This window comes from Acinetobacter sp. MF4642 (assembly GCF_002018925.1).
Taxonomy (GTDB): domain Bacteria; phylum Pseudomonadota; class Gammaproteobacteria; order Pseudomonadales; family Moraxellaceae; genus Acinetobacter; species Acinetobacter johnsonii.
This window is the reverse complement of sequence record NZ_MVON01000003.1, coordinates 1-115,343: the sequence shown is the minus strand read 5'-3', so window position 1 is coordinate 115,343 and position 115,343 is coordinate 1. Positions and strand designations below refer to the sequence as shown.

General features: G+C 42.6%; 106 protein-coding genes. 60 read left to right on the top strand and 46 right to left on the bottom strand.

Annotation, left to right across the window (positions count from 1 at the left end; translation table 11 throughout):
- The first annotated feature begins 167 nt into the window (after positions 1-167).
- From MF4642_RS02755 to MF4642_RS02730, 6 genes are all read left to right on the top strand, one after another.
- Positions 168-1,157, top strand: coding sequence for a hypothetical protein (locus MF4642_RS02755; RefSeq protein WP_078425233.1), 990 nt, complete (start codon positions 168-170; stop codon positions 1,155-1,157).
- A 70-nt stretch (positions 1,158-1,227) separates the two neighbouring features.
- Positions 1,228-1,677, top strand: a complete 450-nt coding sequence (locus tag MF4642_RS02750) for an ammonium transporter (protein WP_004692510.1) — start codon at positions 1,228-1,230, stop codon at positions 1,675-1,677.
- Positions 1,678-1,713: 36 nt separating this feature from the next.
- Entirely contained in the window at positions 1,714-4,356 is a 2,643-nt protein-coding gene (topA, locus tag MF4642_RS02745) for a type I DNA topoisomerase (RefSeq protein ID WP_078425232.1), read from the top strand.
- 96 nt (positions 4,357-4,452) lie between these two features.
- Complete coding sequence (locus tag MF4642_RS02740; RefSeq protein WP_078425231.1) at positions 4,453-5,259, top strand: NYN domain-containing protein; 807 nt, start codon at positions 4,453-4,455, stop codon at positions 5,257-5,259.
- A gap of 1 nt (position 5,260) precedes the next feature.
- Positions 5,261-6,019: a hypothetical protein gene (locus tag MF4642_RS02735; protein WP_078425230.1), complete on the top strand. Its 759-nt coding sequence runs from the start codon at positions 5,261-5,263 to the stop codon at positions 6,017-6,019.
- Positions 6,020-6,138: 119 nt separating this feature from the next.
- Positions 6,139-6,708, top strand: coding sequence for an HdeD family acid-resistance protein (locus tag MF4642_RS02730; protein ID WP_004978978.1), 570 nt, complete (start codon positions 6,139-6,141; stop codon positions 6,706-6,708).
- Between the two features lie 86 nt (positions 6,709-6,794).
- Here the strand turns inward: MF4642_RS02730 and MF4642_RS02725 are convergent, their stop codons facing one another.
- Entirely contained in the window at positions 6,795-7,208 is a 414-nt protein-coding gene (locus tag MF4642_RS02725) for a carboxymuconolactone decarboxylase family protein (RefSeq protein WP_227518506.1), read from the bottom strand.
- A 337-nt stretch (positions 7,209-7,545) separates the two neighbouring features.
- Between MF4642_RS02725 and MF4642_RS02720 the strand changes: the two genes are divergently transcribed.
- From MF4642_RS02720 to MF4642_RS02695, 6 genes are all read left to right on the top strand, one after another.
- Complete coding sequence (locus MF4642_RS02720; RefSeq protein ID WP_171262488.1) at positions 7,546-8,706, top strand: glycerate kinase; 1,161 nt, start codon at positions 7,546-7,548, stop codon at positions 8,704-8,706.
- A gap of 149 nt (positions 8,707-8,855) precedes the next feature.
- The gene (locus MF4642_RS02715; RefSeq protein WP_078425228.1) at positions 8,856-10,844 is read left to right on the top strand and encodes an ATP-dependent helicase; all 1,989 of its coding nucleotides are present in this window, start codon (positions 8,856-8,858) and stop codon (positions 10,842-10,844) included.
- Between the two features lie 98 nt (positions 10,845-10,942).
- Positions 10,943-11,203: an RNA recognition motif domain-containing protein gene (locus tag MF4642_RS02710; protein ID WP_029574937.1), complete on the top strand. Its 261-nt coding sequence runs from the start codon at positions 10,943-10,945 to the stop codon at positions 11,201-11,203.
- 40 nt (positions 11,204-11,243) lie between these two features.
- Positions 11,244-11,606, top strand: coding sequence for an ASCH domain-containing protein (locus MF4642_RS02705; protein ID WP_227518505.1), 363 nt, complete (start codon positions 11,244-11,246; stop codon positions 11,604-11,606).
- A 75-nt stretch (positions 11,607-11,681) separates the two neighbouring features.
- The gene (locus MF4642_RS02700; protein ID WP_004978994.1) at positions 11,682-12,185 is read left to right on the top strand and encodes a DUF6586 family protein; all 504 of its coding nucleotides are present in this window, start codon (positions 11,682-11,684) and stop codon (positions 12,183-12,185) included.
- 105 nt (positions 12,186-12,290) lie between these two features.
- The gene (locus tag MF4642_RS02695; RefSeq protein WP_004692486.1) at positions 12,291-12,569 is read left to right on the top strand and encodes a hypothetical protein; all 279 of its coding nucleotides are present in this window, start codon (positions 12,291-12,293) and stop codon (positions 12,567-12,569) included.
- Between the two features lie 57 nt (positions 12,570-12,626).
- On the opposite strand, the gene MF4642_RS02690 is transcribed toward MF4642_RS02695, so the two are convergent.
- The 4 genes from MF4642_RS02690 to MF4642_RS02675 all read right to left on the bottom strand — a co-directional run bounded on the left by MF4642_RS02690 (position 12,627) and on the right by MF4642_RS02675 (position 16,499).
- Positions 12,627-14,342, bottom strand: a complete 1,716-nt coding sequence (locus tag MF4642_RS02690) for a cation:proton antiporter (RefSeq protein ID WP_005400844.1) — start codon at positions 14,340-14,342, stop codon at positions 12,627-12,629.
- 144 nt (positions 14,343-14,486) lie between these two features.
- Positions 14,487-14,642 (bottom strand): 50S ribosomal protein L33, encoded by a 156-nt coding sequence (gene rpmG / locus MF4642_RS02685; protein WP_003654787.1) that lies wholly within the window; start codon positions 14,640-14,642, stop codon positions 14,487-14,489.
- 12 nt (positions 14,643-14,654) lie between these two features.
- A complete protein-coding gene (gene rpmB, locus MF4642_RS02680) occupies positions 14,655-14,891 on the bottom strand; it encodes a 50S ribosomal protein L28 (protein WP_000048256.1) in 237 nt (78 codons plus the stop codon).
- 159 nt (positions 14,892-15,050) lie between these two features.
- Complete coding sequence (locus MF4642_RS02675; protein ID WP_078425226.1) at positions 15,051-16,499, bottom strand: coniferyl aldehyde dehydrogenase; 1,449 nt, start codon at positions 16,497-16,499, stop codon at positions 15,051-15,053.
- 116 nt (positions 16,500-16,615) lie between these two features.
- Here MF4642_RS02675 and MF4642_RS02670 point away from each other — a divergent pair, with 116 nt between their 5' ends.
- The 5 genes from MF4642_RS02670 to MF4642_RS02650 all read left to right on the top strand — a co-directional run bounded on the left by MF4642_RS02670 (position 16,616) and on the right by MF4642_RS02650 (position 20,285).
- The gene (locus MF4642_RS02670) at positions 16,616-17,317 is read left to right on the top strand and encodes a TetR/AcrR family transcriptional regulator (protein WP_005400842.1); all 702 of its coding nucleotides are present in this window, start codon (positions 16,616-16,618) and stop codon (positions 17,315-17,317) included.
- Positions 17,318-17,388: 71 nt separating this feature from the next.
- On the top strand, positions 17,389-18,255 hold the full coding sequence (gene purU, locus MF4642_RS02665; protein ID WP_004692478.1) for a formyltetrahydrofolate deformylase: 867 nt from the start codon (positions 17,389-17,391) through the stop codon (positions 18,253-18,255).
- Between the two features lie 215 nt (positions 18,256-18,470).
- Entirely contained in the window at positions 18,471-19,238 is a 768-nt protein-coding gene (locus tag MF4642_RS02660; RefSeq protein WP_078425225.1) for an energy transducer TonB, read from the top strand.
- Between the two features lie 19 nt (positions 19,239-19,257).
- Positions 19,258-19,881: a MotA/TolQ/ExbB proton channel family protein gene (locus tag MF4642_RS02655; RefSeq protein ID WP_078425224.1), complete on the top strand. Its 624-nt coding sequence runs from the start codon at positions 19,258-19,260 to the stop codon at positions 19,879-19,881.
- Positions 19,881-20,285 carry an ExbD/TolR family protein gene (locus MF4642_RS02650; RefSeq protein ID WP_058868889.1) on the top strand — a complete coding sequence of 135 codons (405 nt, stop codon included), beginning with the start codon at positions 19,881-19,883 and terminating at the stop codon, positions 20,283-20,285. Before MF4642_RS02655 ends, MF4642_RS02650 begins: the two co-directional genes overlap by 1 nt.
- A 56-nt stretch (positions 20,286-20,341) precedes the next feature.
- Here MF4642_RS02650 and msrA read toward each other — a convergent pair whose 3' ends face one another.
- From msrA to thyA, 5 genes are all read right to left on the bottom strand, one after another.
- Entirely contained in the window at positions 20,342-20,869 is a 528-nt protein-coding gene (gene msrA, locus MF4642_RS02645) for a peptide-methionine (S)-S-oxide reductase MsrA (protein WP_078425223.1), read from the bottom strand.
- 114 nt (positions 20,870-20,983) lie between these two features.
- Positions 20,984-21,442, bottom strand: coding sequence for an META domain-containing protein (locus MF4642_RS02640; RefSeq protein WP_078425222.1), 459 nt, complete (start codon positions 21,440-21,442; stop codon positions 20,984-20,986).
- 95 nt (positions 21,443-21,537) lie between these two features.
- On the bottom strand, positions 21,538-22,590 hold the full coding sequence (locus tag MF4642_RS02635; RefSeq protein WP_078425221.1) for a DUF4105 domain-containing protein: 1,053 nt from the start codon (positions 22,588-22,590) through the stop codon (positions 21,538-21,540).
- A gap of 26 nt (positions 22,591-22,616) precedes the next feature.
- Positions 22,617-23,129 carry a dihydrofolate reductase gene (locus MF4642_RS02630; RefSeq protein WP_078425220.1) on the bottom strand — a complete coding sequence of 171 codons (513 nt, stop codon included), beginning with the start codon at positions 23,127-23,129 and terminating at the stop codon, positions 22,617-22,619.
- Between the two features lie 116 nt (positions 23,130-23,245).
- Positions 23,246-24,088: a thymidylate synthase gene (gene thyA / locus MF4642_RS02625; RefSeq protein WP_078425219.1), complete on the bottom strand. Its 843-nt coding sequence runs from the start codon at positions 24,086-24,088 to the stop codon at positions 23,246-23,248.
- Between the two features lie 527 nt (positions 24,089-24,615).
- Here thyA and MF4642_RS02620 point away from each other — a divergent pair.
- Positions 24,616-25,125 (top strand): CHAP domain-containing protein, encoded by a 510-nt coding sequence (locus MF4642_RS02620; RefSeq protein ID WP_005400835.1) that lies wholly within the window; start codon positions 24,616-24,618, stop codon positions 25,123-25,125.
- Positions 25,126-25,164: 39 nt separating this feature from the next.
- Here the strand turns inward: MF4642_RS02620 and MF4642_RS02615 are convergent, their stop codons facing one another.
- The 3 genes from MF4642_RS02615 to lgt all read right to left on the bottom strand — a co-directional run bounded on the left by MF4642_RS02615 (position 25,165) and on the right by lgt (position 26,833).
- Positions 25,165-25,533 (bottom strand): hypothetical protein, encoded by a 369-nt coding sequence (locus MF4642_RS02615; RefSeq protein WP_078425218.1) that lies wholly within the window; start codon positions 25,531-25,533, stop codon positions 25,165-25,167.
- A gap of 3 nt (positions 25,534-25,536) precedes the next feature.
- The gene (locus MF4642_RS02610; RefSeq protein WP_078425217.1) at positions 25,537-25,920 is read right to left on the bottom strand and encodes an AzlD domain-containing protein; all 384 of its coding nucleotides are present in this window, start codon (positions 25,918-25,920) and stop codon (positions 25,537-25,539) included.
- A 100-nt stretch (positions 25,921-26,020) separates the two neighbouring features.
- Entirely contained in the window at positions 26,021-26,833 is an 813-nt protein-coding gene (gene lgt / locus MF4642_RS02605; protein WP_004692458.1) for a prolipoprotein diacylglyceryl transferase, read from the bottom strand.
- 93 nt (positions 26,834-26,926) lie between these two features.
- Between lgt and MF4642_RS02600 the strand changes: the two genes are divergently transcribed.
- Positions 26,927-27,709, top strand: a complete 783-nt coding sequence (locus MF4642_RS02600) for an NRDE family protein (protein WP_078425216.1) — start codon at positions 26,927-26,929, stop codon at positions 27,707-27,709.
- Between the two features lie 44 nt (positions 27,710-27,753).
- Here the strand turns inward: MF4642_RS02600 and MF4642_RS02595 are convergent, their stop codons facing one another.
- The 4 genes from MF4642_RS02595 to tatA all read right to left on the bottom strand — a co-directional run bounded on the left by MF4642_RS02595 (position 27,754) and on the right by tatA (position 31,652).
- Complete coding sequence (locus tag MF4642_RS02595; protein ID WP_078425215.1) at positions 27,754-30,006, bottom strand: PhoX family protein; 2,253 nt, start codon at positions 30,004-30,006, stop codon at positions 27,754-27,756.
- Positions 30,007-30,178: 172 nt separating this feature from the next.
- On the bottom strand, positions 30,179-30,958 hold the full coding sequence (gene tatC / locus MF4642_RS02590; RefSeq protein WP_078425214.1) for a twin-arginine translocase subunit TatC: 780 nt from the start codon (positions 30,956-30,958) through the stop codon (positions 30,179-30,181).
- Positions 30,955-31,413, bottom strand: a complete 459-nt coding sequence (tatB, locus tag MF4642_RS02585) for a Sec-independent protein translocase protein TatB (protein WP_078425213.1) — start codon at positions 31,411-31,413, stop codon at positions 30,955-30,957. Before tatB ends, tatC begins: the two co-directional genes overlap by 4 nt.
- Before the next feature lie 17 nt (positions 31,414-31,430).
- On the bottom strand, positions 31,431-31,652 hold the full coding sequence (gene tatA / locus MF4642_RS02580) for a Sec-independent protein translocase subunit TatA (protein ID WP_078425212.1): 222 nt from the start codon (positions 31,650-31,652) through the stop codon (positions 31,431-31,433).
- Positions 31,653-31,811: 159 nt separating this feature from the next.
- Here tatA and MF4642_RS02575 point away from each other — a divergent pair, with 159 nt between their 5' ends.
- On the top strand, positions 31,812-32,696 hold the full coding sequence (locus MF4642_RS02575) for a permease (RefSeq protein ID WP_078425211.1): 885 nt from the start codon (positions 31,812-31,814) through the stop codon (positions 32,694-32,696).
- Between the two features lie 121 nt (positions 32,697-32,817).
- Here MF4642_RS02575 and rdgB read toward each other — a convergent pair whose 3' ends face one another.
- The 10 genes from rdgB to MF4642_RS02525 form a co-directional block, all read right to left on the bottom strand.
- Positions 32,818-33,444: an RdgB/HAM1 family non-canonical purine NTP pyrophosphatase gene (gene rdgB / locus MF4642_RS02570; RefSeq protein ID WP_078425210.1), complete on the bottom strand. Its 627-nt coding sequence runs from the start codon at positions 33,442-33,444 to the stop codon at positions 32,818-32,820.
- A gap of 59 nt (positions 33,445-33,503) precedes the next feature.
- Positions 33,504-34,049, bottom strand: coding sequence for a hypothetical protein (locus tag MF4642_RS02565; protein ID WP_078425209.1), 546 nt, complete (start codon positions 34,047-34,049; stop codon positions 33,504-33,506).
- 132 nt (positions 34,050-34,181) lie between these two features.
- Complete coding sequence (locus MF4642_RS02560) at positions 34,182-34,772, bottom strand: tetratricopeptide repeat protein (RefSeq protein WP_004692440.1); 591 nt, start codon at positions 34,770-34,772, stop codon at positions 34,182-34,184.
- On the bottom strand, positions 34,769-35,362 hold the full coding sequence (gene metW / locus MF4642_RS02555) for a methionine biosynthesis protein MetW (RefSeq protein ID WP_078425208.1): 594 nt from the start codon (positions 35,360-35,362) through the stop codon (positions 34,769-34,771). Before metW ends, MF4642_RS02560 begins: the two co-directional genes overlap by 4 nt.
- The gene (metX, locus tag MF4642_RS02550) at positions 35,362-36,519 is read right to left on the bottom strand and encodes a homoserine O-succinyltransferase MetX (protein WP_078425207.1); all 1,158 of its coding nucleotides are present in this window, start codon (positions 36,517-36,519) and stop codon (positions 35,362-35,364) included. The genes metW and metX overlap by 1 nt, the downstream gene beginning before the upstream one ends.
- A gap of 101 nt (positions 36,520-36,620) precedes the next feature.
- The gene (gene leuA / locus MF4642_RS02545) at positions 36,621-38,318 is read right to left on the bottom strand and encodes a 2-isopropylmalate synthase (RefSeq protein WP_078425206.1); all 1,698 of its coding nucleotides are present in this window, start codon (positions 38,316-38,318) and stop codon (positions 36,621-36,623) included.
- Positions 38,319-38,677: 359 nt separating this feature from the next.
- Entirely contained in the window at positions 38,678-39,784 is a 1,107-nt protein-coding gene (locus MF4642_RS02540) for an alpha-hydroxy acid oxidase (protein ID WP_078425205.1), read from the bottom strand.
- A gap of 49 nt (positions 39,785-39,833) precedes the next feature.
- Entirely contained in the window at positions 39,834-40,517 is a 684-nt protein-coding gene (locus MF4642_RS02535; RefSeq protein ID WP_078425204.1) for a Fe2+-dependent dioxygenase, read from the bottom strand.
- 116 nt (positions 40,518-40,633) lie between these two features.
- Entirely contained in the window at positions 40,634-42,913 is a 2,280-nt protein-coding gene (locus MF4642_RS02530; protein ID WP_078425203.1) for a TonB-dependent receptor, read from the bottom strand.
- Positions 42,914-43,252: 339 nt separating this feature from the next.
- On the bottom strand, positions 43,253-45,448 hold the full coding sequence (locus tag MF4642_RS02525; RefSeq protein ID WP_078425202.1) for a TonB-dependent receptor domain-containing protein: 2,196 nt from the start codon (positions 45,446-45,448) through the stop codon (positions 43,253-43,255).
- A gap of 275 nt (positions 45,449-45,723) precedes the next feature.
- On the opposite strand from MF4642_RS02525, the gene tig reads away from it, so the two are divergent.
- From tig to MF4642_RS02505, 4 genes are all read left to right on the top strand, one after another.
- Positions 45,724-47,055, top strand: coding sequence for a trigger factor (gene tig, locus MF4642_RS02520; protein WP_078425201.1), 1,332 nt, complete (start codon positions 45,724-45,726; stop codon positions 47,053-47,055).
- A 192-nt stretch (positions 47,056-47,247) separates the two neighbouring features.
- Positions 47,248-47,853 carry an ATP-dependent Clp endopeptidase proteolytic subunit ClpP gene (gene clpP / locus MF4642_RS02515; RefSeq protein ID WP_004692427.1) on the top strand — a complete coding sequence of 202 codons (606 nt, stop codon included), beginning with the start codon at positions 47,248-47,250 and terminating at the stop codon, positions 47,851-47,853.
- 28 nt (positions 47,854-47,881) lie between these two features.
- On the top strand, positions 47,882-49,192 hold the full coding sequence (gene clpX / locus MF4642_RS02510) for an ATP-dependent protease ATP-binding subunit ClpX (RefSeq protein ID WP_078425200.1): 1,311 nt from the start codon (positions 47,882-47,884) through the stop codon (positions 49,190-49,192).
- A gap of 158 nt (positions 49,193-49,350) precedes the next feature.
- A complete protein-coding gene (locus MF4642_RS02505) occupies positions 49,351-50,067 on the top strand; it encodes a DUF2846 domain-containing protein (RefSeq protein WP_078425199.1) in 717 nt (238 codons plus the stop codon).
- Between the two features lie 5 nt (positions 50,068-50,072).
- On the opposite strand, the gene MF4642_RS17105 is transcribed toward MF4642_RS02505, so the two are convergent.
- From MF4642_RS17105 to MF4642_RS02495, 3 genes are all read right to left on the bottom strand, one after another.
- A complete protein-coding gene (locus MF4642_RS17105; protein ID WP_264754335.1) occupies positions 50,073-50,324 on the bottom strand; it encodes a DUF2059 domain-containing protein in 252 nt (83 codons plus the stop codon).
- Between the two features lie 126 nt (positions 50,325-50,450).
- Positions 50,451-50,621, bottom strand: coding sequence for a hypothetical protein (locus tag MF4642_RS17100; protein ID WP_227518500.1), 171 nt, complete (start codon positions 50,619-50,621; stop codon positions 50,451-50,453).
- 103 nt (positions 50,622-50,724) lie between these two features.
- Positions 50,725-52,251, bottom strand: coding sequence for a fumarate hydratase (locus tag MF4642_RS02495; protein ID WP_078425198.1), 1,527 nt, complete (start codon positions 52,249-52,251; stop codon positions 50,725-50,727).
- 657 nt (positions 52,252-52,908) lie between these two features.
- On the opposite strand from MF4642_RS02495, the gene MF4642_RS02490 reads away from it, so the two are divergent.
- Positions 52,909-53,214, top strand: coding sequence for a hypothetical protein (locus MF4642_RS02490; RefSeq protein ID WP_227518499.1), 306 nt, complete (start codon positions 52,909-52,911; stop codon positions 53,212-53,214).
- 22 nt (positions 53,215-53,236) lie between these two features.
- On the opposite strand, the gene MF4642_RS02485 is transcribed toward MF4642_RS02490, so the two are convergent.
- Complete coding sequence (locus MF4642_RS02485) at positions 53,237-54,106, bottom strand: helix-turn-helix transcriptional regulator (protein ID WP_078425281.1); 870 nt, start codon at positions 54,104-54,106, stop codon at positions 53,237-53,239.
- Between the two features lie 179 nt (positions 54,107-54,285).
- On the opposite strand from MF4642_RS02485, the gene MF4642_RS02480 reads away from it, so the two are divergent.
- Together MF4642_RS02480 and MF4642_RS02475 are read left to right on the top strand one after the other, a co-directional pair.
- A complete protein-coding gene (locus MF4642_RS02480; protein WP_078425196.1) occupies positions 54,286-55,191 on the top strand; it encodes a DMT family transporter in 906 nt (301 codons plus the stop codon).
- A gap of 109 nt (positions 55,192-55,300) precedes the next feature.
- The gene (locus MF4642_RS02475) at positions 55,301-55,810 is read left to right on the top strand and encodes a DinB family protein (protein WP_078425195.1); all 510 of its coding nucleotides are present in this window, start codon (positions 55,301-55,303) and stop codon (positions 55,808-55,810) included.
- 55 nt (positions 55,811-55,865) lie between these two features.
- Here the strand turns inward: MF4642_RS02475 and MF4642_RS02470 are convergent, their stop codons facing one another.
- From MF4642_RS02470 to MF4642_RS02455, 4 genes are all read right to left on the bottom strand, one after another.
- A complete protein-coding gene (locus MF4642_RS02470) occupies positions 55,866-56,876 on the bottom strand; it encodes a hypothetical protein (RefSeq protein WP_078425194.1) in 1,011 nt (336 codons plus the stop codon).
- Between the two features lie 203 nt (positions 56,877-57,079).
- Positions 57,080-59,221 carry a phosphate acetyltransferase gene (gene pta / locus MF4642_RS02465; RefSeq protein ID WP_058868917.1) on the bottom strand — a complete coding sequence of 714 codons (2,142 nt, stop codon included), beginning with the start codon at positions 59,219-59,221 and terminating at the stop codon, positions 57,080-57,082.
- Between the two features lie 55 nt (positions 59,222-59,276).
- Complete coding sequence (locus MF4642_RS02460; RefSeq protein WP_078425193.1) at positions 59,277-60,494, bottom strand: acetate/propionate family kinase; 1,218 nt, start codon at positions 60,492-60,494, stop codon at positions 59,277-59,279.
- A gap of 477 nt (positions 60,495-60,971) precedes the next feature.
- Entirely contained in the window at positions 60,972-62,237 is a 1,266-nt protein-coding gene (locus MF4642_RS02455) for a glutamate-5-semialdehyde dehydrogenase (RefSeq protein WP_078425192.1), read from the bottom strand.
- A gap of 306 nt (positions 62,238-62,543) precedes the next feature.
- Between MF4642_RS02455 and MF4642_RS02450 the strand changes: the two genes are divergently transcribed.
- Positions 62,544-63,875 carry an alpha/beta fold hydrolase gene (locus tag MF4642_RS02450; RefSeq protein ID WP_078425191.1) on the top strand — a complete coding sequence of 444 codons (1,332 nt, stop codon included), beginning with the start codon at positions 62,544-62,546 and terminating at the stop codon, positions 63,873-63,875.
- A gap of 58 nt (positions 63,876-63,933) precedes the next feature.
- Here MF4642_RS02450 and MF4642_RS02445 read toward each other — a convergent pair whose 3' ends face one another.
- Positions 63,934-64,809 carry a class I SAM-dependent methyltransferase gene (locus tag MF4642_RS02445; protein WP_078425190.1) on the bottom strand — a complete coding sequence of 292 codons (876 nt, stop codon included), beginning with the start codon at positions 64,807-64,809 and terminating at the stop codon, positions 63,934-63,936.
- A 158-nt stretch (positions 64,810-64,967) separates the two neighbouring features.
- Positions 64,968-65,984: a beta-N-acetylhexosaminidase gene (nagZ, locus tag MF4642_RS02440; RefSeq protein ID WP_078425189.1), complete on the bottom strand. Its 1,017-nt coding sequence runs from the start codon at positions 65,982-65,984 to the stop codon at positions 64,968-64,970.
- 241 nt (positions 65,985-66,225) lie between these two features.
- Between nagZ and MF4642_RS02435 the strand changes: the two genes are divergently transcribed.
- From MF4642_RS02435 to MF4642_RS02390, 10 genes are all read left to right on the top strand, one after another.
- Positions 66,226-68,421: a carboxy terminal-processing peptidase gene (locus tag MF4642_RS02435; protein WP_078425188.1), complete on the top strand. Its 2,196-nt coding sequence runs from the start codon at positions 66,226-66,228 to the stop codon at positions 68,419-68,421.
- A 265-nt stretch (positions 68,422-68,686) separates the two neighbouring features.
- Positions 68,687-70,765 (top strand): EAL domain-containing protein, encoded by a 2,079-nt coding sequence (locus MF4642_RS02430; protein WP_078425187.1) that lies wholly within the window; start codon positions 68,687-68,689, stop codon positions 70,763-70,765.
- Positions 70,766-70,933: 168 nt separating this feature from the next.
- The gene (locus MF4642_RS02425; protein ID WP_058868925.1) at positions 70,934-72,523 is read left to right on the top strand and encodes a peptide chain release factor 3; all 1,590 of its coding nucleotides are present in this window, start codon (positions 70,934-70,936) and stop codon (positions 72,521-72,523) included.
- Between the two features lie 90 nt (positions 72,524-72,613).
- Complete coding sequence (locus MF4642_RS02420; RefSeq protein WP_078425186.1) at positions 72,614-73,432, top strand: hypothetical protein; 819 nt, start codon at positions 72,614-72,616, stop codon at positions 73,430-73,432.
- 47 nt (positions 73,433-73,479) lie between these two features.
- Positions 73,480-74,430, top strand: coding sequence for an RsiV family protein (locus MF4642_RS02415; RefSeq protein ID WP_078425185.1), 951 nt, complete (start codon positions 73,480-73,482; stop codon positions 74,428-74,430).
- Positions 74,431-74,442: 12 nt separating this feature from the next.
- A complete protein-coding gene (locus MF4642_RS02410) occupies positions 74,443-75,258 on the top strand; it encodes a TatD family hydrolase (protein ID WP_162494658.1) in 816 nt (271 codons plus the stop codon).
- Positions 75,259-75,385: 127 nt separating this feature from the next.
- Positions 75,386-78,139, top strand: a complete 2,754-nt coding sequence (acnA, locus tag MF4642_RS02405; RefSeq protein WP_078425183.1) for an aconitate hydratase AcnA — start codon at positions 75,386-75,388, stop codon at positions 78,137-78,139.
- A gap of 114 nt (positions 78,140-78,253) precedes the next feature.
- Positions 78,254-79,021 carry a ThiF family adenylyltransferase gene (locus tag MF4642_RS02400; RefSeq protein WP_010325913.1) on the top strand — a complete coding sequence of 256 codons (768 nt, stop codon included), beginning with the start codon at positions 78,254-78,256 and terminating at the stop codon, positions 79,019-79,021.
- A 96-nt stretch (positions 79,022-79,117) separates the two neighbouring features.
- Positions 79,118-80,227 (top strand): DUF695 domain-containing protein, encoded by a 1,110-nt coding sequence (locus tag MF4642_RS02395; RefSeq protein WP_078425182.1) that lies wholly within the window; start codon positions 79,118-79,120, stop codon positions 80,225-80,227.
- 64 nt (positions 80,228-80,291) lie between these two features.
- On the top strand, positions 80,292-80,801 hold the full coding sequence (locus MF4642_RS02390) for a hypothetical protein (protein ID WP_078425181.1): 510 nt from the start codon (positions 80,292-80,294) through the stop codon (positions 80,799-80,801).
- A 62-nt stretch (positions 80,802-80,863) separates the two neighbouring features.
- On the opposite strand, the gene dusA is transcribed toward MF4642_RS02390, so the two are convergent.
- On the bottom strand, positions 80,864-81,886 hold the full coding sequence (gene dusA / locus MF4642_RS02385; protein WP_078425180.1) for a tRNA dihydrouridine(20/20a) synthase DusA: 1,023 nt from the start codon (positions 81,884-81,886) through the stop codon (positions 80,864-80,866).
- A gap of 539 nt (positions 81,887-82,425) precedes the next feature.
- On the opposite strand from dusA, the gene MF4642_RS02380 reads away from it, so the two are divergent.
- The gene (locus tag MF4642_RS02380) at positions 82,426-83,070 is read left to right on the top strand and encodes a HEPN domain-containing protein (protein WP_004692336.1); all 645 of its coding nucleotides are present in this window, start codon (positions 82,426-82,428) and stop codon (positions 83,068-83,070) included.
- Positions 83,071-83,132: 62 nt separating this feature from the next.
- Here the strand turns inward: MF4642_RS02380 and MF4642_RS02375 are convergent, their stop codons facing one another.
- Positions 83,133-84,323 (bottom strand): MFS transporter, encoded by a 1,191-nt coding sequence (locus tag MF4642_RS02375; protein ID WP_078425179.1) that lies wholly within the window; start codon positions 84,321-84,323, stop codon positions 83,133-83,135.
- A gap of 1,065 nt (positions 84,324-85,388) precedes the next feature.
- On the opposite strand from MF4642_RS02375, the gene MF4642_RS02370 reads away from it, so the two are divergent.
- The 6 genes from MF4642_RS02370 to MF4642_RS02345 all read left to right on the top strand — a co-directional run bounded on the left by MF4642_RS02370 (position 85,389) and on the right by MF4642_RS02345 (position 91,256).
- On the top strand, positions 85,389-86,516 hold the full coding sequence (locus MF4642_RS02370; protein WP_004979125.1) for an NAD(P) transhydrogenase subunit alpha: 1,128 nt from the start codon (positions 85,389-85,391) through the stop codon (positions 86,514-86,516).
- A gap of 11 nt (positions 86,517-86,527) precedes the next feature.
- Positions 86,528-86,851, top strand: a complete 324-nt coding sequence (locus MF4642_RS02365; protein ID WP_004692331.1) for a proton-translocating transhydrogenase family protein — start codon at positions 86,528-86,530, stop codon at positions 86,849-86,851.
- A gap of 3 nt (positions 86,852-86,854) precedes the next feature.
- Positions 86,855-88,309, top strand: a complete 1,455-nt coding sequence (locus MF4642_RS02360) for an NAD(P)(+) transhydrogenase (Re/Si-specific) subunit beta (protein WP_004692329.1) — start codon at positions 86,855-86,857, stop codon at positions 88,307-88,309.
- Between the two features lie 97 nt (positions 88,310-88,406).
- Positions 88,407-89,108, top strand: a complete 702-nt coding sequence (locus tag MF4642_RS02355) for an XAC2610-related protein (RefSeq protein ID WP_078425178.1) — start codon at positions 88,407-88,409, stop codon at positions 89,106-89,108.
- 185 nt (positions 89,109-89,293) lie between these two features.
- Positions 89,294-90,631, top strand: a complete 1,338-nt coding sequence (locus tag MF4642_RS02350; protein WP_078388734.1) for an ammonium transporter — start codon at positions 89,294-89,296, stop codon at positions 90,629-90,631.
- 16 nt (positions 90,632-90,647) lie between these two features.
- A complete protein-coding gene (locus MF4642_RS02345) occupies positions 90,648-91,256 on the top strand; it encodes a hypothetical protein (protein ID WP_078425177.1) in 609 nt (202 codons plus the stop codon).
- Between the two features lie 47 nt (positions 91,257-91,303).
- Here MF4642_RS02345 and rsfS read toward each other — a convergent pair whose 3' ends face one another.
- The 5 genes from rsfS to MF4642_RS02320 all read right to left on the bottom strand — a co-directional run bounded on the left by rsfS (position 91,304) and on the right by MF4642_RS02320 (position 97,219).
- The gene (gene rsfS / locus MF4642_RS02340; protein ID WP_004692321.1) at positions 91,304-91,708 is read right to left on the bottom strand and encodes a ribosome silencing factor; all 405 of its coding nucleotides are present in this window, start codon (positions 91,706-91,708) and stop codon (positions 91,304-91,306) included.
- A 75-nt stretch (positions 91,709-91,783) separates the two neighbouring features.
- Positions 91,784-92,578, bottom strand: coding sequence for a hydroxypyruvate isomerase family protein (locus tag MF4642_RS02335; protein ID WP_078425176.1), 795 nt, complete (start codon positions 92,576-92,578; stop codon positions 91,784-91,786).
- A 15-nt stretch (positions 92,579-92,593) separates the two neighbouring features.
- The gene (locus MF4642_RS02330; protein ID WP_078425175.1) at positions 92,594-93,469 is read right to left on the bottom strand and encodes an NAD(P)-dependent oxidoreductase; all 876 of its coding nucleotides are present in this window, start codon (positions 93,467-93,469) and stop codon (positions 92,594-92,596) included.
- Positions 93,470-93,503: 34 nt separating this feature from the next.
- Complete coding sequence (locus tag MF4642_RS02325) at positions 93,504-94,292, bottom strand: crotonase/enoyl-CoA hydratase family protein (protein ID WP_058868952.1); 789 nt, start codon at positions 94,290-94,292, stop codon at positions 93,504-93,506.
- Between the two features lie 113 nt (positions 94,293-94,405).
- Complete coding sequence (locus MF4642_RS02320) at positions 94,406-97,219, bottom strand: ATP-binding protein (RefSeq protein WP_078425174.1); 2,814 nt, start codon at positions 97,217-97,219, stop codon at positions 94,406-94,408.
- A 153-nt stretch (positions 97,220-97,372) separates the two neighbouring features.
- On the opposite strand from MF4642_RS02320, the gene cysM reads away from it, so the two are divergent.
- From cysM to MF4642_RS02300, 4 genes are read left to right on the top strand one after another with little or no spacing between them, the layout of a single operon-like run.
- A complete protein-coding gene (gene cysM, locus MF4642_RS02315) occupies positions 97,373-98,302 on the top strand; it encodes a cysteine synthase CysM (RefSeq protein ID WP_078425173.1) in 930 nt (309 codons plus the stop codon).
- A gap of 22 nt (positions 98,303-98,324) precedes the next feature.
- Complete coding sequence (locus MF4642_RS02310; RefSeq protein ID WP_004692313.1) at positions 98,325-99,146, top strand: 3'-5' exonuclease; 822 nt, start codon at positions 98,325-98,327, stop codon at positions 99,144-99,146.
- 6 nt (positions 99,147-99,152) lie between these two features.
- Complete coding sequence (gene rlmD, locus MF4642_RS02305) at positions 99,153-100,541, top strand: 23S rRNA (uracil(1939)-C(5))-methyltransferase RlmD (protein WP_078425172.1); 1,389 nt, start codon at positions 99,153-99,155, stop codon at positions 100,539-100,541.
- Between the two features lie 33 nt (positions 100,542-100,574).
- Positions 100,575-102,881 (top strand): RelA/SpoT family protein, encoded by a 2,307-nt coding sequence (locus MF4642_RS02300; RefSeq protein WP_004979149.1) that lies wholly within the window; start codon positions 100,575-100,577, stop codon positions 102,879-102,881.
- Between the two features lie 38 nt (positions 102,882-102,919).
- On the opposite strand, the gene MF4642_RS02295 is transcribed toward MF4642_RS02300, so the two are convergent.
- Positions 102,920-103,687, bottom strand: a complete 768-nt coding sequence (locus MF4642_RS02295; protein WP_078425171.1) for an SDR family oxidoreductase — start codon at positions 103,685-103,687, stop codon at positions 102,920-102,922.
- 118 nt (positions 103,688-103,805) lie between these two features.
- Between MF4642_RS02295 and mazG the strand changes: the two genes are divergently transcribed.
- From mazG to yjgA, 9 genes are all read left to right on the top strand, one after another.
- Entirely contained in the window at positions 103,806-104,567 is a 762-nt protein-coding gene (gene mazG, locus MF4642_RS02290; RefSeq protein WP_078425170.1) for a nucleoside triphosphate pyrophosphohydrolase, read from the top strand.
- Between the two features lie 18 nt (positions 104,568-104,585).
- Positions 104,586-104,984 (top strand): ComEA family DNA-binding protein, encoded by a 399-nt coding sequence (locus MF4642_RS02285; protein WP_078388726.1) that lies wholly within the window; start codon positions 104,586-104,588, stop codon positions 104,982-104,984.
- Positions 104,985-105,120: 136 nt separating this feature from the next.
- Positions 105,121-106,590, top strand: coding sequence for a polynucleotide adenylyltransferase PcnB (pcnB, locus tag MF4642_RS02280; protein WP_078425169.1), 1,470 nt, complete (start codon positions 105,121-105,123; stop codon positions 106,588-106,590).
- A complete protein-coding gene (gene folK / locus MF4642_RS02275; RefSeq protein WP_078425168.1) occupies positions 106,587-107,075 on the top strand; it encodes a 2-amino-4-hydroxy-6-hydroxymethyldihydropteridine diphosphokinase in 489 nt (162 codons plus the stop codon). Before pcnB ends, folK begins: the two co-directional genes overlap by 4 nt.
- Positions 107,076-107,111: 36 nt before the next feature.
- Positions 107,112-107,921: a 3-methyl-2-oxobutanoate hydroxymethyltransferase gene (panB, locus tag MF4642_RS02270; RefSeq protein WP_004692301.1), complete on the top strand. Its 810-nt coding sequence runs from the start codon at positions 107,112-107,114 to the stop codon at positions 107,919-107,921.
- 3 nt (positions 107,922-107,924) lie between these two features.
- Complete coding sequence (panC, locus tag MF4642_RS02265; RefSeq protein ID WP_004979164.1) at positions 107,925-108,767, top strand: pantoate--beta-alanine ligase; 843 nt, start codon at positions 107,925-107,927, stop codon at positions 108,765-108,767.
- A 26-nt stretch (positions 108,768-108,793) separates the two neighbouring features.
- Positions 108,794-109,645 carry an RNase adapter RapZ gene (gene rapZ, locus MF4642_RS02260; RefSeq protein ID WP_004692298.1) on the top strand — a complete coding sequence of 284 codons (852 nt, stop codon included), beginning with the start codon at positions 108,794-108,796 and terminating at the stop codon, positions 109,643-109,645.
- The gene (locus tag MF4642_RS02255) at positions 109,642-109,911 is read left to right on the top strand and encodes an HPr family phosphocarrier protein (RefSeq protein WP_010325935.1); all 270 of its coding nucleotides are present in this window, start codon (positions 109,642-109,644) and stop codon (positions 109,909-109,911) included. The genes rapZ and MF4642_RS02255 overlap by 4 nt, the downstream gene beginning before the upstream one ends.
- 2 nt (positions 109,912-109,913) lie before the next feature.
- The gene (gene yjgA, locus MF4642_RS02250; RefSeq protein ID WP_078388722.1) at positions 109,914-110,447 is read left to right on the top strand and encodes a ribosome biogenesis factor YjgA; all 534 of its coding nucleotides are present in this window, start codon (positions 109,914-109,916) and stop codon (positions 110,445-110,447) included.
- Between the two features lie 78 nt (positions 110,448-110,525).
- Here yjgA and MF4642_RS02245 read toward each other — a convergent pair whose 3' ends face one another.
- Positions 110,526-112,169, bottom strand: a complete 1,644-nt coding sequence (locus MF4642_RS02245; RefSeq protein WP_078425167.1) for an acyl-CoA synthetase — start codon at positions 112,167-112,169, stop codon at positions 110,526-110,528.
- A 509-nt stretch (positions 112,170-112,678) separates the two neighbouring features.
- Here MF4642_RS02245 and thrS point away from each other — a divergent pair.
- Positions 112,679-114,601, top strand: coding sequence for a threonine--tRNA ligase (thrS, locus tag MF4642_RS02240; protein WP_004692292.1), 1,923 nt, complete (start codon positions 112,679-112,681; stop codon positions 114,599-114,601).
- A gap of 5 nt (positions 114,602-114,606) precedes the next feature.
- Positions 114,607-115,158 carry a translation initiation factor IF-3 gene (infC, locus tag MF4642_RS02235; RefSeq protein ID WP_078425166.1) on the top strand — a complete coding sequence of 184 codons (552 nt, stop codon included), beginning with the start codon at positions 114,607-114,609 and terminating at the stop codon, positions 115,156-115,158.
- Positions 115,159-115,343: the final 185 nt, after the last annotated feature.

Sequence of the window (115,343 nt, the reverse complement as noted above, 5' to 3'; positions counted from 1 at the left end):
CTTGGTCCAAAAAAATCCTGTGATGTAGGGTGAAGATATTGCTGCGTCTTCTCTATTTTTTTATTTTACCCAACTCAAAGCCCCATTTGACTGACGAAATCATTTGACCTTTGATGTAGTTCCTACTCTAATACCCGCTTTCTGGTGCATCCCATAAAAACTGTCCTATGACTCAAAAAGTTGTTCTTCTTGACCTTGAAAATAATGTTCCGACTGCCAAATTGTTGCGCGAGATTGTGGAGCATTATCCGACTTTGTATTTGTTTCATTGCCAAGGTCAATTTGAGTATGCATTGCAAGATTTGACGGAACTGGCTGCTTGGATCAGTAGTGGTCAAGTGGTGATTTTAGACACGCCCAAAGCTGAGCAAAAAGAGTTCGAATACGCCGTGGTGGTGGGGCAGTTAATGGCTTTGCTAGAGCCAGAGACGCAGGTTGAAATTATCTCTGCGGTCAATACAGCAGAAATACTTTTGGACTTAATGCAATCTTCGGATATTCAGAGCAATTTGATCCTCATTCAGTCTGAAGCGTTACCCAGTCAACGTCATCTTCCCAGTTTAGACAGCATCAAAAATCAGCCTTATTTAAAAATGGTCAAAAAATATTGTGATGCTTTGGGGAAAATGTCAGGTAAGCCGAACACATTAGACGGTCTAAAAAATTCAATAAGTAATATTTTGCAACTCGTACCTGAAAAGACGCAGCGGGTAGTGGGGATGTTGATTAATCTCAAAATCATCAAACGCTATGATGAGCAGATTCGCTTTCGTAAAAAAGTGTTGAAGCAGTGGTTGGCACTGAATTTAGATGAACAAGACCCAATTACACAGCCGCAAAGCATGCAGCAAGCGCTACAGCAACTGCAAAAAGACAGTGTCGTAGATGTGCTTGAACCAACTGTAGATACGCAGTCTGCGCAACAAGAGTTGTTTAAAAACTTTGCACAGATTGACCCTGTACAGCTTGAGGTTGCACAAAAACTGCGCGAGTTAAAAACCAATAAACCCAAAGATATCTATGCACTCCGTGATTTGCTTGAGCAAATGTTTCCGAAGTCAGATGTGCGTATGTTGCTGAAAGAGTTACTCGATAAAGGCTATATTTACTGGAATGGACATGAAGTTCTATATAGTCATGAAATGTTCTTAAATTAATTTTATCGTTCAAACTTGCGTTTTATATTGTGCTTATGCAACTCTAATAAAGGAATAAAAAGGTTGTGCTATGGAAAATACTGGAATTTGGGTTGTCGGATTTATCATCTTATTCATCCTCGGCTCGATTTTTGGACTTCGTGTAAGTCCAAGAGAGAAAGCTTTGGGTGAAATGCGTGATAAAGCGCGCAAGATGGGTTTACACCCGCGGTTAGTCGCAGCACCTGACTGGACGAAAATACCGATGGCTTCGGAAAACCGTGCCAGCATGGTGGCGTACTACAGTGTACTGATTCCAGAAGCACGCCTACCTTTAATGCGCGCTCGCGTTGTTGATCAACAGCTTGAACTCATTACAGGTGATGACAAGTTTAAACATTTACCCATTGAATTAAAGGGTATTTATGCTATTGATATGCAAGCAAACTGCGTGGGACTCTATTGGGATGAGCATTCTGACTTAAGAGCAACCCAGTTAGATGCCATGAAAGCATATTTACAGTCTTTGGCTGAACTTTAATTTTACAGACCCATTGAAACAGGATTAACGGTTAATATGGCGAAAGCTCCTCGGTCCACATCCAAAAGTACTACAGCAGATTCTCCTGAGGCTGGGAAAAAGCGTGCTTTAGTGATTGTGGAGTCGCCTGCAAAAGCGAAAACAATCAATAAATATTTAGGCTCGAATTACATTGTGAAGTCGTCTGTGGGTCACGTGCGTGATTTACCTACAGGTGGTTCCAGTAAGACTGCAGAAAAGAAGCCAGCAACACGAACCAAACTGACCGATGCTCAGAAAGCTGAAAAAGCACAAAATGCACTGGTCAATCGTATGGGGGTTGATCCTGAGCATGACTGGAAAGCACATTATGAAGTGCTTCCAGGCAAAGAGCATGTGGTTGCTGAACTGAAAAAGCTTGCTTCGCAAGTTGACGAGGTCTATCTCGCAACGGACTTGGACCGTGAAGGGGAAGCGATTGCTTGGCATTTAAAAGAAGTGATTGGTGGGGATGACTCACGTTATCAACGTGTGGTGTTCAACGAAATTACCAAAAATGCCATCCAAGATGCATTCAAGCATCCAGCACGCCTTGATATCGATAAAGTTAATGCGCAACAAGCACGCCGCTTTTTAGACCGCGTCGTCGGCTTTATGATTTCGCCATTACTTTGGGAAAAAATTGCCCGTGGTTTATCGGCAGGTCGTGTTCAGTCTGTCGCAGTTAAACTGGTGGTTGAGCGTGAGCGTGAAATTCGTGCCTTTATTCCCGAAGAATACTGGCAAGTTTTTGCAGACACTAAGTCACAGACCGATGAGATTCGTTTAGAAGCCGTCAAACAAGCAGGTAAAGCCTTAAAGCTACGTAATAAAGCTGATACCGATGCTTTGCTGAAGCTCATTAAAGACGCAGATTACAAAGTTTCAGCACGTGAAGATAAACCGACGAAGGTTAATCCGAGCGCGCCGTATATCACCTCGACTTTACAACAAGCCGCCAGTACACGTTTGGGTTTCTCTGTGAAGAAAACCATGATGTTGGCGCAGCGTTTGTATGAAGCTGGTTTTATTACCTATATGCGTACCGACTCGACCTTTTTGAGTGACGATGCGGTGAATATGGTACGTCATCATATTGAGACCGAGTTTGGTACGAAGTATCTGCCTGCTAAGCCGAACCGCTATGGTAACAAAGCGGGTGCACAAGAAGCCCACGAAGCGATTCGTCCATCGAATGTGGCTTTAAAAGGCGATAGCTTAGTGGGTGTGGAACGTGATGCACAACGTTTGTATGATTTGATTTGGCGTCAATTCGTCGCGTGTCAAATGACACCAGCAGAATACTTGTCATCGACTATTTTAGTGGATGCCAACGGTGTTGAACTTAAAGCCAAAGGTCGCACCTTAGTCTTTGACGGTTTCACTAAAGTCCGTGGTCAAAACAAGTCAGACGATGATGTGTTATTGCCTGCGGTGAAAGTCGGTGAAATCCTGACGCTTGAAAAATTAGATCCATCGCAACACTTTACCAAGCCACCTGCACGCTTTACCGAAGCGTCACTGGTGAAAGAGCTTGAGAAGAAAGGCATTGGTCGTCCATCGACCTATGCGGCGATTATCTCGACCATTCAAGACCGTGGTTATGTCAAACTCGAGAACCGCCGTCTGTATGCAGAAAAAATGGGTGAAATTGTTACTGATCGTTTAGATGAAAGTTTCAATAACCTCATGAACTATGACTTTACCGCGGACTTAGAAGGTCAGCTCGATAAAGTGGCTGATGGTGAACGCAACTGGAAAGAGTTGCTCGACAGTTTCTATGGCGACTTTAAAAAGCGCCTGACCAATGCGCAAGGTGAAGGCGGTATGCGCCGCAACCAACCTGTAGAGGTTGAAGCCGTACACTGTAAAGAATGTGACCGCCCAATGCAGATTCGTACGGGAACCACAGGTGTCTTCTTAGGGTGCTCTGGCTATAACTTACCACCGAAAGAGCGTTGTAAAGGTACGTTGAACTTAACGCCTGTTGAATCACTTGCCGCACTTTCTGATGATGATGCAGCAGAAACAGCAGATTTGATGTCGAAAAAACGCTGTCCAATCTGTGAAACTGCGATGGACAGTTATGTGATTGATGGTGGTCGTAAGCTACATGTCTGTGGTAATAACCCTGATTGTGCTGGTTTTGAACTTGAAGAAGGTGAGTTCAAAATCAAAGGTTATGATGGCCCAACTATTCCATGTGATAAGTGTGATGGGGAAATGCAGCTGAAGACGGGTCGTTTTGGTCCTTATTTTGCTTGCTCAAGCTGTGATAACACACGTAAAGTCTTAAAAAGTGGTCAACCTGCACCTCCGCGTGTAGACCCGATTAAGATGGAACATTTACGTTCAACTAAGCATGATGACTTTTTTGTATTACGTGATGGGGCGGCTGGTTTATTCTTGGCGGCAAGTAAGTTCCCGAAAGTACGTGAAACACGTGCTCCTAAGGTTGCTGAATTACGCTCTGTTGCCGATCAGCTCGATCCGAAGTATCAGTTTATTTTGCAAGCACCTGATGTTGACCCTGAAGGGAATCCAACTTTGGTGAAGTTTAGCCGTAAGAATCAAGCGCAATATATTGGTTCTGAAACGCCCGAAGGTAAGCAAACCAAATGGTCATTGGTGTTCAATGATGGAAAATGGGTTGAAGCTTAAGTTTTAATTACTTAGAAATAATCAAGAAATGCTCACTTTGGTGGGCATTTTTTATGTCAAAATGATTCTCAAATAATCATAATATTTGGGGTGTATGTGGAAATACAAACAAAAAAATTTGCAGTGCTAATTGATGCTGATAATTCATCTATTAGTGCAATTCCATCAGTACTTGAAGAAGTAGCTAAATATGGTATTGCCAGTGTCAAGCGTGTGTATGGTGATTGGAGTAGCGACACTTTGAAAAATTGGCGTGAGGTTCTCTTACCTCATGCAATCACGCCAGTTCAGCAGTTTGCCTACACAAAAGGTAAAGATGCTACAGATATGATTTTAATTATTGATGCGATGGACTTACTTTATGCTGGGGCCTTGGATGGTTTTTGTATCGTTTCTAGCGATAGTGATTTTACCCCTTTAGCATCTCGTATCCGTGAAAATGGTTTAAGTGTTTATGGATTTGGGAAAAAGAAAACTCCGGAGGCTTTTAAGAAAGCTTGTGATAAATTCATTTATATAGAAAATTTAATTTCAGATAGCGATCTTAAGAATAATGAAGAAGAAGATATTGTGGATTCTGATAATAAGAAGATAGCGGAAACATTGAAAGTTATAGATCAAAAGATGAGTAGTCAATCAAAAGAAGGTCTTGCTCCTGAAATGATTGATCGAGCAACTTTAAATTTGGTTTATAAAGCCGTTAAAGATAATGCTGATGAAAATGGCTGGGCTAATTTGAGCATGGTAGGGCAATATATTAGTGCGGTAAAACCTGATTTTGATTCACGAAATTATGGTCGCGCTAAATTGTCAGGATTAATTAAAACACTTAATTTATTCGAAACTAAAATTGATATGAGTCAAATGTATTTAAGAAAAATGAAAAAGCAGAGTGCCTCTTAATATGTGGAAAAAACTTCGTATTTTAATATTACTGCTGATTTTATTGGTGGTCGCTTTGAATGCTTATCGGGATCAGAACCAAGATTGGAGCAAGCCTATTATTGTATTACTCCATCCAGTTAATGCTGATGGACAAGGTACAACTCAGCAATATATACAGCAATTGACGCCTGCGAACTTAAAAGGGGTACAAGGTTATTTAGAGCAGATGTCGGCGACATATCGCGGCCAACCGATTGCGATTTATTTCCAACTAGGGCGTGAACTCAAACAGCTACCGCCGAAAGTGCCTGAGCAGGCAAGTTTATTGGATACGGTCTTGTGGAGCTTAAAGTTCCGTTATTATGCATGGAAAAACCATCAAGGTTCAGATGGTGCACCAACTGTTACTTTGTATTTGAACTATTATGACCCAGCACTGACCAAAGAGCTTAAACACTCGACAGCTTTGCAAAAAGGTCGCATCGGTTCAGTGAATTTATTTGCTTCGACCAAGCAAACTGAGCAAAACAAAGTCGTGCTTGCACATGAACTTTTACATGCCTTTGGTGCCATTGATAAATACGACTTAGCCACAGGGCAGCCGATGTATCCGGCGGGTTATGCATATCCAAATCAACAACCGCTGTTCCCTCAAGCCAAGGCTGAATTAATGGCCGGGCACATTCCAACCTCACAAACACAGAGTAAAATGCCTGAGTCGATTGATGAAACATTGGTGAATGAGATCACTGCGATTGAAATTGGGTGGAAAAAGTAACTGTGGATAATGTTGAGTTTATCCACAGCATGGATTGATTGTGTGGATAAGCTCAAACCTACAAGTTCGATGCAAAACATGTTAAAACTAAGTGAACGAAAATCAAACTTGAGAAGAAGATGAAAACAGTCGGTAATGATTTAGTTCGCCATCAACTCCATGAAAATCGTAAATGGTATTTGGGTTTAGGGATTTTATTGGTGTTGTTTGGTTTCGTCCTTTTGGCAGCTTTGCCTTTTGCCACCTTATCTGTGGTGTTTATCTTTGGCGTGCTCATGATGATAGGTGGTGTTCTACACTTCATCGCAGCCTTTAAGATTTTTGAGGGTGGCTTCCGCTGGTTATGGGCATTGTTTGGTGTGTTGTATTTGGTTGCGGGCTATTACGCATTTACTACACCTGTGAAAACAGCCATTGTCTTGACCAGTGTTTTAGCGGTTTTCTTGATTATTGCAGGGGTCATTCGTATCTTTAATGCAATCTTATTTCGAGCATTCCAAGGTTGGGGCTGGACACTTTTTTCTGGTGTTTTAACTCTGCTGGCAGGCATTATGATTTTAACTACACCAGATGCTCCATTTTGGGTGCTGGGCTTATTCCTTGCTTTTGATATTTTATTCCAAGGGATTAATTATCTGACTCTAGCGGCAGCCATTAAGCAGATTCCACCAGCAAGCCAATCTGAATAAAACGTGATTAAAAAATAAAAGGGAGCCTCATGTAGGCTCCCTTTTTTTTGTGCGGTTTATATCACTTGCAAAGCTGAATGGCATGCTTATGGATTGACGGTATATTGACTTGAAATCGCAATACGATTCCACGTATTAATCACAATGGCGATCCATTCAATAGCGGCAACTTCTGCCTCGGATAAACTTTTTGCTGCTTCTTGATACGCCGAATCGGGGAAATGCTGCTGGGCAATGAGGGTAATTTCTTCAATTAAAATCAGCGCGGCGCGTTCTTTTTCGGAAAAATATTCACTTTCTTGCCATGCACTGATGAGGGCAATCCGTTCGATTGATTCGCCTGCTTTCATGGCATCTTGTGTATGCATACGCACACAGAATGCACATTGGTTAATCTGTGAGGCTCTCAGTTTCAACAAGTGTGAAAACCCAATCTCAAGACCTGTTTGTTGGACTTTTTGCATGGATAAGTTTTCGAGTTCTAATACTGTTTTATACAGTTAAAGTGCAGCTTTTCCCAAATTGATACGTTGCATACATCACCTATTTTTTAAGAGCCTTGAATGTTTAATGATGATTTTATCGGCTAATTGATTCGCACTTTGTTTAATTTATGCATTAAAACCAAATGGACTATGGTGGCCATTTTGGTGACGCGTACAGTAAAATTCAGAGATGGCTAAAATTAAAAAATTATTGAGGCTATTTTGTCTTTATGGAGATGTATTCAGTTTCAATCACAACGAACTGTGCCAAGGACAATGAAAAGAGAAAAATGCGGGTGGGAAATTTATCAATCGTGTTATTAATAAATTAAATTTTCTAAAAAAATTATGGATGATGACAACTTTTATTTTAGCGCCTGATTCATTTAAAGAAAGTATGACTGCAGAGCAGGTCTGTGCGGCGATGCAGCGCGGAATTCAAAACATAATCCCTGATGCTGTATGTATACATGTACCCATGGCAGATGGCGGCGAAGGCACAGTCGATGCTTTATTAACATCTTTAGCTGGCCAAAAAATCGAATGTGAAGTAACAGGGCCATTGCCATCACAACGAGTTAAAACGTATTGGGGCTTATTTGATGGTGGGCAAACGGCTGTTATTGAAATGGTCAAAGCCAATGGTATTCATCTGCTTGAGCCCGCACAGCGAAATCCATTGCTGACCACAACTTTAGGGACAGGCGAAATAATTTGCCATGCATTGGATCTAGGCGTGTCCAAAATTATTTTGGCTCTTGGAGGCAGTGTCACCAATGATGCAGGCAGTGGCATGGCACAGGCGCTTGGAGTACGCTTTTTAGATGTACAAGGGCGGGAAGTGCCCGTTGGTGGTGGTCATTTACGAGATATTGAACGGATCGATATGCAGGCTTTAGACCCACGCTTGCAAAAGATTCAAGTTTTAATTGCCTCCGATGTCACTAATCCGCTGTGTGGCATGCAAGGCGCTTCGTATGTGTTTGGCCCGCAAAAAGGGGCGAGCGCAGAGATGGTTGAGCAGTTGGATCAAAACTTGAGTCATTTTGCAGATGTGGTGGAAACACAGCTTAATCTACAGATACGTAATGTCGCAGGGGCAGGCGCCGCAGGAGGGCTAGGTTTTGGTCTAATGGCCTTTACGGGCGCTAAGCTTCAGTCTGGCGCGAATTGGGTGATTGAGCAAACTCAACTGGCGGAGAAAATAAAGCAAGCCGATTATGTCTTTACTGGTGAAGGCAGTATCGACTTCCAAACCAAGTTTGGTAAAACGCCGTGGGCGGTGGCTCAGTTAGCCAAGCAGTTGAATAAACCTGTGATTGCCTTTGCTGGACGTGTCGGAGAGGATGTTGAGGCATTATTTGATGAAGGGTTTAGTCAAATTGTTTCGATCAATGAACCCGACTGTGATTTAGCAACAGCATTGAAAAACGCAGAGCAGAATTTGCAAAACAGTTGTGAGGACATCACCCGACTTTTGCTTTTAAATCATACTGAGCAAGGTGAGTTTTAATTTTTTGAGGCAGTAAGCGGTTCGAGCATGAGTTCTTAGCCCCAGATCTGAAGGTGCATTTCAGACAGAAATGGATAATCGTTGCTGTAGCCTCATATTGAAGTCATAGATTTGTTAGACTAGGAGCATCCACGAATTGATGAGTGATTATGAGTTTAGCCAGCCTAATTGATGAATTAAACCCGCAACAAAAACAAGCTGCCACGACTGAGTCGCAACACAGTCTGGTGCTCGCAGGGGCTGGCTGTGGCAAGACGAAAACCATTGTGGCACGTGCTGCATACCTAATTGATCAAGGGATTCCTGCCAACCAAATTCAAATTTTAACCTTTACCCGTCGTTCAGCCAGCGAGATCGTGGCGCGAGTGGAGCTGGCTTTGGGTGAGCAAGCCAAAGGGCTGCGCGCATCGACTTTTCATACTTTTTGTATGTATCTGCTGCGCCGTGTACCAAAAGCCTTTGGTTTAGAACAGTTTTCAATTATTGATCGTGATGATCAACTGATGATGTTCCGCCTGATTCGTGGAAAAGATGACAAGAAAAATCCTAATCAGCTGCCTAAACCGCAAGAACTGTGTGATCTGTATTCTTTTGCACGAAATACGCGTCAAAAGTTGAGTGATGCCTTAGAAAAACAGCATCCTGAGCATCTGGCCTTTAAAGATCAAATTGCGGAAATCATGAAAGAGTACGAGACACGTAAGCGTGCGCGTAGCTTTTTAGATTATGACGATATTCTTGCGATCGTGGCCTCAGCACTCGACCAGTCAGATGGTTTAGCCGACTATGTGGCATCGCTCTGCAAACACATGCTGGTCGATGAAATGCAGGACACCAATCCTTTGCAGTGGGCCTTGCTTGAGCCCCTTAAAGACAAAGTGAGCCTGTTCTGTGTCGGTGATGATGCACAGTCGATTTATGGTTTCCGTGGAGCAGATTTTGAAAATATTCACCATTTTAAAGACCGTGTGCCGAATGCTCAGGTGTTTAAATTGGAGCAAAACTATCGTTCAACCCAAGAAATTTTAGACCTTTCAAATTGGCTGCTCGATCAATCTGAGATTCAATATAACAAACGCCTAGATGCTCATCGGGGTGAGGGCGTGAAGCCTCGCATGCACATTTTCCCAAATGAGTTTGATGAAGCAAAATGGATCGCGATCGACATTAAAGAGCGCCATTACTTACAAGGCAGTAAATGGTCGGATCATATGGTCTTGGTGCGTTCTAGCTTTGCAGCACGGCATATTGAGGCAGCATGTATTGCAGCCAATGTCCCCTATCGATTTATTGGGGGTATGAAACTGCTTGAAACCGCGCATGTGAAAGATTTGCTCAGTTTGCTGCGCGTGATTGCCAATCCTCTCGATGATATTGCATGGATGCGTTTTCTCACTCTGTGGAATGGGGTGGGAGATGTAGGTGCAAGCCGTCTTGCTCAGCAACTTTTACTGGAGCCTGAGTTTGATTTGATCTTTGATAAATTAGAAAAATTTGGACGGATTCCTGCTGAAACATTGTTGATCATGAAGCAAATGACGGTACTGAAACAGGAAGTACAGGCTTGCGTCGGTTTGGGTATTCAAGCGATTGAAGCACAATTGGCTGAAAATTATAAAAAAGACTGGAACCGCCGCCAAGGTGACTTTGAACTGGTTAAACAATTGGCTTCTAAACATACCCAATTGAGTGAGTTTCTAGAGGAATATGTGCTTGATCCTGTGTCGATTTCTGAAATCGAACGCCAGTCAGATAGTGATGTCGTCACTCTGATTACCATTCACTCGGCCAAAGGTACAGAGCAAAAAGTCTGTTATGTCGTCAATGTCACCCCAGGGCAATATCCACATGCACGTGCTCAGGGTGATTTTAATGATGTCGAAGAAGAGCGTCGGGTCTTGTATGTGGCGCTGACCCGGGCTCAGAATGAGCTGATTTTAACCAAGCAAAATTTAAGTCTATGGGCGCGAGACGTGATTGATGAGCAGGGGCGCAAAGTCGAAAGTTATTTTTTGAATGATCTGACGCGAAATTTGTGTAGCATGGAAACCCATCATAAGCCCCGTCAGCAAACGGTAAAGAGTGCTTTAATTGAGCGCCAATCGATTAATTTAGATTTTGGGATTAATCTCGATTAAACTAAACAGATTACATTGTGGTATTTGTTGTGCAATGTTCAGAAAGTAGCGTAGGCGATTGCTTTTTGATGATTTTGCCTATTTTTGAAGGTTGTAAGATGAAAATTTTAGTTCGTAATTTAGAGCGTACAGTGACTGAAGCTGAACTGCTTGAATTATTTAAGCAATACGGCACAGTTGCATCATGTAATTTAATCCTCGATGCAGCAACAGGTAAATCGAAAGGTTTTGCTTTTGTTGAAATGCCGCATGCACGTGAAGCCATTAAAGCCATTAAAGGGCTTAATACACTACGTTTGCATGGCACTGGTATTCGCGTCAAACAGGCGGAAGATAAACCTGAGAAGCCAGAAGCATAAATAAAAAGGAGCAATGGATGCTCCTTTTTTATGGGATAAAATGAAAAAAATCTATCCAGCTTTATCGATTGTTGCGCCGATGGGACGACAAATTTCTCAAGGAAATAAAACCTTAGGGATACGTTCTTGGCGACCAGAGCAATGGCCACTCAAAGATTTGATTATTGTGGAAAATAAGCACTATTTAACCCACGAGGACGATGAAGAGTTGGGGTATGCTGTTGCTATGGTTGATGTTGAGTCGATTCACTCATGGAGAGAAGATGAGCTTGATTCGGCGATGGCATCATATTGGGAAGAGGGATATTGGGCTTGGGTACTCACAAATGTGCGTCCCATGCATATTTCGATGCCTGTCATAGCAAAAAGAAAGATTTATTTTATTGAAATAGATCATGCATAATTTTTATTATGCACTGCTGTATAGAAAGATTACTCTTAGAATTGTTATAAACGCCAAAACTTAGGAACACCCTTCATGACTCGTGTTGCCCGTTACCATGCTGATCGCACTAACCAAAAACTCTACTTTGCTCGACTTTCATGTCAACAAGCAGAACAAATTGATCATGTGCAACAAGCTCAGGCTTACCGTGAGGCTGCTGTGTTTCACTTGCATGGCGCAGTGCTTGCGTTTCTACAAGAGTTGGTCCGTTACTACCGCTTAAATGACTTTACCCCGACCTTGAAGTCCATAGAGGAGCATATGGCAGCTAAGGGCCAAGTCTCGCCTGAAGTGACTGTAATGCAACAACTCTCGAAAGAAGGTTTCATTGCCGAGTTAAAACGTGCTTATCGCTTGTGTCAGTATGCGCCAGAGCCGAGTACACCTGAACCTGAGTCAGAAACTTCATCCAATTTGATCATCAAAGTAACTCAAACCCCTCAGGCATGGTTACCCGATACCAAAATTTTACGCGAGTGGCATCGAGACTTAACGGCGTTGATCGATGGCTTTCGGAATGAGATGGTTGAATTCTAAAAGCGATGACCAACGCTTGAAGTTTGAAAATTTGTCCTTATATCAATAAGTCTAAGCGAAGCAAAGTGCAACTGCCTTTGCCACCATGTTGAACATGGAGGAAATATGTCTATAGAACAATTGAAAGAATTATTTGGAAATCAAGAAGCCATTTTAGAATTGGTTCAACTTGAAGGTGGTGAGCTTGCACTACGTAACGCAGGTTCGGAGAGTGCGCCTTTAGTCACGATCCAGTTTAATGAAGAGCTCAAAGCATTATTGGGCGACCAGACAACAGTCGTTGCTCAGCAGATGGTGCAAGCGGCTTTATACGGCTTACTTGAAAAACAAGTGGGCGAATGGCAGGCTGAAGTGGTGGACGAAAAGCCACAGTTCTTCAGCTAAGCCGAATATGAAAAAACGCACTGAACAGTGCGTTTTTTTGTATCCAGTGTTGGTTGGTTAGTGGGTGGGTGCTTGATGATGTGCAATCTGAATTTGATTTAAAATATGATTGCTCATATTTTTCGCCATTTCCTCTTTTGCAAAATAAACTTCACCAATTTGATCGCGGCGAATCACTTCGGCTTCTTCTTTGCTTTCCGCACATACTAAGACCTGAATCTCAGGATTGAGGGTTTTGGCAATATCCACGATTTTATGAATATCTAAAATATCCATCGGGGAAAGTACCAACAGGCGTGCATGTTGAATATGGGCTTGAATCAGTACCCCAGGGTCTGTCGCCATCCCAGAAACAGCCGCAATGCCTTTTTCACGCAGGTTTTCTACAATTTCACGGTTTTCTTCCGCAATCACCACTTTAATGTCTTCGGCCATCAATTGTTTGGTAATGCGACGGCCCACTTCACCATGCCCAACAATTACCACTTGGTCACGTAAATAGTCTTGTGAGACTTCATCAGGCAGCATTGCCAGTGGGTCACCACTACGCTCCAGTAAGCGTGCTAGATGCGAGCGCTCACGAATCCAACGTTGTACAGGCTCAATTGCGGAGAACACAAAGCTGTTTAAGGTGATGGAGATGAGTGCTCCTGCCAAAATTAGGTTTTGCCCTTCTAAGGACAAGAGTTTAAGTGAAACCCCGAGTGTCGCTAAGATGAAGGAAAACTCACCAATCTGTGCCAGTGACGCACCGACAGTGAGGGCAGTATTGATGGGGTAGCGGAAAAAGAGCACTAGTGCCATAGCGGCAATGGTTTTGCCGACCATAATAATTGCAACGACTGCAAGCACATGTACCGGTTGTTCCACTAAGATGCGCGGGTCAAATAACATGCCCACTGCAACAAAAAACAAAATGGCAAAAATTTCACGTAGAGGGAGGGTTTCTTCTTCGGCACGGTGGCTAAAGTCAGACTCTTTAACGACCATCCCGGCAAAGAAAGCGCCCAGTGCCATGGAAACACCGAAAATTTTGTACGCGCCAAAGGCGATTGAGACCGCAGCAGCCACCACGGTTAAGGTAAACAGTTCACGTGAACCAAGTCGAGCAACAAATTGCATGATCATTGGAACAAGACGTTTCCCGATGATCAGCATAAAAGCGATGAAGCCTACTACTTTAAGTAAGGTGATGCCTAAGGTAAGCCAAATGTTGTCATCAGTACTGCCTGCAAGGGCTTCTCCACCGAGTAGAGCTGCTGTTGCGGGTAGGAGTACCAGTACCAAGACCATGACCAGATCTTCAACCAAGAGCCAACCTACGGCAATTTTACCGTTGACCGAATTGAGTAGACCACGGTCTCCCAGTGCTTTGAGTAATACCACTGTACTGGCACAAGACAGGCTTAAGCCGAAGACCAAGGCGGAACCAAAACTCCACCCCCAGATCATACTGACGCCTATTCCGAGCAGGGTCGCGACAGCAATTTGTAAAATAGCACCAGGGAGTGCAATACGTCGAACTTGTAATAAGTCATTGAGGGAAAAATGCATGCCCACACCAAACATGAGGAACATGACCCCAAGTTCAGCCAATTGGTTCGCCAGATGAATGTCCGCGACAATACCAGGGGTATTGGGGCTAATAATGATACCCGCAATCAGATAACCAATGAGTGGGGGAAGGCGTAAGCGTACGGCAAGATAGCCGAAAATGAGCGCAAGCCCAAAACCGACAGCAAGTAATATAATGAGATCTACGTCATGAGGCACTAAAAACTCCTTAAGCAAAAGTTAAGGGTGAAAAAGAAGCAAAGCACAAAAGGTGCCAAAAGAGATTAAAAGTTTAACAAGTCGAACGAAAAAAAAGCAAAAAAAAACGACCTAAAGCAGGTCGTTTTTTTCAAAAAACTAAAATTATTTAATTTTAGCTTCTTTGAAGATTACGTGTTGACGGATTTTTGGATCAAATTTTTTGATTTCCATTTTTTCCGGCATAGTACGTTTGTTCTTAGTTGTGGTATAGAAATAACCTGTACCAGCAGTAGAAACTAGGCGAATTTTATCACGCATGGTTCAGACTCCTTAGATCTTTTGACCTTGAGCACGTAGGTCAGCAACAACCTTCTCGATACCCAATTTGTCGATAATACGCATACCTTTTGTAGTTAGACGAAGACGTACGAAACGTTTTTCGCTTTCTAACCAGAAACGGTGGTGATGCAGGTTCGGCTCGAACCGGCGTTTGGTTTTGTTATTGGCGTGCGAGACGTTGTTGCCAACGACTGGACGCTTGCCGGTAACTTGGCAAACCTTAGACATGGTGAACTCCATTGCTAGACAGCACCGATTGTGCGCTAGTTATTAAGTAAACGGATGAAATCATTCAAGGGGCGTTTTATACCAAAAATGCGCTTAAAAGACAAGCGATTTTCATTAAAACTAGGCATGAACCCGTGCGATAGGTCATGCCTTGATCATTTAGCGAAGAAGGGTCTTTGAAATCAACTTGTGAATTGGTTTGTTAAACGGTGGGAGAATGAATTTCAAGCTATATAACTTGGGATTCGACATCACTGACCGTTCATGCGACAAACTGAAGAAACCTTCTGGACCATGATATTTCCCCATACCTGATGCACCAACGCCACCAAATGGTAAATCGTCTTGTGCGACATGGGTCAAAACCGTGTTTTGTCCGAAATGCCCTGAATGAGTACGCTGTGCAACATAATCTGCACGCGCCTGATCAAAGTCGAAGTAGTATAATGCAAGTGGACGCGGACGGCTATTAATAAACTCGATAACATCGTCTATTTGATCATATTCCATGATCGGTAGCAGTGGCCCAAAGATTTCCTCTTGCATAATACGCATGTCAGGCGTGACCCCAGTTAACAGTGTAGGGGGCACTTTACGTGTATCGGAGAAGGTTTCATGGGCTGGGTTGACCTCAACCACCTGCGCTCCATGCTCACGTGCATTTTCAAGATAACCTTGCAAGCGGTTGTATTGGCGGTCATTAATAATCGAGGTGTAGTCTGGATTATGCAGAATGTCGGGATACATCTCTTCCACACACTCGCGGAAGTGCTCAATGAACTCGGCAGTTTTACCTTTAGGCAAGAACATATAGTCGGGTGCCACACAGGTTTGACCTGCATTCCACAGTTTTCCTGCGGCAATCCGCTGCGCAACATCCCGTAAATGAATAGAAGGATGTACTAATACTGGTGATTTTCCGCCAAGTTCGAGGATCAGTGGAACGAGGTTCTCTGCCGCAGCAGACATGACGGTTTTACCGACATTGGTTGAACCTGTGAAAATCAGTTTGTCAAAAGCCAGACGACAAAAGGTATCCGAAATTGCACCACCACCATTGGTCACGGAAACTAACTCTTGAGGAAAGGCTTCAGAGAGCGCTTTTTCAAGGATGCGACCAAAGTTGCCCGATGAACTTGAAATTTTAATCATGGCATGGTTGCCCGCCGCCAAAGCACAAATCAGGGGGCCAATCGAGAGTAATAAAGGATAGTTCCATGGGGTAATAATGCCGATCACACCTAAAGGTTGATATTGCACCCATGCTTTAGCTGGCTGATGAATGATTGAAACGTGACGTTTCGAGGGTTTCATCCATGTGGTTAAATGCTTGCTATAATATTTGATGTGTTCAAGGCAGGTGAGTAATTCCCCAATTTTAGTTTCACTGGTGGAACGGTTACCGTAGTCTTGATTAATTGCCTCTGCAAATTGATCTTGATACTTAACTAAGATACGCTTAAGTCGTGCCAAACGGTCAATACGCTCTTTTGCGGTTGGCAATGGATAGCGTAAATAAGCGTGCTTTTGCTGTTCAAGCACATCATGTAGGTGCTGAATATCATAAGAATGTGGTGTCAATGAAGTTGTTTTTGTTTGACTGTTCATGCCGCACTACCATTTCAAATTTCAATTTATGTTTAATTTTTAGAGTAATTGCTCTAATTAGTCAAGTTACTTTATGTGTTAGTCTTCTAATGCACTGAATGAATGGTTATTTTAGGATGTCTCAAACTAAAACGTTGAAAACCAAAGAACGTATTTTGCAACTCAGTTTGCAGCTTTTTAACGAGCGTGGAGAACGTTCTGTTACGACCAATCATATTGCCGCTGAATTGAATATGAGTCCGGGAAATTTGTATTATCACTTTCGCAATAAAAGTGAAATTATCAAAGAGCTTATGGAGCAGTATCAAGGCGAAACGCTACAGATGCTGGCTTTGCCGGATGACCGTCTGTTAGATGCCAATGATAAAATTCGTTATTTTCAGGTGCTGAGCAGCCAGTTATGGGCTTATCGCTTTTTACACCGTGATGTCTACCACTTGGTTGAAAACAATGAAGACTTCCGCAAGATGTATCCGCGTTTTGCAGGGCAAGTGATGCAACAAGGGCAAAAAATTTATCAGGCCTTTGTTGATGCAGGTCTGATGCAAATGACGTCGTCTGAAATTGAAGCCTTGATTATCAATTTATGGATTGTACTGACCAACTGGACCAACTTCCTTTATATGTCGGGTCATATCACTGACTCCAATACATTAGAAGAAAAGTGGGTTTGGCAGGCACTCCGTCAAATGGTGTTCTTAGAAGGGGCCTATTTGCGTGGTGAAAGTCGTGAGACGTATGAGCGCTTGTTGGATACGATGGGGCCATCTGAACTGTTTTCGAGCTTGGCGTCATTTAAATCGGATGATAAGCCATAAGGTGTTTTGACAGCTGAGTAAAAAGCGCTAGAATACTCGGCTTGATTTTCATTTTACTGATTTAAACTGACATGAATATGACAACTGCTAACACGGCACGTTTACTGATTACTTGTGAAGATAAGCCAGGGATCGTGCAAGCTGTATCGAGCTTTTTGTATCATCAAGGCGCGAATATTACTGCGCTTGATCAATACGCGACTGAAGCTCAGGGCGGACGTTACTTTATGCGTGTTGAGTTTGAACTAGACAATTTACAGTCTCGTAAAGAAAGCATCACTCAAACTTTTGCTGCAAATGTAGCAGAGCGTTATGAAATGCAATGGCGTTTGGCGCTGGTCAGCGACGTGAAAAAAGTCGGAATTTTGGTGTCTAAAGTAGACCACGCCTTACTTGAGCTGTTATGGCGTCATGCGCGTGGTGGTTTGCCGTGCGAAATTACCAAAGTGATTTCTAATCATGAAACTTTACGTGAAGCGGTTGAGAACTTTGGCATTCCGTTTGAAGTTGTCCCTGTAACGAAGGACAACAAACGCGAAGCTTATGCTGAAATTGATGAATTAATGCAGGGCAATGATTTATTGGTACTTGCGCGTTATATGCAAATTCTAGATGAAGCATTTGTCGAAAAGTGGGAAATGAAAGTGATCAACATTCACCATTCATTCCTACCGGCTTTTGTTGGTGCAAACCCATACAAGCAAGCGCATGAAAAAGGTGTAAAACTTATTGGCGCAACCGCGCACTATGTCACTGCGGATCTGGATCAAGGTCCGATCATTGAGCAAGATGTAGAGCGCGTGAACCATGACTTTACGGTTGATCAATTACGTGAATTGGGTCAGGATGTTGAACGTAACGTCTTGGCACGTGCAGTGAAGTGGCACTTAGAAGACCGTATTATTGTTGATGGTAACAAAACAGTCGTTTTCCAATAAAAAATGGGTTGCAAGCAAGATTTAAAAAGGCATACATTAAGTATGCCTTTTTTGTTTGAGTACGATTAGAAAAAACCATAAAAAGTGACAAATTAATAGTTGCAAATGAAAACACTTCTCATTTATCATTGCGCTACTTTATTGTACTAACCGATAAGCGTTATAGTGGAAACCAACCCAGTGGCCACTCCGCTTAAATTAGGTCACCGATTTTAATGAGTTCAACAGTTATTTCTCCTATGCAGACTCCCAACCCGATGAAAAAGAAAGTTCTTGCTGCTTTGATCGCGGTTGTCGTGGGCCATATGGGCGTATTGTGGGCAGTGAACCACATGAAAGCTCCTGAACTCAAACCGATTGAAAAAGAACCATTGAAGGTTCGCTTCGTTAAAATTCAAGAACCACCAAAACCGCTACCGCCTAAGCCGAAGGAAGAACCGAAAAAGGAACCGACTAAGCCGAAGGAAGTGAAGATTGTGGAAAAACCACAACCGACCCCACCGAAAAAGGTAGAAAAGGTTCAACAAGTTAAAAAAGCAGAAGTGGTTAAACCGGCTGTTAAACCAACCGAAACCCCAGTAAAACCGACAGTCACTACGACGATTACAGAGAAAAAAGTCGAAAAACCTGTCGTGCAACCAGAGCAAGCGAAACCTGTTACTCAAGCTGAGCCTGCCGATACTTCACCGCGGTCGGTGTCGATTGGTGGTTCAGGTGTGCAATGGAGCCGCTCTCCAAAACCAGTTTATAGTAATCAAGATTTACAAGGTGAAAACCGTCGAGTAGTGGTGTTGATTGAGGCGAATGAAAAAGGGTCGATTGTGAATGCCCGTATTACGCGCTCAAGTGGTGTGCCTGCTTTAGATGAAAAGATTTTAAGAGCTGTCAAAGGCGCTAAATTTAAACCTTATAAAGAAAATGGTGTGGCTTATCCAATTCGGGCTGAGCAACCATTTGATTTAGAATTGAATACAAAACGCTAACTTTATCAGGAGTTCGAGTATGAACTTTTCAGTTTATTGGCAACATGCTGATGCAGTCAGTAAAACACTGTATTTCATCTTGTTGGCAATGTCGATTGCAACGTGGACCATCTTTGTTTTACGTATCATGGGTACACGTCAATTGAAACAACAAGCTTATGCTCAACTTTCACAAGCTTTAGCTAAGTTAAAATCAAAGTTTGCTGTATTGAACTTTGAACAACGTAAAGCCGTTGCAGAACAAGCACTTCTTCGTCAAATTTCTGCTGAAAAAGCGAATGCGGAAAAAGGTGTTTCAGTTCTAGGTACGATTGCATCGCTTGCACCGTTCGTTGGTTTGTTCGGTACAGTATGGGGGATTTTCCATGCCCTTGTTGCGGTTGGCAAAAGTGGTCAAGCGGGCTTAGCGCAAGTTGCAACCCCTGTAGGTGAAGCATTGATCATGACGGGTTTAGGTTTGGCCGTCGCGATTCCTGCGGTGTTAGCGTATAACATCTGTGCGCGTGTAAACCGTACTTTGGCACATGAGCTTCAAGACCAAGCACACGGCTTGCTCATTGATACTATGTTGCAACAAGACTCAGCACCTGTGGCAGTAGAAAGTAAAACGACTCAACAAGGTTTAGTTGGAGGTCAAGCTTAATGGCTTTTCAATTGGGTGACGATAACGATGCTGGCATGAATGAGATGAATCTCATTCCGCTGATCGATATTATGCTGGTTTTGATGATCATCTTCTTGGTGACAGCGACCGTTGCCAACCCATCAATTCCATTAACTTTACCAAAAACGACGGCTGATATTGTAGATCCTCCACCTAAAGCCATTACGGTAAGCATTAATGCAAATGGCGAAGTGGCTTGGGATAATCAAGTGATTAGCTTGGAAGAACTACAAACGCGTTTTAATGAAGCGGGTGAGTTGGAAACCAAGCCAACGGTTCAACTTCGTGCAGATAAAGAATCTCGTTACGATATGGTCGCACAAGTCATGTCTCGTGCGAGTGAAGCTGGACTGGCGGATATTGCTTTCGTAAGCGATAACTAAGTTGATGTTAAAAAAAAGCGACTCTTGAAGTCGCTTTTTTATTGTGAATTATTGAGTTATTTGCTGTCTTTCAATAAAGCCTGAAACTTAGAGCGCAGCTTCATCAGTTTTGGCGGAATGGCAAAGTTGCAATAGCCTTGAGAAGGGTTACGAGCGTAAAAGTTCTGGTGATAGTCTTCAGCTGAATAGAACGTCGGTACAGGACTGAGTTCAGTCACAATATCGAGACCTTCTGCCTTTAAGTCGTTAATCGCTTGCTCTGCATCAACACGCTGCGCATCATTAAAATAATAAATGACTGAACGATACTGGGTGCCGACATCATTGCCTTGACGGTTGAGTGTCGTAGGATCATGAGTGGCAAAAAACACATCGAGCAGCTGAGCATAGCTGATTTGAGTTTCATCAAAATCAATTAAAATAACTTCGGCGTGGTTGGTATCGCCACGACAAATGTCTTCATACGTTGGGTTGTCGGTATTTCCACCTGCATAACCACTGGTAACTTTATGTATGCCCTGAAGCTCTAAATAAACCGCTTCTACACACCAAAAACATCCACCACCAAAGAGTGCTTGTTGCATTTTAAAATCCTAATTGTGTTTATATCTGTTTATATAAGGGCTGATTGGTGCAGTACAATGTTGTCTGCTACAGATTAAAAAAGCCTGTGATTACAGGCTTTTTATAGAAATAATTTAACGTGGTTGAATGGCAGAGCCAAACTGTAGCAGCAAGTTGCCATGTCGATCGAGTAGTTTCAGAGTTTTACCAAACACTTGGTAATGTGTCACTTTTGCCACCGCTTCTTGGAACTGTTGCGGAACAGTACTGTTATTGATACAGGCCATTCGGGTGGTTGCGAGCTGGCTCAAGGTGAGCGTATCGCGTCCTACGGTATAGCTGCCCATAATGCGGTTACAGCCATCTGCACCACTGATGCGGTTATCAGCTGAAAACTGAAGGCTTGGAATATTACGTTCATTGGGTGCTGTTTTAATTTCGGTATTGCCGATTTGCGTCAAAATCCAAGTCCGTTGCTGAAGCTGTTGAATGTTGGCCATTTCAATGGTGTCGGATGGCGGTGGTGTCGTTTGGCAGCCAGTCATGATTAAGCTACTCGCTAAAAGACTGCTTGCAATCAGTTTTTTTAACATGGGATCAGACTCTTATTTTGATGTATCGTCTGAACTATCAAAGCAAATTTTGTCGTTGATTGCCAGTTTTAACTTGCAGCTTTTCGTTGCAGACCTTAGCGTGTTTGGTCAACGGGTAAACCCTGACGAATGAGCTGTGAATACTCACGACTGGTTAACTCTGTTTCTTTGCTTACACGTGGGTTGATATAGGCTTTTTGATACCACGTTTTCATATCCCACTGTGGGCTAATCGCGCCTAAGTCATACAGATAGTTCGGTAAATAACCTGAAGCTAAAATACGGTAGTCAGTCGGTAAAGCGTCATGTGAAACGGCTTGAACCATATCAAACACCAAGGTGGTGCAATTACTGGTGAGGGTGTTATACCACTTAGGATGTTTGGCGAGCTCGTCTGCTTTATGTAAATACTCTACAAACAGTGCTTTACTTTCAGCCTGTCCGAGGCGAACAGGAAAGAAATAGACTTGTTCCTGACGAATATTGCTGCGGGTATAGACAATATCATGTTCTTCTGAGGCGACTAAACTCAACTCATATTTTCTAAAAAAACCACCAATCGCTGAAAATTCTTCATTTTTCTCTTTGCGAATTTCAATGGAAAAGGTCAGCGGTGCGGTATTGGCAAAATCAAAACTGACCAAAGTATGTGCAATTTGCGGCCCCATCCAGTATGAGGTAATGATATTGACCCCAGTGATTTGATTTAGATCGAAAGAGCGGGTATCCCAATGTTCAGTATAGGAGCCGTCAGGGTGCCATGTGAAATTGCGGACATTATGAAGGGTGATATGGTCGCCTTGTTTTTCATAATGCAAGATTTTTGCTACTTCAGGTTGCCAGTCGCGGTCTTGGCGAGCATCTAAACTAAAATACCAAGACAAAGCCAGTAAAAAGCCAAGGAGATAAAGGATGATATCGAGGCGACGACCAAAAAAGCTTTGGGTGATATAGATGCCCAAAATGCTGAGCGCAAAAGCAATCCAGATTCCAATAAAAAGACGGCTGACCAACCAGCCCAAAGGCTCTTGAATCCACAATGCAAAACACAGCCAAATTGAACTCAACAAGACAAAAATACTAAACAGGGTGTGGAGTAATCCAAAGCCCAGTGTCCGCCAAAATTCTATTTTGATCATGTTGTGCATCGTGCTTTTAGCAAAAAGAATATGCTTTATTTTTGATAGGTTGCGAACTCAAAAGCAATTCCAGTTTTGTCATCAATATGTTGTTCTGACGCGACTTTTTTGAATGCTGCTGGAATGGCAGGGTAATGCGCATCACCTTGCACATCGAGTTCAACATGCGTGAGTTCTAAACGGTCCGCAATGTCGATGGTCTGTTTAAAAATTTCACCGCCACCAATGATAAAAATACTGTCGGGTTTTTCTGAAGCTTGGACATCAGCAATAGCTTGTGCTAAAGCTTCTTCGATGCTGTAAGCCACCTTTGTGCCTTCAAAAGTCCAAGAGGTGTCGCGAGTAATAACCCAATTGACACGCTTGGGTAAAGTACGGCCCATCGATTCCAGTGTTTTACGGCCCATAATGACCACACCACCTTGGGTGATGGCTTTGAAGTGTTTCAGATCGGCTGAAATATGCCAAGGTAGGTCATTGCCTTTACCAATACAGCGCTGCTGATCCATTGCGACTACATGTACAACTTCTAAGTTTTGAAAGGTCATAACGCGCTCAAATGTTGGGTCATATTTCTCACTCTTCCTCAAGGAGAGGAAGAATATCTATGGGTAAACCTCAATCCCGCTGATTCAAGGCGAGATTGAATTGGACTTGATCTATTTTAAACAGCAACAGGTGCTTTAATCCCTGGATGCGATTCATAACCCACGATTTCGATATCTTCAAATTTAAAGTCGAAAATATCTTTAACCGCAGGATTGAGTTTCAGCTGGCACAGTCCTAAAGGTTCACGGCTTAACTGAAGCTTCGCTTGTTCAAAATGGTTGGCATATAAATGCGTATCGCCACCCGTCCAGACAAAGTCACCCACACCTAAACCGCAGACTTGTGCGATCATATGGGTGAGTAGCGCATAACTGGCAATATTAAAAGGCACACCTAAAAATACATCGGCACTGCGCTGATAGAGCTGACAAGACAGTTTGCCGTTATGGACAAAGAACTGGAATAGAGTGTGGCACGGAGGAAGAGCAACTTGCCCAGCTTCTTGTGGATTCCAACCCGATACAATCAGACGGCGTGAGTTTGGATTGGTTTTAATTTCATTGACTAACCATGCAATTTGGTCAAAACCATCTTTTTCATACAAACCATCGGCTTTTTTAGTTGCACCGAAGTTACGCCATTGATGGCCATACACCGGCCCTAGTTCACCTTCTGGACGACCAAAACGCGCAGTTTGTTCTGCAGTTGACCATTCGTCCCAAATGCTGACTTTGTTGTCTTGTAAATATTGCACATTGGTATCGCCTTTTAAGAACCACAACAGTTCAATCACGATTGAACGAAAGTGTACTTTTTTAGTGGTTAGTAAAGGGAAGCCTTGAGAAAGATCAAAGCGCATTTGATGACCAAATACCGAGCGCGTACCTGTACCAGTACGGTCGCCTTTATCACTGCCGTGATCGAGGATGTGTTGTAGCAGGTCTAAATACGTTTTCATAAAACTCTCAAATAAACACTTTGGGGGGAACAGACCTCTTAATAGATGTGCCTGTACTTTCCACTCTAAATTATAAAATCTGCGGATGATTATACTGAATTGTGCCTTATTGCGCACCCGAGATTAGTAAGTCAGGCGAGATGATTAATCATATAAAAGTTATGTGAAAGCTATTACAGAAAACCAGATTAAAGTGGTTTTGTGCAGGATTTAAACTGAAATAATTTAGTTGTATTGGATCTGAATAAGCAGCCGTTTAGATGGGCAATCCATTCCATATCTAAGGACTTCATTAGCCAATGGTGAAAAATTTGGACTTGAGGTTAATGAGAGCTTAGATGAAGATTAAATTTTTTAGTTAATTTAGGTTTCAAAAAGTACAGAGAAAAGAAAACTTTAGAAAGGTTGTGTTGCATTTTGAAAAAAAATATTACATTTACGACATGAAAGTTCAATGCTGAGCGGTTAGTATTTCGAACTCGAAATGTTGCACACCCCTAATGATTGGGAGGAGAGTTGGTTTTAGTATGCCTTATGATCAAAACGTAAATATGAATGACATCTATGCGCCTGCGCAAACCAATATCATAATACGTTCTCAGTCAGAGCGAAATGTTACCGCTGCGGATATTTTAAGCTCGAAGCAAGCAAGAGAAAGGGCTATTAGCAACCATCAGCGTGTGGATATTGAAAAATTTACAGGATTTTTAAGAAATATTACCCGTCAAACCAGCACTCAAAAATGTGCTAAAAGTATTCGCATTGGCTTAGAGTCTGCGGGTGCAAGCTTCAAGAGTCATCCTGTGGCTGCGGCAGATTGGGGGAATACCCTAACCAGCATTGGTTATCGTAAAATTAATTTATCTTTTGATCAGCCTAAAAAAGGTGATATTTATATTATCGACCGTACTGCAAAAAACCGTTATGGACATATTGCCGCTTATTCAGGCAATGGCTGGGTTTCTGATTTTAAACAAAGTGGTTATGCGGTTTACCGTAACCAAAATGTGAACTACAGCTATTATCGAATGGATTAAGCAGATGTTGACGGGATGTAGAGCAACTCCGCATCCTGATTAAACTCTTTTTTCACGCTGTGCGTGAATCGATACTAAAAATAAACCAATTCCACTAAAGCCGATACACTGGAGCGCAAGCGCAATTTTATCTTGAGCGGGTAAATAGCCGAGCAAACAAATCAGGGCAATTAGGGGTACAAAAATAACCAAACGCGAAAAGCCTTCCCGATACGGATTGTCCTGATCAATCTTCAATTGCACACCACGTAGCAGATGCGTTGCAATGCCAATCATTAGACTCAAACCAATAAAGATCGTGCCAAGCTGTTGAACTTGTGCTGCCATAAAAATCATCACGCAAGTGGCAATACAAACGATGAGTTTAATTTGACGGCTACAGCGTTCAGAATACCAAAAGTTCAACATGGTTTATTTGGACTCAGACTGAGTATTGTTATGCAAAAGAGATAGGGGGGAAAATAGGCAAATCCCCAGCGCCATAAAACCAATCCCTTGTGCACCTGGAATCAGCAGCTCACCATCTTTAATATTCATAAAAATCAGCGCTAAGAGTAGGGCAATAGGAATCCAAGTCAGTAGACGATATAAAAAACCTGTAGGATTTTTGGCCGCAAAGTGAATTTTGCAGTAACGACAAATCAGAAAAACAATCCCAGTACCCAAGAACATTAAAATGGCATTGAGGCTCAGGGGTTCCATCCAATACAACACACCTGTTACAACAGCAATTGCGATAAAAATAAGTAATTTTTTTAGAATAGAAATTGAGGGATTAAACCAAAATTCGAGCATGGGAGTGATGAATTTAAAAACCAAACATATGTCACTTTAGCATAATTTGGTCCTAAAAAAGGGGGCAATGAAGCCCCCAATATTTTATCCGCTCATCGGATTAGCCATTATTCTTTTGTGGACCCCAATCATAGATTTTCTTTTGATAGGCATACCACATCATCCACGTACCAACCAAAATCATTGGCAGACTGAGGAATTGACCTTTACTCATCCATGCGATGAATAGTTGCCCATTGTCAGGCTCACGGAAGAATTCTACGATGAAGCGGGCCATACCATAACCGATCAAGAATAATGCTGAAACCGCCATACGAGGCCGTGGCTTTGAACTGAACCACCACAGTACGATGAATAACAATAACCCTTCAAAAAAGGCCTGATAGAGCTGAGACGGATGGCGAATTAGCTGTAGCGGATCCGTTGGGAAAATCATACCCAGTGCAAAGTTTGGGTCTGCAACAGGGCGACCATAAAGCTCTCCACCAATGAAGTTGCCAATACGACCAAACATGAGCCCTGTAGGTACACATGGCGCAATAAAGTCGAGGGTTTGGAACCAAGTCATTTTGTATTTCTTGCACCAGAACAGCATGGCAAGCATTACACCCAAGAAGCCACCGTGGAAGCTCATTCCGCCTGTCCAGACTTGGAATAGCCAAATAGGGTTGGCAAGGAATTGCTCAAAGCCATAAAAGAAGACGTAACCGACACGACCACCAATAACCACACCTAGAGCGCCATAAAAGATCAAATCGGAGATCATATCTGGTGTCCAACCACGTTCTTTCGCGCGGTAGCTTGCAAGTCCCCAAGCAAACAAAAAGGCCAATAAATACATCAGGCCGTACCAATGAACTTGTAAAGGGCCAAGTGCTATTGCGACGGGGTCAATATTTGGATAGGTCAGCATGCATATTCCTAGTCATTATGTTTTGAACAGATTTTAGCTGAAAGAGATGAAAAATGTTGTACATTCAATGTGTAAAGATGATGAGTATCGTTTATGTGTATTGTGGCAATAGCATGGCAGGTCTTGGATGAGATGCCATTGTGTTTGATTTCAAATCGAGATGAGTTCTATCAGCGCCCTTCAAGCCATTTAAAGCAGTGGGAAAATAGCCCGATTATTGCAGGGCAAGATTTGCAGTCTGGCGGCACATGGATGGGTATAACGCCAACAGGACGTTGGGCAGTTTTAACCAACTTTCGCGATGGCACTGATCAAACCAACTATCCAACGTCTCGTGGACATTTAATTCAATCCTTTTTAGAGTCTGAACAAACCCCGATTCGTTTTGCGCAAGACTTAGAGAAAAAACAATGTGACTATGCGGGCTTTAATCTTTTTATGGGGGATCGGCATCAGGCGGTCTATATGAGCAATCGCGGTGAAGCACCACAGGTTCTTCCGAAAAGCGTGTATGTGGTGTCAAATGGTTTGATGACGGAACATTGGGAAAAAACCAAACATTTACGCAAGCGCTTTACCCAAGAGTTCCTACCGATGTTGCAACAATCTAACATCTTAAAAAGCGAGTTAGAGACAACGGCTTGGGATATTTTGGAGGATGAACGCAAGATTATTTCAGACCTGTTGCCACAAACTGGAATCAGTCAGGATATGGAAGAATTACTGTCTTCGACCTTTATTCAAAACCCTATTTATGGGACACGCTGTTCTAACTTCTTACGCATGACCCATGAACAATGGTCTTGGCTTGAAAAGCAGCAGCAGGGTGAGTGTAAAGGAAAAATCACGGAACAGACGGTATTCTTTAAACCATAAAAAATGCCGACATAAGGTCGGCATTTTTTATGGGTGAACGAATATTATTTGGCTTGAATTAGACCTTCGCCTGCAATTTCACCACCATCTTTACGTGTAATCACTACAGTTCCTGAACGTGGGCGCGTGCCTTTACCGCCACTTACAGTATTACTATGATTGGATGGCCAGACACCACCCGGGTGTTGCACATTGACAAAAATTGCTTTGTAGTCAGGTGTCATTGTAACCCCTGTAATTTCACAGCCACTTGGGCCTGTAAGGAAGCGACGTAATTTCTTATCGTCTAAGCTGAGACCCATCGGGGTCTTTTTGCCTACAGTTGAGGTTTCAGTTTTACCATCTCCAATCGAACCAGGGAGGGCAGCAAGCATCATACAGTTGGTTTGGTCTGTATAGGCACCATCGTCGGTTTGAATCCATAGTACGCCACGTGGGTCAAACCACATACCGTCAGGACTAGAGAAGTCATTGTTTGCATTTAGTTTTGATAGGTTTTCTGGGTTTGCTTGACCTGCATCATTTAAAGCTTGAGCGCCAAATAAGAAAATGTCCCACACAAATTTGCTTGCGGTTACTTGGTCAGCGTCTTCACGGAAGCGGATAATATGCCCGTTGACGTTGCCTTTTTGGTCTTTACCCGCTTTTTGATCGATATAGCTACGCGGGTTTGCTGCATCTGTTGTTTCAGCAGTACGCGATGAGTTATTGGTTAACGTCACATAGACTTCGCCATTGTGAGGGTTTACAGCAACCCATTCTGGACGATCCATTTTGGTTGCACCGACAGCATCTGCTGCAAGACGCGTATTCACCAAGACATCAGCCTGATCTGAAAATTTATATTTGCTATAGCCTGAAATGATTGGATTGGAGATATTTAACTCAATCCACTCACCTGTTGCTTTCTGCGTTGCTTCATCAAAATGGAACTTAGCCACATAAAGTTTGCCGTGATCCATATATTTGTCACCGGCAGTGTAGCCTTTGTTTATATCCGCAGGATCCCAGTTGGTATCTGATACAAATTTATAGATGTATTCACCTTGTGAATCATCACCCATATAGAACGCTAGCGGTTGGCCTTTAATAGCACGGCTTGCACGGCAGTCTTCATGCGCAAAGCGACCGAGAGCCGTACGTTTTACAGGGCGTTCAGTACCATTGAACGGATCAATTTCTACAATCCAGCCAAAAGTGTTGTCCGAATGGCGGAAGTCTTGTTGAGCTGTTCCATCCGTTGCTTTTACTAACCAACGTTCATACAGGTCTTGAGCATTTGCTAAGTTCACTTTGCCATGCTTTGTAATGTCAGTTGAAAGCGAAGCTTCTGAAGCAATTGCTGTGTGCCATTTATAGCTACTATTTGCGGGGATCTTATAACGAGCGAGTGCTACTTTTTTATTGGCATCTTGCTTTGCGTCATCACGTGAAAAATACTGGTTAAAGTTTTCTTCAGTTGCAAGATAGGTACCCCAAGGCGTGTAGCCATTGCCGCAGTTATTGATGGTACCAAAGCTAAAGGTGCCTTCCGGGCTTAAACGGTTTTGTAGCAAAACATTGCCTTTGACAGGACCACGAATATCCATAGGTGTTGCAGCTGTAATTCGGCGGTTGAGATTAGATGACTTATCTACGTTCACCGATTGCGTCGTTGGGTTTTTATTCACTGAAATGACTGAAACACCGTGGCAGTTAATTTCACGGAGTGCTTCATCTTCAACGCGTGGAATTAAGCCAGTTGTAAGCTGAATGTTGTCTTCGCCTAGACCGTGAGTATGACCCGCTGGGTGGAGGATATTTGGGTTGTCGATATATTCGTGGTTCATCACCAACAAACCAGTATCTGATGTGGTTGCATTAAATGTACTATTTTGCATACCAAAGAAAGTCATGCCGTCATGGCACTCACCTGAGCGTAAAGTAAATGAAGCCCCTGTTGGAATCTTGCTGTCATCCCATTCTTCAAGTCCTGAAGTGATAGGGTCGCCTAGTGCATAAAGAACACGTGCTTCATAGCCTTCAGGCACTGTAAACTCATTTAAGGTGTTTTTATTTACTGCTTTGAATTCTAAGCTTGATTCTTTACTTGGTTCAGGTGTTGTTGGTGTCGAGTCATTATTGTCGTCATCACCACAGCCCGTCAAAGACGCTGCTAATGTGAGCGCAGCAGCGCCTCCCGCAGTTTTGGTGATTAAATCACGACGTGTAATTTTTTTATTAAACAGTTCTGAAAATTCAGCATTCCCCGAATTATTACTATCATAATCGTCGTTAAAAGGCATTTGCTCAGTCATAAGTTTTCCTAGCGTCTTTGCTTGGTCGTTTTTAGAAAGTTACAAACAAGGTAAAGCGTCAATATGACAGCGTGGTGAAGTTTATATGTCAAAAACATGAAATGATCGGTAGCACATTTAGCCATAAAAAAAGCAGGCAATTTTGCCTGCTCATTTTTTTCAATTGGGGAGCTTAAGCTTCAGCCGCTCGCTTTTTTTCAATCAGTTTTCCAAAAAAGAGTCCAATCTCAAATAAAAGCCACATCGGTATCGCGAGCATAATCATCGAAAGAGCATCAGGTGGGGTCACAAACATGGCAACAAAAAAACAGCCGACAATAATGAATTTTCGTTTTTCAACCAATTGTTGTGTGCTCACCACCCCAATCAAGATGAGTATCAAGGTAACAATAGGAATTTCAAATGTTAAGCCAAAAACCAAAAATAGTTTTAGACAGAAGCTGAGATAGCTGTTGATGTCTGTCATTGGGGCCACAGTGTCAGGGGAAACACTGATAAAAAAGTGCAAAATGGATGGCAGCGCAATGAAATAAGCAAAAGCCACACCTGCATAAAACAAAGCAATACTACCAATCAAAAGAGGTGTTGCGAGCGATTTTTCTTTTTCGTATAGCGCAGGTTTTACAAAAGCCCAAAGCTGATAAATGATAAAAGGCATGGCCAGCATGAGAGCCACAAAAAAGTTCAGTTTAAATGGCGCCATAAAGGTGGCGGTAACATCCGTTGCAATCATGGATGAGCTAATTGGAAGCTGTGCTCGTAAGGGTTCAGATAGCATTTGGTAGCTATGATTGGCAAAAGGCAATAAACAAAAAAACAAAATGAGAATTAAACCGACGATTTTAAATAAATGACCTCTTAAGATGATCAAGTGCTTAGTAATCGGCATTTCTTCAAGCCGCAGTTGCTCTGAATCTTGAGTCACTACAGGGCTTAAGTTGTTAGATTTCATACAGCCTCCCGCATCGGTTCAAAGCTATTTTGAACACAGCCTAAATAAGGTGCCGAATCTACAGATGACTTTTGTTTCATAGGCTGAAGTGTACGTAATACAGGTGCTTTTTGATCTACATACTGATAAGTATGGGAGATATTTTTATTATCGAGTGTGGCAGTTTCTTGGTATTTTTCATTTGCCAAAATATTTTGTTGTTGTATGTGTTGCATCTGAGCTTGCATCTTTTGTTCAAGCTCCTGAATTCGCTTCATTTCATTTTGCATTTGTTCACGTAATTCAGACATCCGTAGCTCACGGTCAATGTCATTTTGCACATTACTGACCATGCGTTTGACTTTGCCATACCACTTGCCCGCAAAGCGCGCTGCTTCAGGTAATTTCTCTGGTCCAAGAACCAATAGTGCGATAATGCCAAACACCAAAAGCTCTGTCATGCCGATATTGAGCATTGCAAAACTCCAATGACTTAATGTTTGACGGTTGAGTTGGTTGTGTTGCTATTTTGATGTTCTAAGGTACGTGGCTCATTGAGTTGAGCTGCTTCAGCATCCTCATCACGGATCGACTTTTTAAAGTCTTTCACCGCACCGCCGACATCTTTGCCTAAGTTCTTAAGTTTGGCTGTACCAAAAAGAAGAATAACCACAATTGCAAAAATTAGTACATGCCAAATTGATAGTCCCGCCATGGGTAGATCCTCATCATTTTTCGTTTTCCCTATATCAACAGGCTTGTGTGACATTGCGGTGACGATGATGTTTCAATTTCAAGACAAAACGATCGCTTCGCACAGATTTTGAGAAAAAGCAGTGTTATGATGATTCGGTGAAATTTCAAGGATATTGAAGTGACGTTGCTGCTCCCTCTGTTGGCCTTTCTTAGTGGTTTATTTCTTGCATCCACCCCTTTGGCAACACGGTTGAAAACAGGTTTTTCAAATCTTTTAGCGCGTTGTTTTATTCCGATTGTTATTGTCTACAACATGGTGTTTTATCAGGCTGGTAGCTTTAGTCTGATGTTATTCAGTTTTGTCGTGGCAGTGCTCTTATTTTACTTTTTCCTCTATTTTTCAAAGAATAAATTAAGCGCCCTATGTTTTAGTTATGTCAATATGGCATGGCTAGGCTTTCCTTTTGCGATTGCGTTGTTTGGCACAAAAATTAGTCCAGCAATGGTGGCCTTATATATCGGTGGCTCTATTTTTGGCAATCTCTGGGCAGTAACGGCCGTTAGCCAAACACCGTTAGCTTTTTCATTTATTTTAAAAAAAGTGCTCTGTGCTCCCCCCATGATTGCTTTGATTCTGGCCCTTATTTTTCGTTCCGTTGGGGTGCAATATTGGTCACAGCATGATCTGATTGATGTGGTTTATAGTGCAGCCAAATTTGGTATGAGCTTCTCTGGCATGTGTGTATTGGGCATGTGGTTGAGGCACACCAAAGTTGAGAAAGCGGACCTGTGGCAAAGTAGTCAGACGGCTTTGTTAAAATTAGCATGTGGCGTGGTGCTGTGTGGGCTGAGTTATCGTTATCTCGCTATTCCTAATATTGAACAATATATTGGGGTCATGTTCTTATTGTTCTGTTTACCGCCAGCAGCCAATATTGTGGCTTTGGAAACGCATTATCAGGGTACAGGCATGTCGGCAAAATACATTGCTTCAGGTACGATCATCAGCTGTGTTGTGGTGAGTATTTATGGTTTATTGCTGCATGTATTTGCTGTGATCTAAGCACTCACTTTAGCTAGAAATGCATAGTACTGCTGCGCAAGGGCGATAGAAGAGAATATAGAAAATTTTTCGCCACCTTCCTCCCCAAGGGGAGAAGGGGCAACATTACACAGCTTAGTTTTTATTGTTCTAAACTGGCTTTAAACAGTTGCATCGCCTGACCACGATGGCTGATTTTATTTTTTTCTTCTTTGCTCATTTCTGCACTTGAAAGCCCTAACTCGGGTAACCAGAACAGCGGGTCATAACCAAAACCATTTTCACCACGTGCAGCCTCCAGTACTTCACCTTTCCAAATGCCTTGGAAAATTTGTGGAAGAGGATCATCAGCATGTTGCACTAACACTAAAACGCATACAAACATGCCTTCGATCGCTTGACCGTCTTTACGCAGTGGCTTGAGTTCAGCTAATAGCTTTTGGTTATTGGCAGCATCATCGCCGTGTTCACCTGCATAACGCGCAGAGTAAATCCCCGGTGCACCATCTAAAACTGGGACACAAACCCCAGAGTCATCTGCAATGGCTGGTTTTCCTGAAATTTTAGAAGCATGGCGTGCTTTAATAATCGCATTTTCGACAAAGCTCAGACCATCTTCAATGGCATCTTCAATATTCAATTTACCTTGAGCAATCACTTCAACAGGTAAGTTGAGTTCTGCAAATAATTTTTCAAATTCCGCAATTTTGCCTTTGTTATTGCTTGCAAGCACTAATGTGCCTTGAGTGAGCCATGATTGAGTAGACATGAGTTAAACCGATCTAAATTTTCTGTATTTTAACCCATTTTAAAAATTATATAGCTGAATTATGAATATGATTGAATAGAGCATTTTTTTCGATTAAAAATGATTTGGGCTGTATAGTTTTCTGTCTCGATCAAAGATGTTTGTTGTGGCAGCTTACTTTTGCAATCAAAAGTTACACCTCCAAAAATTGAAGGGAGATTGAAGCTAATATAAGAGATGGGATAAAAATGCTCTTGGGAATAGAGAGGGAGCTGAAAATGAAATTTATTATTTGACTTTATTGGTATATCACTGATTTCTGTGTCTGTATTCTTTCTGAGTGTTGGTAGCATCAAGATTGTTTCACGTTGTAGATGGGTTGTGATAAACGGGAAAAAGTAATCAGACTCATACGTCCCATAAGCTGCTGAATTTATTTTTTCTAACTCTTTCATGAAATCGTTTGGTGTATAGCCATTTTTATAAGAAGTAATTTGAATCGTGAAATTTAACATTTGAGAATGGTCAAAAAAGAATGGTTTTAACATCTGAAATATAATCAGACTGCTTATTATAAGTAAAGTACTTATGTAAATTGATAGCTTAAATGTATTAATGCTCAACATTCATTTTATCTTCTTTATATTTATTAACGTAGCTTCAAAATCAGCTATATGGCTTTTACATGATATAGATTTGAATTATGGTAATAAAAAACCGACTATCACAAGTCGGCTCTTCTATCTTTAACATTCAGCTTATTGGGCTTGAATCCATTTATCTGCACGGTCACGTGCTTGGCGAATTTGATCTTGTGTTAAGTTTGCCGCCAAGGCTGTTTTCTTGCCTTCAGAAAGCGTAATCACTTTATTATCGAGCATGCCATCACGGGTTGAAAGCTCATACCACTGGTAAGCACCCATGTAGTTTTTCTTTTGCTCTTCCATCATGGCTAAGTTAAAGCTTGCGCGGTTATCACCACGGCTGGCTGCTTTTTCAAAGTATTGACGTGCTAAAGATTCATCTTTTTTAGTACCTAGGCCATCTGCAAGCATACGACCAACATTTAGCTGAGCCGCTGAAAGACCTTGATCTGCAGCTGCTTTGTACCAAGCAAAGGCCTGTCGTTCATCTGCAGAGATGTCTTTACCTTGTTGATACTTGGTTGCAAGATAGAACTGCGCAGCAGGCTGACCCGCTTTTGCTGCTTTAATTAAGCTATTGATATCCATAACAGAATATTGTGCAGCTTGACTCGCAACAGACGTGGTTGGGGAAACATAATCTGCATGAGCCTGAATGCTCAAAAGTCCAACCAGTAGTGTCGTGCTTAAGAATAGTTTTTTCATAGAGCGCTCACTCGATAAATTGCGACTTCACCAAACAAATTCGGGAGACGTTTACTGAGTAAACTATCTTGTTGATCCCCATTTACAGCGAGTCGATTAATAATTCTGATGTTATTTTCCGCACAAAGTGCTTCAAAATCACGGAAAGTACATAAGTGGATATTGGGCGTGTTATACCACATGTACGGCAAAGCTTCAGAAACGGGCATCATTCCTTTAAGAGCCAAGAAAGAACGGGTCTTCCAATGGGCAAAGTTAGGAAAAGTAATGATCGCCTGTTTCCCTACGCGCACCATATCACTTAATAAAACATCTGGTGCATCTACCGCTTGCAAGGCTTGTGCCATAACGACATAGTCAAAAGACTGGTCTGCAAAGCGGCTTAAACCCAAGTTTAAGTCTTGTTGGATAATATTTAACCCGCGACCGACCGCAATTGCAATCTTTTCTTGATCAATTTCCAGTCCATATGCACGAATATTGTGCTTTTTGCTCATATGGGCCAGTAATTCACCGTCACCACAACCTAAATCGAGTACGCTGGAATCAGGTTTGATCCATTTTTCTGCCAGCTGATGATCAATACGCATTACATAGCCTCCTGAGTTGCTTGAAGGTGTTCAGAACCACCCAAAAATGCACGTAATGCTTTTACATACAAAGGAATCGGGAACAGGAATGAGTCATGGCCTTGTTCAGCATCGATATCTAAATAGCTCACCGGTTTGTGGTTGGTGATCAGTGCATCCACAATTTCTTGTGAACGTTGCGGGGTAAAACGCCAGTCGGTGGTAAAGGACACCACAAGGAACTGACATTTGGTCTGTGACATGGCTTTAACTAAAGACTGCTCATACTCACGCGCAGGATCAAAATAATCCAAAGCTTTGGTCATAATCAGATAAGTGTTGGCATCAAAGTTACGGCTAAATTGCTCACCTTGATAACGCAAATAGCTTTCGACTTGGAACTCGACATCGAAACCATACATAAATTTGCCTGACTTTAGGTCACGACCAAATTTCTGCTTCATGGCTTCTTCAGATAAGTAGGTAATATGACCGACCATACGTGCCAAAATTAGGCCACGTTTTGGATAGCTGTCATTTTCAAGATAGCGGCCATCATGGAAGTCTGGATCAGACAGAATTGACTGACGTGCGACTTCGTTAAAGGCAATATTCTGAGCAGACAGTTTCGGTGCACTGGCAATAATCACGCATTTTTGCAAGCGATCAGGATAATCAACCGACCATTGCAAGGCTTGCATACCGCCAAGCGAACCACCAATTACCGCACTCCAGACTTGAATGCCCAGATGATCGGATAAAATGGCTTGGGTTTTAACCCAGTCTCGGACGGTGACTAAAGGAAAGTCAGGGCCATAAGGGCGGTTATCATTTTCAGGGTTTGGCGAAGTTGGCCCTGTTGAACCGCTACAGCCCCCAATATTGTTCAGTGCAACCACGAAAAACTTTGAAGTATCAATCGCTTTGCCTGGGCCAATACAAGCATCCCACCAACCCGGTTTTTTATCGTCAGCATGATGGTAACCCGCAGCATGATGATGACCCGATAGCGCATGGCAAATTAAAATCGCATTGGATTTATCTGCATTGAGCTCACCATAGGTTTCAACCATCAGTTCATAACGAGGGAGAATACGACCGCATTCGAGCTCTAAGGGCTCTTCAAAAGTAAACTTTTGTGGACTAACGATACCCACGGAGTCAGCAGGAAAAGACACAGGAATAATTCGCCTTAAATCTTTGGGGTTAATAAACAAAAGGATACCACTTGAGGGTATCCTTCTAAAGTCATTTTAGTGCTAATTATTATTGCTAATACTTATACCGCAGCAGCAATCACTTGATCTGTGCTTAACACACCTTGATCAATTAAGCGGTTGGTACACGCAATAATCGCTTCAATCGATGAGGTCACAATGTTGTCGTGAATACCCGCACCGAAGGCTGATTTCCCCGTTCCTTTGACTTGTAACTCAACCAAAGCCAAGGCTTTTGCATTTGCCCCAGAGCTAATACCACGCTCTTCATAGCTCAAGACATCAATTGGTAACTGTAAAGCATCCAACATTGCAGAGATTGGACCATTGCCTTCGCCACGTAATTGCTGCGTTTCACCATTCACTTCAACTTCAAGCTCAACCACTTGTTTGCCGTTGTTGTCATATAAACGGTAGTTTTTAGTCGAGTAATGCGTATCTTTGGTGTTCACATAGGTTTCTTTGAACAATTTCCAGATTTCTTGTGCGGTAATCTCAGTGCCTTCCTCATCGGTACGTTTTTGTACGGTTTGAGAGAATTCAATTTGAATACGACGTGGCAATACTACGTTGTAATTTGCTTCTAACAAGTAAGCAATACCGCCTTTACCTGACTGTGAATTGACGCGAATCACAGCATCATAGTCGCGGCCCAAGTCTTTCGGGTCGATGGGTAAGTATGGCATATCCCAAATTTCTTCGTTCTTTTGGAACTCGAAACCTTTTTTAATGGCATCTTGATGCGAACCAGAAAATGCGGTGAAGACTAAATCACCTGCATATGGGTGGCGAGGGTGAACAGGCAAACCTGTACATTCTTCTACCGTTGCAATGATTTCATTGATATTTGAAAAATCTAAGTTTGGCGCAACACCTTGAGAGTACATATTCAAAGCAATCGCAGCGACGTCGACGTTACCAGTACGTTCGCCATTACCAAACACACAACCTTCGACACGATCTGCACCGGCCATAATCGCCAATTCTGAGGCAGCAATCCCGCAGCCACGGTCGTTGTGACAGTGCACAGAAATAATCACGCCATCACGACGAGCAATGTTGCGGTGCATCCATTCAACTTGGTCTGCATAAACATTCGGTGTCGAAACTTCAACCGTAGCAGGTAGGTTTAAAATCACTTTATTGCTTGGTGATGCTTCCCAAATTTCGGTAACTGCATCACACACGTCTTTTGCAACTTCTAATTCGGTTGCAGAGAAACACTCTGGGCTGTACTGGAACACCCACTCCGTTTCAGGATATTGCGCTGCATATTCTTTGACTTTGCTGGCTGCATTGACTGCTAATTGCTTCGCACCTGCAACATCGACATTTAAGACTTTTTGGCGGAAAGTTGGAGCATTTGAATTATAAATATGTACGATTGCACGTTTTGCGCCCGCTAAAGACTCAAAAGTACGTTGGATCAAATGATCACGTGCTTGAACTAAAACTTCGATATATACATCATCTGGAATGTGATTTTCTTCGATTAATTTACGGGTAAAGTCAAAGTCAATTTGAGATGCTGAAGGGAAACCGATTTCAATATTCTTGAATCCAATTTTCACCAACATTTGGAACATTTTAAATTTTTGTTCCATGTCCATCGGTTCAAAAATTGCTTGGTTACCATCACGCAGGTCAGTACTCATCCAAATAGGCGCTTTTGTAATTTCGTTGTTTGGCCATTGACGGTCTGGCAAGTCAACACGTTGATACATGCGACGATATTTTTTACTTGGATCAGCCAACATCATGAGGTAACTCCTTACATAGTACGGGTTGCATTTAAGGGGGGTAATAAAAAGCAACCTACTACTGAATATAGATTGTGTCTATGGTCTCTATTTACAAGGGAGTCTTCAGGGTGTTTGTAAACGTAAATATTTGATACGACTTAGATTTACCGTGAGTAACCTTGTAACGTTATATTTAAGAGTTTAATCCAGTTCGGTCGAAAAGATTTTTCTTTTTTTATGGCTTTTAGTCGTATCTGAAAAAATATTTCCCTTTAATTTGATATATAGGGGAAATATTTCCGTGTATTTTTGAGATGTGTTTGATCTTTTTCTTCATTTTAAGAATTTGATTCATTTCATTCGCTTTTTTGAAGAGGTTATGAGAACTCTATGACCATATCGGGCTGTATATCTGCAAGTGTTGCAGTGCCCATCAACGCCATGGTGATCTCAAATTCTTCTTTTAAGATTTTAAGCACATGTGCAACGCCTAAGGCACCCGCAGTGGCAAGACCATAAATACATGGTCGTCCAACTAAAACCGCGGAAGCACCTAAAGCAATCGCCTTAAATACATCTGAGCCGCGACGCACACCGCCATCATATAAAAGAGGGAAGTCATGCGGAACGGCTTTTTTGATGAGTTGCAAGGCTTTGAGTGGAGGAATACAGGTATCTAAAACTCGACCGCCGTGATTAGACACAATTAAGCCTTGTATGCCATGTTGAATGGCCAGTTGGGCATCGAGTGGGCTGACGATGCCTTTTAACAGGATGGGTAAATCAGTCTGTTGAACCATCCATGCGATGTCGTCCCACGTCGGAGCAATTTTCATTAGCCCATTAAACACGGGATGATCGCCTTCTTGCAGTTCAGGCAGTGGAATATGGGCAGGAGTGTGCGGATGCTGCATGTTTTCAGGGAGGTGAAAGAAAGCACGACGTTCACGGTCACGGATGCCTGTATGTGGAGAGTCCACAGTAATGACAATAGCGGTGAAGTTTTGTGCCTCAGCGAGCTTCAGCAAAGCCAAAGATTTATCACGGTCACCTTGCCAGTACAGTTGGAACCATTTGTAAGGATTCTCAGGTTTGAATGTTCGCATGTCCGTGTTGGTAAAAGTACTCAAAATCATATTGCTACCGAGTACTTCAGCTGCCAGTGCAGTTGCTGCTTCTGCTTCAGGATGGAACTGCTGTTGATGACCAATCGGTGCGACAAAAATAGGATGTGGAAAGGTTTGTCCTAAGATTTCACAGCTCGTATTGCCTTGAGTGAGATCTCTTAACATGCGTGGTATCAAGTGCAGGTTTTGGAACTGAGCGAGGTTATTCCGAACACTGATCTCATCCATAGCACCACCTTGCAAATAGTGCCAGACCATCTCAGGCAGATGCTTTTCTGCCTCAATTTCATAGTCTGCAATCGTTTGCAATGAGGCAGGAATTTGGGTGAGTGGTGGCAAAACAGTTTTTGATGTCATGGAAAGGTCCAGTTGCTACAGTAGTTAACGTTGAGCTGTGATTATTGTTTTACAGTTCAGCCCATTTGCGCATCAGGTTATGATACAGACTGGTGAGCTTGACCACTTCTTGATGTTGATCACCGAGTTGTACACGTAGGTTCTGAATGGTTTGATCAAGATTAAATAAGATATGGCGGTCAGCATCATCTCGAATCATACTTTGAGCCCAAAAGAACGAAGCGACACGGCAGCCTGAGGTCACTGGTGTTACCTCATGCACGCTAGTAGATGGATATAAAATCATATCACCCGCAGGTAATTTCACTTCATGATAGCCATAGGTGTCTTCTACCACCAAATCACCACCCTCATATTCTTCAGGTTCGCTTAGAAAAACAGTGCAGGATACATCGGTACGAATCCGATCTTTGCTTCCGGCTACCCAGCGAATGGCATTGTCTACATGGAAGCCAAAAGTTTCGCCTTGTTCATAGCGGTTAAAATATGGCGGCAAAATATCTAAAGGTAGGGCAGCGGACATAAAGAGTGGATGTTGTCCAAGTGCTTCTAAGATGATATTGCCTAAGTGTTGTGTGAGAGGGTGATCTTCGGGGAGCTGTTGATTTTGTTTTACATTTTTTGAGAGTGATCCTGTGGTTTTTTTACCATCAATCCACTCCACTTTTGCCATTTCATTACGAAAGTATTGTACCTGTTCTTTGCTTAATACATTGGGAATATGATGGATCACAACATGGCCTGCTGAAAATGAAAGATCTATTTAGTCTTTAAGCATATATAAAAATAGCCTCAATGAGAGGCTATTTTTATCAAATCTCAGGATGAAGAGAGATTTTAGTTATAAACTTAGTATTTGAAGTTTAGAGACAGTACTGCGCTACGACCTTCTGCTTCAGTTGCATAGTGAGATGAATATGCTTTAGTGAAGTAGCGTGTATCAGCCAAGTTGTTGACATTTAACTGAAGGTCAACATTTTTGTTTACGTTGTAACGTGCCATAGCATCGTAGCGAACGTAGCCTGGTACCCATTTGGTATTTGCAGCATTGCCATAGACTTTGTCCATCGCAATTGCGCCAGCACCTAAAGTCAACTGTGGCATGACTTGGTAAGTGGTCCAAAGTGTCGCAGAGTTCTTAGCAACGTTTTGAACTTGCTTACCGTCATTTAAACCAGTGCCATCATCCACTAATTCGCTGTCCAAATAGGTATAACCAGCAGATAACGCCCATTTTTCAGTGATATTACCGTTTACACCCAATTCAAAACCATCGACACGTGTTTCACCAATATTTTTGGTTGTACCGTCATCAGCTGTTGCACGTGTATTGGTTTTTTCAGTACGGAAAATGGCTGCAGTTAAATTAAGTTTGTCATTCAAGACATCCCATTTAGTTCCCAGTTCCATAGTACGGACTTCTTCAGGTTTTAAGTTCTGAATAGCTGCTGTAATACCTTCTGAACCATCACCACCATCCACACCGACTGGATTTGATGAGGTTGCATAACTTGCATAGATCGAGCCATTTTCGACTGGTTTGTAGACTAAGCCGACTTGGTAATTGACAAAATCAGAGTCATTTTTAATCGTTACTTGATCGCCAGCTTTTGCTGTTGGTGGGTTTGCAATAACAGCACTATTACGTGCGCCATACGTCATGGTCTGCTTCGCAGAATAATCATCCCAACGAAGACCTAAATCTAAAATCCATTGCGGGCTAAATTCAATGCTATCTAGGAAGTAAATAGAGGTATTTTCATTTTCAATGTTATAACGGTCAGCGCCTTCAGTACTGATGCTGCCTGTCCATGGGCCACGATTCGGATTTTGGACAGAAGTACACCAGCCTGAACTTATTGAATCAGCTGGGGTACAGTTTTGATATTTATTCCCAGTTGTGTTGTCGCCATTAATAATATATTGGGTACGATCAGTTTCTTGGTCTGAATACTCAGCACCTAAGTTAAAGCTGTGCTTTAAGCGACCTGTATTAAATTTACCCGTTAAAGCCAATTGGTCTGTAAAGGTCTCAGTATCGGCTACACGGGAGTTTGCACGCGCCCAAACATTTCCTGTTAAAGCCCCTGTAGCACTATAAAAATTACCTTTTGAATCATCTGGATTTGTCCAAAGGTAGTCATTTTTAGATTTGTTATAAACAGCGGTATTGCTAAGGGTTAAATTATCAGTAAGATCATGTTCAAGCTTGATCGTTCCTGATTGGTTTTCCTGTTTTTGGAAATCACGATCTTTCCAGCCGTAATACATGCCTTGTTCAACATCGATAGGTTTACCATTGCCATTTAAGCCTACTTTAGGACTTGTAGCAGAAAATGGGTTGTTATATGGAATACCTGAATCAGGGGTATCATCAGTTTTGAGGTAGTAGTAGCTTAAAGTTGCACGCGTGTCGCTGTCTAGACCAAAAGTAATACTTGGCGCAATACCTGCACGTGCATATTCAGTACCATCTTCTTGACCCGCTTTGTCGTTGTGGTGACCCATTACGGCAACACGAGCAGCAATACCATTACCAAAATCTTTGTTACCGTCTAAAGTAATACGTTGGTAATCATCCGTTCCTGCACCCACAGAACCTTCTAAAAAGTCACCTTTTTTTGCAACTTTAGAAATCATGTTGATGCTACCACCAGTTGTACCTGCACCGCCCATAGCAGATGCAGAACCTTTGGTAATTTCAACTTGTTCAATCGCAAACATTTCGCGGTTTTGCGAAGATGAGTTGCGTACGCCGTCTACGTACATTGAACTTTCAGAGTTATAACCACGGATAAATGGACGGTCACCATTTGGGTTACCACCTTCACCTGCACCAAGTGTGATCCCTGGTACTGTGCGTAAAGCATCGCTTAAAGTTGTAACTTGAGTGTCTTCAATCAACTGTTTAGAAATAACAGATACTGACTTTGGTGTGTCGAGTAGGGGAGCAACGAACTTGCTGTTTGCAGATTTGTCTACTTTCAAACTTTGTTCTGCTGCCGCTTCCGTGTGAATTGTTTCTAATTGCGCGATTTGATCTTGCGCAACAGCATTGACTGCAACCACAGAGAGTGTTGAAGCGATTGCTGAAGAAACCAGCTTTTTACGTGTTTTGATGAAGGCCATAACGAATCTAGTTCTAGCGTTGTAAATTAGTATGCGAATAATAATGATTCTTATTTTTTGTAGCATAACTATTACATTGGAATTGTCGATGCTTGGATATATTTGTGTAGAAAAAATAAATGTAATAATGTAATGAATTTAACATAAGTTTTTGATTTTTATTTAAATTGGAAAATTAGATTATATTTTTATAATATTATTGGAATTTAAAATCCATTATTTTTAAGCTAAGTTTGAGGGTGTTTCTCAAGTGAATATGTATAAATTATGTTGGATCTATATTAGCTATGTACGAAGAAAACCCTGCCGAAGCAGGGTTTTCTTTAGATATGACTATTTTTAGAAGTCGTAAGAAACAGATAGCCAAAGGTTACGACCTGGTAGATATGTCCCAGACATGCCTGAACTAATGACCATGTAGTCGTAATAAGAAGCAGGATTACCATTGGCATCAATATAAGTGCCATTGCTTGTAAAATCTTTATCCAACAAGTTATTGACTGCGCCATTAAAACGGAGCTGATCATTCACAACATAGCTGGCACCCAGATTGAAAAGATTGTAGCCCTTTAATTTATTGTTTGTTGCATTGTAAATAATCGCTGAATCACCTGCTGTTTGAACGGTACTGTAGCGCTTACGTTCTGATTTATATTCATGTTGTAACCATAAATCCAAGGATTCATTAATATGCCAAGTTGACGTCATATTAAAGGCATTTTTAGGCACGTTATTCAGGTAAGAACCTTTGTTTTCACCTTTGGTAATTTCTGACTCCATGTAGGTATATGCTGCTTTGATATCCCACTCAGGAATGATGGTATATTTTAAGCTAAGCTCAACGCCTTTAGTTTCGGCTTCATTCGCATTTATATTTTGTGTAAATGTATCTTGAGTAATATGTGAACCGTAACTTACACAACCTGGTCGATTTGGATTTGTTGCGGAATAACAGTTTAATAAATCTGGCCCTTCAGTAATCAGATTTTCAATTTTATTGAAGAATGCAGTAGTGGTAAGGTCTAAATTACCATTGTTATAATTAAAACCAAGTTCATAGTTGGTAGATTCTTCTGGTTCTAAATCTGGTGAACCAATTCCAAAAGATGTCCCCTGACCAGAAACACTAATCACACCGTCATGTAGCTGTTTTGCGGATGGTGCCTTGTAGCCAGTACTCACACCACCTTTAAAAGTAAGTTGGTCGGTTGTGTTCCATACAAGGTATGCGCGTGGGCTGAACTGACCACCGAAGCCAGAGTGATCTTCATAACGACCACCAAGTGTAAATCCTAAATTATCAAGAATACGCCATTCATCTTCTGCGTATACCGAAAAAGAGTCTTTTTTAAAGGTTGAGCCAAATCCTGCAATGTCATCTGCAATTTTAGCTTCTTTATATTCAGCACCAAGTGTTAATTTATGATTTGCAATGGGTAGAACAACATGAGAGTCGGCCACAAAGTCAGTATTTTCTAAAGTACGATCTGCGCCTTCACCTACATTGTTTTGGAAGGTTCTAAACGGAATAGTTCGACCGAGAGTTTCAGTTTTAGTTTGACTCACATATGAAGTCCATTGACCAAAACTATAATCACCATCGTGACCAGCAGAAATTTGATCACGTTTAAACTCAAGTTCATCTTTATAACCTGTCGCACCAAGTCCTGTCGCTCCTCTAGGGATGCTGGTCCAGTCTTGTGTTCCTAAGCGGTTATCATCATTTTTATAGGTTTGGCTTGAGTGGAAACCGTCTATCCAGAAACTGTTTTGATCATTGAGTTTAAATGAAAGTTTTCCGCCAATATCATAGATGTCTGCTTCGCTTGGACGTGGATCACGACCTGACGTTCCAGGAATACGTTCAGATTTTTGACGGTCTAAATAAGAGCCACGTAGTTGTATTCCAAGTTTATCTTGAATAATTGGACCATTTACAACAACACTGGTTTTCCATGAGTCTGCTTCGCTGCCATGCTCCATGACATTGCCACCGATAGTGACATTGCCATTCCATTCATTACTAATTTTTTTGGTAATAATATTGATGACACCACCCATGGCTTCTGAGCCATAACGAGTTGCCATTGGTCCACGAATGACTTCAATACGCTCAATCGATGATAAAGGTGGTAAAAAGCCATTTGAGGATTCACCAAAACCATTTGGTGTGACATCTGAAGAAGTCGTTTGACGACGACCATCAATTAAAATCAGACTATAGTTATTGTCTAAACCACGCATGCTAATATTCAAGCCAGAAGTTTTACCGATTCCATTACGAATATCGATACCTGGTACATCTGCTAATAGGTCTGCAATGCTGGTTGCATTTTTCTTTTCAATATCTTCTTTCGTGACCACGCTAATTGAAGCTGGTGCATTTTTAATATCTTGTTCAAAACCCGCAGCTGAAACCACAATAGTGGAAAGCTGATGGGTAGATGAATCTTCAGTTGTTGTTTCTGCGAAAACAGGAGCGGTGATTGCCCCAAGCAATGCCAATGAAAGAGGGTGTAGATTAAACTTACTCATAACTAGAGTTCCAATGATGGACGAGAAAAAAATTGAAAAAAACGATCAAAAAGTTAGCGCGAATATTAATGGTAATATTTATCATTTGCAACAAAAAGACATAAAAAATATAATACTTTGCGCTTAATCAGTAGCGATTTAAAAATATTCAAAATAAAAAACGATAAATGAAGAAAAAAATATGTGGTTTCAATCGGGTGTTTTGTATATCGTTCAATGTTGTCATATAATGTGGCACTTTTTAAAATTGTTCTTACCAAAAGATTGAGGAAGCCATGCAAGTAACTTCTGAAGCGGTTTCGGGTGTTACCCGTCGTTTAAATGTATCTGTACCGACGAGCCGTGTTAACGAGCAGTTCGAAGCTCGCTTAAAACGCACTGCTAAAACTGTGAAGATCAACGGCTTCCGTCCAGGTAAAGTGCCAGTAAATGTTGTTCGTCGTGAATATGGCGCGGGTATCTACCAAGAAGTCGTAAGCGACATTATTCGTGACACAGTATTTGAAGCGATCCAACAAGAAAAAATCAATGCTGTTGGCATGCCAAACATTGAAAAATCTGAATTAAAAGACGACGCGCTTGTATACGAAGCGACTGTTGAAGTTTATCCAGAAGTTAACGTGAAATTTGATGGTTTAGAAGTTGAACGCAAAGCATCTGAAGTAAACGACAAAGATGTTGATCAAATGATCGAAAACCTTCAGAAGCAACGTGCTTCTTGGGCTGAAACGAAAGGCATGGCTAAAAAAGACATGCAAGTAACTTTCGACTTTGAAGGTTCAGTAGACGGTGAAAAGTTTGAAGGTGGTTCTGCAGAAGACTTTAAACTTGTTTTAGGTTCAGGTCGTATGATCCCTGGCTTCGAAGACGGCATCGTTGGTATGAAGAAAGGCGAAGAGAAAGTTGTCGATGTAACTTTCCCTGAAGATTACCAAGCTGAAAACCTTGCTGGTAAATCAGCTCAATTCAAAATCACTGTGAAGCTTGTTGAAAAACAAAAACTTCCAGAAGTTGACGCTGAATTCCTTAAAATCTTCGGTCTAACTGAAGAAGAAGGCATTGAGAAGTTAAAAGCTGACGTTCGTAAAAACATGGAACGTGAAGTGAAAAATGGTTTGCGTAATCAAGTGAAAGGTGCAGCTTTTGATGCGCTTGTAACTGCAAACGAAGTTGAACTTCCTGCGTCTATGGTTGCTCAAGAAGTTGACCGTCAACGTCAACAAATGATTCAACAGTTCACTCAGCAGTTTGGTGCTCAAGGTGCGAAAGCATTTGACTCAAGCATGCTTCCAGATGAATTGTTCAAAGAACAAGCAGAAAAATCTGTAAAATTAGGCGTACTGGTAAGCAAAGTTTTAGCTGATGCTAAAATCGAAGTAGATCAAGCCCGTGTTGATGCTTACATCGAAGACATGGCTTCTTCTTATGAAGATCCAGCTGAAGTGATCGAATACTTCAAAAATGACAAACAACAACGTTCGCAAATCGAAGCTGTTGTGTTAGAAGACCAAGTGGTTGATCACATCTTAGCGTCTGCTAAAGTAACAGATACTGCTGTAAGCTACGAAGACTTATTGAAAGAGCAACAAGCTCGTCAACAAGGCTAAGTTTAGCTAAAGTAAAAAAGGCGCTTTGAGCGCCTTTTTTATTGTGATCTGGGGTTGTAAAAGGCCTTGCGTTCACAAAGCTTATGCAAAAAATATCTGTTATTTACTTGGGAATATTTTGCATTTTCAGCAATTATCCCTCATATTGTGACTATGAGTTGAGTAACAAAAAATTTAGGAATAAGTAAACGTATGTATATTCCAACTATCGATAATGCCTTAGTTCCAATGGTTGTAGAACAGTCATCTCGCGGTGAACGTTCATTTGACATTTATTCACGTCTTTTGCGTGAACGCGTCATTTTTATGACTGGTGAAGTTGAAGATAACATGGCGAATTTGATTGTCGCGCAAATGTTGTTTTTAGAAGCGGAAAATCCAGATAAAGATATTCATCTTTACATTAACTCGCCAGGTGGTTCGGTGACTGCGGGTATGGCGATTTACGATACCATGCAATTTATTAAACCAGATGTTGTGACCTATTGTATGGGTCAAGCAGCATCAATGGGTGCCTTCTTGCTGAATGCAGGTGCAAAAGGTAAACGTTATTGCCTTGAAAATGCACGTGTCATGATCCACCAACCGTTAGGCGGTTTCCGTGGTCAGGCATCTGATATTGAAATTCATGCACGTGAAATTCTGTTCATTAAAGAACGTTTAAACCGTTTAATGGCAGAGCACAGTGGTCAAGACTATGAAACTGTGGCACGTGATACTGACCGTGACAACTTTATGACAGCGCAAGCTGCAAAAGAATATGGTCTCGTGGACGAAGTGTTATCTAAACGTCCATAAGTTTTAAAAGTTTAGAATTGGAGTGAATATGTCCGAACATCCTCAAGGACAAAAGCATTGTTCATTTTGCGGTAAAACGCAGTCTGAAGTTGGGAAACTGATTGCAGGCGAGGACGCGTACATCTGTAATGAATGTGTGGACGTATGCTTAGACTTGGTGCAAACCAGTCAACAAGTTGAGTCGGGTGACTGGGCTGCAAAACCCTTGCCTAAACCTCACGAAATTCGTGCGGCACTAGATCAATATGTCATTGGTCAAGATGTGGCAAAGAAAACCTTGTCAGTTGCTGTCTATAACCACTATAAACGCCTTAAAGCGACACATGGTGGACATAAACACGACGATGCTGTTGAAATTGCGAAAAGTAATATCTTATTAGTAGGGCCAACAGGTTCGGGTAAAACCTTGCTTGCGCAAACCATGGCGCGTCTGCTCGATGTTCCATTCGCTATGGCTGATGCAACGACACTTACCGAAGCCGGTTATGTCGGTGAAGATGTTGAAAACATTGTACAAAAGCTTCTACAAAAAGCAGACTACGATGTAGAAAAAGCGCAAAAAGGTATCATCTATATCGACGAAATCGACAAGATTACCCGTAAGTCTGAAAACCCATCGATCACGCGTGATGTGTCGGGTGAAGGTGTACAGCAAGCGTTACTGAAAATGATCGAAGGTACGGTTGCCTCTATTCCACCTCAAGGTGGTCGTAAGCATCCGCAGCAAGAATTCATTCAAATTGATACTTCAAATATCTTGTTCATCTGTGGTGGGGCATTCTCAGGTCTTGAGAAAATCGTACAGCAGCGCCAAGAAAAAGGTGGAATCGGCTTCACGGCTGAAGTGAAGAAGAAAGATGAAGGCAAGAAATTGTCTGATTTGTTCCGTCAAGTTGAAGCGACAGATTTGGTGAAATTTGGTCTGATTCCAGAGTTTATTGGTCGTTTACCTGTAATTGCGACTTTGGAAGAGTTAGATGAAGAAGCTTTGATGCAAATTCTGACTGAACCGAAAAATGCATTGACCCGTCAATATCAACATTTGTTTGATATGGAAAATGTTGATCTGGTTTTTGAAGACTCAGCACTACGCGCTGTGGCGAAAAAAGCCTTAGACCGCAATACGGGTGCACGTGGCTTACGTTCTATTTTGGAAAATACGCTGCTTGAAACCATGTATGATTTACCAAGTCGTACCGATGTTGGTACGGTTGTGGTGAATGAAGACGTGATTAACGGTACGGCTGCACCATTATTTAAGCCAGAGCGTTTACCAAGAATCGAACAGAAAGATACAGCTAAAGTTGATTTAAAAGTGATTAATTCAAAGTCCGCTTAAGTTGTTATTCATCCGAAACGTGTGAAAATCGAGTGTTTTCACACGTTTTTTTATATTCAAAAAAAAGAGGGAATGCTACTCTGCATCAATAGGCTGGGATGCCTAGATTAAAACTAAAAATTCAGTATCAAAATAAAAATACGTCGTGAGGAATAGTCATGCGTGCAATGACGATTACGCTTTTAAGCAGTTTAATTTTATTGGGTTGTCATGGAAAAGTGACAGTTGAACAACCTGAATTAACATCAACCCTCAGTCATGAGATTGATTTTGAACACGATCCAGGTATGGTCGAGCAGTATCGCATTGGGGTGTTTAGCGTAGGTGGATGGGTCAACCAAAAATTAGGACAGCGTTTTCAGCGTGTCCAACCCCAGCATGAACAAGCCGCGATGGTTTATCTGTATCGTCCAGACTCAAAATGGAATCGACAAGAAATTGTGGCATCGAGTTTATTTATCAATAAAGAGCGCATTCCAAGCCTGCTGAACAATCATTACTATTGGGTCGAATTACCCGCAGGGACTTATCGTTTATCGAGTAGTCGGCCTTTGGGTATTAACCATTTTCAAAAGCCGAAATATATCGATTTTAGCGTAGAAGCAGGGCAGTCTTATTTCATCAAGTACGATGAAGAGAACTTATCCACACGTCGTGATGTTTCGGGGCCTTTGGCGGTTATCCCTGAAAAAATTGCGATTCAAGAAATTGCATTTACCCAGTTAAAGTCGAACAGCTACAACTTTGTCGCGGAAGATCAACACACGGGTGAGCTACGAAAGAAAGCGCAAAAACTTAAACCTGCCAAATATGACCCAAGTGAAGATGTTCAGCTGATGAAGCCCTTTAAGCTGTGGAATCCTTTAACCTGGTAAGTGAGCTACTGTATTTTTTTGGTTTGTTCAAATAATGGTGTCAGGGTCTTTTCAATTTGACGATTCATTTCCTGTTGAATAGCCGGATCTTGCATCATTTCAGCAGACATGGCGATGCTATTGCGCATGATTTCACTCATCATTTTGCTGCTTTTTTTATTGATAGACTGGCCTAGAGGTGTTTCGAGGAACTGAATGTTGGCCAACACTTCCTCTTCGGTAAAGGTCTGCATATAGACATTTTTAAGCATTTGCATAAATTTCGGATCTGAAATCAATTTACTGCTAAATGATGCCGTGATTTCAGCGATTTGCTTGGCTGCTTTTTGTTGTTCAGCATTGAGTGTTGAGGTTTTAAAAATATTCTTAATAATTTCTTCGGCTTATTGGTCATAAACGGGGCGCATTTCTTGCTGCGATTGCGCTAATGTACCTTTAATATCGCCTAGTTTGAGTGCTTTTTCTACCGATGCTTCGGTCGCGGGTTTTGCAAAAGACGCTGTGCTAAGGACACATAAGGTAATACCGCAAAGGATGTGATTTAATTTTTTCATTGTTGGTCTATATCTTTTGATTAAGTCTATAAAAGTAGGTAAAAAAATACCCTTAACATGACCTTAGCATGTTAAGGGTATCCAAAAAAGTAAAACTTAAGTTTTAGCCCGCTGCAGCATCGACTACTGGAATTTTACCAATTTTGGCTTGCCAGATTTTTGGTGCTGTTGCGTGAATAGACGTACCATTCACATCAACTGCTACCGATACAGGCATGTCTTTCACTACAAATTTGTAAATCGCTTCCATACCTAAGTCAGCAAAAGCAACAACTTCAGCTTCACGAATTGCTTTAGACACAAGGTAAGCTGCGCCGCCCACTGCCATCAAGTAAGTTGCTTTGTTGTCTTTAATTGCTTCAACCGCTGCAGGACCACGGTCCGCTTTACCGATCATACCGAACATACCTGTTGCTTCAAGTACTTGGCGTGTGAACTTGTCCATACGTGTTGCTGTTGTTGGGCCAGCAGGACCAACCACTTCATCACCGACTGGATCTACAGGGCCCACGTAGTAAATGAATTTACCTTTTAAGTCGACAGGAAGTTCTTCACCACTGTTTAGCATGTCTACCATGCGTTTGTGTGCAGCATCACGACCTGTATAAATTGTACCGTTTAGAAGCAAAGTGTCGCCTGGTTGCCAAGCGTTCATTTCTTCTTGGGTAATGGTGTCGAGGTCAACGCGCTTAGAGGTTGATGAATCCCAAGTGACTGATGGATAGTCTTCAAGTTTTGGTGCTTGAATGTGTGCAACACCTGTACCATCAAGTTGGAAGTGTGCGTGACGAGTCGCTGCACAGTTTGGAATCATACCCACTGGTTTGCCCGCAGCGTGACATGGGTAATCTTTAATTTTAATATCTAGAACTGTGGTTAAGCCACCTAGGCCTTGCGCGCCAATACCCAGTGCGTTTACTTTTTCGAAGATTTCCATACGAAGTTCTTCGATTTTATTTTCAGGGCCACGACGAAGTAATTCGTCCATGTTGATTTCTTCCATGAGCGATTCTTTCGCAAGCATCATGGCTTTTTCAGCAGTACCACCAATACCAATACCCAACATACCTGGTGGACACCAGCCAGCACCCATAGTTGGAACAGTTTTAAGTACCCAATCCACGATTGAGTCAGATGGATTTAACATAGCCAGTTTAGATTTGTTTTCTGAACCGCCACCTTTTGCCGCAACGGTAATATCCACTTTGTTGCCTGGAACAAGTTTGTGATAGATCACAGCAGGGGTGTTGTCTTTGGTGTTTTTACGACCAAATGCAGGATCAGCCAGAACTGATGCGCGCAGCACGTTTGAGTTTTCTAAGTAACCTTGACGTACGCCTTCGTTGATTGCATCGTCTAAGCTCATAGTTAAATCAAATTTAACATCCATGCCCACTTCAACGAATACGTTGACGATACCTGTATCTTGACAGATTGGGCGGTGACCCTCTGCGCACATACGCGAGTTAATTAAGATTTGTGCAATCGCATCTTTCGCCGCTTGGTTTTCCTCACGATCATAAGCACGGCTCATCGCTTGGATGAAGTCTTGTGGGTGATAGTAAGAAATGAACTGAAGCGCGTCTTTGACCGATGTGATCAAATCATCTTGCTTGATAATAGTGGTCATACAAATATCTCTTGAGCGGGCTGATAGCTAGCGGGCTAAATTATAAGACAAAATGCCGAGGTTGTGGATGTTTTGCGAAGCCTTTGGGCGAAAGTTTAATAGTTGAACAATATTGACGAGAAAATGAGGTTATAAACGGTGGTAAATATGACAAAAAAGCCTGAATTTAATGAAATATTTCATGTCTAAATTGGGATTATGAATATGATTTATTGTTTAAGATATTGAATATAATGTAAAAATAATAATATTTGAAATATGACAGCACTGTCATAAAGTTGTCATAAAACTTTCGCATAATGCATTCATCAAACAATAGGACATCGAACATGTTGACAGGTTTAGTGATGGCTGCGGGCTTTTGTGTATATATCGCAGCGACTTGGATGTACGGTCAAAAAGAAGATCAGGCTTAAGCTTTATCTTCTTTTTTTTGTTTTAAGCTATCTTCAAATCTTCAAATCTTCAAATCTTCAAATCTTCAAATCTTCAAATCTTCAAATCTTCAAATCTTCAAATCTTCAAATCTTCAAATCTTCAAATCTTCAACTAGCTAAAAATTGTTTAACGCCTTAAGATTCCAGTTTCAAATCTTAAAAAAATACAATGAAATACTATTCCTCGACTTCAGCCTTGCTATTTATAGGATGCTTTTTCTTGTGGTCTATTTTCCTGTTTTATTTAATGGCTCAAAAGCATGCAGGCAATGTCATTGTCGAAGATATATTTAAATTTAATTTTTACTGCATGATGCTTGCAATGTCACCTTTGCTTTTGAAAAAAGCTCCGCCTAAAAACGATGTCGAGATGACGATTTTTGAAGAAAAGCAACATATGGAAATGCGCCATCAAGTCCTGAGCCAATCTGCTCAAAAGCGTCGGAAAGCTTATTTGATGAGTGCTTTTTTCGGTTTTTTAATGTCGAGTTTAATGATGAGCTTTATTTTGATGTTAGATAAATAAGCTGAATGTGAGTTTATCCGATCTAATTTTTCTCACTTTTTCGCATTTGGGATGGAGAGTAGCCAAAGTACTTTTTAAAGCGATGACTAAAATGGCTGCTGGAGCTAAATCCATACTGTTCCGAAATGTCCGTCATATTGGCAGATGTGTGCTGTAGAGCTTGGTGTGCCAGTTCAAGTCGACGTTGCATCACATATTGGTGTGGCGGCATGTGCATAGATTGCTTAAACATATGAGCAAAATGATATTCACTGAGCTGAGTTTGCTCGGCCAAATCCGACAGGGTCAAACTTTGCTGAATATGCTGATCAATCCATTCTAATAACTGTTTCAAAGTATACGGGGACAGCCCGCCTTTGACTTCAGGGACTTGCCACTCGGTATGGCTATAATTTTTAATTAGATGGTTGAGCAGAAGTGTCGTGGCAGTACTCATCTGCAAGTGATTTTCCCTGTTCTGCCAAGCCTCATTGAGTAAAAAGTGCCGATAGATCATGGCAATCTGTGGGTCGGCCACGAAACTTTGCGGATTTAAAATAATTTGGCTCGGCTCACGATCCCACACCTGTTCGGCGACACGTTGTAAATGTTGCTCGGTGTAGTACAGATGCACAAAAGTCAGTGGGTCGCGCAGATCCCATGTTGACTCAAAGTCCTGTGGCATCAAGCACATATGATCTGGCCCACCGCCATTATGCCAACCTTGAGCTGTCTTTTGATAACTGTGATATCCCCCTTGAATGTACATACTAAGGGTATGGTGGTTACTACAAACACTGACGCGGTCTTGGTTGTTTTGCCACATGGCCAACTGCATGCCCGAACCCAGTTCGACCGAGTCGAGGAGTTGAGCTTTATGTTGTTGTAATTGATCTAGAATCTGATATTTCATCATCTATACGCAGTGCCAAATGGAAGATTTAGTGTAGGACTTTGATTTCATTTTGTCATCTATATCCGAAAATCAGTAAAAAATCACAAGTTTATGATAGTGACCACAAGAAGGTGCAAGAAATGAGAAACCTAAACCAAGCACAATAGCGTGAGTGGTTTGAGTTTGGTTTAAAGAGTATGAATGCGCTGTTATATGCTTTGGTTGTGGTGATTTGGGGAACGACATGGATTGCGATAAGTCTGCAACAACAAAGTGGAATATCGACCAATGTAGCCGTGTTTTGGCGCTTCTTTATTTCGGCTCTGGTGTTGTTTACTTTTGTTGTGTTGTGCCGAAAACTGCAAAAGCTGGCTGTAAAAGACCATCTATTTTGTATGTTGCAAGCGTGCTGTATTTTTGGTTTTAACTTTGTTTGTTTCTATTATGCGGTTCAATATATCAGCAGCGGTTTGGAGGCTGTTATTTTTTCGATGGCGGTCATTTTTAATACCCTCAACGCTAAACTGTTCTTTGGACAACAGGTTTCTACCCGTTTTTATCCTGCGGCTTTGTTGGGTGGACTGGGGATCATCGCCTTGTTTTGGCATGATGTGATAGGGAGTACCTTAAATAATCATACGCTGATGGGGATTGGTCTTTGTGTGTTGGGAACCTATGGTTTTTCATTGGGCAATATGATCAGTGCGTGTCATCAAAAACAAGGTCTGGATATTTTCACTACCAATGCTTATGGCATGCTATATGGTTCAATTCTTATGGCATTGATTGCTGGATTTAAACAAGACGAGTTTTTCCCTGCTATGGAATTCAGTGCGGTGAGTGCTTTATTGTATTTGGCTATTTTTGGTTCAGTGATTGGCTTTACCGCCTACTTCTATTTGGTTGGACGTATTGGTGCGGGTAAGGCAGCTTATAGTACTTTGTTATTTCCTTTGGTGGCTTTGGTGATTTCGACCATCTGGGAAGGGTATCAATGGCATATGAATGCGGTGATTGGGGTGATTTTGATTTTATGTGGTAATGCAATTTTCTTTATCAAGCCGCCCAAGTTGAAATTCAGTCAAATGTTGAAGCGAAGTTAGGTGTGCGCAAGAAAATCTAAAGTGATTCTACCTTATAAATTAAAGATTTAGGTGTTTTTCATTCTTTGTATTATGCTCATTTTAGAGGACTTCATGCAGGGCTTTATAAATGGATTTAAAAATGTTTGAATTATTCGCTCGTTACAACGTGTGGTCTACTCAAAAATTAAACCAAGTTTTAAAAAATGTCTCTGATGAAGATTTCAATGCTGAATGTGGACTTTTCTTCAAAAGTATTTCTGGAACGTTGAATCACTTGCTTGTTGGTGAGCATTATCTATGGTTTCCTCGGTTTTCATCGAAACCATCTCCTACATTGAAGTTAAATACCATCGTAGAAAGGGATAAAGATAAACTCATGTTTGAGTTAGAGAGCAGGGCTTACAACTGGATAGATTTTTTAAAACATGTTGATGTGGAAAAATTTGGACATGATTTACAGTACAAAACATCAGCCGGACAAGAAATGAGTCTGCCCTATGCTGCTACATTATTGCATGTGTTTAATCATGGAACGCATCACAGGGGGCAAGTGACAGCGGCTTTAACTTCAATGGGTTATCCATGCCCAGAGATTGACATGGTATATATGTTGATAGAAGAAAATCTGCCCGTTTAAGAGAGCTGCGGTTGGTTTTGTAAAATAATGGAATCGAGCTGATACGATGCCCCAATCATGATGCTGTATTGGCTTTAATCCGAAGCGCTTCCATCTCAATCTCAACCATTTTTTGAGAATTGGATCGTTTCTTTTGCAACTCCTCAAACTTTTGTTTATCTGGCGAGGTGGATAAGATAATTTCACCCATTTCAATTTGAAGATTATTGTCTTTTTTGAGCTTCTCACGGGCTGCGGCTACTTCTGAGCTTTTGAGAGACACCATATCGTAATTTTGATTCAGACTTTGAATGCGCTTGTTTGATTTTTCAATTGCAGTTTTTAGAGCACGCAGATCTTTTTTTTCCATCGCATGTTTTATCTCCCATATTGAGTTTTCTGCTTCTTGTTTAGCTGCACTTGATTGTGCCCCGAGCGCAATGAAGTCATGTTTGATGTCTGCTGCATTATCTTGACTCAGATGTGAGGTGGTCTGCGGTGCAGTACGAGCCGCGACATGGGGTTCGGTATTTGGTTTTGGTTGTTGTCGTGTGTTGTCTAATGCCCCTGAATTCAGTTGAGGGTACACCATCTGTTGTAAGGCTCTCATTTCACTGACAGAACTTTGTTGTATGACGCTGATTTGCGCTTCTAATCCGGTGATGCGATCCATCTGTGGTGGATTTTTAGTATCTTCTTGTGCAAGCTCAACACCAAGTAAATGGACTTGCTTAAATTTTTCACGTAACGCAGCGCCTTCTTGGCTTTTGAAGTTTGTTGCATCTAGTGCAGTATTAAACGCAAGAGAATGGGTTTTCAGTTGTTCTAGCAGGGCGGGGATGGTATCGACTTCTTTATTTTGACGAGCCGCTTTAAGTGCATCTTGTACGTTCAAAATGGCTTGAGAGTTTTTATTCGAAATCTGATCTAGGGCATCAAGATCCGCTTTAATGTCAGCTGGATTAGCTGTACTTAAGTTTTTATATGCTGTGGTTGAGTCTGACGGTGTTTGGTGCTGCTTAGATTCATTACATGCTGTCAGTGAAAATGTTGTCACTATTAGAATTGGAAGCAATTTTTTATTCATTATGAGACCAATGATTTATAATGTAATTATATCTCTTGAGTATATTGTTTAAGTGTCTGAAAAGTAAAATCTTTCTGTTTTATCTGTGTTTGGGATATGTTCGTAAATATATAGAAGTTAAGCTTTGGTCATATTGTTGAGCGCTATAAAATAAAAAACCATCCAACTGCTCAGTTGGATGGTTTGGATCACATCAAGTTACTTTAAGCTGTTGCTTGCTGTTCTGCTTGAATTGCAGTGAGTGCAATCGTAAACACGATGTCATCCACCAAAGCACCACGAGACAAGTCATTTACAGGTTTGTTCAAACCTTGCAACATTGGGCCGACGCTTACGACATTGGCAGAGCGTTGCACGGCTTTATAGGTCGTATTGCCTGTGTTTAAGTCAGGGAAGATAAACACATTGGCACGACCTGCAACTTTAGAATCAGGTGCTTTCGAGCGTCCGACACTTTCAACCGATGCTGCATCGTACTGAAGTGGGCCATCAATCAATAGATCAGGACGGCGTTCTTTCGCTATACGTGTTGCCTCAGCGACTTTTTCAACTTCAGCTCCAGCACCAGAGGTACCCGTAGAGTATGAAATCATTGCAATACGTGGGTCTAAGCCGAAGGCCTTTGCTGAATCAGCCGATTGAATCGCAATTTCAGCGAGCTCTTCGGCATTTGGGTCTGGGTTAATCGCACAGTCGCCATACACATAGACTTCATCGGGTAACAGCATAAAGAACACGGAAGAGACCAGTGAGTACTCAGGCGCTGTTTTAATCAGTTGGAAGGCTGGGCGTACAGTATTGGCTGTGGTGTGTATTGCACCTGAAACCAAACCGTCGACTTGATCGAGCGCCAACATCATGGTACCCAGAACGACTGTGTCTTGCAGCTGTTCACGCGCTTGCAGCTCATTCAGTTTACCTTTACGCAGTTCCACCATTTTTTCGACATAGTTTTCACGAATCAAATCTGGATCGATAATTTCTAAATCATGTGGAAGCTCAATACCACGTGCTTTAGCCACTTCTACTACAGCTTCAGGTTTTGCCAATAAGATACAGTGTGCAATGCCACGAGATTGGCAAATAGCTGCTGCTTGAACTGTACGTGGCTCATCGCCTTCAGGGAGGACAATGCGTTTCTTCGCAGCAATCGACTTTTGGACCAATTCATGACGGAAAGCCGAAGGCGAGAGGCGAGGTTGGTACGAGCCATTTAACATTGCTGTTAGCCATTCTTCATTGATATGGCTCGACACAAAACGAGTGACTTGTTCAGCACGTTCCGTATCATCGACTGGGATTTCATTGCTGAGATTGGCTAAGCTCTGCGCCGTGTCGAACGTGCTGAGCGCTGTATGTAAAATTGGTAAGCCTTGCTTAATCGCTGTTTGGCAGAATGCAAGCACTTGCTCGTTTGGCGTATGGTGTTCAGTCAGTACCAAACCTGCCAATGGAATACCGTTACTGCTGGCTAAGCTGGATGCCAAAAGCACATCGATACGATCTGATGCACTAATGATTAGCTCGCCTGCGACAAATTTATGCAGTTCATGTTCAATGTTCGATGCAATCAAACTGCTATGTAACACACGACGTTGGTTAGCATCGCCTTGATTGATCCATTCCGCCTGAATGTGTGAAGCCAAGTCCGACATACGCGGTACGCTGAGCGTGTTACTAAACGGAACCAAGCCAATCACAGGGAGTTTATCTGAACCGAGTTTTGGATGGGTCTTTTGGAGCTCAATAATAAATTTATTGGTATCGCTGATTAAACGCAGACTTGGGTCAAACGTCACTGGAATGTGTGCTGAGTCATCGGGCAAGCCTTTGGTGCGCATCAATAACACGCCCGCAGTTCGCTCTGAGCTGGCACCGCCAAAGTAGCGTAGCTGGCTATCGACTTTTTCAGCCGTCGCACTTGGTTTATTAATGTCTGCATTACTGACAATAATGACTTTGGCATCGAGTGCTTGCGCAAGTTGTGCATTTAGTTCAGAAGCAAAAGAATCTCGGCTATTCGGGACTAAGCCTTCAACAATAATCAGGTCATGCTTACGCGCAATAGCACGGTGCAAACGAACCGCATCTTCAAGCAACTCATCATTTTCACCTGCACTGAGTTGTTGCAAAATGGTGTGATAACTAATCGGTTCAACGGTTTCATTTTTTGAAACATGGTGATAGAGCGCTGTGGTACGGTCTGCACCCGTGCTCAGTTCTTGAGAAAAAGGTTTTAAAAATCCAGCTTTAACACCTTGGCATTCAAGCGCATAAACCAAACCCAGACAAGCGGATGTTAAGCCGACGCCTTCCCCAGTGGGCACAAGTAAAATCGTTTTCATATATTTATTCGTCATACAAGAATTTAAAACAGACTTGAGGGAATGTAACGACCGCTTAAGCGATCGCTACATTGTCTTCAGACTTTTTTGCAGCAGTTTGAATCACCTCATTGGCCACGGATGCAGTTTCTTTGGCAATACGGCCTTCTTCATCGGTCGGTACAACCCAAATTTGCGGGCCTGTACCTGTATCAATACGACCTTCGGTACCACGTTTTAAACTGTCATTGGCTTCTTTACTCAAGTTAAAACCAAAGTGCGGTAGGAAAGCGACTGTTTTTTCACGAATATATGCGGAGTTCTCACCAATACCACCCGTGAAGAACAAGCCATCAAGACGTGGTAGACCACAGCTCAACGCAGCCAATGATTTTGCGAGGCGGTAGCAGAACACTTCAATAGCTAAAGTCGCATCTTCATTGCCTTGTTCTGAGGCTTCAATCAAAGTGCGCATGTCATTTGATAGATCAGACAGGCCGAGTAAGCCCGATTGGCTATTCAACATTTTATCAATTTTATAAATGTCCCAGCCTAGGTTATTGGCAAGGAAACTATGTAAGCTTGGATCGACATCACCACTGCGTGTACCCATTACGACACCTTCAAGTGGAGTTAAGCCCATTGAGGTATCGACACTTTGTCCATTCCAAATCGCACAAGTAGAGCTACCATTACCCAAGTGTGCAGTTAACCAGCCTCCTTGTTTGAAGCTACCAGCCAGTTCTGAACCGCGTTCAGACACATAAGCATGGCTTGTACCGTGGAAGCCATAGCGACGGACATTGTGTTCAGTGTATAAAAATTTTGGCACAGCATAGCGGTAAGCATGTGCAGGCATGGTTTGGTGGAATGCTGTATCAAATACCGCCACTTGTGGTAGTTCTGGGAATAAACGCATCGTGGCGTCAATCCCAACCAAGTGTGCAGGGTTGTGTAATGGAGCAAGTGGTGTTGCTGCACGAATGCATTCGACAATTTCTTCTGTTAAAAGCTCAGCTTTGGTCAATGTACCGCCGTGTACTACGCGGTGACCAATGGCTTGAGGGTTATAATGTGAAAGGCGTTCTAAGATGGTTTCCAATGCTTTTTCATGATCGGCATGTGGAATAGACAATTCAAGGGGTTGACCACCCGCAGTAATGCCTTTGATACGAGCGTCAGCAGAACCTAAGTTCTCAGCTAAACCGAAAATACGATCTTCACGACGTTCAGAAACGAGCGCATATTTGATTGATGAAGATCCGCAGTTAATTACTAATACTGATGTAGACACGTTTTAATACCTGATTCTAATTGAATTATCCGTCCTAGAACTGATCTTCATGCAGTACGTTCTTATGCAATCTTGATCATTTTTTATGTTGTATCATGTGTATATTTTTAGTCCAAGATAGACTTTAGGTGATTAGACTTAAGCACTATCGACCGTCTGATGAATAATAATTAAAATTTATCGGCTCATGATTTTCATTTATTCATGAAATGATGCTGAATTATTCATCAGCTTCAACGCTATAAAAATAACATGCTATCTGCTGAAAAGAGCTGAATATATTGTGGCGTTCCTGTTTATTTTTGATATGTCGTTTTAGATCCAGACATAATCACATGCACAATCAACGTGACCATCAAAAAAAGCATGATTTCCTCTAGATTTTAAGGATTCGCAGAGGCAGAGAATGTTTAGATATAAAAATGCTCAGCCCTCTTAAGAGGGCTGAGCATCATGCTTTAAAATGTGTCGGATGAGTTATTGGCGAATTTGACCATCGCCAAACACAATCCACTTTTGTGAAGTCAGGCCTTCTAAGCCGACTGGGCCACGGGCATGGATTTTATCCGTTGAGATGCCAATTTCTGCACCTAAGCCATATTCGAAACCATCGGCAAAACGGGTTGACGCATTGATCATGACAGAACTCGAATCCACAGCGGCTAAGAACTCACGAGCTAGAGAGTAGTTTTCTGTAATGATTGAATCGGTATGGTGTGAGCCGTATTTATTGATATGCTCAATCGCTTCTTCCATACCAGACACCACTTTCACTGCTAAAATTGGACCGAGGTATTCCGTGTACCAATCTTCTTCTGTCGCCGTTTTGACAGCAGCACCTAAAATGCGCTGAGTTTCAGCACAGCCGCGTAACTCCACTTGTTTTTCAGTGTAGAGCTCAGCGACACGCGGTAAAAACTCATCTGCAACTTTTTCATCGACCAGCAAAGTTTCCATTGCATTACACACGCCGTAACGGTGAGTTTTTGCATTGAGCGCAATCGGTAGGGCTTTTTGTAGGTCAGCTTGCGCTTCAACATAAACGTGACAGTTCCCATCCAAGTGTTTAATCACAGGGACACGGGCTTCATTGCTGATACGTTCAATCAGGCCTTTGCCTCCACGTGGAACAATCACATCGACAAATTCAGTGAGTGTAATCAGTTGCCCCACGGCTGCGCGGTCTGCGGTGTTAATGACTTGAACCGCATGTTCAGGTAAACCCGCTAGTTTTAAACCGCGTTGGATGGCTTCAGCAATGGCTTTATTGGATTCGAGCGCTTCAGAACCACCACGTAAAATAATGGCATTACCTGATTTCAGTGCTAAAGACGCGGCTTCTAAGGTCACATTTGGGCGAGACTCGTAAATCATGCCAACTACGCCTAAAGGAACGCGCATCTTACCGAGCTGGATTCCTGACGGACGATAGGCCATATCGGTGATTTCACCGACAGGATCTTTGAGACTAATTACATCTTTTAAGCCTTGCAACATGCCTTTAAAGCGTGCGGGAGACAGTTCTAAGCGATCAAGTAAAGCACTGTCTAAGTTGTTGCTGTGCGCTTTGTTCATATCTGCTTGGTTTGCCGCTAAAATAGTGGGCTCACTGTTGACTAAAGCAGTATAAATAGCTGACAACGCATTGTTTTTAGTTTCGGTAGAGGCACGCGCCAAAATACGAGAAGCTTGACGTGCTTGCTGTCCTACCGTTTGCATATATTGTTCAATCGACTCTTGCATAGCGGGTTGATCACTTAGAAATTTCACAGAAGATAGTAACAGCCTAACACTCGACCGCATAGTCTCTACATGAAAAATCCAGCGTATAGGGGGACTTATACATATTTTGAAATTGTTTTTTATCTAAAACATGATGAGCGGTTACACAATCTGTTGCGTGTAAAACAGTGCTCTGTATAGAATGAATTTTAGGACATGAAGTCCTTGCATAATTATTACAACACTGAACACCCTGTTGCCGTTGACAGGCGTGGTCGTGCATTTCTTGCAAAACAAAAAGTATAGGCAAGAGTAGAGGGAAGGAACATGAATTCTATGATTCAAAGGGATGCCGAGCTGGATGACGCGAATTTACGCTTAGGTTTTTTTGATGTTTACCATCGTAACAGCTTTAAAGAACCTGCACGAACCACATGGGTTGAGGGCTGGAAAGTCGAATACATGGCGATTGCTCGGCCAGAGTCATTCCATCGCACGCCTATCGTGATTATCGGTGGGGCATTTCAAAACTTTAATTCCTACAAATACTGTGTTGAGCAACTGCTCGATGCTGGTCCGATTGTCCTGATTGATCTGCCTTCAATGGGTGCCAATCAACAAATTCGTAATATCGATACGGGCTTGTCTGCAGGAACATTAGAACTGGGTGATCTCGCGAAAATGCTCGGTGTTTGGTTAAACATTGAAGGATTAGACAAAGTTTCAGTGATGGGCATGTCACTGGGCTCAGTGGTGGCGTCTTGTCTGGCCGATCAACGACCAGAGCTGATTGACCGTATGATTTTAATGGGTGTGATGCAAAAGACCCGTAAAAGCTGGCGGATGTTGCTGGAGGAATCGTTACATTTAATGCGTGAACAACGCATGGATGAGTTTGGTCAGGCCGTGATTTTGTATTTGGTCAATCATGCCAAAATGGATAAAACCAAAATGTCACCCACAGCCAAGCGTTTGTTCTTCAGACAGATGGCGGAGTTTACCGCAACAGAACAAGAGCGCTATGAAATCAACTGCAATCGTTTGCTTCGCCTCACCGATGTGCCGATTCCACAGTGCAAAGTCTTGGTGGCCTGTGGCCAATATGACAGTTTTACCTTGCCACATGAAAATGCCAACTTTGCGTTGCAATGTCCTGACATGGAATATGCGCAAATTGCCAATGCAGACCATGTGCCACAGCTACAACGTCGTAAAGAAACTATGCACCTGTTTGCGACGTTTTTGAAGGATGAATCCATTCAGCACTTAGACGGGATTATCGCCTTTAGTCGAGCGCAAATGCTGGATATGGAGCGCCGTGGTGAAGAGCGGGTCCAGATTCAACACCCTGAAACCTTTTTAAGCTATCGCCATTCGGATTTGGTGATTGCGACAGAAGTGGTGGATTTGAACTACTTTGGGGTACTTTTACGCTTTGAGTCAGATTTAACTGCTATAGCGGCTAAATATCCGCGTGATTTGGCTTTGCACTTGAGCGATGAAGAAGGCGCGTTTCAGATTGAATGTTTAATTTTTGCGGAAGATGGACCGTATATTCGTGCCTTATTTAAACATGGCAGTTTTGAACTCGCGGAGCGACTGCTTCGCTTTGTGGGGTGTCAGAAACAAGAACAGACGTTGCTCGAAGCCGTGAGTTAAGTGAAAGTCAAAAATAAAAAAACAGCGTGTCATCGCTGTTTTTTTATGGGGACTAAGTTTATTGCTCGGGTTGATTGGGCTTTTGCCATTGGCTATGTATCAACCAGACCAAGTCGCCTAAGTGATCCTGCTGATCTAAGTTTGAAGTGTCAGACTGAGTGCTATTGAAAGCTAAAGTGGGTTGGTGAACGGTAACAGTGTGGAAGCCTACTTGTTTGAAAAACTGAGCCGCTTCAGGCGGACTGACAAAGTGAAAGCCAAAGGCGCTACGAGACATCCATTTTAAAAGCTTGCTACTGCTCCAGATAAAATTAGCCAGCTTATTTTTCACAGGTTCAGGGTAGAGGTCAGTCAGATAATATAACTGATCAAACTGCTGTCCGTATTGGACAATGCCTTGTAACAGTTGAGCGAGCATGTTTTTGCTAAAGTAGTTGATCAGACCTTCACTCACCACCACCAAAGGGCGGTTTGGGTCAAACACCTCAAAGGCACGGGCAAAATCTGCGCTAAATAAGTCGGCGGAGAGAACCGTTGGACTGGTCTGATCGATCTGTTTTAAGGCCTGAGTTTTCATTTGTGCCATGTCTGGTAAGTCGAGTTCACGATAGTCAATCTCAGGATACTGTTGGCGAAAGCTCCAGCCGCGTGGGGACAGACCACTGGCAATTTCTAAAACTTGTAAGTTTGGGTACTGTTGGATCAGCGCGCTGAGGTGGTCATCAATCATTTGATGACGCTGTTTTAAGGTCGTGCGCATGCTGCCACCGACGTGTTTTTCGGCCCAACTTTCGAGTGGATGCACCAGTTTGGCCAGTAACTTCCCTTTGCGGGTGGCAAATACAGGATGTGAGATGCCCATGCTATACCAAATATAGCCTGTATAGTGCGCAGTAAAAGAGATGTGGCGATGAGCCGATAAAGCATCTGTCATGGTATCCGTACCCGATATTTTGTTATTTTAGCGTTGTTGTTTGGGCAATGCAGAGCAAGCCTGTTGATTTATTTTGAGTTTATCATAATGAAAAAAGGACATCTTGTGATGTCCCTTTGTCCGAAATGTCGCGGTTGAAATGGTCAAAGATGAAGTGCTTAACTTAATCTAAATAGTTCCACTTGGTCGCGTACTTTGGCCCAATCTTCACCTAAATGCAGCGTCGATTGAACATTGACGTTTGGAATCTGACCACGCATGCGTTCTAAGCGAGTTTGGTTTGGCAGAGCCAGTTGGTTAATCCCCTCCAAAGCCACGCATGCAGCTGCTCGGTCATTACACACCAGTCCCATGTCACAGCCTGCATGGAGTGCGGCTTGAATGCGTGCATCTGCACCGCCTGCAACACATGCGGCTTGCATGCTTAAGTCATCTGAGAATAAAACACCATCAAAGCCCAGTTGTTGACGTAGAACGGTTTGAATCCAATACGGTGAAAAACCTGCTGGGTTTGGATCGACTTGGTTATAAATTACATGGGCAGGCATGAGTGCATCCAACTGTGGCATCAGTTTGATAAAGGTCTGCATATCTTTGGCATAAATTTCATCATATGTGCGTGAGTCGATGGCTGCTGCGACATGCGAGTCTGCTTTGACTGAACCATGGCCGGGGAAATGTTTGCCTGTCGATGCCATGCCTGCGGCTTTCATCCCTTTTAGGAACGCACTGGCCAGCGGTACGATGTCTTGAATATTTTTAGCAAAGCCACGGTCACCAATCACATCACTGATGTCATTTAAATCGAGTACAGGGGCAAAGCTAAAGTCGATACCGACTGCAAGCACTTCTGTCGCCATCAACCAGCCAGATTGTTCTGCCAAGCTTAAGGCTTTTTCAGGTTCGCTTAAGAATAGCTCGCCAAACTTACCCATTGCAGGAAGTAGGCTAAAGCCCTGTTTTAAGCGTTGAACGCGTCCACCTTCTTGATCGACAGCAATCAAAATATCAGGACGAATTCGGCGCATGTGGTCGGTGAGGGCGCGAACTTGTGCAGGAGATTCAATATTTCGTCCAAATAAAATCATGCCACCGACTTGCGGTGCTTGTAATAGTGCAATATCTTCTTGAGTAAGTTCTGTGCCTGCGATGTCGAGCATCAATGCGCCAATCATATTGGGTGTCCGTATTTGATTTTTTGGTCAGTGACTGTTTTGGCTCTGAAAGGTGAGCGAAACAGGTCGTCGAAAACAATACCCGAATTTTGCAATGATTTGCTACATTTTGTCAGCACAGATTATGATAAAACTACACGACATAAACAGATTAAGTTGTTTAAGATTTTGAATATTCTCAATTCATGTCGAAAAATGACATTGTAATTTTGGTCAAAAACCAAGGAACTAAGAATTATTTATGAAACTTCAAACCATTGCTTGTGCGGTTGCAATTGCAACGGGTGGATTCTTTTTCACCCATGCCATTAATGAAGCCATTGCAGCGACTGAAACTACCGCTGTAACCAAACAAGCTATTGTTCCGTCGCAGGAGCAGGCTTTGGTGTCTCGTCAACTGGCGACCTTGGTTGACCGTCAACATTATCTCAATCAACGTTTAGATGCGAAAACATCGGCACGTATTCTCGATTTCTATCTGGACAGTTTAGATCCAGACCATTCGTTGTTTCTTGCCTCTGAAGTAGAGAGTTATAAGCGTAAATATGGCTCAAACTTAGGTGCGGCTTTAAAAGCAGGTGACTTAAGTGGGCCGTATGCGATTCATGCACAGTATCGAGATCGTTTGACCCAGTTTTATACCTATATGTTGGATGAGCTGAAAAAGCCGCAGAATTTAAAACAAGCCAACGTTTATATCGAAACGGATCGTGAAAAGGCACCGTATTTTGCCAATGAAGCGGCGCAGCGTCAGCATTGGAACAAAATGCTGGTTTCGCAGCTGATTAATTTGACCATCAGTAAAGAAGAAGAGTTAGCGAAGCAAAAAGCGCTTAAAGCCAACCCAGAATTGGCCAATGGACAAGATCTCACTAGCTCGGAAGATTTAACCCCAGTACAAACCTTAACCAAGCGTTATATGCGCCAGTTAGAACGTATTTCACGGGTGAAAAGTGATGATGTGTTAGACAAAACACTCAATGCGATGACGCTGACATATGATCCGCACAGTAACTATTTCCCACCTGTCGATGCAATGGAGTTGAATCGCCAGACGACTTTGCAACTTGAAGGGATTGGGGTGTCGATTCGACCTGAACGGGGCAATGAAGACTACACCAAAATCGAAACCATTGTAGAAGGTGGTCCTGCGAGCAAGTCTGGACAGGTGAAGTCGGGTGACCGCATTATTGGTGTGGCGCAAGATGGCGAAAAAATGGTGGATGTGATCGGTTGGCCGAGCAATGAAATTGTGGGCTTAATCCGTGGTAAACGCGGTACCAAAGTTACCATACGCTTACTCGGTTCAGGTGCACCGATGAGCCAAGCGCGTAATGTGACCATTACCCGTGACGTCATTCAAGAAGAAGATGCTGGGGTACGTTCACGTACTGTGAATGTGACGCGCGATGGGCAACAATACACCTTTGGTGTGATTGAGATTCCGTCTTTCTATTTGAACTATCGTGCACGTCGTGCGGGCACGGAATATCGTTCTGTATCTGAAGATACCAACAATGCGCTGAAAACTTTAGCGGCCAAAAATGTATCAGGGATTATTATCGACTTACGTAATAACCCAGGGGGCTCACTTGAAGAAGTGGCTCGTATGCTTGGGCAGGTGATTAAGTCAGGTCCTGTGGTGCAAATTCGAGATGGTAACGGCAATGTGAGCGTTTTCGAAGACGATGACAATGGTGCACAGACCTATGCAGGTCCACTGGCAGTGATGGTGAATTTAGCATCTGCGTCTGCAAGCGAAATTTATTCTGCTGCGATTCAAGACTATGAACGTGGCATTGTGATTGGTAGCACCACCACAGGGAAAGGAACGGCACAAGTTCAGCTTGACAACTTGGCGCATGGTCAAGCGACACTAACGCAACGTAAGTTTTACCGTGTAACGGGTGGCAGTACGCAAAACAAAGGCGTAATTCCAGACGTGAAGCTGGTAGATATTTACAATGAAGAGTTTGGTGAGCGTAAAGCGAAAAATGCGCTTGAGTGGGACACCATTCCAACCGCACCGTTTAAACGTGAAGGCAGTATTGCACCGTATGTAAAACGTTTAGGTGAGCTGTCGCAAGCACGCGTTAAAGTCGATCCACAGTTTAACTATCTTGAACAGCGTAAAGACATCTCGAAAAAGACCGAAGATCAAAAACGTGTGGTTTTAGATATTGATCAACGTAAAGCTGAATTGTTGGCACTGGAAAAACAGACTTTAGATTCGGAAAACAAGCGCCGTCAGATTGCAGGACAAAAGCCTTATGCAAACTGGGAAAGCTATCAAGCTTCTATGGAAGCTTTGGTTGAAGCACGCGCTAAAATGAAAGCGAATCAGCGTCCTGCATTGCCTGAAGAGGAAGCATTTGTGACTGAATCTGCACATGTCTTGTTAGATTATGCCAAGTTGCAAAAAGGCACTGCAAAATAGTTTAATCTTTGAGCAGACATATTAAAAAGCCAGTTTAGACTGGCTTTTTATTTAAATTGTGATTTAAAACACAAATGCAGGTTTGGCGGGTTGCCAAACCGATCTTCAAGGTAAAATAAATCTATAAATTCTAATAAGATTTCTATGTTTTTTTCTTGACCTGAACCTATTTGTATAAGATTCTTAATCGGGTAGCAATGCTTTTCGCCTTTGATAAAAAGGATATATAAATGAAGAAAAAGAGCAATTAATACGGACACTTTATATGATGCATGTGCATTACGATTTTAGTTTGGTATTAGGTTCAATAGTTGTGGCATTGTTGGCGTGTTTTTTTGCAGTGTCGACCGAACGCTTATTATTTCGTGCTTGGCGTAAAAAATTTCAAACAGGTTTAATTTTACTCAGTAGTTTTTTCTTAGGCTGTGCCATTTGGGCCATGCATTTTGTGGGCATGTTGGCTTGTGATTTGCCGACGCATAGTTATTTTGACCCTGCGTTGACGATTCTTTCTTTTTTTATTGCCTTTATTGCATCTGTTTTTTCAATTTGGTTGACCACGCGTCAGACCTTACCTTTCTTAAGATTGGTCTTGGGGTCGGTATTGATGGGGCTTGGTATTTCAGGCATGCATTATACCGGTATGATAGGGCTGATTATTGAGGGCTATCAGAGTGCTTATGATCCCTTGCTGACAGTGTTCTCTATCTTGATTGCGATTAGTGGGTCGGGTTTAACCTTTTGGCTGATTTTTAAATATAAAAGTGCGGTCAGCAAGAAACTGTTGTACCAATGGTGTGTCGCATCGATGATGGCCTTGACCATCGTGAGTATGCATTATACCGGTATGCTTGCAGTCTCGTTCTATCCAACCCATAGTGATAAACTGGTCATGACCCTTGAAGCAGGTCAAAGCATCGTTTTATTTGTTGTTATCTTTATTACCTGTTTGATTTTGGTGGCAGCATTTGTTGTTGCGGTGCTGGAACAACGTTTAGAAGAGCGCAATATTCAACTTTCTCTGGCCAATAAAGAGTTGGCAAATCAGGCGGTGCAGGACAATTTAACCAAGCTGCCCAATCGATTGTATTTGGCAGAATACGCCCATTTCTTGTTTACAGATCACCGCTTCCGCAATGAAAGCATCGCCTTTTTGTATATCGATTTAGACCGCTTTAAAGCCGTGAATGATGTCTTTGGGCACCATGTTGGGGATCAATTATTGGTTCAACTGACCACACGAATTTATCGCCACTTAAGTAAAAATGAAAAAATTCTCAGAATTGGTGGGGACGAGTTTCTAATGGTGCTGGAGCAGGCCACTCCAGAGCAAGCGTGCCAAATGGCGGAGCACGTGCTGGAGTTGATTCAAGATAGCTTTTTGATTGCGGGTAAAGAAATCAATGTGTCTGCGAGTATTGGTATTGCGATGTATCCTGAGCATGGTAGTAATTTGCAAGATCTATTGATTAATGCCGATGCAGCGATGCTGACCTCAAAATATCAGGGAAGAAATACCTATTCTATTTTTAACTACAGTTTTGACCAACAAGAAGCGAAAAGCCAAACTAAGCTAATCAATGACTTATATAAAGCCGTAGAAGAACAACAGTTTGTTTTGTATTACCAGCCTAAATTTACCATCCAAGATCAACGGATTTGTGGGGTCGAGGCATTGATTCGCTGGAAACATCCGACTTTAGGTTTGTTGACGCCCAATATGTTTATTAAAGGTGCGGAGAAAACAGGGTTGATTATCCAAATGGGGTATTGGGCTCTGGAGCAAGCCTGTAAACAACTGCAAATCTGGGAGCGAGAGAAAATTGAACTCTATCCAATTGCCGTGAATTTATCGGCGGTGCAGTTTGAGCATAAGCATTTATTTAATAATCTTGAGCATCTTTTTGATAAATATAAAGTCAATCCAAATCATTTAATTATTGAAATCACTGAAAGTACCGCCATGCACCATATCGAAGCTAGCATTCGTACCTTACAGCGTTTACGTGAAATGGGGATTCGTTTGGCGATTGATGACTTTGGGACAGGACATTCTAGCTTTTTATATTTAAAAAACCTACCTGTAGATGAGTTGAAGATTGATCGCGGTTTTATTCATGAGCTGACTGTTGGCTCAAAAGATGAAATGATCTTAGAAAGTATTGTTCATCTAGCGATTCGCTTAGGCTTAGTCGTGACGGCAGAAGGTGTAGAAAGTCCTTTGCAAATGGAAATTTTATCGCGGTTAGGCTGTCAGCAATTACAAGGCTATTTGTTGGGTATGCCTATGGATGTTAAGCGCTTAGAAGAGTTTGAGTACACATCGTCAACTTATTTCAATTAAGCCGTTGATTGAAACGCTTTGGCGTGAGGTGCTTTCTCGCTTCGCTCGATAAAAGACAATAGAAGCTCAAGCGGTATTCGGATACAATTAGCCCAATTTAGAATTTCTTTTATAGGACTTTGTGGTCGTATCGACCATGAGGGCTATGATCAATTGCAGATTTAATTTATGTTTAAAAATGAATTAGCCGCGCAAGTTGCGCAGCGTCGCACCTTTGCGATTATTTCCCACCCCGATGCTGGTAAGACCACCATGACAGAAAAATTGCTGTTGTGGGGACAGGCCATTCAGATTGCAGGTATGGTGAAAAGCCGTAAATCGGACCGTGCAGCCACTTCGGACTGGATGGAAATGGAAAAAGAACGTGGTATTTCGATCACCACCTCTGTCATGCAGTTTCCATTTAAAGACAAGATGATCAACCTACTCGATACGCCGGGACATGAAGACTTCTCTGAAGATACGTATCGTACCTTAACGGCGGTCGATTCAGCTTTGATGGTGATCGATGGTGCAAAAGGTGTCGAAGATCGTACTGTGAAACTGATGGAAGTGTGTCGTATGCGTGACACACCGATCATTTCGTTTGTGAACAAAATGGACCGTGAAATCCGTGAGCCTTTAGAGCTGTTGGATGAAATTGAAAACGTTCTCAAAATCAAATGTGTGCCGATCACTTGGCCGCTTGGTACAGGTCGTGACTTCGCTGGGGTGTTTAACCTGATCGAAGAAAAGTTTTATGTGTATAAAGCAGGTTTTGGTTCAACCATTACCGAAATCGAAGTCCGTGATGGTTATGACTATCCAGACTTACGTGAAAAAGTCGGTGAGCTGGCTTGGGCGGCATTTGAAGAGTCTCTAGAGTTGGTGCAAATGGCCAATGAGCCTTTAGACCGCATAGAGTTCCTTGCGGGTCGTCAAACGCCTGTATTGTTTGGTACAGCATTAGGTAACTTTGGTGTAGACCATGTGTTAGATGCATTTAGCAACTATGCGCCTGAACCTAAAGCACACCCAACAGAAAATCGTTTGGTTGAAGCAACTGAAGAAGGTTTTACTGGCTTTGTCTTTAAAATTCAAGCCAATATGGACCCGAAACACCGTGACCGTATTGCCTTTATGCGTATTTGTTCAGGCAAATATGAAAAAGGTTTGAAAATGAAGCATGTGCGTCTAGATAAAGATGTGCGTATTAGTGATGCTTTGACTTTCTTAGCCGGTGATCGCCAGCATCTAGAAGAAGCATGGCCGGGCGACATTATTGGTTTACATAACCACGGTACGATTCAAATTGGTGATACCTTCACCTCAGGTGAAAAATTGCAATTTACGGGTATTCCGCACTTCGCCCCTGAAATGTTCCGCCGTGTACGTTTGAAAGATCCATTGAAATCGAAGCAGTTACAAAAAGGCTTAAAAGAACTTTCAGAAGAAGGTGCAACACAGGTCTTCATGCCGCAAAATAGCAATGACTTGATTGTCGGTGCGGTAGGTGTGCTTCAGTTTGAAGTGGTGGCATACCGTTTGAAAGAAGAATACAAAGTCGACTGCGTCTACGAGCCTGTGAGTATTAACACTGTGCGCTGGGTGTCATGTGATGATGACAAAAAATTCAATGAATTTAAGAAAAAAGCACATGATCAACTATCGGTAGATGGTGGTGGTCACTTGACCTATTTGGCACCGAGTCGTGTGAACTTACAATTGATGCAAGAGCGCTATCCAGACATCGTGTTCCGTAATACCCGTGAACACTAATCGGGATTTTAAAAAATAAAACAGCTTCTTCGTGAAGCTGTTTTATTATGCAAGATACTTTATTTTAATCATGAATTTCATGGAAGACGCATGTTGCAGAAACAGGCTATTTATACAATATTGGTGAGTTTGACTGTCTTATTGACAGCATGTGACTCCTCTAAAAAATCTGAAACAGACGCAGATGCCAAAAGCTCGACATTTAAAACAGAGCAGGCTGAAGTGTTACCGTATTTGAATATTCAGCAACAAGCTGCTGATATTGCACAGCCATTTTGTGAAACCAAGAATTGTATTGAGTTGGATCTGCAAAGCTTAACAACGGCAGATCCGTGGTTAAACCAATGGATTGCCAAAAGTCAGGCTCGCGTGATTCAAGATCAAATTGGCTTAAAACAAGACATGAGCTTACAGCAAGCCATTAATGCCTATGTGAAAAAGTCGGATACATGGCAAGCCGAATTCAAGGGTAACAAGGCTTATAGCTTGGCAATGTATACGCGTATACCGTATCAGCGCAATCAGTTTGTGCTCATGCAAATTGGGGTTGATACCAATCAAGAGAATGTAAATGTTAAGGAACGTTATTATTTCTTTGTTGCGGATCGTAAAAACCAAAAAGCGGTGGCATTATTAGATTTAATTCACCCGAAACAGCAACTGGCGATGAATGTGTTGGTGCAAAATGCATATCAAGACTGGCTGAAGAAACAAGAACCTGAAGTGAGAAAATCTGCACCAGCGAAGTTGTACTGGGGGCAAGCAGATTGGTTTTTTGACCAAGAGGGCATCGGTTTACATTATCGGACTCATGAGATTGTAAAAGATGGCACTCAGCTTGATATTTATTTGACGAAAGCACAAACTCAACAGATATTAAAAGCCGATGTCTATACCCAGTTGTTTTAGTGCATTGGCCAAAGCAAGAGCTGGCTTCACAAGGTAATAGGTTATATATGTTAAAAAGCAAAACAATATTTACAATCAGCGTACTTGCAGTTGCCATTAGTTTGACAGCCTGCCAACCAAAAGATAAAGAGCCTCAAACTCCTGCAACGCAAACCACAGCAGCTTCAGAGGCAGAAACCGCCTTAAAGCTGGTCGGTGACACCGAAAAATTACAATTCGAATTACCTGAATGTGATGGCAATGCTTGCCCAGAATTAAACATTGATCGTTTGCAAAGTAATCAAGCGTTTATTGATGATTTTATTGATCAACAAATTGTGAAAGATTTATCGCAGATTATTGATATTTCGCCTATGCATAGCAGTTCTGCTACCGAGGCATCAAGTGCTGTGGCGGCAAGTTCTGAACCTGCGGTAGTGGGCCAAGTCCTCACCCCTAAACTGAAATTAGAGAAACAAGTTCAACCTTATTTGGCTGCTTTTCTGGGTTTAGATCAAGAGTTGAAAGCCTTAAGTTCTAACCATCAAATTAGTTTGATGATTAAGCCGAAAATTCTAAATGCCAAAGATCCTTTGGCTACGGTGGTGTTGAACACCAGCAGCTACTTAGGCGGTGCACATGGTTCATCGTCACAGCATTATTATAATTTTGACTTGAAGCAGCAAAAACTGGTGAGTCTGGATGATCTATTGTTGCCGAATCAGAAGGCGGCGTTAAATAGAGTAGCGCATGAAGCCTTTCGTGCTTGGGTTGTGGACTCTAAGTTAGCGACCAATGTCGATGAATATGAGCAAGCGTGGAAGTTTAGCTTGAGTAACAATTATTACTTGGGCACTGAAGGTCTGATTTTGCAATATGGCGAGTATGAAATTGGCCCTTATGTGGTGGGTTTACCGCGCTTAACTCTTGGCTATGATCAACTCCAGAAAATTTTAAAGCCTGAGTATTTACCCAAAGCCAAACAGAGCGCACAGGCTGCTTCAGAAGCCAAGAGCTAATCAAGCATGAGCTTGCCTCTGTTCGACACCCATACTCATTTTGATGTTGCCGATTTTGATACTGATCGGCAGCATTTGGCCGAGCAAGCAAAATGTGTTGGGGTAGAGGCACTGGTCCTTATTGGTTTTCTTGAATCACGATTTGATGCGCTGATTCAGACCCATCAGCAATTAAAAAGCTGGAAGAATGTTCCATGCTCTTATCTTGCCCCAGGTTTACATCCGTTTTATATCGAACAGCATCAGACTGAACACTTACAACGTTTAGAGCAGGTTTTGCAGCAGCAGGACTGTGTGGCTGTGGGTGAAATTGGTTTAGACACCTTTTTAAAAGAGCATAAACAGCCTGCACTTTTCGCCAAGCAGCAATCTTATTTTTCTGAACAACTGGAACTTGCTCAGCAATATCAAAAGCCAGTGTTATTACATATTCGCAAAGCACATGCAGAAAGCATTGCCATTTTAAAAGCCCAAAAATTCAAATTTGGTGGTATCGCTCATGCCTTTAGTGGTGGGGTGGAAGAAGCCAAGGCCTTGGTCAAACTCGGTTTTAAAATTGGGGTGACAGGGCAAATCACTAATCCAAATGCCAAAAAATTGCATCAAGTGGTGCAAGCACTTGGTAGCGAACATTTGGTGATTGAAACGGACTGTCCAGATATGACACCGTTGTGTTGTCAAACATCGACCGAGCATCGCACCCGCAATACACCGGTGAATTTACCTTATGTTTTGGAGAGTCTCGCACAGACACTGGATCAGTCTGAGCGGTCGCTAGCAGCCCAACTCTGGCAGAACTCATTGGCTGCGTTACATTTAAAATTTTAGAAGAATAAGACAGTAATCTCGATAAAAATAAGATAACCAAAAGGGAACACATTCTTTTCTAAACAGGCTTACATTAAAGAAAGAACATCATAATAAATAAATTCGCCAATACTGGGAGGGCAACCGAATGGCCAGATATAGCAAAATCAATAGTTTCAATGCATTACAAATACTCATGGTGGGTGCAAAATCCTATCAAATTTTTAACCTCCCTCAAGCCGCCCAAACATTGGGTAATATTGATCAATTACCCAAGTCTTTAAAGGTCTTACTCGAAAATTTACTCCGTTTTGAAGATCAAAAAAGTGTAAAAGTAGAGCATATTCAAGCCCTAGTCGATTGGCAAAAAACCAGAAGCTCTGATCAAGAAATTCAATATCGGCCTGCACGTGTGCTGATGCAGGATTTCACAGGGGTTCCTGCCGTGGTTGACTTGGCTGCCATGCGTGCCGCAATGGCACAAGCGGGTGGCGATCCGAATTTGATAAATCCCTTGTCCCCTGTCGATTTGGTGATTGACCATTCCGTGATGGTCGATCATTTTGCGGATAAAGATGCCTTTGCTGAAAATGTCGAAATTGAAATGCAACGCAATGGTGAGCGCTATCAATTTCTGCGTTGGGGACAATCGGCCTTTAATAACTTTAGCGTTGTCCCGCCCGGTACAGGAATTTGCCACCAAGTCAATTTAGAGTATTTGGCTCAAGCGGTATGGCTGGGGGAGGATGAGGGACAAACTTTTGCGTTCCCTGATACCTTGGTGGGAACAGATTCGCATACCACCATGATCAATGGCTTAGGCGTGCTCGGTTGGGGTGTTGGCGGGATTGAAGCTGAAGCGGCGATGCTCGGGCAGCCTGTATCCATGTTGATTCCTGAAGTCATCGGTTTCAAACTCATAGGGAAACTCAATGAAGGTATTACCGCAACGGATTTGGTTTTAACCATCACACAAATGCTACGCCAAAAAGGCGTGGTTGGTAAATTTGTCGAATTTTATGGCGATGGTTTGGCTGACTTGCCTTTGGCTGACCGCGCAACTATTGCCAATATGGCTCCTGAATATGGTGCAACCTGTGGTTTCTTCCCCATTGATGACGTGACCTTGGCCTATTTAGCGTTGACGGGTCGTGAGCAGCAACGGATTGATTTGGTTGAAGCGTATAGTAAAGCGCAGGGCTTATGGCGAAATGCAGGTGATGAACCCGTTTTTACCGATACGTTGAGCTTGGACATGAGCACAGTGCAGGCCAGTTTGGCAGGCCCTAAACGTCCGCAAGATCGTGTCTTGCTAGCAGATGTACCTAAAACTTTTCATGATTTGATGGAACTAACGCTAAAGCCCGCCAAAGAGGCGAAAGAGCGTTTAGAAAATGAAGGTGGTGGCACAGCTGTTGAAGCTAAAAAAGCTAATCTACCGCATGAGGAGCCATCTTGCACCATTGATGGAAAATCCTATCCCTTGAATCATGGTGATGTGGTGATTTCAGCCATCACCTCATGTACCAATACATCCAATCCGAGCGTGATGTTGGCTGCAGGACTCCTCGCCAAAAAAGCCATTGAAAAAGGCCTACAGCGTAAACCGTGGGTGAAAAGTTCGCTTGCACCTGGTTCTAAAGTCGTGACCGATTATTTGGCTGCGGCAGGTTTAACACCGTATTTGGATGAATTGGGTTATAACCTAGTCGGTTATGGCTGTACCACGTGTATTGGGAACTCTGGACCACTGCCTGAACCGATTGAAGAAGCCATACAGTGCCATGATCTCAATGTCGCTTCAGTGCTTTCAGGCAACCGTAACTTTGAAGGGCGTGTGCATCCTCTGGTGAAAACCAACTGGTTGGCTTCGCCGCCTTTGGTGGTGGCTTATGGTTTGACGGGCAATATCCGTACAGATTTGACTACACAACCGATTGGTCTAGGCAAAGATGGGCAAGCAGTCTATTTGAAAGATATTTGGCCGAGTCAGGCTGAAATTGATCATGCGCTACAGAGCGTAAATACCGCGATGTTCCATAAAGAATATGCCGCAGTATTTGATGGTGATGCAGCATGGCAGGCGATTCAGATTCCTCAAAGTCAGACCTATGCTTGGCAAGAGAATTCAACCTATATTCGCCACCCGCCATTTTTTGAAGAGATAGATCAGCCACCGAAACCGATTACCAATATTGAACAGGCACGTATTTTGGCTGTGCTTGGAGACTCGGTCACCACCGATCATATTTCCCCAGCGGGTAATATCAAGAAAGACAGCCCCGCGGGACGCTATTTGCAAGAGCAAGGGGTTGAACCCAAAGACTTCAACTCTTACGGGTCTCGACGTGGGAACCATGAAGTGATGATGCGAGGTACTTTTGCCAATATCCGCATTAAGAATGAAATGTTGGGCGGTGAAGAAGGTGGAAACACGATCTATATTCCAACCGGAGAAACCTTGCCGATTTATGATGCTTCTATGCTTTATCAGCAGCAACATATGCCATTAATCATTATTGCTGGGAAAGAGTATGGCACAGGCTCATCACGTGACTGGGCTGCCAAAGGTACGAACTTATTGGGAGTTAAAGCGGTGATTGCCGAAAGTTTTGAACGAATTCATCGTTCGAATTTGGTTGGTATGGGTGTATTGCCATTGCAATTTATCGATGGACAAACACGCCAATTCTTAAATTTGACAGGTCGGGAAGTGCTTTCGATTCATGGGTTGTCGGATGATCTCCAACCGCATCAAACCTTGGAAATTCAAGTGTTTCGAGAAGATGGTAGCCAAGACCAATTTACAGTGTTGTGCCGTATTGATACCTTGAATGAGGTCGAATACTTTAAAGCTGGCGGTATTTTGCATTATGTACTGCGTAATTTAATTGCAGCCTAATCTCAATGTAATAAAGTCCTGTCAGTAGCAGGGCTTTATTGTTTGTAGCGATACATTCAATCCAAGGTCGTATTCAGGTAAAATGAACACGATTTTACCGATATAGATGTACGCATGACTGATCTGCAACATGATGAATATGACCGCCGTTTTGCTGGTGTAGCCAAAATTTATGGAGACGAGGCCTTTTCATATTATGAAAAAAGTCATGTGATGGTGATCGGAATTGGTGGTGTAGGTTCGTGGGCAGTCGAGGCTTTAGCGCGTACAGGCGTTGGAGAATTAACACTGGTTGATATGGACTCGATTGCGGCTTCCAATATTAACCGTCAATTGCCAGCCATGAGCTCAACCTTGGGTCATGAAAAAATTGAAGTGATGGCCGAGCGTTGTCGATCCATCAATCCACGGATCAAAATCAATTTGATCGATGACTATTTGACCCCAGAAAATGTCAAAGAAATTTTAGAACATCGACCAGACTTAATTTTAGATTGTATTGATGACGTCAAAGCTAAATTAGCACTGATGTTGCACTGTCGTTTTAATAAGATCCCATTGATTGTTTCAGGGGGAGCCGGGGGTAAGCTCGACCCATTGAAAATCCGAGTGGCTGATCTGTCTAAAACCGAACAAGATCCCATGTTAGCAAAGCTTCGAACTCAGTTGCGTGGCATGGGGATTTGTAAAAAACCAAAAGAAAAGTTCGGCATTAGCTGTGTCTATTCCATCGATAATCCATTTTCCAGCGCAGATGTGTGTCCAAGTGCAGGCCTACGCTGTGGTGGCTATGGTTCTGCGGTGGTGGTGACTTCAAGCTTTGCGATGGTGGCAGTGGCGGAAGTGTTGAAAAAACTAGATGGAATGAAAGCGAAACAATAATACTGTTTTAGGTTTAATTGGACTGTATACATCGATATATTGATACAGTCCATAGACCACAAAAAATATTGAAACCAATAGAAAAAAGAGAAAAAAATGAGCTTTTTAAAAAAATTATGGGGTTCTCAAAAACAAAAAACGCCTGCGAATGAAAATGCATATACTGCATTTTGGCAATGGTTTCAGCAGCATCAACAGCATTTTCACCACATTGTGAATCAAGGCAGTAAAACTGAAATCGAGCGGGATTTCTTTGATCGATTGACGCCTGAATTGGAAAAAGTCCATAGCGGCATCTTTTTTCTGACGGGCATGCTGACCCCGCAAACAGCTGAATTAATTCTTACCCCCGATGGCATCATTCCAAATATTGTTTTTGTGGAAGAGCTGATTGCAGCTGCACCTGAGATTGCAGGGTGGAAGTTCACTGCGCTTAAACCTGAAAGCGATATTCATCAAGTCGGGATTAATATGCATGGCTATGAGTTTAGTCAGCAGACTTTGTCTTTTTATTTTAATCAGCAAGCCGAGTATCCCGATGAGATAGATCTGATTGTGGTACATGATGAATATAATCCAGCTGAAAACGATGCGTTTTTACAGGCTGTGTATATTTTCCTCGATAACTATTTGGGCGAGTATGATGCGATCACCAAATTAGACAATGTTTCTGTGCAGTCTAAGCAAGGTGCCGAAAAAGAATTGCTACCGATTCACTTGCTCAAAAAGATTTTAATTTTAAAAAGTAGCGAAATTTCAAGACTAGATAAAATTACCCGTTCAAATACGGATGCTGATGAATTTGTCAGTTTGGAAGGTGAAACCAATGAAGGTCTACCGTTGCTGGCGACTTTAAATCGTACACTTTTAACATGGGATCAAAAAGCCTCACATCCGTGGATGATGTTGATTGAAATCTCTTATGATGGTCAGCATTCAAATGGCATGCCTGCATCTACAGATTATGAGCTACTGAATTTGATAGAAGACGAATTATTACAAGAGCTTAAGGATGTGGATGGCTATTTAAATATTGGTCGTGAAACGGGTAATCACTTAAGAACCATATATTTTGCGTGTAAAGAGTTTCGAAAGCCATCCAAAGTCATTGATCAAGTAATTGAAAAATATAAAGACAACTTTGAAATAGAGGTCAGACTGTTTAAAGACAAATACTGGCGTGCTCTGAGTAAATTTACCGGTTAAGCTCTTATTTAAAAGAAGAGTTCGCCTGAAGCACTTTTAAAATATAACGGGATAAAGCAACTCCATGACTCATCTTTCAGGGCATTCCAAACTTGATGTTAAAATAGTGGCTTTAGGGATCATTTTGAGTTGTGGTGTTGTATATGCTATTTACTCAACCGTTCGTCATTTTTATGTTTTAAATCAGGTCAATGAAGCCAAAGAAATGATGAGTGATATACAGTCATTATTGGTTTGGTCAATGCATCAGCATCATGATGATGTCACGCAGGCTTGTCATTTTAAAAATATACAACAGATTGCTCAATCCGTAGAATTTCAAAATATGAATCGTATTTTAAAATTACAGGATCAAATTCATCAGCAAAGTCAATTTGTTGAACAGATTAAAGTAAATGCCACCCCTGATTTACATGGTTGTATAACTACGGCTTACTTTAGAAAAGAACCCTTTGTCAGCGAGCTTATTGCAGGAAAGTATATTTCCTATCATTATGATTTTAAGACTGAAACAATAAAATGTGTCACCAATATACACAAGCGTGCTTTAGTGAAAGCTTGTACTCGGCTATAACGGTGAAACATAAAAAAGCGAAGCAGATGCTTCGCTTTTTTCGTTTAGATCAACGTTCTAAATTACTGAGCTAGAGTGTGTTCTTTTAAATAATCTTCGGTGCGTTGCATTGCGTCTTTAATGTTAAGAATTGCATTTTCAACATCGGCAAAAGTCTTGGCATTACCACCACTTAAAGCCTGACGCCATTTTCGAGCACCCGGAAGGTTTTGGAATAAACCCAAAATATGGCGCGTGATAATCGACAATGGCGCACCCTCAGCCATACGCTTTGCAATATACGGCAGCATTTGGTCAATAATTTCAAAGCGATCAGGTAGATCCAAATTCCACAGCTGTCCCAGCTCTGCCAAAAGGTAGGGATTATGGTAGGCCTCACGACCAATCATCACACCATCCACATGTTTGAGATGTTCCTGTGTTTCAGCAAAGGTTTTGATCCCGCCATTAATCTCAATCAATAGATTTGGACGTTCTTGCTTTAAACGATAGACATCTTCATAACGTAGTGGCGGAACGTCACGGTTTTCTTTCGGAGAAAGTCCCTGAAGCAAGGCAATACGCGCGTGTACAATAAAATTATCACAGCCCGTTTTGGCCACGGTATCAACAAAATGCAGCATTTCTTCATAAGAATGCATGTCATCAATCCCGATACGGTGTTTTACCGTCACTCGAATATCTACTGCATTTTGCATTTCAGCGATACATTCTGCAACGAGGTCAGGTTCTGCCATGAGGCAGGCACCAATTTTATTGTTTTGTACACGGTCACTTGGACAGCCGACATTTAAATTGACTTCATCATAACCCCAGTCTTGTGCCATTTTGGTACAAGTGGCTAGGTCTTTAGGGTTAGATCCACCCAATTGTAAAATGATCGGGTGTTCTTCATTGTTATAGTCGAGATGGCGATTTGCACCGCCAAACAGAATCGCGCCAGTGGTCACCATTTCGGTATAAAGGATGACATTCGGGTTAAATAAACGCGCAAAGAAACGATAGTCTTTGGTTGTCCAATCCATCATCGGTGCAACACTGATTCGTGGAGATTGAGGGGTTTCAATGGTTTTGTCAGTATTCATTAAAAAATCAGGCTCTTGATCAGTGTTTATCAGCTTTTGTCTGCAAAGACATGGTGAACAACCTATGTCTTAGAGCGGAAGCGGTGCAAAGAAATATGTGGGAAATTACATGAAAATCAGATGTCGCAAAGCCAAAGCGTCAATCCATTTATTGAGCAAGATACAGCACAATGTAATGAGCTGAAATGCATTCATTACCGATAGGAGGATCTTTGGGAGTGGACGAAAAATGAAACTCGGTGCTTCATTTTTATTCAGGTATTTCCGATAGCACGCAATACTATCACAAAAATGGAATACATTCATTGAGAGGTATTATCTGCTTTTATCAACCTTAGAACTTATAATTAATGGTAAGAGGAGCAGCCAATATTCATTAGATACATTGAAATATAGAAAACAGAATGTTTTTTTCGATAGAACATTCACACTGAACTTGTGGGATTTATCAATCATTATGTCCTAGCAGGATTAAATTGAATTTAGCTTAATCATTCAGTATGTTGAATATATAGAAGAATAAAGTATAGGAAAAGCCGATGTTGCTTTTAGAAGAAATTTTTAAAACTAAAAAAATACAACAGAGTGATGAGTTTAATCTGAGAATACATCGTGGGCTGAGTTGGTTAAAGCAAGCATTCCTGCTCGATCATGATCCCGATTTGCAATTTATCAGCCTCTGGATTTCTTTCAATGCGATATATGCACAAGACTTGGGGCAAAGTCAGGACAAACAGAGTTTACGTCAGTTCTTACATTTAATTTGCCAGCATGATGTCGATCATAGAATTTATAGCATTTTATGGGACAAGTTTAGTCAAGCCATTCGTATGCTCTTAGACAACCAATACACCTATCAAGGCTATTGGGACTATCAAAATAAGAAAATTGGTTTAGAGGTTTGTAAGGCTCAGCTTGAACAAGAAAAGAAAAAAGTGGCGAAAGCGCTACAACAGAAGCATTCGGTTGATATTTTACTGGTACTGTTTAACCGTTTATATACCTTGAGAAATCAGCTGATGCATGGCGGTTCAACCTATAAGAGTTCATTAAACCGTAAGCAGCTACAAGATGGCTGTCAAATTTTATCGGCTTTGCTGCCCGCATTTTTGTATATTGCTTTGGAAAATGCCGATAGTCTCGACTTGGGTAAACCTTTTTACCCCGTGGCTCAGGTCAGTTAGCGCTCAAAATGAAGTGCCCAAACCAAAAGACAGTTTACTCAGTCAACTGTCTTTTTTAAGGGTTAAGCAATACCATGTTTTTTGCTATACAGGGTATCCAGCAGAGCAAAGACACTCGCCATCATCACCAGTGTAATACCGACCAAACATGTACTAGTCCAGCCGCCGTGATGCCATGCATAGACACCCAGTGCCGAGCCACACGCGCCACCAATAAAATATAAGGTCATATAGATGGAGTTCACCCGAGACTTCGCATCGGGGCGTAAACGGAAAATCACGTTTTGGTTACAACTATGTGTAGTTGCAAGCCCTAAGTTAATCAGTGCATAACCGATGATGTAGCTGATGAGTGAGCTCCCGCCTAAATATAGGAACACCCAACTGAGGGCTAACGTCCCGCAGCCGACCCAAGTCAAAAGCAAGGTATAACCGCGATCGGCCCATTTACCAATCCACTGAGTGGAGAGTGCACCAAATACGCCGACCAAAGTCACTACGCCGACTAAAACATCCGAAAGTTGAAATGGCTCAGAGGTTAAAAGTAAGGCAATGGTTGAAAACAGCATGCTCATGGCTGCAAAAGCAAATCCACCTGTGATGGAGCGAAACACTAAACGAGGCTCTTGTTGCAGCAGGCTCCCCATGGACTTAAAAATGTCCAAATAGGTGATTTTGAGTTTTGGTAGTTGAGGCAGTTTTCCTTTCATCAGAAGAGCCAAAGCAAACATGGCAATGCCACTCAGCACATAAATCATTTTCCAGTGCCATAAATCTGAGAGTAATCCCGCCACACTGGTCGACAGTAAAATCCCGACCAATAAGCCACTCATGAGGAAACCGACCACTTCTCCCGTTTTTTCAGGTTTGACTGCCATCGTGGCCAGAGGAATCAGCACTTGTGCTGCGACAGAAAAGAGTCCCGTAATAATGGTACCCAGCCAGAGCATCGATAAGTTGGTAGATGTCGCACAGATAAACAGTCCAGCAGATGCGCCAAACATCAGGAATGGAATCAGTTTGGCTTTGTTCAGCATGTCGCCTAAGGGCACAATGAACAGTAAACCCAAAGCATAGGAGACTTGCGCAAAGGTCACGGTCAAAGCCACTTGTTCTTCTGGCGCTTGAAAGCTTTGCTGAATAGAGGAAATCAAAGGCTGGCAATAATAGTTTGCCCCTGCACATAAGCCACAGACAATTGCCATCAGCCAGAGCAGAGATTTGTCTCGACTGATGTCGAAAGAAGTATTCATAATGAGCCTTTGATGAGGGAGTATTTTTTTCAGAAAGACGTTTACATCATGTTTGAGCTAAATAGATGCATCGTTTCAGAAATTGTATACGAAGCTGATTCAAAAGCCTAAAACAAGCGAGAAAAGGCTGCATAAAAAATGAGTCGAAGATGAAGACACGGCAAATAGTATGACCTGTTCTCAGGCCGACGTTTTCATCTAATAAAATCAAAAAATGATGATATTTCGAATTTCCTGTCAAAAAATAATAAAAATCTTTAAAAAATTCTGAACATGGCCGTCTATTTTGTATGAAATTGTTGCATTCGATCATTTTTACTCATCTTGCACATCAAAGATTTGGGGCTGATTGCTTAAATATTCATCTATTTAAAGTATTTTTGCTCAATTATGGTGCATTTTTGCTTAAGGCTAGTGTGTCAATGCACGCCATTATCATCCCATAAAATATGAAAAAAACATTTTTGTTGGTCGTTCCGCGTTTTAGATCTATTTAAACGTGATTAATCCTTCCTCGTATTTTTATATGATCCACTTCAAATACACGTTTCAGTTGGACTAAATTTTGAGCATTGTCATTTTTGATCGATGAAACATAGGAACAGGCCAATTCTAAGCTTTTGCAAATGGGGCAAAACTGTCATTCAAGTCAATGCCTGCAAAGTTTGCGCGACGGCAGATGGCAAAGCTCGATGAATGACAGGTTCGGGTTAATGTGAACGTGGTGGTTCATATTCTTGGATTGGTCAAAAAGATCAATACTGCGGAATTAAAGGACTTAGTTTTGTGCAAAAAAAAGTGCAGATTTTAGTGTAAAAAGATCTGTAGCTCAGAATTTGAATAGAAATAAATCAATTTTTAAGCGGATTCAAAGTAAATAAACGAGATATCACCCAATATTTTTTATGAATCACCAGTTCAGTATGTGGGTATTTATTAAATAAATAGTGGGTGGTATTTTAAAAAAGTTTCATTAGAATCCAAAAATTCATAAGAACATCCTGTGAGAAAACATTGCCTAATCGGTGATGTTTACTTTAAGAAAAACTAGCTTGAGGGACGCTCATGCAGATCGGAATTCCAGCCGAAACTGTCGTCGGTGAAAATCGTGTAGCCGCAACGCCAGAAACGGTAAAAAAGTTGATCAGTGCTGGTCATAGTGTAGTGATTGAACGTAGAGCAGGTGTGAAAGCTGCTTATATCGACAGTGCTTATGAGCAAGTCGGTGCTACGCTGACAGATGATGCCTATACCGGTAGCCAAATGATTTTGAAAGTACGTGCCCCTCAGGGTGCTGAAATTCAAAAGCTTGCGCCAAATACATCGGTTATTGCCATGTTTGACCCGTACCGTAATACGGAGCTTGATCAATTTGCATCACAACAAGTGTCTGCATTTGCTTTGGAGCTACTGCCACGAACTTTATCTCGTGCACAGAACATGGACGTATTATCTTCACAAGCTAACTTGTCCGGTTACAAGTCAGTGCTTCTTGCTGCGGCGGAGTACCAGCGCATGTTCCCAATGTTGATGACGGCTGCGGGTACTGTAAAACCTGCACGTGTCGTGATCATGGGGGTTGGTGTTGCAGGTCTACAAGCGATTGCGACAGCAAAACGTTTGGGTGCTGTGGTTGAAGCAACGGATTTACGTCCGACTGCGAAAGATCAGGTGGAATCTTTGGGTGGCAAATGGTTAGACGTACCTATGTCAGCGGAAGAACAGCAAAAAGCAGCCGATGCTGCGAAAAATGGTTATGGCTGGATGCCGGGCGAAGACTATATCCGTGATCAAGCCATTATTGTGGATAAAGCTGTATCGAATGCTGACATCGTGATTACCACTGCACTTTTACCAGGTCGTAATGCGCCACGTCTGATTAAGGCGGAAACAGTTGCCAAAATGAAACCAGGTTCAATCATCCTTGATATGGCGGTTGAAACAGGCGGTAACGTTGAAGGCTCTAAGAATGGTGAAAATGTTGTGACTGACAACGGTGTAACCATTCTAGGGATTCCAAACATTCCGTCTACAGTTTCAACTGAAGCTTCTGCTTTGTATGCACGAAATGTCTTGAACTTCTTAGATACTTTATTTGATGCAGAGAAAAACTTTGCTATCAATCCTGAAGAAGAAATTCAAAAAGCCCTTCTAGTAACTCATGGCGGTCAAGTACTGCTGAAGCGTGGTTAAGGAGATAGATCATGGTTGAAACAATTACAATTTTCGTCCTTGCCATCTTTGTAGGCTACTACGTCGTGTGGGGCGTTACGCCAGCACTACATACACCGCTTATGGCAGTAACCAATGCGTTGTCATCGATCATCGTGGTGGGTGCAATGATTCAAACGGTGGGGATTCCTGCAATCGGTGTTGATGCGAATGTTGCATTCCAAAGTGTGAATGTGGTGAGCATCTTAGGTGCAATTGCGGTGTTCTTAGCAAGTATCAATATTTTCGGTGGCTTCGCAGTAACAGCGCGTATGCTTGAAATGTTCAAGCCAAAGCAAAAGAAAAAAGAGGGCTAATATATGGAATTCATTCGAGACTATGCGGATTGGTTCTACCTGATTGGTGCTGTCCTCTTTATCTTAACTTTACGTGGTTTGTCTGGCCCGAAGACAGCGATTCAAGGTAACCGTTACGGCATGATCGCAATGGCGATTGCTGTAGTGACCACCTTCTTTGTGGCAGATCATCCTGTAATTTGGATGATTGGCGGTGCGATGGTGCTGGGTGCGATTGTGGGTATTGCCCGTGCGCGTACTGTACCTATGACGCAGATGCCTGAAACGGTCGCATTGATGCACTCTTTGGTGGGTCTGGCTGCGGTATTAATTGCAATTGCTGCAATTCTACATAACAACCAACTGACTGCGTTATTTGCACAAAATGAAGCTGCATTAACTGCTGCAGGTGTGCAACATGCACACATGAGCAAGGTTCATTTATTTGAATTGTTCGTGGGCTGTTTCGTCGGTGCGATTACCTTTACAGCGTCTGTATTTGCTTATGGTAAATTGGCTGCAAAAAAATGGGCGAAAACCATTTCTGGTGCATGGGTTAAACCTGTACAAGCACTGATTTTCCTTGCAATGTTGGCGTGTGGTGTGTATTTCTTCACAACAGGCAACATGAATGCATTTTGGGCTATGACTGCACTTGCTCTTGCATTCGGTTGGGTGTGGATTGCACCAGTCGGTGGTGGTGATATGCCGGTGGTGGTATCGCTATTGAACTCCTTCTCTGGTTGGGCAGCAGCAGGTATTGGTTTCACACTTGAAAACAATATGTTGATCGTTGCGGGTTCACTGGTGGGTTCTTCAGGTGCGATTCTGTCTTACATCATGTGTAAAGCCATGAACCGTTCAATCATCAACGTTTTGTTTGGTGGTGCAATGGGCGGTACAGCGGTAGCTTCTGCGGACAAAGGCGAACAAGCACAGCGTAACCATCGTTCTGGTTCAGCAGATGATGCAGGCTTCTTGATGTCAAATGCAGACAGCGTTGTGATCGTACCAGGTTATGGTATGGCGCAAGGTCGTGCACAAAATGCGGTGAAAGAACTGTGTGAAATCTTGAAAGAACAGGGTGTAAAAGTGCGCTTCGCCATTCACCCAGTTGCTGGTCGTATGCCGGGTCACATGAACGTACTTTTGGCTGAAGCAGACGTGGCTTATGAAGACATCTTAGAGATGGATGAGATTAACTCTGACTTCCCTGCAACAGATGTGGTGCTTGTGATTGGTGCGAATGACGTGGTCAACCCTGCAGCGAAAGACGATCCAACATCTCCAATTTATGGCATGCCAATTCTTGAAGCACATAAAGCACGTACCATTATGGTCATCAAACGTTCTATGGCGACAGGTTATGCAGGTCTAGACAACGATTTGTTCTATAACGAAAAAACCATGATGATCTTCGGTGATGCGAAGAAAGTGGTTGAAGATATGACCAAAGCAATCAATGGTGGTGGACACTAATCCTCCTCCTAGAGTGTATAAAGACCACCTTCGGGTGGTTTTTTTATGTTTGCAGCTTTTGCTAAGATGATGTGTATCTTTTCAATAAGAAAACAATATGAACATAAATCAGATCTCGTTTCAGGTGCTGTTGATATTTGGTGTGTGCGTTTTGAGTCAAGCTACTCAGGCTCAGGTCTTCGAAATAAAAAATGCATCGAAGCACTATGATGTAAAAATGACGACGAACTGTACGGACAGTAGCTGTGATGGACAAGCCAATATTGATCTTTACCTAAAAGGGACAACACAGCACTTTCAGCATTTTTCCTCTGCTGAATTGACGATGGATCTGGACGAAACTTACAAACCGTCTATCAATGTGGTGCAGCTTTATGGTGAGCAAAGTGCATTAATTTTTGCTGACTTTAACTTTGACGGGAGTGAGGATGTCGCCATCCGTAATGGTAACTATGGTGCCTATGGCGGGCCAACTTACGATGTTTATGTCTTTCATCGAACCAAGAATAAATTTGTTCTGAGTGAGGAGTTATCTGCTTTAACCCATGAAAATTTGGGCATGTTTGAGGTCGATCCAAAACAGAAAAGAATCTTAACCTTCAATAAAAGTGGATGTTGTTATCACATCCGTTCGGAATATATTGTGATTCCTAAACATGGTTTGAGTTTAGTCAAAGAGTTTATTGAAGATGCAACAGTCCAAGCGGGAAAGGTTAAAGTGACAGAGCGAACGCTGAATCGTGGTCGATGGATAGAGAAGGTTCACTATTATGCTGTGGATGAGTACTATAAAAACTAAAAGTTATGTTTTATCAATTGGCTTATAAATTCATTTTGACTTCTTGTATGGTGTATCGTTTTTTCACCTTGTTTAAATCGCTCCGTTTATATTGGCGGGCATGGATCATGATTAAATATCCGTAATGTGTTGAAACACTGGCATTGATTTTGCAATTGAAATGAATAATCTTTGGGGGATTATTCATGAAAAAAATAAAATACTTACTCTTCTTTGTGTGCTGTATTGCTTTACCCAGTTTTGCTGCAGAGCCCCTGCCAACACAGGCTCAAAATATTCAAGAGATTCGCCTCTCGCTTGACAGTGTCTGGGTGGTGCTGGGTGGCATCTTGGTGTTTTTCATGCAAGCAGGTTTTGCCCTGATTGAAAGTGGTTCGGTGCGCTCTAAAAACACCATTAATGTACTCATGAAAAACTATATGGATGCCTGTTTAGGGGGCTTGGTGTTTTGGTTGATTGGCTTTGGTTTGATGTTTGGTGTCAATACGAGTGGTTGGATAGGAACTTCGCATTTTGCACCCAATGCCATGGATGACTGGCACTGGAACCTCTTGTTCTTTCAAATGATGTTTGCGGCCACCGCCACGACGATTGCCAGTGGGGCGATGGCTGAGCGGATTCACTTTGTGGCGTATATCGTGAGTGCTGCGGTGGTCAGTGGTTTGATCTACCCGATTTTTGGTGCATGGGCTTGGGGGAGTCTATTTGATGGTGAAGGTTGGCTAAAAGCCATGGGCTTTATCGACTTTGCTGGTTCAACGGTGGTGCATTCGATTGGTGGATGGGTGGCCTTAGCCGGAATTATTGTGCTGGGACCCCGTTTAGGACGGTTTGGACGCAATGGGCAGGTCCATTATTTGGCAGGACATAATTTACCGTTGGTGGCGCTAGGCGGTTTTGTTCTATGGCTGGCATGGTTTGGTTTTAATGCGGCCTCTACCGTGAAGGCAGATGTGAGTATTGGGCGGATTGCCTTGAATACACATTTGGCGGCGTGTGCTTCGGCAGTTGCCTATATGGTTTATACCCTAATACGTGGTAAAGCAATTTTAATGCGCGGCACCATTAATGCCTCCTTGGGTGGGCTGGTTGCAATTACGGCGGGCTGTGCAACCATGAGTCCACTGTATGCCATCATCAGTGGGGCGGTTGCAGGTGTACTGGTCAGTATTTTACCAGTGGTGATGGAAAAACTCCGCTTGGATGATGTGGTCGATGCGGTGACTGTGCATGGTTTTTGTGGGGCATGGGGCACATTGGCAGCGGGTTTGTTTTTTGAAAACAATATGTTTAATGCGGGGCTCATTGCGGTACAAGGCTTGGGGATTTTGACAGCCTTTGCGTGGGGTTTTGGTGTGGCGTTGATCGTCTTTAAAGTCTTAGACCTCGTTCTTGGTGGTTTGCGGGTGAGTAAACAACATGAACAACGTGGCTTGGACTATACCGAACATGCAGAACTATCTTATCCTGAGTTTCAGCGTGATGTGACGTTTGAAACTGATGATATGACCAAACGTCATTAATGAAAGAGGATAGCTCATGTCGACCGAAACATTAACTATTGTACAAAAACGCCAAGCGATCGAACGTGGATTAAGTCAGTACTTACAAGGAACACTTTTAGAGCAAGTATTGAATCACTGGGAAGCGAAATATGGTGATCAACCCTCCTTTGTCCTGAATCGTTTTTTGAGTGAAATCTGTACCACAGAGGAATTACGTTACTTTCGAAAAGACATGCTCAAAAATGTCTTGGCCGAGATGGCCCAAGTTGAAAAACAAGTGTTGTTGAATCCATCTGCAAAAGCATCGAAAAGCGAACAAGGGGGAGCAGTGTTACTCGATGCATTGACGTTTTTTATGCAAAATATCTGTCAAGCAGTCAAAGCCGTTGATGTGCAGGAGTTTGAGCGTGAGGTGAAAACGCAGCTAGACGCTTTATCCATTGTGATTGATACATATCAGGCCTTGGATGATCGAGCAGTACTCGAAGCTTTGCCCATGACTCAATATGCGCAGGTCTTGACGGTCTGTTATGAAAATTATTGTGAATTTTATGGTCCAGCAAAAGCAGATCAACTCTATGCCCATGTGAAGCGCCAAGTGAAAGAGCGTTACCCAATGGTCGATATGCATCGCTTAATTTAAATAAAAATAGACATAAAAAAAGCGACCTTCAGGTCGCTCTTTTCATATTAGGCTACAGTTTCTTCTGGGGCTGCACGCCAAAGGCTTTCTAGGTCGTAGAAACGACGTGCTGTTGGCAACATCACGTGCACAACAACAAAGCCAAGATCAATCAAGATCCATTCTGCATCACGTTCGCCTTCGACACCGAGAGGGCGGAAGCCTGCTTTACGTGCTTCTTCAGCAACGTTATCAGCAAGTGCTTTGATGTGACGCGTTGATGTACCGCTTGCAATCACAATTGCATCAGCGACGTTGCTGATTAGGCTGACATCAATCGCTAAAATATCTTTTGCTTTTACATCTTCAAGGGCTTCATGTACAACTTTTAAGCAAGCTTGTACGTCGGCAGCTTGGGTATTCATTGCGAAATCGTGAGAATTAGAAGCGCTGGGCGATGGTTCTAAATTCATAAAGGGAATTTTTCCGGACAATAACTCATCTTATAATATAGCGTTTTTAGGCGAAAATTTCAAATCCGCAATGGTTCAACTTTGAGGATGTGCAGCAAAGTATTTTGCCTTCCATGCAAAGGACTGAGTTGAAACAGTTTTTGGTCGATATTCCGCCGCAATAAAACCGTCATAACTGCTGTGTTGTAGCCATTCAAAAATATTTGCATACATAATTTGTGCAGTATCTGGTTCATGCCGCCCCGGACAGTCTGCAAATTGGATGTGACCAATAGCTTGAATATTTTCTTGTAGCCCTTGCAACACATCTTCACCTATCATGGCCATGTGATAGCAGTCATATTGCATTTTAAGTGCAGGGTGTTGTACTGCTTCTAGCATTTCCTGTGCTTGGGCAATATTTTGCACTAAGAAGCGCGGCATATCCGTGCCGTTGATCATTTCAAAGACAGGCTGAATGTCATGTTCACTGAACAGATGGCAGGCCAGTTTCAGGTTCTTGGATAAGGTATTTAAACAGGGCAGTAGGTCGGCATCTAGGGGTTGTTTGCCAGCAAGGATATTCACACTTGGCACTTTGAGTGCGCTGGCATATTGCACTGCTAACTGAAGAGCGTGATGAAACTCTAGCTCTTTGCCTGGGACTCCTGCGAGTCCATTGCCACCGGTCATTAAGTCGCCCGCAGGAACGTTAATGAGGCAGAGGCTTAAGTTATGAAGCGTAAGCTGAGTTTGAATTTGTTCAATGCTGAGTTCATAGGGAAATTGGATTTCCACATGTTTAAAGCCTGCGGTTTGAGCCAAAGCAAAACGCTCAAGCAGCGGTACTTCGGTAAAAATCATGGATAAATTTACAGCAAGTTTGGTCATGATTTTCTCCTAATTTTATTTGGCTTGTTGTTCTACTTGTAATATGACTGAGGCAAGATCAGCTTCAGCATAGCCTTGTTGTTGGTGTGCTTGCAATTGCTGAAGTGCTCGCGCTGCAACAGGAATGTCGAGTTGGTGCTGCGCAGCAAGCTGCACAGCATTGTTCAAGTCTTTGGACAGGGTTTGAACTTTCCACTGTACGGGCTCAAACAGGTGAGTCGCCATACGTGGACTTAAAATTTGAAAGGGTTTCGAATCGGCAAAACCACCTGCAAGCGCAGGTGCAAGTAAGCGAGTGTCCACGCCAGCTTTGGCTGCTAAAGCAACCGCTTCTGCAATCAGAGTGCTATTTGCTGCCACAATCAGTTGATTACAAATTTTGGTGGCTTGTCCTGTTCCAATGTCGCCCATACAGGTGACACGTTGCGACAAGATATTATAAATCAAAGACAAGTCTTGAATCGTCTGTGCATCGCCACCAGCAAAGATGACCAGCGTACCTTGTTCCGCACCGATAGTTCCCCCTGAAACAGGTGAGTCGATCCATTGCACCTGTTTTTGTTCGGCACGTGCTGCAAGGCTCAGGGTTTGCTCCACCGAAAGACTGGAAAAGTCGATAATCACTTGCTTCGCCGTCAAAAACGGTTCGATTTGTTCATAAACGCTGAGTGCGGCTTTGTCGTCCGCTAAACAGGTTAGGATTACAGGATAGTCGGCAATATTCTGTAGCGTTAAGTCTGTCGCCCCTAAATCAATGAGTGCATCGCAGGCACTGCGGGTGCGGTTCCATACAGCGACCTCGAAACCCGCTTGAAGTAAGCGGGTGGCCATACGGCTGCCCATGAGTCCCATGCCAAGAAATGCAATTTTAGTGTGTCGATCGAAACTCATGGGACCCTCTTTGATTGTCAGTGCTTAAATACTGTTATTTGTATTGGCGTGGTAGATACTGCGCGTCGGGTTGTTTATCTTTTTTACGTGCGATTTGGCTATTTTTACCTAACAGTAATTTGAGCTGCCAAATTTTTTCCAAACGTAAGGATTTTTTAGGCTCATGCTGCATGGCATCCAGCACATATTTTGAGGCCATGAGCGCATCTGGTGAGCGTTGTAACATTTCTTCTGCAATGGCTTGGGCTTTAGCAAGCGGTGATTCATCAAGATGTGTGACTAAGCCAATTTCTTTGGCATAAGTTGCATCGAAAATACGCGCTGTAAGCGTTAACTCTTTGGCAAGATCTAGTCCTATTAGACCTTTCAAAGAACGCGTCAGTCCCATATCAGGAACCAGTCCCCAACGGCTTTCCATAATCGACATTTTGGTTGCAGGGTGTGCGACACGAATGTCTGCCGCTAAAGCCAGTTGCATACCAGCGCCAAAGCAAAATCCTTCAATCGCGGCAATCACAGGAACAGGCAGTTCTTGCCAAATCAGGAAGGCTTTTTGAAAGAGGCTTTGTCCAGGTTTGATCAGTTCCCATGCGGCATAGGCGCGATTCTTCGGATTGTTCAAATCGGCAAGATCAATGCCTGCGCTAAAGACTTGCGCTTCACCAGTGAGGATGACACAGCGAATGCTGCGGTCTTTTTTAATTTTTTCAGCAGTTTTAACCAATTCGCGCAACAGGTCGAAACTCATCGCATTGCGTTTGTCTGGACGGTTAAGTGAAACAGTGGCAATGCCATTTTTGTTTTCAATGCGAAGTAAAGCCATGATGAGAACTCTTATTTTTTGCTCGCACGAAGCATAGCATAGCTCCCGTGCGGATAAATGACACCAAGAGTCACGTCGCAACTTGTCTTAGGTGTCATGCTCTTTTGAATGTTTTATGGGCTATGTTTGATTAAAATTTGCTGTGCCGCATGTTGTACTTGTTCAATCACGACTTTGAGTTCATTGAAACGCTTGATGGTTTCTTGAACAAACTGTTCATCTGCTTTACGACGCTCTTTACGTAAGGTTGAAACAAACTGTTCAAATGTCCCTGTTGCTTCTTGTAAGTTGGGTACACCGACATAGCGTGTTGCACCATACAGGCGGTGTAGCACATGCTCCAATTGTGGGAAATCTTCCATTTCAATCAATTGCTTCATTTCATGCAACTCAGTATCAAAACTGTCCATTAACATACGCAATAAGTCGACCGCTAAATCTTCTTTATTGGCGGCTAACTGTAAGCTTTGCTGCCAGTCGAGCACCTTAGGATCGAGTGCTTCAATCACGATAGCTTTTTCAACGGGTGAGCCTTTATTGAAGCGATCAGTGGTCCAATGGGTCAGGATTTGAATAATCTGATCAATTTGAATTGGTTTGGTGACATAGTCATCCATGCCGACTTGCAGTAGTTTTTGCTTTTCATCGGCCAATGCATGTGCAGTGAGGGCAATGATGGGCAAACGCTTATGGTTTTCAATGGTTGACTCCAGCGCACGAATGGCACGTGTGGTATCGACACCCGACATGACAGGCATTTGAATATCCATAAACACCAAATCAAAAGCTTTGCTGTTGTGTTCAGCGCGCTCTTGTAAAATCTCTAAGGCTTGTTGACCGCTTAAAGCTTTTGTTGTGGTGACATTCAACTCGCCTAGTAGGGCTTCAAGGACAATCAGGTTAGGGAGATGGTCATCTACCGCTAAAATATGTAAGCCTTGACCATTGAAGGACTCCATTTCGTCTTCTTCAAATAGCGGTTGATTGCTGAGTAATTGAATCAAAGCACTCCGACTGAGCGGTTGGTATAATGGTCGGGCACGATACTCATTCAGTGTGGTCAAATCAAGTGACATCTGGTAGCCATAAACTGCAAGGTTACCGCTATAACGCTGACGAATTTCTTTTAATAAGGCTTCGGTATCACCACTATGATCAACAATTAACCATGTATTTTCCACATCTTGAGGCAGTCTGTTGAGGTGGCTGAACAAGTCTAAAATTGAACTCGATTCGATGTGCTCCACAGCATAGTCTTCAAGATAATGACGCAGAATATTGGCCGTTGCAGGGTGCGCCAAATACGAGACCACTTGCATGTCGCTAAACTGAGGATGCTCAACGTACTCATCTTCTTCATTGACCATAAACATGGCGGTAAACCAGAAGGTGGAACCTTTTTCGGTGGGTGCGCGTTCTTGGTTGTCTTCAAATCCAATTTGCCCCTGCATCAAATGCACCAGCTGTTTGGAAATCGCTAAGCCCAGACCTGTGCCGCCAAATTGACGTGTGACTGAAGCATCGCCTTGCGAGAAAGACTCAAATAGTTTTTTACGGTCAGTTCCACTAAGTCCGATGCCACTGTCTTGTACACTAAAGTGCAATAGGCACTGTCCAATATCATCTTGTTCCATTCTTGCGCGGACGATGATCTCGCCATCCGGAGTAAACTTAATGGCATTGGAAATTAGGTTGGTTAAAATTTGTTTGAAGCGTAGGGCATCTCCAACCACATGCTTTGGCACATTGTCAGCATAGTAAAAGGCCATATCGATATGCTTTTGCGCGGCAAGAGGAGACAGCATATCCATAACATCAAAAATTGCTTCTTCTAAATCAAAAGTTGCAGTATCGAGTTCTAGTTTACCTGCATCAATTTTTGAAAAATCTAAAACATCATTAATCAGTGCCAGTAAGTGTGCAGATGATTTACGGATGGTTTGTAAATACAGATTTTGATCATTGTTGAGGTTGTCTTGACGCAGTAAGAGGTGAATAAAACCATCAATACTGTTCAGTGGCGTGCGCAGTTCATGGCTGATATTGGCCAAGAACACTGACTTGGACTGACTGGCTGAAATGGCTTGGTCACGCGCTTGACGATAGGTAATGTTTTGCACTTCTAAAGTGTCAAGGGTTCGACGTAAATCGTCTTCCGTCTGCTCAGTGTGTTCTTTCAATTCTAAAAAACTAAAATGCAGGCGTTTCACCACATTGGCAATATCGCGCTGTAGTAAGCGTAATTCACCAGTACTGTTAATCAGCATGTGTTGATCAAGGGTGTCGGCATTTAAACGTTGCAGCTGCATGCGAATTTCATACATCGGTGCAATCCAGCGACGCGAGTAGAAATTTAAACAGAGTAAAAGTAGTAATAGTGTCAACAGACCTGTCGCAATCAAAACAATCAACACGCGATAACGGGCAATTTGTAAGGGTTGGTTATCTAATTCAACCACCAACTGCGCAGGCGTGCCTGTAAATTGGTTGATGGGCAAACCATATACCGTATTGCCTTTAAAATTCATCGGGCCAAAAAAATCAGTATTTTTTTTCAGCGCAGGCCACGGCGCTTGGTCTTGGTAGCCAATGCTAAGTTTGTTATTGCCTTTGTCATCAATAATTGCGGCACGAATCAGATGTTTTTCATCTAACATCTTTTGCATCAAATAACGTGCATTTTCATACTGCCAAGGGGAGGCATTCACCAAATTGATCGCCGCTTCCGCATCCAGCTGGTAGCGCGTTAAAATCGCTATCGCCATTTGTCGCTGCTGGGCTTTGGCGGCATTTGAAGTTTCGGTAATAACCAGTAATGCACCTACACAGGCCAAAATCATAATCGGCACGAAAATAAGTGCAATGAGCTGTCCATAAGCATGGTTTAAGTGCAGACGATTAAATAACTTTTTATTGATATTTGACATGGTGCAAGTGATTTATTCCCTATGCTTTGAAGTGTAGCACGCTTTATAAAAAATCGATGGTGCTTTAATCACTTTCACGAAAAAGCACGCTAAATGGGTGCAGGGACTGGCATTTTTCCATACAATAGGCGCACCTCGATCAAGGTGCAAAGAATGAGTACTACATCCACTGATTTTCAAGCAGACGAATTTTTGTTAGATCACTATGTTGGAAAAACTCCACTGGTGCGTTTACAGCGTCTGGCAAGTCACACTCAAGCAACAGTATTGGCAAAGTTAGAAGGCAACAACCCCGCAGGTTCTGTCAAGGACCGTCCCGCGTATAACATGATTATGCAAGCGGAAAAGCGAGGGCAAATTCAGCCAGGCGATACCTTGATTGAAGCGACCAGTGGAAATACCGGCATTGCACTGGCAATGGTTGCTGCGATGCGTGGCTATCAGATGAAACTGATTATGCCCAACAACATGAGCCAAGAACGTAAAGATGCAATGCGCGCTTATGGCGCGGAACTGATTGAAGTGACCAAAGAGCAGGGCATGGAAGGTGCACGTGATTTGGCTTTGCAAATGCAAGAAGAAGGCAGAGGGCACGTACTCAACCAGTTTGGTAATCCTGATAATGTTGAAGCACATTATTTAACGACTGGGCCTGAACTTTGGCAGCAAACAGGTGGAAAAATCACTCACTTTGTGAGTTCAATGGGCACTACAGGTACCATTATGGGGGTCTCTAAATATCTCAAAGAAATGAACCCCGACATTCAAATTATTGGTCTACAGCCATCGGATGGTTCAAGTATCGCAGGGATTCGCCGTTGGCCTGAAGAATATTTACCAACGATTTTTGACCGCAGTCGGATTGATCAGATTATTGATATTCCGCAAATTGAAGCAGAAAGAACCATGCGTAAATTGGCGCAAAAAGAAGGGATTAGCGCAGGAACTTCTTCAGGTGGTGCGGTGTGGGCATCGATTAAAATTGCTGAAGAAAACCCTGGTGCCGTCATTGCGTGCATTATTTGTGACCGTGGTGACCGTTATTTATCGACGGGTCTTTTCTCTGTGGTCGATCCTGAATAAAACAATAAAAGAGAGTTCTGCTATGCGCCTACCTGTGCTCACCTTTGATATTGAAACAATGACTGATTTGAGATCGGGGGCGCATTTATATGGTTTAGATTTGCCTGAGGCTGATTTGGAGGCGGCACTGACCAAATTGCGTCGCCAAGAGTCAGGCATGGATTTTCAGCGTTTGGCTTTGCATGAAATTGTGTGTATTTCAGGCTTATGGCTGGATGACCAAGGCCAGATGAAACTCTTTTCTTTTAGCCGTGAACAATATTCGGAAGCAGAAATTCTCAGTAAGTTTTTATCTATATTTGATAAGCGTTTACCGACTTTAGTGAGTTGGAATGGTGCTCAGTTTGACTTGCCAGTAATTATGCTTCGTGCTATGTATCATGGTTTAACTGCACCTGCTTTGTTCGATCAGGGCGAAATTGACACACAAAAGCGCTATAATAACTATCAGAACCGTTATCATCAGCGTCACATCGATCTGATGGATGTGATGGCAATGTTTAATGGACGTCATTTCCAAAAGCTGGACGATGTTGCTCATTTATTGGGATATCCCGGTAAACGGGGCGATGGGGCTTATCATGTACCTGAATATGTTCGGGCGCAGGAATGGCTCAAACTCACCAGTTATTGTGAGGGTGATGTGCTAAATACATGGCTGGTGTATTTGCGTTGGCTCTTACTCAAAGGGCAATTGCTCGCTCAAGACCACCGTCACTTTATCGATCAAACCATCCAGTTTTTACAGGCTCAACCGCAGCATCAAGACTTTTTGTCGGTGTGGCGTGAGACCTCACAGCAGACGGCTTTTACCGCTGCCGATTTTTCCCCTTCCCATCTTTAGGTACACATGAAACATAGAGCCAAACCTCGTCCAACTCAACAGCCCAGTTATATTTTTCAGGTTGAGTCACTTTCGCATGAAGGACGCGGCATTGCGCACTATGGTTCGCATCCAGACCATCCTGCGGACAAGCAGGGTAAAAAAGTCTTTATTAGCTATGCATTGCCGGGTGAAACGGTTAAAGCGCAGATTACCCATGCAGTAAAGCGTTTAGAGGAAGCCGATGCTATTCAACTCCTCAGTGAAGCCTCTACTTTTCGTGTTGAGCCGAAGTGCCCGCATTTTAAAAGCTGTGGTGGCTGTAATATGCAGCATATTCATCCCGATGAACAAATTTGCTTAAAGCAAGATGTGCTTAAATCACATTTGCTGCATTTTGCGGGGATTCAACCTGAAGAATGGTTGCCACCTTTGCGCTCTTTACGTGAAGACTACCGCCGTAAAGCGCGCATTGGGGTGCGTTATTTGCCGCACAAAGATCAATTGGTCGTGGGTTTTCGAGAGCGTCAAACCAATAAACTGACTTCAATTGATCGCTGTTTGGTATTAGATCAAGAGTTTGGTTCAATCACACGCTTGAAGCAGTTACTCCAAAGTCTAACAGCCAAAGCAGTCATTGGTCATATAGAATTGGCCATGGGGGATTGTGACATCGCCCTCACGGTGCGACATACTGAAAAATTAAACACAGAGGATGTCAACCGATTAAAACAATTTACGTTAGACAGAGGGTGGCAATTGTATTTACAAGCTGCAGGCCCAGACAGTCTAAAGCGTATGGATGATGAACATGCAGAGATGCGTTTACATTATCGTTTAAATGATTTTGATGTGGAATTTGGATTTAACCCACATGACTTTACTCAAGTAAACTCAACCATTAACCCGCAAATGGTGAAATTGGCATGTGACTTGCTAGATTTAAAACAAGGAGAACGTGTTCTCGATTTGTTCTGTGGTCTAGGAAATTTCTCTTTGCCTTTGGCTCGATGTGTGGGAGCAACAGGCCAAGTGGTTGGTGTTGAAGGTAGTGAAGAAATGGTTCAACGTGGTGCAGAAAATGCGGAACGTAATGCGCTTCGCCAGTTGAAGTTCTTTTCACAAGATTTAACAAAAGATTTCTCGCATCATTCTTGGGCAAATCAAGGATTTGATGCATTATTGATAGATCCTCCACGTGCAGGCGCAGAGGAAATAATGCATTATATGCCTAACTTTGGTGCAAAAAGAATCGTTTACGTGTCGTGTAATCCAGCGACACTCGCAAGGGATGCGGGGCTGTTGGTACAACAGGGTTATCGATTAGTCAAAACCGGTGTGATGGACATGTTTACCCACACAGGTCACGTTGAGTCGATAGCATTGTTTGAAAAAGATAATGAGATAAACGATTAAAGAATATGAAGCGTAAAAGTGTAGGAGAAGGGTATGGTCACAGTACGTGAGCAACTACCTGGGCGACTCAATGAGTTGTCTCAGGAGGCGACTGTAGAGCATGCCGAACAAGCTCAACATGATTTGGCTGAATGGTTAGATCGTGTTCGAAGCATATTAGATGATGCGAAGCTTGAGCAACTCGAAGAAGTTGCCAATTTGACTTTACAAAAAGAGTTAGAAACCACGGTTAATCATCGTTCCAATACCTTTTATACCGGTATTGAAATGGCGGATATTCTGGCCCATTTACATGTCGATGAAGACACCTTGGCTGCTGCGATGCTCTATCGTGGTGTACGCGAAGGCGTGATTCCATTGGCGGAAGTACAAGAGCATTTTGGCGAACAAGTGCATGCACTGGTCAAAGGCACTTTGGCTATGGGTAAGTTGTCTGACCTCATCGAGCAGAATAAACGCCTCGAAGATCACTTTAATAACAATCAGCGCGAGCACTTAAACGGCATTTATAAAATGTTGATTTCGGTGACTGAAGACGTGCGAGTTGTACTGATCAAATTGGCTGAGCGAACTTATGCACTGCGTGAATTGGCGACTTCATCTAAAGAACGTCAAGAGCGTGTAGCACGAGAAATCTTAACCATTTACTCACCTCTGGCACACCGTTTAGGGATTGCGCAGTTAAAGTGGGAACTGGAAGATTTAGCCTTTCGCTATTTAGCACCCGATCGCTATAAAGAAATTGCGACGCTGCTGAATGAAAAGCGACTGGAGCGTGAGCAATATATTCAGTTTGTGATTGATACTTTGCGTGCATCTTTGAATGAGCATGGTATTGAAGCTGAAATTAGTGGCAGGGTAAAACACATTTATTCGATTTATCGAAAAATGAAAAGTAAGAACCTGAGCTTCGATCAGCTGTATGACATTCGTGCCGTTCGGGTCTTGGTTAAAACGGTTCCTGAATGCTATCACTCGTTGGGGATCGTGCACCAAATTTGGCGGCATATTCCGCATCAGTTTGATGACTATATTACCAATCCGAAAGCCAATGGTTACCGCTCACTGCATACGGCTGTGATTGCGGAAAATAAGTCACTTGAAGTTCAGATTCGTACCAAGAGCATGCATGAAGAAGCAGAACTTGGGGTGTGTTCGCACTTTAACTATAAAGAGGGCGGTAAGAATACCGATCGCTCTTTTAACCATCGTTTACATTCATTGCGTGCAGTACTTGAACACTATCAAGAGCGCAATGATGCGAATGTACATAAGTCTGATGAAGACTCTGAAAATTTTGAGCAAATTCAAGATTTTGAGGATTTTGAGAAGATTTATGTGTTTAGCCGTGATGGCGATATTAAAGAGCTACCACGTGGTTCGACCGTACTCGATTTTGCTTATCATGTGCATACTCAAGTCGGTAATAAGTGTTATGCCGCACGGGTGAATCAGCGTTATGTTCCGCTAACTTATACCTTAAAAACGGGTGAGCAAGTTGAGATTTTAACCAAGAAAGACCGTGAGCCAAACCGTGATTGGTTGGTGAACTCTTTAGGTTATATCAAGACGGCACGTGCGCGTGACAAGCTGCGTCATTGGTTTAGACAACAAGACCGCAGCAAAAACTTGGAAGTGGGCCGTGACCTGCTCAACAAAGAACTTTCACGTTTGGCAATTCACCCAAAAAGTATTGATTTGAATGATTACTGCAATCATTTCAATGTCAAAGCGGGTGAAGATATTCTGATTGCACTGGTCAATGGTGACATTAGTCTGCATGCCTTGATCAATCAGGTGAACCGCCATATGCATTTGGATCAGGACGAACCTGAACTGGTGCTGAAGCCGACGTTGAATCCACGTGCTAGTCATACCTTGTCAGCGCATGGCATTCTGATTGATGGTTTAGATAACGTTGAGCTGCATGTGGCGCAGTGTTGTCAGCCTGTGCATGGTGAGTCAATTGCGGGTTATATCACCTTGAACCGTGGGGTGAGCATCCATAAAGTGGCATGTCCTGACTACTTACGCATGATTCAAAATGAACCTGAACGTGCAGTAGAGGCCGATTGGGAAATGCAGCCAACGCGTGGTCAGAGTGTGCAAATTGTGGTGGAGGCTTATGATCGCCGTGGTTTGCTCAAAGATTTGACTCAAGTGATTTTCTCCGATCAAATCAATATTCGTCAGGTCAACACCATCTCTGAAGCAGACGGTATTGCCAATATGAAATTGTTGATTGAAGTGAAGGGTTTATCGCAATTATCAAAACTGTTGGCGCGGTTAGAGCAACAACCGGGCATCATTAGTGCGCGTCGTTTGGTGCAAGGTAACTAAGCGAATTGAAAAGAAAGAGCCTGCAATTGCAGGCTTTTTTATTTAGAAAGATACAAATTCGTTAGGCGGTTGAGAAATTGGGGACTGATTTTACTCAGTTGAAATAAAAGCTTGGTTTTGGTGCCCACGGCTTGATGCGTTGCAGTGAGTGTCGTATCTTTTGCAACAGCACGTTGGAAAACGTGTTGCGCTACATCTTCTGCAGTTAAGTGTACCCCCATGTTTTGAATACTCTTCGCTTGCATATCTTGCACCATGGCAGTTTGTACAAATAGAGGCATCACATCCAACACGCGAATGCCATATTTCTGCCATTCGGTATCTAAGCCTTCGGTGATGCCGCGTACCGCAAACTTACTGGCAGAGTACGAGACCAAATCAGCTTGACCATAGATGGCTGAAGCCGATGAAAGGTTGATGATACGAGCAAAATTCGCTTGTTTGAGGTAGGGTAATGCAGCGTGGCAGCCATTCAGTACACCATTGACATTGATCGACATGGTTTTGTGATGTGCGCTGATCTCTGTGTGTTCAAAAGGCCCTGAGAATAGAATTCCTGCATTATTGACCAAGATATTGAGCTCGCCTGCCCATGTGACAAACTCGGCTAAAGCAGTTTGCCAGTCTTGATAGTTGGAAACATCGAGCTGTCCTGCTTTGGCATTTGGGCCGAGGCTAGCTGCTAGCTGTTGGGCTTGAGCGCTATTGATGTCATAAATCCCGACTTTGTAGTGATGTGTATAAAATAAGCGGGCGATGGCCGCACCAATACCTTGGGCTGCACCGCTAATCAAAATACTGCGCATTGAAACTGCTCCTTGTTGCTCTTTTTCTTGATGTTATTGTTGTGATTGGATTGAGCATAACAAATGAATGCCGTCATAATGTAATTTTTATCAATATGATTTTTGAAGAGAGATAAACATGGAACAATTGCTGAACGTGATGCGTGAATTACGTGAAAAGTGTCCATGGGATCAACAGCAAACCCCAGAAAGTTTAACCCGCTATGCCATTGAGGAGGCTTATGAAGTTGAAGCTGCCGTGCGTTCAGGTAAAGCTGATGAGGTGCGTGATGAGTTGGGTGATTTACTGCTACAGGTGGTGTTCCAGTCACAGATGTATGCCGAGCAAGGGACTTTTAATTTTCAAGATGTGGTTGATGCCATCACAGAAAAACTGATTCGTCGTCATCCCCATGTCTTTCAAGCACAGCAGTTTTCAGCTTTGTCTGCCGAAGATGTAGGCGAGCTTTGGAAGCAAATTAAACAACAGGAAAAGCAAGGGAAGGCACAGTCACGATTAGACAGTATCAAGCATGGTCCAGCCTTACAACAAGCGGAACAGATTCAAAAAAATGCAGCACAGATCGGTTTTGACTTTCCTGATGTGGCCGGTGCATATGCCAAGCTTGAAGAAGAATTAGCTGAACTGAAAGATGCGGTTCAACAGCAAAATTCCGATGAAATAGCAGATGAATTTGGCGATTGTTTATTTTCAATGATCAATGTTGGACGTAAACTGGGCGTCTCAAGCGAAATGTCGCTTTTGAGTACGATTCATAAATTTCGCACTCGTTTTGCTTTCATTGAAGATCAAGCTTTGCAACAACAAAAAAAGATCGAGCAGATGTCTTTAGAAGAAATGGATCAACTGTGGGAGCAAGCCAAATTACAACTGAAATAATAAAAATGGTGGCTTGAATTGATAAAAATAAAAGTAAGTTTGTTGATCATTGCGTTGTTATTACTGAGTTTACTGGCTTGGGTGCCGACCAGTTATGCACAGTCTTTTGATCAGAACTACCAGAACTGGAAAGCAGAGCAGCAGGCGTGGGATGATCGTATTCAAGCCCCCAAGAGCGTGAAACGTGCTGTGTCTCCTGTTCAGGCCCAACCTGTGTCGAGCGCAAATAAAATTAGTTTAAATCAAGCCAGTGTCGATCAGTTACAGCAGCTTCAGGGTGTGGGTCTAAAAAAGGCACAGGCAATCGTGGCCTATCGCCAGAAACAAGGGGCATTTAAATCTATTGATGAGCTACAACAGGTGCGCGGGATTGGACCGGCAATTTTTGCAAAAAATAAAACCCGTTTGGGCTTGTGAAAAAGCGGTGTCATTTATTCGTGAATTGATCAGAATCCTGCTTTGCTTTCGATAATCAAATTGCCCTTTGATTGTGTTAGATATATGATTAGCGTCATCTTAGAATTTTACGTTTAGGCGTAGGAGACAGCGGCTTTTGCAAACTTTGCGCGCGTCAAAATGTGGTTTATCAACCGCTCAATTACCTTCTTACATTTTAGATGTGATCGATGCATTAACTAAGGCAGGCTATGAAGCGTATATCGTCGGTGGCGGTGTCCGCGACATGATGCTTGGCCTAAATCCCAAAGATTTTGATGCAGTGACCAATGCAACACCGTCACAGGTAAAAGAAGTTTTCGGACGACGTTGCCGTATTATCGGGCGCCGTTTTGAGCTGGCTCATGTCTATTCAGGTCGTGAGTTGGTTGAAGTGGCAACTTTCCGTGCACCGCCGAAGAAAGAAGTCACCTCTGCACAAGGCATGATTTTGCGTGATAACAATTGGGGCACGATAGAGCAAGACTTTGCTCGCCGCGATTTTTCAATTAATGCAATGTACTATCAGCCACGCAAGGGCGTTGTCTTAGATTTCTGTCATGCTGTGGATGACATTAAAAATAAAACCTTACGTCTACTGGGTGATGCACAAACGCGTTTTGAAGAAGATCCTGTGCGAATGCTACGGACTTTGCGTTTTGCTGCAAAATTAGGTTTCTCAATCGATCAGCAAATTCTCGACGTTTTCACCTTGGAAATGACGCAGTTGCTGCGTGATGTTTCGCCGCACCGTTTATATGATGAATCTCAGAAGTTGTTCACGATGGGACATCTAAATCGTGTGTTGCCAATGCTGATTGACTTCGGCATTTGGAAGCAGTTATTTGCAGATATCCAACCGAATATTACCCCATTTATTGAACGTGCCGCTAAGAATACCGATCAGCGTATTCAAGTGGGCAAAACCATCAACCCTGCATTTTTCTATGCGGTATTGTTATGGCAACCGTTCTTAGAACGTTGTGAGTTTTATAGCAGTAAGGGTGTGGTTGCAGCTGAAGCGCGTGCACAAGCGGGACTTGATGTATTAAAACGCCAGGCCACGCGGACCATTATTCCGCGCTTTGCCGAAACCTTCATTCGTGAGGTGTGGGAAATGCAAACTCGTTTACTCAACCCGAAAGCACAGCAAATTCAAGCCTTATCTAGCCATGCACGTTTCCGTGCAGGCTTTGACTTCTTGTTGCTTCGCGAAAAATCAGGCGATGAGGGTACGCTCGGCATGGGACAATGGTGGGATGCGTATCAGTTGATGAGCACCGATGAAAAAGAACGTGCCATTAGTCAATATAATCGCCAACGTGCAAAATCACGTCGCAGTGGTAAAGCAAGTGCTGAAGAAGCGGCGATTGCTAAAACGGTAAGTCATGAAATTGAGCCTCTGGTGCAAGAGCAAGAATCGCGTAGTCGTCGTGCACGTAAACCGAAGCAACACGCTGAAGCTCGTACCCAGACTGGTAAGGGAACAGGTCACAGCTCAACCGAGATTAGTGCAGATCATCCAATTTTAAAACGTAAACGTGTTCAGCGTGATTTAAGCAGCGTGATTTTTGGACCGACACAATGAGCATCGTCACGTACATTGGTCTAGGTAGCAACTTAGGCGACTCTAAAGTGATTTTGACTGAAGCGGTGCACAAGTTGGCCAGTCTAGGAGATGTAAAAACCTCCAAGCTGTATCAAAGCCCACCGATGGGACCACAAGACCAGCCTAATTATTTAAATGCCGTGGTGCAACTCAGCACAAACTTGGCGCCGTTGGCTTTGCTGGATGAGCTGCAACGTTTTGAGCAAGAGTCGGGACGTGTACGTTTACGCCATTGGGGTGAACGCACTTTAGATTTAGATTTACTGATCTATGCAGAAGAGAAAATTCAGCATGAACGCTTAACCGTGCCACATGTTGGTGTGATGGAACGTGATTTTGTGTTGATTCCACTACTGGATTTAGACCCAAATTTACACATTGATGGTATTGCGTTGAAACAGTTGCCTGTTGTACAACAACCCACGTTGAGTGTGCTGGATGCAGGCAATTGGGCAGAGATTTAATTTAGCCGAGCTAAAGATGTTGAAAGGAATAGTTTGATGATTAGTTTAAATGACTTAAGAAAATTTAAAGCAGAAGGTCGCAAATTTTCCTGCCTGACTTGCTATGATGCAAGTATGGCAAAGGCAATGGAACTTGCTGAAATTGATACCATTTTAATTGGCGATTCACTAGGTATGGCCATTCAAGGTCGTGATTCCACTTTGCCTGTTACAGTTGAAGATATGGCTTACCATACCGCAGCTGTACGCCGTGGTAACCAGCATGCCTTGATCATGACCGACTTACCGTTTATGAGCTATGCCACCTTAAATGATGCTTTGCAAAGCTCAAAAGTGGTGATGCAAGCGGGCGCACAAATGGTCAAAGTTGAAGGTGGTGCGTGGCTGGCTGAAACGGTTCAGGTTTTGACACGCAACGGTATTCCTGTATGTGTACACTTAGGCTTAACTCCACAGTCTGTACATGTGTTTGGTGGCTATAAATTACAAGCACGCACACGTGAAGCGGCAGACCAATTAATTGCGGACTGCCAAGCGGTGGTTGATGCGGGTGCTGCGGTGCTGTTATTAGAGTGTGTGCCTGCGCAGCTCGGGAAAGAAATTAGTGAGTTGTTCCCACATGTACCTGTCATTGGCATTGGCGCAGGTGTGGATACCGATGGTCAAGTCTTAGTGGTACAAGACATGCTTGGACTGACTTTTGGTCGTGTTGCAAAATTTGTGCGTAACTTTATGAAAGAACAAGCAGGGGAAACGGCGATTTTGGATGCGTTCAAGGCATACCATGCAGCGGTGCTTGATAGCTCATTCCCTGCGAAAGAACAAACATTCCAAGTCGAGCTGTAAAACATGAAAACTGAAACCACGATCCAAGGCCTATCAGCATCATTGAACCCTGCGCGAACGGCTCGAAAAAGTATTGGTTTCGTCCCGACCATGGGGAACTTGCATCAGGGACATTTGAACCTTGTGCGCGAAGCGAAAAAACTCTGTGATGTGGTTGTAGTCAGCATTTTTGTGAATCCTATTCAATTTGGACCCAATGAAGATTTTGACAGTTACCCACGCACCTTGGAACAAGATCAGCGCTTGTTGGCCGAGGTTGGTTGTGACATCGTGTTTGCACCATCGGTTGAGCAAATGTATGGCAACAGTCCACGTTTGACCAATATTACTGTTTCAGATATCACCAATGATTTGTGTGGTCTACAACGTCCAGGTCATTTTGATGGTGTCGCCGTTGTGGTGACGAAACTGTTCAATATTGTGCAACCTAATTTTGCTTTCTTTGGTGAAAAAGACTATCAACAGTTGGCTGTGATTCGTCAGTTTGTTCGTGATTTGAATATGCCGCTTGAAGTGATGGGTGTGGCAATTGCACGTGCAGAAGATGGTTTGGCTTTAAGTTCACGTAATGGTTATTTAAGCGAAGAAAACCGTCAAAAAGCACCGACTATTTATCAAAGTTTAAAAGCGGCAGAACAGTCGCTACAAACTGGTACCGCTTTAGCTGATGTGTTAGCAAATATAAAGGCGACATTGACACAGGCTGGTTTTGTTGTGGATTATGTGGAAGCCCGCACACCTGCATTGCAGAAATTGGATGCGTTTGACCAAGATGTGGTGCTTTTTGTTGCGGCAAAACTCGGGGCAACTCGTTTAATTGATAACTTGAAAGTGAAACATATTTAGTCAAGCTCACCTCTCAAAGGATTAAGATGAAGCGCATTTTAATTGTTACAGGACAGTCTGGTTCGGGTAAATCCTCTGCATTACAAGTATTGGAAGACCTCGGTTATTACTGTATTGATAATTTGCCTTTGGCCTTACTCCCAGAGATTGTTGCCAAGCTAGATCGGGAAAATAATCTTGAGCAGTTGGCGCTTGGTGTGGATGTACGCAGTACACGTGCAGATTTGCAAGAGTTCGACTTGGTGTTTGAACAATTGCAAAGGCATGGTACGGTCGATATTATTTATTTGACCACGCGTGACCAAGAGCTGATTGCGCGCTTTAGTGCTTCACGTCGTCCGCATCCGTTGGCGACACGCTTTCAAAGTTTGAACCAGTGTATTCAAGAAGAGAAAACCCTTTTATTGCCGATTAATTTGCGCTCAACTGTGCATATTGATACCACCGATAAAAGTGTGCACGATTTAAAGCATACCTTGCTGTCAAAGTTGGGGCAGTCAGATAACCTGATTTTGATTTTGCAGTCTTTCGGCTTTAAACATGGCATTCCGTTAGATGCTGACTATGTGTTTGATGTTCGACATTTACCCAATCCCCATTGGGATTTAGAACTGCGGAAGTATTCAGGACTGGATGCCCCTGTGCAAAAATTTTTGGAACAAAGTGAGCAAACGCACGAAATGTTCCAAGATATTTATAAGTTTTTAGATAAATGGTTACCAGCTTTTGCTGAAGGGCATCGTCACTATATGACCGTGTCAATTGGTTGTACGGGTGGGCAGCATCGCTCTGTATATATTGTGGATAGACTAAAAAAAGCCCTTGAGGCAAAATGGTCTATTCAGGTCCTCCATCGAGAAATGAAGCACTGGGCATGATTGACACAACTGTTGACGTAATTAATAAACTAGGGTTACATGCGCGTGCATCTGGCAAGCTCATTGAAGTGACCACCAAATTCCGTTCTTCAATCCAAATTGGAAAAGGAGATAAATTGGTGGATGCCAAAAATATTATGTCCCTCCTGATGCTAGGCGCAGGAAAGGGCACCACTTTACGCTTAGTGCTTGAAGGCGCAGATGAAGAACAAGCTTTATCTGAGATTCAGGCACTATTTGCGGCAAAATTTTACGAGGCAGATTAATCGTGGCACGTCGACCGCATAGTTTTACTGAAGAAGACTTTGAATCTTTAGAAGGACGTGCAAGTAAAACTGAACAGAAAAAAGCCGTACAACGTATGGCATCTTTGGGTTCTCAACTTGCAGAGTTGAACACTAAACAAATTCAAAACTTACCTGTTGAAGAGCGTTTGATTGAAGCTCTTTTGGATGTGAAACTGATTACATCAAATGAAGCTCGTCGTCGCCAATTTTTACGCATTGGTAAGTTGTTGCGTAATGAAGATGAAACGGTGATTTTGTCTTATTTGACACCGCAACAAGGCGCGAAAAAAACCGCTCAATTGCAGCGTTGGGTTGATCGTATGATCAAAGATGGTGATGTGGTCATTAATGAGTTTTCCAAAACTTATAATGCCGCGGAACGTCATACCATTCGTCAGCATGTATTGCGTATTCACCGTGATATGAAACAACAGACGGATGAAGAACAACTTAAAGCTTCGCGTTTGAAGTTGTTTAACTACATTCAGCAAGTGGCTTTAATTTCAGATAATTAAGTCATTTAGACATAAAAAAGCGACCTTCAAGGTCGCTTTTTTATTTGAGAATATTTGCTTGTATAGACTGCTGAATGTTTAGCTAAACTCGCCCGTTGCACGCTCTTTGGCCCAATCGCGTAGAACAAATTTTTGTAACTTGCCTGTCGACGTTTTTGGAATTTCTGTAATCACTACATCTTTCGGTACTTTAAAACGTGCCAGATGTTGCTTACAGAATTCAATGATTTCCTCAGGTGTGGTTTCTTTCCCTGCTTTGAGTTCAATAAATGCGCATGGCACTTCTTGCCAGCGAGGATCGGGTTTCGCGACCACCGCAGCCGTTAAAATAGCAGGATGTTGATAGAGAATTTCTTCAACTTCTAGTGATGAAATATTCTCACCTCCAGAAATAATGACATCTTTAGAGCGGTCAGTAATTTTGGCATAGCCATCAGGTTGGCAGACTGCAAGATCGCCTGTATGAAACCAACCACCTGCAAAGGCTTCTGCGGTCGCTTCAGGGTTTTTGAGATAGCCTTTCATCACAATGTTGCCACGGAACATAATTTCGCCCATGGTTTGACCGTCATGCGGTACAGGTTGCATCGTGTCTGGATCCAGCACTTTCATACCATCTTGCAGTGGGTAAGGTACACCTTGGCGTGAGTGCAACTGCGCTTGTTCCTGAATAGATAAGTCAGACCAACCCGCTTGAGAGGCACAAAGCGCAGAAGGTCCATAGGTTTCAGTCAGTCCATAAACATGGGTGACATTTATACCAATATGGCGCATGCCTTCAATGATTGCAGCAGGAGGTGCAGCACCTGCCACCATCACTTCAACGCGATGCTCAAAGTGGATCCGTTGCTCTTCAGGGGTGTTGATCAGCATGGATAGCACAATTGGCGCACCACAGAAATAATCGACTTTATGCTCAGCGATGACTTTGAAAATGAGTTCAGGGTCAATTTTACGTAAACAAATGTTGGTGCCCCCATTGGCTGCCATGGTCCATGCAAAGCACCAGCCGTTACAGTGAAACAGTGGTAGAGTCCACAAGTAGGTCGCACGAGGTGTCATGCCACAAGCAATGATGTTACTGGCTGCATTGATATAAGCGCCGCGGTGATGATAGACCACCCCTTTCGGGTTACCTGTTGTTCCCGAAGTGTAATTTAGGCTGATGGCATCCCATTCATCTTGAGGTAAATGCCACTCAAAGTTTTCATCGCCTTCGGTTAACCAGTCTTCATACTCGATTTGACCAATCGGAGCTGCAAAACAGTTTTCGTACTCAGCATCATCTACATCAATCACAAAAATGTCACGCTTGACCAAAGCCAAAGCTTCTTGTGCAACCGATGCAAACTCAGGATCGACCAAAAGGACTTTGGTTTCGGCATGTTCCAACATGAACGCAATGGTTTTTGCATCTAAACGTGTATTCAGCGTATTTAGTACCGCACCTGTCATGGGTACTGCAAAATGTGCTTCGATCATTGCAGGGATGTTGGGTAATAATACCGAGACGGTATCATTCTTAGTGATCCCTAGTTTTTGCAGCTGAGAAGCAAATTGGCGACAACGTTGATAGGTTTCACGCCATGAAATATGACGGTGACCATGAATGATGGCATCTTGATGGGGATAAATATAGGCAGCTCGTTCTAAATAACGTAGTGGTGACAAAGCCACAAAGTTTGCGGGGGTTCTTGGTAGTTCGTCATAAGCGCTGACCATGTTTATCACTCCAAATTCAGTATTATTTTTCCATTGCTTAAAAGATATGCATTTTTCAGCCATCTTGCATTTATGCTTTAGTCGAGTTGCTCTTTTTAGATGAATTTATTGAATTTTTTTTGTTTAGTTTATCTAAACTGAATCTATGGATTCTGTGCGATATAAACCCTTTTAGTTAGATTTTAGCCTGCTTTTTAAGCAAAATGTGTATGCTTGTGTTGCTGTATTGTTCAATAAAAAGTGACCGATAGAGTCATTATAAAATGTAGCGATAAGGATTGCGGCACATCAATTCCCTCATTTTAGTGATGCTGTGGGACTGGCAAATAAATTCAAAATGCGCTGAAACGTGAATTTTATAGGGGAAAAGGTTTAATCCTGTGGATAACACGTGTAAAATTCGACTGATTTTATTTATCCACCGTTTTTATCTTTTGAGGTTTTACCTCGATCATAATCTCGCGGTGATATGCTCCATGGTACGGGGCATCACTCCTTAAGGATTTTTTATGCCAATTATCACTTTGCCAAATGGCGATCAAAAACAATTTGATCAAGCTGTATCTGTGATGGACGTTGCACTGAGCATCGGTCCGGGTCTTGCGAAAAATACAGTTGCAGGAAAAGTCGATGGTCGTTTAGTCGATGCATCTGATTTGATTACCACGGATGCCAGCCTTCAAATTATTACGCCTAAAGACGAAGAAGGTGTCGAAATCATTCGTCACTCTTGCGCTCACTTGGTAGGACATGCGGTGAAGCAATTGTTCCCTGAAGCGAAAATGGTGATTGGTCCTGTCATTGAAGATGGCTTCTATTACGATATTTTTAGCGCAAAGCCATTTACGCCAGAAGACATGGTAGCCATTGAAGAGCGTATGAAAAAGCTCATCGATCAAGACTATGATGTCATCAAAAAAATGACACCACGTGATGAGGTGATTGCAGAATTCACAGCGCGTGGTGAAGATTATAAATTACGCTTGATTGCAGACATGCCTGAAGAAACAGAAATGGGCTTGTACTACCATCAAGATTATTTGGATATGTGCCGTGGTCCACACGTGCCCAATACTAAATTTTTAAAAGCATTCAAGCTGACTAAAATGTCAGGCGCTTATTGGCGCGGCGATGCGAAGAATGAACAGTTACAACGTATTTATGGTACAGCGTGGGCAGACAAAAAACAGCTTGCAGCGTATATCAAACGTATTGAAGAAGCTGAAAAGCGTGACCACCGTAAAATTGGTAAAGCTTTAGACCTGTTCCATATGCAAGAAGAAGCACCAGGTATGGTGTTCTGGCATCCAAACGGTTGGACCATTTATCAAGTACTTGAACAATACATGCGCAAAGTACAACAAGATAATGGCTACCTCGAAATTCGTACCCCACAAGTGGTTGATTTCACGCTTTGGGAAAAATCAGGCCATGCTGCTAACTATGCTGATGGCATGTTCACGACGCATTCAGAAAGCCGTAACTATGCAATTAAACCAATGAACTGTCCTTGTCACGTACAAGTGTTCAACCAAGGTTTAAAATCATACCGTGATTTGCCAATTCGTTTGGCCGAGTTCGGTTCGTGTCACCGTAACGAACCATCGGGTTCATTGCACGGCATTATGCGTGTTCGTGGCTTTACCCAAGATGATGCACACATTTTCTGTACCAAAGAGCAAATTGGTCAAGAAGTGGCTGACTTCATTCAACTGACTTTAGATGTGTATAAAGACTTTGGTTTCGAAGAAGTGCAAATGAAGTTGTCTACACGTCCAGAAAAACGTGTGGGTGATGACGCACTTTGGGATATGGCTGAAAAATCTTTAGCAGATGCTTTAGATGCTGCTGGTTTGGAGTGGGAACTTCAACCAGGTGAAGGAGCATTCTATGGTCCGAAAATTGAATTCTCACTGAAAGACTGCTTAGGCCGTGTATGGCAATGTGGTACAATCCAATGTGACTTCAATTTGCCAGAACGTTTAGATGCGTCATATGTCACTGAAGACAATGATCGTGATCAACCTGTTATGTTGCACCGTGCAATACTTGGCAGTTTTGAACGTTTTATTGGTATACTAATCGAACACTATGCGGGCTTTATGCCACCTTGGTTAACACCAATCCAAGCATGTGTAATGAACATTACCGATTCACAAGCGGAAGCATGTGAGTCAGTCGTCGCTAAACTTAAAGAAAACGGTCTCCGTGCGATTTCAGACTTGAGAAATGAGAAAATCGGCTTTAAGATTCGTGAACGTACATTAGAGCGTATTCCTTACTTACTGGTACTTGGGGACCGTGAGGTAGAGGAAGGTACAGTGAACGTGCGTACCCGCTCTGGAACAAATTTGGGTACTATGTCAATCGACGCTTTCGTTGACCTAGTAAAAGCAGCCGTTGCCGAACGCGGCCGGTACATTGTGGAGTAACAGCGATTAAACAGCCTGACCGTAATCAACAGGGCGGTAACAAATCAAACCGTCCTGCTTTGAATGATGAAATTCGTGCGAAAGAAGTCCGTCTTGTAGACGAAAATGGTGAGCAAAAAGGTATTGTTAGCTTGGCAGAAGCATTACGCGCTGCTGAAAGTGTTGAGCTTGATCTTGTTGAGATTGTAGCAAACGCTGAACCGCCTGTTTGTAAAATCATGGACTTCAACAAGCATTTGTTTGATCTAAAGCAAAAGCAGAAAGAAGCGAAGAAAAAACAGCATCAAGTACAGGTGAAAGAAATCAAACTCCGCCCGGGTACTGATGTTGGTGATTACAACGTAAAACTACGTGCAATTACTAAGTTCCTTGAAGAAGGCAACAAAGTAAAAATTACTCTTCGTTTCCGTGGTCGTGAAATGGCGCACCAACAGCTTGGTTTGGCTCAACTTCAAAAAGTTGAAGCAGATGTGGCTGACTTGGGCGTAGTTGAACAAGCACCGAAAATGGAAGGTCGTCAAATGGGTATGTTGCTTGGTCCTAAAAAGAAAAAGTAATGATCCATTGATCTTAAAAAAAGCACTGCCTATGCAGTGCTTTTTTTATTTTGTTGATTGTCCCGTCCTGAAATAAGTTTACACCTTTAAGAGGCTTATTTTATGGAACATGAACGAGAACAAAGAGTTAAACGTACACAAGGTGATTATAGCTTTGCCTTTAAAATGATGGTTGTACATGAAGT

Coding starts and splice junctions, on each gene's coding strand:
- thrS (WP_004692292.1), top strand. CDS start 112,679: ATGCCAATTATCACTTTGCCAAATGGCGATCAAAAACAATTTGATCAA.
- MF4642_RS02650 (WP_058868889.1), top strand. CDS start 19,881: ATGGCTTTTCAATTGGGTGACGATAACGATGCTGGCATGAATGAGATG.
- purU (WP_004692478.1), top strand. CDS start 17,389: ATGAATATGACAACTGCTAACACGGCACGTTTACTGATTACTTGTGAA.
- rsfS (WP_004692321.1), bottom strand. CDS start 91,708: ATGAATTTAGAACCATCGCCCAGCGCTTCTAATTCTCACGATTTCGCA.
- MF4642_RS02370 (WP_004979125.1), top strand. CDS start 85,389: ATGCAGATCGGAATTCCAGCCGAAACTGTCGTCGGTGAAAATCGTGTA.
- tatA (WP_078425212.1), bottom strand. CDS start 31,652: ATGGCGGGACTATCAATTTGGCATGTACTAATTTTTGCAATTGTGGTT.
- MF4642_RS02255 (WP_010325935.1), top strand. CDS start 109,642: ATGATTGACACAACTGTTGACGTAATTAATAAACTAGGGTTACATGCG.
- MF4642_RS02330 (WP_078425175.1), bottom strand. CDS start 93,469: ATGAGTTTCGATCGACACACTAAAATTGCATTTCTTGGCATGGGACTC.
- cysM (WP_078425173.1), top strand. CDS start 97,373: ATGAGTACTACATCCACTGATTTTCAAGCAGACGAATTTTTGTTAGAT.
- clpX (WP_078425200.1), top strand. CDS start 47,882: ATGTCCGAACATCCTCAAGGACAAAAGCATTGTTCATTTTGCGGTAAA.
- MF4642_RS02750 (WP_004692510.1), top strand. CDS start 1,228: ATGGAAAATACTGGAATTTGGGTTGTCGGATTTATCATCTTATTCATC.
- MF4642_RS02310 (WP_004692313.1), top strand. CDS start 98,325: ATGCGCCTACCTGTGCTCACCTTTGATATTGAAACAATGACTGATTTG.
- panC (WP_004979164.1), top strand. CDS start 107,925: ATGAAAACTGAAACCACGATCCAAGGCCTATCAGCATCATTGAACCCT.
- MF4642_RS02380 (WP_004692336.1), top strand. CDS start 82,426: ATGTTGCTTTTAGAAGAAATTTTTAAAACTAAAAAAATACAACAGAGT.
- MF4642_RS02345 (WP_078425177.1), top strand. CDS start 90,648: ATGTCGACCGAAACATTAACTATTGTACAAAAACGCCAAGCGATCGAA.
- MF4642_RS02390 (WP_078425181.1), top strand. CDS start 80,292: ATGACTCATCTTTCAGGGCATTCCAAACTTGATGTTAAAATAGTGGCT.
- tig (WP_078425201.1), top strand. CDS start 45,724: ATGCAAGTAACTTCTGAAGCGGTTTCGGGTGTTACCCGTCGTTTAAAT.
- clpP (WP_004692427.1), top strand. CDS start 47,248: ATGTATATTCCAACTATCGATAATGCCTTAGTTCCAATGGTTGTAGAA.
- MF4642_RS02360 (WP_004692329.1), top strand. CDS start 86,855: ATGGAATTCATTCGAGACTATGCGGATTGGTTCTACCTGATTGGTGCT.
- mazG (WP_078425170.1), top strand. CDS start 103,806: ATGGAACAATTGCTGAACGTGATGCGTGAATTACGTGAAAAGTGTCCA.
- rapZ (WP_004692298.1), top strand. CDS start 108,794: ATGAAGCGCATTTTAATTGTTACAGGACAGTCTGGTTCGGGTAAATCC.
- MF4642_RS02365 (WP_004692331.1), top strand. CDS start 86,528: ATGGTTGAAACAATTACAATTTTCGTCCTTGCCATCTTTGTAGGCTAC.
- MF4642_RS02595 (WP_078425215.1), bottom strand. CDS start 30,006: ATGACTGAGCAAATGCCTTTTAACGACGATTATGATAGTAATAATTCG.
- MF4642_RS02415 (WP_078425185.1), top strand. CDS start 73,480: ATGTTAAAAAGCAAAACAATATTTACAATCAGCGTACTTGCAGTTGCC.
- MF4642_RS02450 (WP_078425191.1), top strand. CDS start 62,544: ATGAATTCTATGATTCAAAGGGATGCCGAGCTGGATGACGCGAATTTA.
- rpmB (WP_000048256.1), bottom strand. CDS start 14,891: ATGTCTAAGGTTTGCCAAGTTACCGGCAAGCGTCCAGTCGTTGGCAAC.
- MF4642_RS02710 (WP_029574937.1), top strand. CDS start 10,943: ATGAAAATTTTAGTTCGTAATTTAGAGCGTACAGTGACTGAAGCTGAA.
- metW (WP_078425208.1), bottom strand. CDS start 35,362: ATGCGTATTGATCATCAGCTGGCAGAAAAATGGATCAAACCTGATTCC.
- MF4642_RS02475 (WP_078425195.1), top strand. CDS start 55,301: ATGGATTTAAAAATGTTTGAATTATTCGCTCGTTACAACGTGTGGTCT.
- MF4642_RS02525 (WP_078425202.1), bottom strand. CDS start 45,448: ATGAGTAAGTTTAATCTACACCCTCTTTCATTGGCATTGCTTGGGGCA.
- MF4642_RS02675 (WP_078425226.1), bottom strand. CDS start 16,499: ATGAACAGTCAAACAAAAACAACTTCATTGACACCACATTCTTATGAT.
- MF4642_RS02480 (WP_078425196.1), top strand. CDS start 54,286: ATGAATGCGCTGTTATATGCTTTGGTTGTGGTGATTTGGGGAACGACA.
- MF4642_RS02735 (WP_078425230.1), top strand. CDS start 5,261: ATGTGGAAAAAACTTCGTATTTTAATATTACTGCTGATTTTATTGGTG.
- MF4642_RS02470 (WP_078425194.1), bottom strand. CDS start 56,876: ATGAATAAAAAATTGCTTCCAATTCTAATAGTGACAACATTTTCACTG.
- MF4642_RS17105 (WP_264754335.1), bottom strand. CDS start 50,324: ATGCAAATGCTTAAAAATGTCTATATGCAGACCTTTACCGAAGAGGAA.
- MF4642_RS02355 (WP_078425178.1), top strand. CDS start 88,407: ATGAACATAAATCAGATCTCGTTTCAGGTGCTGTTGATATTTGGTGTG.
- topA (WP_078425232.1), top strand. CDS start 1,714: ATGGCGAAAGCTCCTCGGTCCACATCCAAAAGTACTACAGCAGATTCT.
- MF4642_RS02695 (WP_004692486.1), top strand. CDS start 12,291: ATGTCTATAGAACAATTGAAAGAATTATTTGGAAATCAAGAAGCCATT.
- MF4642_RS02600 (WP_078425216.1), top strand. CDS start 26,927: ATGTGTATTGTGGCAATAGCATGGCAGGTCTTGGATGAGATGCCATTG.
- MF4642_RS02320 (WP_078425174.1), bottom strand. CDS start 97,219: ATGTCAAATATCAATAAAAAGTTATTTAATCGTCTGCACTTAAACCAT.
- nagZ (WP_078425189.1), bottom strand. CDS start 65,984: ATGATTGGCGCATTGATGCTCGACATCGCAGGCACAGAACTTACTCAA.
- tatC (WP_078425214.1), bottom strand. CDS start 30,958: ATGAAATCTAACAACTTAAGCCCTGTAGTGACTCAAGATTCAGAGCAA.
- MF4642_RS02300 (WP_004979149.1), top strand. CDS start 100,575: ATGGTCACAGTACGTGAGCAACTACCTGGGCGACTCAATGAGTTGTCT.
- MF4642_RS02705 (WP_227518505.1), top strand. CDS start 11,244: ATGAAAAAAATCTATCCAGCTTTATCGATTGTTGCGCCGATGGGACGA.
- MF4642_RS02325 (WP_058868952.1), bottom strand. CDS start 94,292: ATGGCTTTACTTCGCATTGAAAACAAAAATGGCATTGCCACTGTTTCA.
- panB (WP_004692301.1), top strand. CDS start 107,112: ATGATTAGTTTAAATGACTTAAGAAAATTTAAAGCAGAAGGTCGCAAA.
- MF4642_RS02485 (WP_078425281.1), bottom strand. CDS start 54,106: ATGAAATATCAGATTCTAGATCAATTACAACAACATAAAGCTCAACTC.
- MF4642_RS02700 (WP_004978994.1), top strand. CDS start 11,682: ATGACTCGTGTTGCCCGTTACCATGCTGATCGCACTAACCAAAAACTC.
- rdgB (WP_078425210.1), bottom strand. CDS start 33,444: ATGTCTACTCAATCATGGCTCACTCAAGGCACATTAGTGCTTGCAAGC.
- dusA (WP_078425180.1), bottom strand. CDS start 81,886: ATGAATACTGACAAAACCATTGAAACCCCTCAATCTCCACGAATCAGT.
- MF4642_RS02375 (WP_078425179.1), bottom strand. CDS start 84,323: ATGAATACTTCTTTCGACATCAGTCGAGACAAATCTCTGCTCTGGCTG.
- MF4642_RS02245 (WP_078425167.1), bottom strand. CDS start 112,169: ATGGTCAGCGCTTATGACGAACTACCAAGAACCCCCGCAAACTTTGTG.
- MF4642_RS02560 (WP_004692440.1), bottom strand. CDS start 34,772: ATGAAAAAACTATTCTTAAGCACGACACTACTGGTTGGACTTTTGAGC.
- MF4642_RS02395 (WP_078425182.1), top strand. CDS start 79,118: ATGAGCTTTTTAAAAAAATTATGGGGTTCTCAAAAACAAAAAACGCCT.
- MF4642_RS02420 (WP_078425186.1), top strand. CDS start 72,614: ATGTTGCAGAAACAGGCTATTTATACAATATTGGTGAGTTTGACTGTC.
- MF4642_RS02430 (WP_078425187.1), top strand. CDS start 68,687: ATGATGCATGTGCATTACGATTTTAGTTTGGTATTAGGTTCAATAGTT.
- lgt (WP_004692458.1), bottom strand. CDS start 26,833: ATGCTGACCTATCCAAATATTGACCCCGTCGCAATAGCACTTGGCCCT.
- MF4642_RS02610 (WP_078425217.1), bottom strand. CDS start 25,920: ATGCTCGAATTTTGGTTTAATCCCTCAATTTCTATTCTAAAAAAATTA.
- MF4642_RS02670 (WP_005400842.1), top strand. CDS start 16,616: ATGTCTCAAACTAAAACGTTGAAAACCAAAGAACGTATTTTGCAACTC.
- MF4642_RS02425 (WP_058868925.1), top strand. CDS start 70,934: ATGTTTAAAAATGAATTAGCCGCGCAAGTTGCGCAGCGTCGCACCTTT.
- msrA (WP_078425223.1), bottom strand. CDS start 20,869: ATGCAACAAGCACTCTTTGGTGGTGGATGTTTTTGGTGTGTAGAAGCG.
- MF4642_RS02715 (WP_078425228.1), top strand. CDS start 8,856: ATGAGTTTAGCCAGCCTAATTGATGAATTAAACCCGCAACAAAAACAA.
- MF4642_RS02350 (WP_078388734.1), top strand. CDS start 89,294: ATGAAAAAAATAAAATACTTACTCTTCTTTGTGTGCTGTATTGCTTTA.
- rlmD (WP_078425172.1), top strand. CDS start 99,153: ATGAAACATAGAGCCAAACCTCGTCCAACTCAACAGCCCAGTTATATT.
- MF4642_RS02540 (WP_078425205.1), bottom strand. CDS start 39,784: ATGACATCAAAAACTGTTTTGCCACCACTCACCCAAATTCCTGCCTCA.
- thyA (WP_078425219.1), bottom strand. CDS start 24,088: ATGAAAACGTATTTAGACCTGCTACAACACATCCTCGATCACGGCAGT.
- tatB (WP_078425213.1), bottom strand. CDS start 31,413: ATGCTCAATATCGGCATGACAGAGCTTTTGGTGTTTGGCATTATCGCA.
- MF4642_RS02615 (WP_078425218.1), bottom strand. CDS start 25,533: ATGTTGAACTTTTGGTATTCTGAACGCTGTAGCCGTCAAATTAAACTC.
- acnA (WP_078425183.1), top strand. CDS start 75,386: ATGGCCAGATATAGCAAAATCAATAGTTTCAATGCATTACAAATACTC.
- MF4642_RS02640 (WP_078425222.1), bottom strand. CDS start 21,442: ATGTTAAAAAAACTGATTGCAAGCAGTCTTTTAGCGAGTAGCTTAATC.
- MF4642_RS17100 (WP_227518500.1), bottom strand. CDS start 50,621: ATGAAAAAATTAAATCACATCCTTTGCGGTATTACCTTATGTGTCCTT.
- MF4642_RS02295 (WP_078425171.1), bottom strand. CDS start 103,687: ATGCGCAGTATTTTGATTAGCGGTGCAGCCCAAGGTATTGGTGCGGCC.
- MF4642_RS02565 (WP_078425209.1), bottom strand. CDS start 34,049: ATGTTGAGCATTAATACATTTAAGCTATCAATTTACATAAGTACTTTA.
- MF4642_RS02620 (WP_005400835.1), top strand. CDS start 24,616: ATGCCTTATGATCAAAACGTAAATATGAATGACATCTATGCGCCTGCG.
- pta (WP_058868917.1), bottom strand. CDS start 59,221: ATGAAAACGATTTTACTTGTGCCCACTGGGGAAGGCGTCGGCTTAACA.
- MF4642_RS02630 (WP_078425220.1), bottom strand. CDS start 23,129: ATGACCTTTCAAAACTTAGAAGTTGTACATGTAGTCGCAATGGATCAG.
- MF4642_RS02335 (WP_078425176.1), bottom strand. CDS start 92,578: ATGACCAAACTTGCTGTAAATTTATCCATGATTTTTACCGAAGTACCG.
- MF4642_RS02730 (WP_004978978.1), top strand. CDS start 6,139: ATGAAAACAGTCGGTAATGATTTAGTTCGCCATCAACTCCATGAAAAT.
- MF4642_RS02720 (WP_171262488.1), top strand. CDS start 7,546: ATGATGACAACTTTTATTTTAGCGCCTGATTCATTTAAAGAAAGTATG.
- folK (WP_078425168.1), top strand. CDS start 106,587: ATGAGCATCGTCACGTACATTGGTCTAGGTAGCAACTTAGGCGACTCT.
- MF4642_RS02505 (WP_078425199.1), top strand. CDS start 49,351: ATGCGTGCAATGACGATTACGCTTTTAAGCAGTTTAATTTTATTGGGT.
- MF4642_RS02755 (WP_078425233.1), top strand. CDS start 168: ATGACTCAAAAAGTTGTTCTTCTTGACCTTGAAAATAATGTTCCGACT.
- MF4642_RS02635 (WP_078425221.1), bottom strand. CDS start 22,590: ATGCACAACATGATCAAAATAGAATTTTGGCGGACACTGGGCTTTGGA.
- MF4642_RS02530 (WP_078425203.1), bottom strand. CDS start 42,913: ATGGCCTTCATCAAAACACGTAAAAAGCTGGTTTCTTCAGCAATCGCT.
- MF4642_RS02400 (WP_010325913.1), top strand. CDS start 78,254: ATGACTGATCTGCAACATGATGAATATGACCGCCGTTTTGCTGGTGTA.
- MF4642_RS02495 (WP_078425198.1), bottom strand. CDS start 52,251: ATGACCACTATTATCAAGCAAGATGATTTGATCACATCGGTCAAAGAC.
- MF4642_RS02660 (WP_078425225.1), top strand. CDS start 18,471: ATGAGTTCAACAGTTATTTCTCCTATGCAGACTCCCAACCCGATGAAA.
- MF4642_RS02435 (WP_078425188.1), top strand. CDS start 66,226: ATGAAACTTCAAACCATTGCTTGTGCGGTTGCAATTGCAACGGGTGGA.
- MF4642_RS02655 (WP_078425224.1), top strand. CDS start 19,258: ATGAACTTTTCAGTTTATTGGCAACATGCTGATGCAGTCAGTAAAACA.
- MF4642_RS02455 (WP_078425192.1), bottom strand. CDS start 62,237: ATGCAAGAGTCGATTGAACAATATATGCAAACGGTAGGACAGCAAGCA.
- rpmG (WP_003654787.1), bottom strand. CDS start 14,642: ATGCGTGATAAAATTCGCCTAGTTTCTACTGCTGGTACAGGTTATTTC.
- MF4642_RS02445 (WP_078425190.1), bottom strand. CDS start 64,809: ATGACAGATGCTTTATCGGCTCATCGCCACATCTCTTTTACTGCGCAC.
- leuA (WP_078425206.1), bottom strand. CDS start 38,318: ATGATGTTGGCTGATCCAAGTAAAAAATATCGTCGCATGTATCAACGT.